Annotated in this window: 83 protein-coding genes and 1 tRNA gene (1 of these 84 running past the window's edge); 48 read left to right on the plus strand and 36 right to left on the minus strand. The window is 40.0% G+C overall.

Annotated features, from left to right (window positions below):
- Positions 1 to 983 carry the end of a GH36-type glycosyl hydrolase domain-containing protein gene (locus ACO1XM_RS17095; RefSeq protein ID WP_486231217.1) on the plus strand. 7,705 nt of this gene lie to the left of the window's left edge, so only the last 983 of its 8,688 coding nucleotides appear in the window; its start codon lies off the left edge, out of view; it ends in the stop codon at positions 981 to 983.
- Positions 984 to 1,182: 199 nt separating this feature from the next.
- Here the strand turns inward: ACO1XM_RS17095 and ACO1XM_RS17100 are convergent, their stop codons facing one another.
- Both ACO1XM_RS17100 and ACO1XM_RS17105 read right to left on the minus strand, forming a co-directional pair.
- Positions 1,183 to 2,748, minus strand: a complete 1,566-nt coding sequence (locus ACO1XM_RS17100; RefSeq protein WP_486231219.1) for a hypothetical protein — start codon at positions 2,746 to 2,748, stop codon at positions 1,183 to 1,185.
- Positions 2,749 to 2,776: 28 nt separating this feature from the next.
- Positions 2,777 to 2,935: a lmo0937 family membrane protein gene (locus ACO1XM_RS17105; RefSeq protein ID WP_486231221.1), complete on the minus strand. Its 159-nt coding sequence runs from the start codon at positions 2,933 to 2,935 to the stop codon at positions 2,777 to 2,779.
- Positions 2,936 to 3,292: 357 nt separating this feature from the next.
- Here ACO1XM_RS17105 and ACO1XM_RS17110 point away from each other — a divergent pair, with 357 nt between their 5' ends.
- Entirely contained in the window at positions 3,293 to 3,655 is a 363-nt protein-coding gene (locus ACO1XM_RS17110; RefSeq protein ID WP_486231223.1) for a response regulator transcription factor, read from the plus strand.
- 12 nt (positions 3,656 to 3,667) lie between these two features.
- On the plus strand, positions 3,668 to 5,062 hold the full coding sequence (locus tag ACO1XM_RS17115) for a sigma-54-dependent transcriptional regulator (RefSeq protein ID WP_486231225.1): 1,395 nt from the start codon (positions 3,668 to 3,670) through the stop codon (positions 5,060 to 5,062).
- Positions 5,063 to 5,084: 22 nt separating this feature from the next.
- Here ACO1XM_RS17115 and ACO1XM_RS17120 read toward each other — a convergent pair whose 3' ends face one another.
- Positions 5,085 to 5,717 (minus strand): porin family protein, encoded by a 633-nt coding sequence (locus ACO1XM_RS17120; RefSeq protein WP_486231227.1) that lies wholly within the window; start codon positions 5,715 to 5,717, stop codon positions 5,085 to 5,087.
- A gap of 211 nt (positions 5,718 to 5,928) precedes the next feature.
- On the opposite strand from ACO1XM_RS17120, the gene ACO1XM_RS17125 reads away from it, so the two are divergent.
- The 4 genes from ACO1XM_RS17125 to ACO1XM_RS17140 all read left to right on the plus strand — a co-directional run bounded on the left by ACO1XM_RS17125 (position 5,929) and on the right by ACO1XM_RS17140 (position 8,754).
- Positions 5,929 to 7,434, plus strand: a complete 1,506-nt coding sequence (locus tag ACO1XM_RS17125; RefSeq protein WP_486231229.1) for a PAS domain-containing sensor histidine kinase — start codon at positions 5,929 to 5,931, stop codon at positions 7,432 to 7,434.
- Between the two features lie 191 nt (positions 7,435 to 7,625).
- A complete protein-coding gene (locus ACO1XM_RS17130; RefSeq protein ID WP_486231231.1) occupies positions 7,626 to 7,886 on the plus strand; it encodes a YtxH domain-containing protein in 261 nt (86 codons plus the stop codon).
- A gap of 10 nt (positions 7,887 to 7,896) precedes the next feature.
- Positions 7,897 to 8,082, plus strand: coding sequence for a CsbD family protein (locus ACO1XM_RS17135; protein WP_486231233.1), 186 nt, complete (start codon positions 7,897 to 7,899; stop codon positions 8,080 to 8,082).
- 108 nt (positions 8,083 to 8,190) lie between these two features.
- A complete protein-coding gene (locus tag ACO1XM_RS17140; protein WP_486231235.1) occupies positions 8,191 to 8,754 on the plus strand; it encodes a YciE/YciF ferroxidase family protein in 564 nt (187 codons plus the stop codon).
- 118 nt (positions 8,755 to 8,872) lie between these two features.
- On the opposite strand, the gene ACO1XM_RS17145 is transcribed toward ACO1XM_RS17140, so the two are convergent.
- The gene (locus ACO1XM_RS17145) at positions 8,873 to 10,813 is read right to left on the minus strand and encodes a hypothetical protein (protein ID WP_486231237.1); all 1,941 of its coding nucleotides are present in this window, start codon (positions 10,811 to 10,813) and stop codon (positions 8,873 to 8,875) included.
- A 174-nt stretch (positions 10,814 to 10,987) separates the two neighbouring features.
- On the opposite strand from ACO1XM_RS17145, the gene ACO1XM_RS17150 reads away from it, so the two are divergent.
- The 11 genes from ACO1XM_RS17150 (at position 10,988) to ACO1XM_RS17200 (ending at position 22,005) form a co-directional block, all read left to right on the plus strand.
- On the plus strand, positions 10,988 to 11,752 hold the full coding sequence (locus ACO1XM_RS17150) for an MlaE family ABC transporter permease (RefSeq protein WP_486231239.1): 765 nt from the start codon (positions 10,988 to 10,990) through the stop codon (positions 11,750 to 11,752).
- Entirely contained in the window at positions 11,752 to 12,528 is a 777-nt protein-coding gene (locus ACO1XM_RS17155) for an ABC transporter ATP-binding protein (RefSeq protein ID WP_486231241.1), read from the plus strand. Before ACO1XM_RS17150 ends, ACO1XM_RS17155 begins: the two co-directional genes overlap by 1 nt.
- Positions 12,529 to 12,536: 8 nt before the next feature.
- A complete protein-coding gene (locus ACO1XM_RS17160) occupies positions 12,537 to 13,511 on the plus strand; it encodes an MlaD family protein (RefSeq protein WP_486231244.1) in 975 nt (324 codons plus the stop codon).
- Between the two features lie 19 nt (positions 13,512 to 13,530).
- On the plus strand, positions 13,531 to 14,022 hold the full coding sequence (locus tag ACO1XM_RS17165) for a helix-turn-helix domain-containing protein (protein WP_486231246.1): 492 nt from the start codon (positions 13,531 to 13,533) through the stop codon (positions 14,020 to 14,022).
- Between the two features lie 210 nt (positions 14,023 to 14,232).
- Entirely contained in the window at positions 14,233 to 14,970 is a 738-nt protein-coding gene (locus tag ACO1XM_RS17170; protein ID WP_486231248.1) for a hypothetical protein, read from the plus strand.
- A gap of 243 nt (positions 14,971 to 15,213) precedes the next feature.
- Positions 15,214 to 16,290 carry a DKNYY domain-containing protein gene (locus tag ACO1XM_RS17175; RefSeq protein ID WP_486231250.1) on the plus strand — a complete coding sequence of 359 codons (1,077 nt, stop codon included), beginning with the start codon at positions 15,214 to 15,216 and terminating at the stop codon, positions 16,288 to 16,290.
- 414 nt (positions 16,291 to 16,704) lie between these two features.
- A complete protein-coding gene (locus ACO1XM_RS17180; RefSeq protein ID WP_486231252.1) occupies positions 16,705 to 19,023 on the plus strand; it encodes a hypothetical protein in 2,319 nt (772 codons plus the stop codon).
- Positions 19,024 to 19,387: 364 nt separating this feature from the next.
- A complete protein-coding gene (locus ACO1XM_RS17185; RefSeq protein ID WP_486231254.1) occupies positions 19,388 to 20,719 on the plus strand; it encodes a tyrosine-type recombinase/integrase in 1,332 nt (443 codons plus the stop codon).
- A gap of 112 nt (positions 20,720 to 20,831) precedes the next feature.
- Entirely contained in the window at positions 20,832 to 21,380 is a 549-nt protein-coding gene (locus ACO1XM_RS17190) for a hypothetical protein (protein ID WP_486231256.1), read from the plus strand.
- A gap of 104 nt (positions 21,381 to 21,484) precedes the next feature.
- Entirely contained in the window at positions 21,485 to 21,754 is a 270-nt protein-coding gene (locus ACO1XM_RS17195; protein WP_486231258.1) for a helix-turn-helix domain-containing protein, read from the plus strand.
- 2 nt (positions 21,755 to 21,756) lie between these two features.
- A complete protein-coding gene (locus tag ACO1XM_RS17200) occupies positions 21,757 to 22,005 on the plus strand; it encodes a hypothetical protein (RefSeq protein WP_486231260.1) in 249 nt (82 codons plus the stop codon).
- Here ACO1XM_RS17200 and ACO1XM_RS17205 read toward each other — a convergent pair.
- Complete coding sequence (locus tag ACO1XM_RS17205) at positions 22,002 to 22,562, minus strand: hypothetical protein (RefSeq protein ID WP_486231262.1); 561 nt, start codon at positions 22,560 to 22,562, stop codon at positions 22,002 to 22,004. The two genes, ACO1XM_RS17200 and ACO1XM_RS17205, sit on opposite strands and share 4 nt — an antisense overlap.
- Before the next feature lie 67 nt (positions 22,563 to 22,629).
- Between ACO1XM_RS17205 and ACO1XM_RS17210 the strand changes: the two genes are divergently transcribed.
- From ACO1XM_RS17210 to ACO1XM_RS17230, 5 genes are all read left to right on the plus strand, one after another.
- Positions 22,630 to 23,250 (plus strand): hypothetical protein, encoded by a 621-nt coding sequence (locus tag ACO1XM_RS17210; RefSeq protein ID WP_486231264.1) that lies wholly within the window; start codon positions 22,630 to 22,632, stop codon positions 23,248 to 23,250.
- Positions 23,251 to 23,436: 186 nt separating this feature from the next.
- Positions 23,437 to 24,942: a type IV secretory system conjugative DNA transfer family protein gene (locus tag ACO1XM_RS17215; protein ID WP_486231266.1), complete on the plus strand. Its 1,506-nt coding sequence runs from the start codon at positions 23,437 to 23,439 to the stop codon at positions 24,940 to 24,942.
- 16 nt (positions 24,943 to 24,958) lie between these two features.
- Positions 24,959 to 25,735 carry a hypothetical protein gene (locus ACO1XM_RS17220; protein WP_486231268.1) on the plus strand — a complete coding sequence of 259 codons (777 nt, stop codon included), beginning with the start codon at positions 24,959 to 24,961 and terminating at the stop codon, positions 25,733 to 25,735.
- Positions 25,736 to 25,911: 176 nt separating this feature from the next.
- Positions 25,912 to 28,644 (plus strand): MobF family relaxase, encoded by a 2,733-nt coding sequence (mobF, locus tag ACO1XM_RS17225; RefSeq protein ID WP_486231270.1) that lies wholly within the window; start codon positions 25,912 to 25,914, stop codon positions 28,642 to 28,644.
- On the plus strand, positions 28,628 to 29,023 hold the full coding sequence (locus tag ACO1XM_RS17230) for a hypothetical protein (protein ID WP_486231272.1): 396 nt from the start codon (positions 28,628 to 28,630) through the stop codon (positions 29,021 to 29,023). The genes mobF and ACO1XM_RS17230 overlap by 17 nt, the downstream gene beginning before the upstream one ends.
- 25 nt (positions 29,024 to 29,048) lie before the next feature.
- Here the strand turns inward: ACO1XM_RS17230 and ACO1XM_RS17235 are convergent, their stop codons facing one another.
- The 4 genes from ACO1XM_RS17235 to ACO1XM_RS17250 all read right to left on the minus strand — a co-directional run bounded on the left by ACO1XM_RS17235 (position 29,049) and on the right by ACO1XM_RS17250 (position 32,202).
- Complete coding sequence (locus tag ACO1XM_RS17235) at positions 29,049 to 29,240, minus strand: hypothetical protein (RefSeq protein WP_486231274.1); 192 nt, start codon at positions 29,238 to 29,240, stop codon at positions 29,049 to 29,051.
- Positions 29,241 to 29,294: 54 nt separating this feature from the next.
- Entirely contained in the window at positions 29,295 to 30,659 is a 1,365-nt protein-coding gene (locus tag ACO1XM_RS17240; protein WP_486231276.1) for a hypothetical protein, read from the minus strand.
- Positions 30,660 to 30,802: 143 nt separating this feature from the next.
- Positions 30,803 to 31,747 carry a carboxypeptidase-like regulatory domain-containing protein gene (locus tag ACO1XM_RS17245; protein ID WP_486231278.1) on the minus strand — a complete coding sequence of 315 codons (945 nt, stop codon included), beginning with the start codon at positions 31,745 to 31,747 and terminating at the stop codon, positions 30,803 to 30,805.
- Positions 31,748 to 31,938: 191 nt separating this feature from the next.
- Positions 31,939 to 32,202 (minus strand): helix-turn-helix domain-containing protein, encoded by a 264-nt coding sequence (locus ACO1XM_RS17250; protein WP_486231280.1) that lies wholly within the window; start codon positions 32,200 to 32,202, stop codon positions 31,939 to 31,941.
- Between the two features lie 135 nt (positions 32,203 to 32,337).
- Here ACO1XM_RS17250 and ACO1XM_RS17255 point away from each other — a divergent pair, with 135 nt between their 5' ends.
- The 7 genes from ACO1XM_RS17255 (at position 32,338) to ACO1XM_RS17285 (ending at position 39,775) form a co-directional block, all read left to right on the plus strand.
- The gene (locus tag ACO1XM_RS17255; protein WP_486231282.1) at positions 32,338 to 32,979 is read left to right on the plus strand and encodes a hypothetical protein; all 642 of its coding nucleotides are present in this window, start codon (positions 32,338 to 32,340) and stop codon (positions 32,977 to 32,979) included.
- Positions 32,980 to 32,990: 11 nt separating this feature from the next.
- Positions 32,991 to 33,398 (plus strand): hypothetical protein, encoded by a 408-nt coding sequence (locus tag ACO1XM_RS17260; protein ID WP_486231284.1) that lies wholly within the window; start codon positions 32,991 to 32,993, stop codon positions 33,396 to 33,398.
- A gap of 8 nt (positions 33,399 to 33,406) precedes the next feature.
- On the plus strand, positions 33,407 to 34,183 hold the full coding sequence (locus tag ACO1XM_RS17265) for a hypothetical protein (protein ID WP_486231286.1): 777 nt from the start codon (positions 33,407 to 33,409) through the stop codon (positions 34,181 to 34,183).
- Positions 34,184 to 34,335: 152 nt separating this feature from the next.
- Positions 34,336 to 34,737: a hypothetical protein gene (locus tag ACO1XM_RS17270; RefSeq protein WP_486231288.1), complete on the plus strand. Its 402-nt coding sequence runs from the start codon at positions 34,336 to 34,338 to the stop codon at positions 34,735 to 34,737.
- Between the two features lie 10 nt (positions 34,738 to 34,747).
- Positions 34,748 to 35,284 (plus strand): Riean_0653 family protein, encoded by a 537-nt coding sequence (locus ACO1XM_RS17275; protein ID WP_486231290.1) that lies wholly within the window; start codon positions 34,748 to 34,750, stop codon positions 35,282 to 35,284.
- 14 nt (positions 35,285 to 35,298) lie between these two features.
- Positions 35,299 to 39,099: a DNRLRE domain-containing protein gene (locus ACO1XM_RS17280; RefSeq protein WP_486231292.1), complete on the plus strand. Its 3,801-nt coding sequence runs from the start codon at positions 35,299 to 35,301 to the stop codon at positions 39,097 to 39,099.
- Positions 39,100 to 39,220: 121 nt separating this feature from the next.
- Positions 39,221 to 39,775, plus strand: coding sequence for a Riean_0653 family protein (locus ACO1XM_RS17285; protein WP_486231294.1), 555 nt, complete (start codon positions 39,221 to 39,223; stop codon positions 39,773 to 39,775).
- Between the two features lie 90 nt (positions 39,776 to 39,865).
- Here the strand turns inward: ACO1XM_RS17285 and ACO1XM_RS17290 are convergent, their stop codons facing one another.
- The 3 genes from ACO1XM_RS17290 to ACO1XM_RS17300 form a co-directional block, all read right to left on the minus strand.
- Positions 39,866 to 40,336 carry a JAB domain-containing protein gene (locus ACO1XM_RS17290; RefSeq protein WP_486231296.1) on the minus strand — a complete coding sequence of 157 codons (471 nt, stop codon included), beginning with the start codon at positions 40,334 to 40,336 and terminating at the stop codon, positions 39,866 to 39,868.
- Positions 40,337 to 40,341: 5 nt separating this feature from the next.
- Entirely contained in the window at positions 40,342 to 41,253 is a 912-nt protein-coding gene (locus tag ACO1XM_RS17295) for a toprim domain-containing protein (protein WP_486231298.1), read from the minus strand.
- An 89-nt stretch (positions 41,254 to 41,342) separates the two neighbouring features.
- On the minus strand, positions 41,343 to 41,549 hold the full coding sequence (locus tag ACO1XM_RS17300) for a helix-turn-helix domain-containing protein (RefSeq protein ID WP_486231300.1): 207 nt from the start codon (positions 41,547 to 41,549) through the stop codon (positions 41,343 to 41,345).
- A 313-nt stretch (positions 41,550 to 41,862) separates the two neighbouring features.
- Between ACO1XM_RS17300 and ACO1XM_RS17305 the strand changes: the two genes are divergently transcribed.
- Positions 41,863 to 42,273, plus strand: a complete 411-nt coding sequence (locus ACO1XM_RS17305; protein ID WP_486231302.1) for a DoxX family protein — start codon at positions 41,863 to 41,865, stop codon at positions 42,271 to 42,273.
- An 11-nt stretch (positions 42,274 to 42,284) separates the two neighbouring features.
- Here ACO1XM_RS17305 and ACO1XM_RS17310 read toward each other — a convergent pair whose 3' ends face one another.
- The 3 genes from ACO1XM_RS17310 to ACO1XM_RS17320 form a co-directional block, all read right to left on the minus strand.
- Entirely contained in the window at positions 42,285 to 44,504 is a 2,220-nt protein-coding gene (locus ACO1XM_RS17310; protein WP_486231304.1) for a PAS domain S-box protein, read from the minus strand.
- 163 nt (positions 44,505 to 44,667) lie between these two features.
- On the minus strand, positions 44,668 to 45,033 hold the full coding sequence (locus ACO1XM_RS17315; protein ID WP_486231306.1) for a DUF2958 domain-containing protein: 366 nt from the start codon (positions 45,031 to 45,033) through the stop codon (positions 44,668 to 44,670).
- 177 nt (positions 45,034 to 45,210) lie between these two features.
- Positions 45,211 to 45,420: a hypothetical protein gene (locus ACO1XM_RS17320; RefSeq protein ID WP_486231308.1), complete on the minus strand. Its 210-nt coding sequence runs from the start codon at positions 45,418 to 45,420 to the stop codon at positions 45,211 to 45,213.
- A gap of 54 nt (positions 45,421 to 45,474) precedes the next feature.
- Here ACO1XM_RS17320 and ACO1XM_RS17325 point away from each other — a divergent pair, with 54 nt between their 5' ends.
- The 6 genes from ACO1XM_RS17325 (at position 45,475) to ACO1XM_RS17350 (ending at position 50,500) form a co-directional block, all read left to right on the plus strand.
- Positions 45,475 to 46,254 carry a type IV toxin-antitoxin system AbiEi family antitoxin gene (locus ACO1XM_RS17325; RefSeq protein WP_486231310.1) on the plus strand — a complete coding sequence of 260 codons (780 nt, stop codon included), beginning with the start codon at positions 45,475 to 45,477 and terminating at the stop codon, positions 46,252 to 46,254.
- The gene (locus ACO1XM_RS17330; protein ID WP_486231312.1) at positions 46,238 to 47,143 is read left to right on the plus strand and encodes a nucleotidyl transferase AbiEii/AbiGii toxin family protein; all 906 of its coding nucleotides are present in this window, start codon (positions 46,238 to 46,240) and stop codon (positions 47,141 to 47,143) included. The genes ACO1XM_RS17325 and ACO1XM_RS17330 overlap by 17 nt, the downstream gene beginning before the upstream one ends.
- A 244-nt stretch (positions 47,144 to 47,387) precedes the next feature.
- Entirely contained in the window at positions 47,388 to 47,591 is a 204-nt protein-coding gene (locus tag ACO1XM_RS17335) for a helix-turn-helix transcriptional regulator (RefSeq protein WP_486231314.1), read from the plus strand.
- A 398-nt stretch (positions 47,592 to 47,989) separates the two neighbouring features.
- Positions 47,990 to 49,186: a tyrosine-type recombinase/integrase gene (locus tag ACO1XM_RS17340; RefSeq protein WP_486231316.1), complete on the plus strand. Its 1,197-nt coding sequence runs from the start codon at positions 47,990 to 47,992 to the stop codon at positions 49,184 to 49,186.
- 369 nt (positions 49,187 to 49,555) lie between these two features.
- On the plus strand, positions 49,556 to 49,993 hold the full coding sequence (locus ACO1XM_RS17345; protein WP_486231318.1) for a hypothetical protein: 438 nt from the start codon (positions 49,556 to 49,558) through the stop codon (positions 49,991 to 49,993).
- A 6-nt stretch (positions 49,994 to 49,999) separates the two neighbouring features.
- A complete protein-coding gene (locus ACO1XM_RS17350) occupies positions 50,000 to 50,500 on the plus strand; it encodes a hypothetical protein (RefSeq protein ID WP_486231320.1) in 501 nt (166 codons plus the stop codon).
- Positions 50,501 to 50,535: 35 nt separating this feature from the next.
- Here ACO1XM_RS17350 and ACO1XM_RS17355 read toward each other — a convergent pair whose 3' ends face one another.
- From ACO1XM_RS17355 to ACO1XM_RS17370, 4 genes are all read right to left on the minus strand, one after another.
- The gene (locus ACO1XM_RS17355) at positions 50,536 to 52,035 is read right to left on the minus strand and encodes a T9SS type A sorting domain-containing protein (RefSeq protein WP_486231322.1); all 1,500 of its coding nucleotides are present in this window, start codon (positions 52,033 to 52,035) and stop codon (positions 50,536 to 50,538) included.
- Between the two features lie 85 nt (positions 52,036 to 52,120).
- Positions 52,121 to 53,119, minus strand: coding sequence for a helix-turn-helix domain-containing protein (locus tag ACO1XM_RS17360; RefSeq protein WP_486231324.1), 999 nt, complete (start codon positions 53,117 to 53,119; stop codon positions 52,121 to 52,123).
- A gap of 324 nt (positions 53,120 to 53,443) precedes the next feature.
- Positions 53,444 to 53,878, minus strand: a complete 435-nt coding sequence (locus tag ACO1XM_RS17365) for a hypothetical protein (RefSeq protein WP_486231326.1) — start codon at positions 53,876 to 53,878, stop codon at positions 53,444 to 53,446.
- On the minus strand, positions 53,829 to 55,316 hold the full coding sequence (locus ACO1XM_RS17370; RefSeq protein WP_486231327.1) for a hypothetical protein: 1,488 nt from the start codon (positions 55,314 to 55,316) through the stop codon (positions 53,829 to 53,831). Before ACO1XM_RS17370 ends, ACO1XM_RS17365 begins: the two co-directional genes overlap by 50 nt.
- A 696-nt stretch (positions 55,317 to 56,012) precedes the next feature.
- Here ACO1XM_RS17370 and ACO1XM_RS17375 point away from each other — a divergent pair.
- Both ACO1XM_RS17375 and ACO1XM_RS17380 read left to right on the plus strand, forming a co-directional pair.
- On the plus strand, positions 56,013 to 57,461 hold the full coding sequence (locus tag ACO1XM_RS17375) for a hypothetical protein (protein WP_486231329.1): 1,449 nt from the start codon (positions 56,013 to 56,015) through the stop codon (positions 57,459 to 57,461).
- On the plus strand, positions 57,458 to 58,315 hold the full coding sequence (locus ACO1XM_RS17380; protein WP_486231331.1) for a DNA adenine methylase: 858 nt from the start codon (positions 57,458 to 57,460) through the stop codon (positions 58,313 to 58,315). The genes ACO1XM_RS17375 and ACO1XM_RS17380 overlap by 4 nt, the downstream gene beginning before the upstream one ends.
- 291 nt (positions 58,316 to 58,606) lie before the next feature.
- Here ACO1XM_RS17380 and ACO1XM_RS17385 read toward each other — a convergent pair.
- The 3 genes from ACO1XM_RS17385 to ACO1XM_RS17395 form a co-directional block, all read right to left on the minus strand.
- Positions 58,607 to 58,679, minus strand: a tRNA-Thr gene (locus tag ACO1XM_RS17385).
- A gap of 50 nt (positions 58,680 to 58,729) precedes the next feature.
- On the minus strand, positions 58,730 to 60,559 hold the full coding sequence (locus ACO1XM_RS17390) for a DUF349 domain-containing protein (protein WP_486231333.1): 1,830 nt from the start codon (positions 60,557 to 60,559) through the stop codon (positions 58,730 to 58,732).
- 44 nt (positions 60,560 to 60,603) lie between these two features.
- The gene (locus ACO1XM_RS17395) at positions 60,604 to 61,182 is read right to left on the minus strand and encodes a YqgE/AlgH family protein (RefSeq protein ID WP_486231335.1); all 579 of its coding nucleotides are present in this window, start codon (positions 61,180 to 61,182) and stop codon (positions 60,604 to 60,606) included.
- Between the two features lie 149 nt (positions 61,183 to 61,331).
- Here ACO1XM_RS17395 and pdxH point away from each other — a divergent pair, with 149 nt between their 5' ends.
- Positions 61,332 to 61,973, plus strand: a complete 642-nt coding sequence (pdxH, locus tag ACO1XM_RS17400; RefSeq protein ID WP_486231337.1) for a pyridoxamine 5'-phosphate oxidase — start codon at positions 61,332 to 61,334, stop codon at positions 61,971 to 61,973.
- A 17-nt stretch (positions 61,974 to 61,990) separates the two neighbouring features.
- On the opposite strand, the gene ACO1XM_RS17405 is transcribed toward pdxH, so the two are convergent.
- A complete protein-coding gene (locus tag ACO1XM_RS17405; RefSeq protein WP_486231339.1) occupies positions 61,991 to 62,788 on the minus strand; it encodes an outer membrane beta-barrel protein in 798 nt (265 codons plus the stop codon).
- A 200-nt stretch (positions 62,789 to 62,988) separates the two neighbouring features.
- On the opposite strand from ACO1XM_RS17405, the gene ACO1XM_RS17410 reads away from it, so the two are divergent.
- The 3 genes from ACO1XM_RS17410 (at position 62,989) to ACO1XM_RS17420 (ending at position 71,903) form a co-directional block, all read left to right on the plus strand.
- Positions 62,989 to 64,308: a PorP/SprF family type IX secretion system membrane protein gene (locus tag ACO1XM_RS17410; protein WP_486231341.1), complete on the plus strand. Its 1,320-nt coding sequence runs from the start codon at positions 62,989 to 62,991 to the stop codon at positions 64,306 to 64,308.
- Between the two features lie 380 nt (positions 64,309 to 64,688).
- Positions 64,689 to 70,955: a T9SS type B sorting domain-containing protein gene (locus ACO1XM_RS17415; protein WP_486231343.1), complete on the plus strand. Its 6,267-nt coding sequence runs from the start codon at positions 64,689 to 64,691 to the stop codon at positions 70,953 to 70,955.
- 9 nt (positions 70,956 to 70,964) lie between these two features.
- Positions 70,965 to 71,903, plus strand: coding sequence for a PorP/SprF family type IX secretion system membrane protein (locus tag ACO1XM_RS17420; RefSeq protein ID WP_486231345.1), 939 nt, complete (start codon positions 70,965 to 70,967; stop codon positions 71,901 to 71,903).
- Here ACO1XM_RS17420 and ppk1 read toward each other — a convergent pair.
- Both ppk1 and gyrB read right to left on the minus strand, forming a co-directional pair.
- Entirely contained in the window at positions 71,900 to 74,026 is a 2,127-nt protein-coding gene (ppk1, locus tag ACO1XM_RS17425; protein ID WP_486231347.1) for a polyphosphate kinase 1, read from the minus strand. The two genes, ACO1XM_RS17420 and ppk1, sit on opposite strands and share 4 nt — an antisense overlap.
- Positions 74,027 to 74,066: 40 nt before the next feature.
- On the minus strand, positions 74,067 to 76,022 hold the full coding sequence (gyrB, locus tag ACO1XM_RS17430) for a DNA topoisomerase (ATP-hydrolyzing) subunit B (RefSeq protein ID WP_486231349.1): 1,956 nt from the start codon (positions 76,020 to 76,022) through the stop codon (positions 74,067 to 74,069).
- Positions 76,023 to 76,150: 128 nt separating this feature from the next.
- Between gyrB and ACO1XM_RS17435 the strand changes: the two genes are divergently transcribed.
- Positions 76,151 to 77,542 carry a leucine-rich repeat domain-containing protein gene (locus tag ACO1XM_RS17435; RefSeq protein WP_486231350.1) on the plus strand — a complete coding sequence of 464 codons (1,392 nt, stop codon included), beginning with the start codon at positions 76,151 to 76,153 and terminating at the stop codon, positions 77,540 to 77,542.
- A gap of 66 nt (positions 77,543 to 77,608) precedes the next feature.
- Complete coding sequence (locus tag ACO1XM_RS17440; RefSeq protein WP_486231352.1) at positions 77,609 to 78,088, plus strand: Cif family virulence factor; 480 nt, start codon at positions 77,609 to 77,611, stop codon at positions 78,086 to 78,088.
- A gap of 14 nt (positions 78,089 to 78,102) precedes the next feature.
- Here ACO1XM_RS17440 and ACO1XM_RS17445 read toward each other — a convergent pair whose 3' ends face one another.
- Positions 78,103 to 78,468 (minus strand): CoA-binding protein, encoded by a 366-nt coding sequence (locus tag ACO1XM_RS17445; protein WP_486231354.1) that lies wholly within the window; start codon positions 78,466 to 78,468, stop codon positions 78,103 to 78,105.
- 73 nt (positions 78,469 to 78,541) lie between these two features.
- Between ACO1XM_RS17445 and ACO1XM_RS17450 the strand changes: the two genes are divergently transcribed.
- Entirely contained in the window at positions 78,542 to 80,422 is a 1,881-nt protein-coding gene (locus ACO1XM_RS17450) for a M61 family metallopeptidase (protein WP_486231356.1), read from the plus strand.
- Between the two features lie 140 nt (positions 80,423 to 80,562).
- On the opposite strand, the gene ACO1XM_RS17455 is transcribed toward ACO1XM_RS17450, so the two are convergent.
- The 9 genes from ACO1XM_RS17455 to ACO1XM_RS17495 form a co-directional block, all read right to left on the minus strand.
- Positions 80,563 to 81,420, minus strand: a complete 858-nt coding sequence (locus ACO1XM_RS17455; RefSeq protein ID WP_486231358.1) for a hypothetical protein — start codon at positions 81,418 to 81,420, stop codon at positions 80,563 to 80,565.
- 1 nt (position 81,421) lies between these two features.
- Positions 81,422 to 81,811 carry an ExbD/TolR family protein gene (locus tag ACO1XM_RS17460; protein WP_486231360.1) on the minus strand — a complete coding sequence of 130 codons (390 nt, stop codon included), beginning with the start codon at positions 81,809 to 81,811 and terminating at the stop codon, positions 81,422 to 81,424.
- Positions 81,812 to 81,819: 8 nt separating this feature from the next.
- Positions 81,820 to 82,476, minus strand: a complete 657-nt coding sequence (locus ACO1XM_RS17465; RefSeq protein ID WP_127120468.1) for a MotA/TolQ/ExbB proton channel family protein — start codon at positions 82,474 to 82,476, stop codon at positions 81,820 to 81,822.
- 87 nt (positions 82,477 to 82,563) lie between these two features.
- The gene (locus ACO1XM_RS17470) at positions 82,564 to 83,325 is read right to left on the minus strand and encodes a hypothetical protein (RefSeq protein WP_486231363.1); all 762 of its coding nucleotides are present in this window, start codon (positions 83,323 to 83,325) and stop codon (positions 82,564 to 82,566) included.
- Between the two features lie 74 nt (positions 83,326 to 83,399).
- A complete protein-coding gene (locus ACO1XM_RS17475) occupies positions 83,400 to 85,049 on the minus strand; it encodes a hypothetical protein (RefSeq protein WP_486231365.1) in 1,650 nt (549 codons plus the stop codon).
- A gap of 12 nt (positions 85,050 to 85,061) precedes the next feature.
- Positions 85,062 to 88,091, minus strand: coding sequence for a tetratricopeptide repeat protein (locus ACO1XM_RS17480; RefSeq protein WP_486231367.1), 3,030 nt, complete (start codon positions 88,089 to 88,091; stop codon positions 85,062 to 85,064).
- 56 nt (positions 88,092 to 88,147) lie between these two features.
- Positions 88,148 to 89,170, minus strand: coding sequence for a DNA polymerase III subunit delta (holA, locus tag ACO1XM_RS17485; protein ID WP_486231369.1), 1,023 nt, complete (start codon positions 89,168 to 89,170; stop codon positions 88,148 to 88,150).
- On the minus strand, positions 89,170 to 89,730 hold the full coding sequence (locus tag ACO1XM_RS17490; protein ID WP_486231371.1) for a rhomboid family intramembrane serine protease: 561 nt from the start codon (positions 89,728 to 89,730) through the stop codon (positions 89,170 to 89,172). The genes holA and ACO1XM_RS17490 overlap by 1 nt, the downstream gene beginning before the upstream one ends.
- Before the next feature lie 3 nt (positions 89,731 to 89,733).
- Entirely contained in the window at positions 89,734 to 90,198 is a 465-nt protein-coding gene (locus ACO1XM_RS17495; protein ID WP_486231373.1) for a hypothetical protein, read from the minus strand.
- 99 nt (positions 90,199 to 90,297) lie between these two features.
- On the opposite strand from ACO1XM_RS17495, the gene ACO1XM_RS17500 reads away from it, so the two are divergent.
- Both ACO1XM_RS17500 and ACO1XM_RS17505 read left to right on the plus strand, forming a co-directional pair.
- Positions 90,298 to 91,659: a sigma-54-dependent transcriptional regulator gene (locus tag ACO1XM_RS17500; RefSeq protein ID WP_486231375.1), complete on the plus strand. Its 1,362-nt coding sequence runs from the start codon at positions 90,298 to 90,300 to the stop codon at positions 91,657 to 91,659.
- Between the two features lie 2 nt (positions 91,660 to 91,661).
- Positions 91,662 to 93,581 carry a PAS domain-containing hybrid sensor histidine kinase/response regulator gene (locus ACO1XM_RS17505; RefSeq protein WP_486231377.1) on the plus strand — a complete coding sequence of 640 codons (1,920 nt, stop codon included), beginning with the start codon at positions 91,662 to 91,664 and terminating at the stop codon, positions 93,579 to 93,581.
- Between the two features lie 9 nt (positions 93,582 to 93,590).
- On the opposite strand, the gene ACO1XM_RS17510 is transcribed toward ACO1XM_RS17505, so the two are convergent.
- Complete coding sequence (locus ACO1XM_RS17510) at positions 93,591 to 99,758, minus strand: PKD-like domain-containing protein (RefSeq protein ID WP_486231379.1); 6,168 nt, start codon at positions 99,756 to 99,758, stop codon at positions 93,591 to 93,593.
- Between the last annotated feature and the right edge of the window lie 24 nt (positions 99,759 to 99,782).

Below are 99,782 nucleotides of genomic sequence, written 5' to 3' on the forward strand. Positions count from 1 at the left end.
TAAAAGGCTCTGGTGATTGGAATGATGGTATGAACCGTGTAGGACTTGAAGGTAAAGGCGAAAGTGTGTGGTTAGGGTTTTTCCTGTATGATATACTCATTAGTTTTCAAACCATTGCCAATAATCATCAGGATACTCCTTTTGCGGAAGAATGTATTAAGCAAGCGTTAATACTAAAAGAAAATATCAATAAAAATGCGTGGGATGGCGATTGGTATTTGCGTGCCTATTTTGATGATGGCACTCCACTCGGTTCGAAAAATAATGAGGAATGTAAAATAGATGCCATCTCTCAAAGCTGGTCAGTGCTCTCTAATGTGGCGCCTACAGAAAGAGCAAAGACTGCGATGGAAGCCGTTAATCGGTATCTGGTTAAACGTGAGAATAAAATCATACAATTACTGGATCCACCCTTCGATAACTCCCCATTGGATCCCGGTTATATAAAAGGGTACGTACCTGGTGTAAGAGAGAATGGCGGGCAATATACGCATGCTGCCATCTGGACGGTTATGGCCTTTGCTAAAATGAAAGACAGAGAAAAAACAGAGGAACTTATTAATCTGATTAATCCCGTAAAGCATGGTGACACTGCTGGAGCAACCGTCATCTATAAAACAGAACCTTATGTAATGGCAGCTGATGTACATGGAGTGGCACCACACATTGGCAGAGGCGGGTGGACATGGTATACAGGTTCAGCCGGCTGGATGTATCAACTAATCATTGAAGCCTACCTGGGCATCAAGCGTGTTAACAATACACTAAGCATTAATCCTTGTATTCCCGCTGCCTGGGAATCATTCAAAATCAACTATCAATATGAAGAAACACATTACCGTATTCATGTGAAACAACAAGGTGAGGTAGAAAAAACAAGCATTAGCGTAGATGGTGTTTTACAACAAGAGGCTTATATAATGCTGCTGGATGATAAAGCGATACATGAAGTGGAAATTATATTGGGAACGTTAACTACTTAAAATGAAAGTAACTAAACACAACTTCTCAGAATTGAAATACCTTGTCAGCAGCTGCAACCTGTTTATTACCACAGGATATCGCTCATCAGGATGTGATAAGTTCTATAAACCTACAGCTAAACACATAAGCCATAAAATAGCCTTATTCTTGTACAGCGTAAGTTTTATAAATTGATCTATTGATCCAGCGCGTAGGCTGCTATCTGTTGGGTACATCTTTATTGCCACCACCACCAGAAAAACTGGAACGCATACCGTCTAGGATTGATAGTAGCCATAGATTAAATATATACCGCTTTCGATCCCGGTTGACATTGATGGTACCAATCCGACCAGAAAAATTTGCTTCGATATCTTTATTCTTTTGCACCAGCAAATAAATCAGTGCTGTCTTGATTTCATTGGTTGATGATTTATTTTTATCAAGGCTTGAAATTCTCAGTGTCTGATATGCCATATCGAGTGACCCCCTGGATCCAAAATCAGTGTAAGTAAAATTGAAATTCATCAAATTCAGATATCCGGACTTTAAAGTAATGTTTGCGGCATTCTGTAGTGCGTCATTTAAAACAGTCATATCCAAATCTTTAATAAAACCTTTAACATGGTATACCGGAGAACTATCCTGAGGGAATTGAAAGGTGGCTTCTATCTTACCTTTACCCATCAGCAAACCTGTCGCATGAAGTGTTGCATAATCAATGGCTTCTTTTTCTTGAATATTGTCCAGATTTAAAAGCAAACCACTAACATCGTTAAAAGTAATTACCGCTGGTGCAATGCCGCTTTCAGGAAAAGTTTCTGTTTTGATTTGTGATGCACCAAAAGCAATAGAATCGATTTTAACCTTCCAGGTTAATGCATTAAAATAATGCATTGGTAATGGTATGTAGGCGGTTTGCGAAAAGGGAACACGTTTGTCTTTAAAGGCAAACAAATCAAAGGATTCAATTTTAATTGATGAGGCTATCAATCGTTTTTCTAACAAATGTTCAAAATTCAAATTATGAACATCCACTTTGGGTATACTTAACGTAAGGCTGGCCACCTGCTTTCCTGCCTTCCAGGCAAAATCATATTTTCCGTGCTTGGGCAATAGCTGAATAGAATCAATGCTAAGTAAATGTAAGGTTGAATTAAGATATACCTCACGAACTTTCGTTTTATACAAATCGCCTTTGGGATTAAGCTCAATTGAATGTGCGGTGGCCATTACCTGGCCAAATGAATAGACTAGTTTTTGAACTGAGTCTCGTTCAACTTTAAGGTCCCCAATCTCTGCTTCCAAAAAACCGGATAGGAACTCCGTTGTGTCTTCCTTTATCGTTACTGAAATACTTTTAAGTGAAACCTCCCTGATGGTAAGACGCTTGATGGTGTTTTGGGAAGTGGAGTCTTTATTGAGATCTATATTCTTTAAAAACAAAATACTTGCACTATGTACTGCGAGATGATTAATAATTACCTCTTTATTAAAAACCAAAGGCAATAAATGAATACCTTCTAGTTTTAACAAATCAATATAAAGGGAATGTGCTGAATCTACTGTTGTTTGTCGGGAAGACCAGGCCAATGCAGTGATTTGAATACTCCTGGAAAACAAATTAACATGTAAAGAAGAGAATGATCCTTGCCGTTCCGTAATGGCAGCTTTCACTCTCTTCTCAATCCAATAGTTTGCAAGCAAGAGCATAACTAAAGTTGCTAAGAGCAGAAGAAAAACGATGGAAAAGCGTTTAAAGAGTTTACGGTAATTCAACATCATTTAACACCCTGTATAAAACAACTTTTTGTTAGAGATTAATTCTTCCGCCCCTGATGATTCTGAATAGTACTGCAATAATGGCAATTACTAACAGAACATGGATAATGGAACCGAGACTGTAGACATAAAAGCCCAAGAGCCATAAAATTACCAGTACTACAGCAACTAGATAAAGTAGATTACTCATATCGATATATATTTTTTTTGACAGCAAAGAAAAATTAATGCCAGAGTACACACTGCCTTTGGAAGCTAAAATCAATGTGATGAAGTCGATTACATTGTGAATTCCACACAATGTGGGTATAAAATTCTACACAATGTGGGATAATTCGAACAAATACCTCATAAATAGATGGCATGATTTTGCACTACTATCCTGAAAACGATGAAAGATTTTATATACACTCATTTTCATGATTTCTATTGCTTCTCTGTTATTAACCAGTATTGATCCTTTTATCGTTAACTTGTTGTTTCCCCGCATTTCGAACAAAAAACTGGAAGAGTTTAAAAATAGTCTTAGTAGACAAAACGTACTGAAATGCCCAAAATCCTTGTTATTGATGATGAAATAGATATTTGTCTGATGCTTACGCGTTATTTACGGAGTTTAAACTTCGCTACTGAATATGCCAATACCGTCCAGGAAGCCAGTCTTCAAATGACTAAGCATGTTTATGATCTGATGTTTATTGACCTAAACCTGCTTGAGGGCTCCGGCTACGACATTCTTAACCTGGTTAAAAAACAGCATTTAAGAACAAAAATAATTGTTATCAGTGCCCACGACAGTGAAGGTAATCGGGCGCTTGACAAGGGTGCTGATATGTTTATTGCCAAACCCTTTAGCACCAAAACTATTAATGAAGCACTTAAATCAATCAATATTAAACTAATACAATAATAATTCGCTCCTATGCCCAGCATTCTTGTAATTGATGATGATCGTGATATTTGCCTTATGCTTACTAAATTTCTGAGCAATAGAAATTACCTTGTTCATACCGCTTATACTGGCGCAGAAGGTTTACAACAACTGCGCGGAAATGAGTATGACCTGATTCTTTGTGATTATAAATTACCGGATGTTAATGGTGTGGAATTGTTACAACGCATAAAAATTCTTAACTCCACAGTGGCTATCATTATAATTACAGGTTATTCTGATGTAAAAACCGCTGTGGAGACTTTCCGGTATGGTGCGAATGATTATATAACGAAGCCACTCTATCCGGATGAGTTACTTGTAACCATTCATGAAACCATCGCTAAAAATAAGTCAAAACAATTTACCTATGTCGATAGCCCTTCCAATGGCGGAGTCAACAGAAAGGTTCGCATTCAAGATACATCTTCAACAGCCAATTTTATAGTCGGCATCAGTGATCAATCAAAAAAAATACAACAACACATTGAACTGGTAGCGCCCTCAGACATGTCTGTCATCATTAGTGGTGAGACCGGAACCGGCAAGGAGTTCGTTGCGCAGTCCATTCACAAATTCAGCAAACGTGCAGAAAAACCCTTTATGGCGATAGATTGTGGTGCGCTTCCTAAAGAATTGGCTGGTAGTGAATTGTTCGGTCATATGAAAGGATCATTTACAGGAGCCATTGCCGACAAGCAGGGTAGTTTTGAAATTGCAGATGGCGGAACTTTATTCCTGGACGAGATTGGAAATCTTTCGTATGAAAATCAAGTCAAGTTACTTCGTGTAATTCAGGAACGTAAAATAAAACGAATCGGTGCTACCAAAGACATTTCAATTGATGTGCGCATTATTGCAGCCACAAATGAGAACTTATCAGCAGTCGTAAAAGAAGGCAGGTTGCGTGAAGACTTATATCATCGTTTAAATGAATTTAAAATACAACTCACGCCTCTGCGCGATCGCAAAGACGACATCATATTTTTTGCCAAGTATTTCCTGGAGAAAGCCAACGCTTCACAGGAGAAAGATGTAAAAATACTGTCTGCTGATGTTCAGAAATATTTACGTAATTACTACTGGCATGGCAATTTAAGAGAGTTAAATAATGTAATCAGAAGAGCCGTACTACTTACGAAAGGCGATACCATTCAGGTGGAAAGTTTACCTGTTGAAATCACTGAAAAGAATCAGGAAAGCGCAGGTGAAGTCATTCATGAAAACGTTGGCCTTCTCAAGTCCATCGCATGGACAGCAGAACGGCAGGCAATATTAGATGTGTTAGAGAAAGTGAGCTATAACAAATCTAAGGCTGCCGAACTACTGAACATCGATAGGAAAACTTTATACAATAAGCTAAAGCTTTATAACATAACGCCTTAAAGGCGCAAGGTCATAAAACTTACTATCTGGCGCCAAAACTGAAAGCTGCAAATAACTGTGCACACGAATTTTTCGCATCACCCAAAAAAGCTCTTGAGTTTTGACTGTCAGCAATTTCTACCAAACCATAGTTGTAACGCATACCCATTTGCACTGCACCAATGTTAATGCCAACGCCTGCTGCTAATCCATAGTCGTAAGATTTAAGTTGGTCACGGTCAATCTGGTCAACACCATTAGAAACGTCTCCTTTGTAAGAGATATTAGCACCTAATAAATAGCTACCATATGCGCCTGCATGAAATTCTACATTTTCACCAACTTTAATTACAGCTAACACAGGTAAATCAATGTAACTTAAGTTATATTTAATCTCCTGATCGAAAACACCCGTATAGGTAGCCATCGATCCGCGCGTAGAAAAAAGCAACTCTGTTTGGAGTGCAAACAGGTCTGAAGAGATGACTTGTGCATAAACCCCAAAGTGTGCACCTATGCGTGCGTTTTCATCATTTACCTGATCTATGTAAAGATTGCTTACATTAAGACCTCCTTTAATACCTGCGCGTTTAGCTGATTGAGCATATGATTGATTAAAACTACAACTAACCAATACTGCAAGGCTTACTAACCAAGTGATTTTTTTACAACTCATATTTAAAAGAATTTTAGTTCAATTATTGCATTACCAATAGTGAGCCAACTACAATAACACCGATTAAAAGCCCAAGCAGGTGAATACGGAAAAATTAAGTTGAGCTAAATAGTAATCAAATACACACGTGTGGTGTTAACACCTCACATTCACTTTTTCATTGCGCACATTTTCTATTACTAGCGTTGAAGCTTATCTAAAATAAAAGGTTATGAATCCGAATTCGGGCACTCTGTTGAATAAAGAAAGAAGGACCTTACTAAATGAGGCTGAATCTGTAGCACACATGGGCAGCTGGAAATGGACAGCCGGCAATGATGAATTAATCTGGTCAGATGGTCTCCATAGTATTTTTAATAAAGGGGCGCAGGAAATAATATCATGGAATACGTTTTTAGAAAACGTAATTCCTGAAGATGTTCTGCTAATTGAAAACTGCCTGTTGCAGGTTAAAACAAATAGAAATGGCTCCACAGTAAATTATAGAATATTAAATGGTGATAAAATCCGCTACCTCACACTCACCATTAAACCTCACTCCTCTTCATTAGGCGATATATACGGATCTGTTGTAGATATTACGGAAAGAAAAGAAATAGAAATTAAGCTTGAAAAATTAAATGTGGAGCAATCTAAAATCATAGCAGAACTCGATGAAAAAGAAAAAAAATATCGCTCATTATTCGAACGCTCCATTGACCCTATTTTTCTTGCGACACAAAAATTAGATATTATAGACAGTAACCATTCCTTCAATGCACTCTTTGGTAATGAACCAGATAACACCGAAAGGCTTACTATTAAAAGTCTTTTTTCACGACCACAGGACTACAGGTATTTTCTGAACACCATAAAAACAAAAGGGCAGATCAGAGACTTTGAAGCCCTACTCTTGACAAAAAATGGAACAGCTAAAATTTGCATTATTAATTGTGTCTTTATTCCTGACCAGTCCAATGACTTTTGTTGCTATCAGGGAATAATCAAGGATCTGTCATTGCGTAAGCAAGCAGAATTAGATATGATTCTGGCAGAAAGACTTTCCTTAACTGGTAAGATTGTGCGAACTATAGCGCATGAAGTCCGAAATCCGCTCACTAACCTGAGCCTTGCTTTGGATCAGTTAAAAGGAGAATTTGCTCCGGAGAATGAGTCAGCCAAATTATACAGCACCATTATAGAACGAAATGCTAATAGAATTGAGCAGCTCGTGGGCGAAATGCTAAACTCTTCAAGACCTAAGCAACTCAACCTGAGGCTCACTGAGGTTAGTGAATTGATTAATGATACAGTAAAACAAGCCAATGACCGACTTCAGTTGAATGACATCTCAATAGAAGTAAGTTTTCAAAAGGATCTACCCAGAATACTGATCGATAAAGAAAAAATACAAATTGCCTTGCTTAACATTATCATTAACGCCATCGAAGCGACTGAAACCGGTAAAGGTAAAGTCATAATTGACGCTACCATAAGCGATCAGATTCTTACCGTATCAATTAGCGATAACGGAAAGGGAATATCTGATAACAATATCAATAAACTTTTTGACCCCTTTTTTACGGGTAAAAAAAAGGGTATGGGACTTGGCCTTACTTCCACCAAAAATATATTGAATAGTCATAGTGCCAGTATTGAGGTGACAAGCGTTGTTGGAAAAGGAACCACATTCTTTGTGCATTTTAAACTGGCAGAAACTTTCATCGCTCCACGCTAAGAAATCTGCTGTTCATGACTTCACGCCCCGGCAGGTGTTACATTTTATGCACAGATTAGAAGCTAATTCCACAACCGTATCCGCTCGGAATGTTGTAATAAAGCCCATAAAACGCCATTTCATTCTTGGTACACTTATCTCTTGTGTTGGTTTACTTCGCCCAAATGTGCGGACAACTAAAACACAATAATATGGATGCAAAAAATTTGATAGGAGGTTTATTGGCTGGTGCTGCCGTTGGTGTAGCCATTGGCATGTTGTTAGCCCCAGATAGCGGTGCCAATACCAGAAAGAAAATTGCAGATGGATCAAGAAAATTAAGCGATACGCTTAGAGATTCTGTTGACGGATCGCTTGATACACTGAAGGAAAAATTCAATTCCGGTTTGGATGAGGTTGTCAGAAAAGGAAAAGATAATCTTTACAATACAAACGAAAAAGTAAAAGCTTAAACCAGCAGACATGAGTAAACTACAGATAAAAGGAACCTGGCTGGAAATAAAAGGCAAGCTGAAACAAAAGTATGCCAAGCTTACTGATGATGACTTGACTTTTATGGAAGGAAAGGAAGAGGAGATGCTGGGCCGTTTACAGAAACGCCTGGGCAGAACAAAGGATCAGATTAGAAAAGAAATAGCAACACTTTAAAAACTAAAAGGGAGTTAATCCTGTTTAGCTCCCTTTACTTTTTCTGAAAGATTTATTCTAAAAACAATTACACAACAAACAACATTTCAGATAGACAATCGTTTTAAAATGGTTAAAGAACTTGTTCAGATCGCTCCGGAAAAATTTATTCATGAAAATAAAACGACTAAGGAAAGTCTTGAGTATTTATTCATTGACATGTTAAGAGATATTTACTGGACCGAGAGATACATTCTGCGCACAATGCCTGAAATAGCCAAATCAATTTACAACGAATTACTACTTGAGGCTGTTGAGCAACATATTGATGCCATCTATAAGCAAAACCACAGAATAGAGAAGTGTTTTGAGTTAAAGAAAATAAAGGCTTCTGGGAAAAAATCGCCAACCATTGAATATCTGATACAAGAATCAAAAGAAAATTGTGATGTATATGAATTTGGTCATACAAGAGATGCAGCACTCATAAGCAGCATTCAAAAAATAAGTCATTACGAAATTTCTGCTTATGGCACATTGAAAATAATTGCTACTGTATTAAATGACACCGAGTGTGCTGCTTTATTGCGCACATCAAAAGATGAGGAATTAAGAAATGATATTATACTGACTGATTTGGCTGAAAAAGTAAATCAGTTGGCAGCAAACATGGAAGAAGAGGAAGTTGATTAGGGGGAAGCTTCGTTTCTTTCTAAAAGGCCACAATTTGTGGCCTTTTTTTATGTCATAAATATAAAAGCCATAAAATTATATTGTTAAACACATGGCAATTGCCTTTGTTAAAATAAAATCAGTTAAATGCAGCTACTACTGGCTTGCCTGACAAGCTATTCCTGAATGTGTTTGTAATCGAAGCCGATAAACTAAATTCAAATAAGGCCGGAAAAGTACCCGTGCGCCCAAAATAAGAAAGCTCAAATGAGAAGGTAGGAAACACTAAATTCTCATTCAATGTGCGCATGCCCACACTGAAGGAAGTGAAATTCTGATCTTTCGAACTGATCATAGGAAAGTTGTTCAAAATTGACCAATCAAGTCGATGATATAAGGCAAACTGAAATCCATAAGCATACCAGGACATAAAGTAGACCGTTTCAAAACTGAGGTTTAAGCGTGCATTGCCTGTTGGGCGCAACCCATTGGAATCTCTCCACTTACCACTAATGCCTACACTTCTGTCCAGCACCCGGTTAAATCCCCTTACATAAGAGGCATTCACAAATTGCCTAATCTGAGTCTTTCGCAATTTTGTCAGATCACTAAAATATTGCATACTCACCGAAATAATACCATCCTCTACGGAACGATTAGCGAGATAGCTTGCACCCACTAAGCTTAAATTGATGTAGCCAAAGTCTGAAAAATAATTTCCGTAATTTGAGTTAACCTCCCAATACTGGCGATCTGTGTATGCACTCCACTCCCTCCCTGTTAAAAGCCCCAACGATCCCCCTGTAGGTACATCTTCTGTTCTGCCAAATCCTCTTATCCTCAACGTTTTCAAGTAATTTCTATTTACAAAAGTGACTGAACTAAGCAACAATGTGCGATTGCGAAAAAATGAATTAGAGTCTTGAAGTACTGTACCCATGGTTGGAAAATCATGTGGATTAATACGCATGGCCAGTATAATGTTTTTTCTCTTTTCAAACTCAAAACTCCTTCCCACCCATACATCGACTGCACGCTCAGTATAAGTCAGGCTAAGTGTATCGTAGTCTTCAAAATAAAAGTTTTCTCTGGTTTTATATAATTCTATACCACCGGCATACTTTACGTTAGATGCAAAAAAATCTCTGCCAATGGTAAGCCTTGCTCGCTCACGTAGGTAATTATTAGTGTACTGTAGTTCTCCCTGCAAAAAGCTGGCAAATAAATTAGGATCATACAATATCGTTTCAATTCCCCGGGCAGGGTCGCCATCCGACTTCCTGAAGTAAGAGAGTTTTAATTGCCTGGCATAACCCAACATATTCTTGTCATACACATCTGCACGATAATTAGAAACTGAAGACACTCGACCTGATACGCCCAGTGAATTAACATCCTGTGTAACAATCACCACATCTACCTCCTCCGGATTTTCCTTACTTGGTTTTAAATATATTCTGGCATCTTTTAAGGTGGGAAACTGTCGTAAAAGTCTTTCATTATCGGCCATTAGGTAAGGATCAACGAAGTCCCCTACTCGAAAAAGCAAATTATTTCTGATGATTCGTTTTCGTGTGTCTTTGTGTATACCGTTTACCAACCTGCCCAACCTTGTGGTGGCCTCTTGTAATGTATCAATTACCGAACCCTCTAATATGGGTACTGCATGAAAATTAAGTGTGGCAATACGGTAATTTTTATAAGGCATAAAAGGTGCCTCGGCTTTAACCAAAACGGTTGTAACCCTTACCTTTCTTTTCTTTTTACGAATCATTAAATCAAAAACACCATTAGAAACTTTACTCTTTACAGACCTTACTTCAAGAGAATCATAGAAGTCTGCAGACCTCCTGTATGGATCGGCCCTGATTTTAACCTGGTAGATCTCCACCTCAGTAAAAAAAATTAGTGTATCTTTTTTTGTTATAAAACTAGTGTCTCGCAAAACCACCTGACTACCGCGAAGTACCTTAACACGTGTTTTCAGCAATACCTGCCCTTCAAGACTAACTGTTACATTCAAAAAAAAGAATAGAAAAATAATGGACACACATGCCTTCATTGTGGCCAGTAAGGCCAAAGTCGTGCTACTTTTTAATATGGTAATCTTATATAGCAAACACATTCTCTTCTATAAGTGTGTATTTTTCTCTACAGTCATTCAGTGCTTTAACACACTTTAGCCCATAAGCTTAGGAAATTTTACAAAAATCAAAGCCATTTTCTGGCATCATTTGTATAAGACAAGCGGTGCATGGCGAAAACCGGTACAGCTAAGAAAATCCTGTTTACAACAACAGAGGTATTTGACTTTTGTAGAGAATTCTTTGCAAAAGCACTTACTCCCCCGTTTGAAGGCAAAGAAATAATAAAGCAATGTTTTCTTATCGGTAACAAATCTTTTTTACTCATCAGTTTTACTTCATTTCTGGCGGGTATTGTATTTACCAAACAATCACAACCCTCATTGGCATCCTTTGGTGCTGAGTCATGGCTCCCTTCGCTTGTTTCACAGGCGGTTGTCCGCTCACTCGGCCCCTTAATTACAGGATTGATCTGCGCTGGAAAATTCGGATCTAACATGGGGGCAGAGCTCGGCAGTATGCGGGTTACAGAGCAGATTGATGCCATGGAGGTTTCCGGAACACGTCCTTTTTCTTACTTAGTCGTGAGCAGGGTAATTGCTTCAACATTGATGCTGCCCTTATTGGTTGTCTACTCTGACGCAGTTGCATTAGTTGGTTCTTTCCTGATGGTAAACTCATTTAACGATACAGGTATACTCCTTTTTCTTAATGAAGTATCTGTGTCGATCACCTACCTGGATATTGGTTCTTCTCTGATCAAGTCTGCACTCTTTGGATTATCTATCGGGCTTATTGGATGCTTCGCAGGCTATCATTCTGAGAAAGGCACTACTGGTGTTGGCAAAGCAGCCAATACCGCAGTGGTTGTTTCCATGTTCTCCATCTTCATTATTGACATTATCATTCTTCAATTCTTAAACCTTATTCGTTAATGCTAAACCCAGAGGTTGATAATGACAAAGTACTATCCTCACATGCTAACAAAGTGATTGAGATCATTGATGTCTGTAAAAGTTTTGACCAACGTCAGATCCTGAGGAACATCAACCTTACTGTTTACGATAAAGAAAATCTGGTGGTGCTCGGGCGATCAGGCACAGGTAAATCTGTACTTATAAAGTGCATGATTGGATTACTCAAACCAGATAGCGGGAGCATCAACATATTGGGCTATAACTTAACAGAAATCAATAAACAACAATTGCATGAACTCCGCTTGCAGGTAGGTTTCTCCTTTCAGGGTAGTGCATTATACGACTCTATGTCTGTGAAAGAAAATCTTGAATTCCCCTTAAAAAGAAACCTTGCCATTTATGAGCGGCAAAAACTACAAGAACTTGTTATTGGCGCTTTACAGGATGTAGGACTTGAGCATACACTCAATCTATATCCGGCCGAACTATCGGGTGGTATGAAAAAAAGGATTGGTATCGCACGCACCTTAATTCTCAACCCAAAAATTATGTTGTATGATGAGCCAACCTCAGGATTAGATCCAATCACGTCTGGCGAGATCAACGAACTGATTCTTAAAGTAAGAGAAAAGTATAATACCACTTCTATCATTATCACCCACGACATTAGTTGCGCTCACCAGGTTGCTGACAAGGTAGTGGCATTGGTAAATGGAGAAAGTACTTTACAAGGGACATTTGACGAACTAAAAAAATCCGATAACCCGGAATTAAAACAATTTTTCAATTATTAAAAAAGAAGATGGAAAGTCAGGACATAAATCGTGGAATGAAAGTAGGTGCCTTTGTTATCGGAGGTATTATCATCTTCATGACAGCACTTATTTACATGGGCCGGGAAGGCAATATTTTTAACAAAACCTTTACCATTTCGGCCATTTTTAAAAACGTTGAGGGCTTAAAAGAAGGCGATAATGTATGGTTATCCGGGGTGAAAATTGGCACCGTGAAAAAAGTAGAGATCGTTGCCGATGGAAAAGTCATTGTCAGTCTTTCATTGAAGGACAAACAAAACGAGTTCATTAAAACAAATGCAACTGCTTATGTAGGCTCGGACGGTTTTGTTGGCAATAAGATAGTAGTGATCAGACCAGGTAATGAAAATGAAATTATTCAAGATATGGACACCATCAATGCGCTATCACCTACCGATACACAGGAGTTATTCAACATTGCTAAGGAAATTGGCACCAATACAAAATCAATCACTGACGATTTAAAGCTCATCAGTTTTAACATTAAAAGCGGAAAAGGCATATTAGGTGAATTAATGAATGAAGGCCCCATCAGCAAGGACCTACGTTTAAGTCTCGCCTCAATGAAAGAAGCCAGCAAAAATAGCAATGAGGCGACTGAGTCATTAAACAAAATACTAACAACAATTAATGCAGGAGATGGGGTAATTACGAAGCTTCTCAAAGATACAAGTTACGCAAGAATCCTGGATGAAACGGCTACAAACCTGGCCGTAGTTGGATTAAATGCAAATAAAGCCTCCAACGAATTACGGGAAACTGCAGAAAAATTGAACAGTGAAAAGAATGCATTAGCTGTTGTTTCTTCAGACACACTCTTTGCAGAACAGCTTAAGTCTGTAATGGAAAACACAAAAGATGCAACAGAAAAACTGGACATTAATATGAATGCCCTGCAACACAATTTTTTATTCAGGGGATATTTCAAAAAACAGGAGCGTTTAAAAAAGAAACAAAAATAGTCACAGACTATATAACATCATGAAAACAATTCAACCAACTACCTATTCGACAGCAGACAGTGAAACCAATGTCTTATTGTATGATTCAATAAGGAATAACCGTACTGCCGATTTGTCAATCCCACAAACAAATCACTCATTTTTAGTGAACAGCAACCCCATCGTTGATTCAATCTGCTCGAAACTTCTTCAGTTGATCTATGACGATTCCTTAACTAAAACATGCTATTCAAAAATACTAAGCAGAAGTCTCAGCTATCATTACACCTATCTATCAAACCTGTTTACTAGCATAAAAGGTACTACCATTCAGCAGTTTATCATATATCATAAAATTGAAAGAGTTAAAAAACTATTGATACATCCGCAAAGCAGTCTTACAGAAATTGCTTATATCCTGAACTACAGTAGTGTAGCGCATCTGTCGAATCAATTTAAAAAAGTTACCGGCCTCTCCCCTTCACAATACAAGGTAGCACGGTTAACAATAGTAGAAGATAATACAAAGTAGTAAGGCATGTGATTATTGCCAGCGATATGTAAAGTGTGTAACACATTATAACGAAGACTGTTCCATATTTGTATAGAAGATTCCCCTATCACAAAGTAAGTGGCCTCTGTAAAAAGAAGCAAACATACTTTTTGTCATAAAAGCTGAATCGCTCAATATTCTTGATCACTATAGACTTTCGGACAACCTAAACCTTAACAACTGAATATCATGAAACAAATAATTTTAGCAAGTGCCCTTGCAATTGCGTTCTTGAGTTGCGACAATAAAAAAATTGAAGCATTACAAAGTGACCTTGACTCAGTAAATCTTGCTTTAAGTGTAAGCAAAGAACTGGAAGTAGGCATGAATGATGTCGGTGCGCTCATTGACTCCATCGATGTTAGCCGAGACATGCTGAGGGTTAAGATGATTGAAGGCAGCTCTTATGCTGACCACATTAGTCGCCTGAAGGAAATTAATGCATACGTTAAGCGTACGGAAGCCAAGCTGGATGAACTTGAGAAAACAGCCAAAAACTCATCAAAATCTTCAGCATCAGCCATCAGAAGATTAAAGGCAGACTTAAAGAAAACCTCCGATGAACTGGTGGATGTACAATTACAACTGGCGAACGTACGGGATGAAAATCTTAAACTTTGGGTAAAAGTAAATCAGAAAGATTCACTTCTGTCTATTAAAGATCAAATCATCAAATTAAGAGAAGGTGATGTTGCTTCATTAGAAAGACTGGTAAATGATACCGATGCAAAAAACAAAGTGGTTGTAGCAGACTTATACTATGCCCAGGCAGAAGCACTGGAAAAAGCAGCAGACAGAACCCAATTTGCGCCACGCAAAAAGAAAGAAGCCAGAAGAGAAGCACTTGAGCTTTATCGTCTGTCCCTTTCACTGGGTAAAATGGAAGCACAATCTAAAATAGATGCGCTTGAAAAGGAATTATCTTAATTGATCCGGTTGATTCGTTTAAGATGATAAGGGGAGGCTACGAAAGTGCCTCCTTTTTTCATGTATGTTAAACGGTATCTCCAATCATTTCGAAATATGCTGTCCTTACTTATTACTCACCTTTTAATCATGTTTCCCTTGTTGTCTTCGTTAAAATCGATTAGGGAAAGATTTCTTCAAAAAAATACCATCCATAGTGTTCCGTAAAATTTTAGCGCATAACTTAGATGAAATTTTTTCTACGTGAAAGTTGCTATCATTGTTTTAGGCGCAGGTTTACTACTGGCCGTTGTTTTAATCACCCGCTTATTCTACCGCTTGGGCAAGCCGGTAAATCCAACAATTTCCGATTCCTATTACTACCATAACTGGAAACAGAAAATTATCTACTCCCCTATGGGTAATTGGTTTGAACTGGGTTATAGTGAAATGGAAGCAGACCCTGCCACTTTTACTGTACTCTACAGAGATTTTGGTAAAGATAAGCAGTCAGTTTTCTGGAAAGGTCAGAAACAATTCGTAGATCTTGAAAGCTTTAGCATTGATGAACATGGAATTCCTAAGGACAGGAATCACGTTTACTACTACCGTAACTATGAGCGCGAACTGAGTATCATTGAAGGTGCAGATCCAAAAACTTATCAGCCTTATACAGTAGAAAAAGAAACGCATGGCCAGCGATGGGCTAAAGATGCTCACGCTGTTTTTTTATATGGCAAAAAAGTAGACGCTGATGGAAAAACCTTTATGCGTATTAACCAAACCCTGGCCATGGATGCCTCTTATCTCTATGCCATTGTGGATGATTATATGGCAAGCACAGGCACTGCAGAAGACAATACCAAAGTGCTCAGAAAAAAAGAAAGACCCACAGGTAATGCAGAAGTCATTAACGAGTACTACGCACGAATAGATAATGCCATTATACATTCCAGTTGGAAAAATGATTTCTCTGTGATCGACTTTAAGAAGATTGATACGATAAATCTCATTAATGAAAGAAATATTACTGTCAACAATTCATTGATCAGTGATGGCAAACAAATACCTGAAATTGATGTTGCCAGCCTTGTTATTATCGATCGTGACTTTTTAAAGGATAAAAACGGAGTATACTACGACACGCAGAAAATTAGTGACGCTGACCCGGCTACTTTTATTACCATCAGCGAATTCTATTCGAAAGATAAGCTACATGTGTTTTATAAAACACAGTTACTCCCCAATGCCAACCCAGCCACTTTTACTATTAACTATGCCACAGACATAGGTTCAGATGGTAATCTTTCCTTTAAAGAGGGTGTTCTAGTAAAAAATTAGAATCTATCGGGAGCTTTAATAAGCTAAGGGATAACATTTAAAATTTATAAAAGTACGTCCACTATTGAATATGCTTATTTAATCAAAGTTGCCGAATAACCCAAAGTGTCTTGCAGTAAGGTAGTTGTTATTGCTACTAATTTCTTTAGTATATCCTCTAGCAACTTCCTTATATTCTAAAAAGTCCTAATCAGGATTTATTGTGTCTATTGTAGACTCTTTGTATACCTGTTAATCGCCAAAGTGCCAGCACCAGATTATAATCAGACACTGTTGAAGTCGTAAATTTCGATTTCATTTATCCATATGAGGCTTTATCTACCTGCTTCGATTCTATTCATATTATTATCTCTGCAATCGTCATCCAATCTGCTAAAAGCTCAGAACATCCAATGGGGCGCTCGCAGTAAAACCATGGACAGGGCAGCGTTCTTTGCCACAGATTCAGTAAATGTTTTCAATAATATCTACAATGCGCGACAATTTCTATATGACAGCCTTGTTAGAATTGCAGCGGAAAGTGAAAGTCAATTTTATGAACGGGTATATACATATGATTTTCAACCTGTGAGCAAAGTGCGACAACTTATTATCTCTTTTCAGGATGCCGGCCGATATATCTATTATATAAAAACTTTTGACAGTGAAGGGAATGAGCATGTTGTCTATGAATATGGTGCCCGTGGTCATTGTGCCGATTCATACGACTGGTTAATTATTACGGTACCTCCTATTGCATATACTGTTACATCTATAGAAGTTGGCACCTTTCAGAAAATTAAAACTCTTGACAAACTAGGCGTGTCTCAGCAAGAGAATGTCAATGGAGTGGTTTCGCAACTTATTCGAACCGGGATGGCTGAAAGCCATTGTATGATCACATCCTTTATGGCGGACAAAGAACGACTACCTGCTAGCGCTATCAACTCAGATAAAAGTGAAGTTAAACCCATCATTTCCGCAGATGGCAACCACTTGTATTTTCATAGGCAAAAATTCAAGGAAAATATTGGAGGCACGAAAGATGATCAGGATATCTATGTAGCAACATACATAGCTAACCAATGGGGTAATGCTGTCAACCTTGGACCACCCATCAATAACATCTCATCCAATGGTATTGCCAGTGTGATTCCCGGTGAAAATGGTGCTTATCTCATTAACGAATACAAAAACAACAAGATCGATGGGCAAGGGGTTTCTTTTAGCAGAAAGGAACTGAAGGGATGGAGTACACCTGAAAAGGTAGTGATCAATGATTTTTATAATAACAGTCCATACTTCGACTTTTGTATTTCAGTTTCAATGGGCGAAATGATACTGGCCGTAGACAGAAAAGATGGTTGGGGAGACCAGGACTTATACGTGAGCCGATATAACGATGAAAGCAACACTTGGTCTACACCAGAAAACTTAGGTGAGATGGTAAATACACCGCTGGCGGAAGCATCGCCCTACCTTGCCGCTGATGGTAAAACACTTTATTTTGCCAGCGAAGGTCATTTGGGTTATGGTGGCTTTGATCTCTTCATAACCAAAAGACTGGACAATACATGGACTCGATGGAGTCAACCAGAAAACCTAGGACCAATCATTAATTCGGACGAACACGATTTATATTATTCTGTCAGCGCCTTGGCCGATTACGCTTATTTCTCATCAGGCACAGAGAACAATCGCGACATTTACCGGATTCCACTGCCCAAAGTTTATAAACCCGCGCCTGTCACCATTATTCAAGGCCATACCACCACATCAGACACAGCCTTCATCAGTGCAACCGTAAGAGTACTGAATAAAAAAGGCACTTTGTTAACTTCAGCTAAATCATCAGAACTGAACGGATTTTACAGAGCCATTATACCAGTAGACTCCAGTTGTATAATTCAGCTTATTAAACAAGGACAACTACTGCAAAGCGATACCTTGTTCATTGCCGGATTCAGCGGAAAAAAAATGATGATAAAAGATTTTATAATTCATAAAAATACTTTGCAAGAAATATCCGGCAATCATGCTGAAGAACTGAGTGATCCGATCTTGGCAGCAACTCCTTCAACAGAATTTGCAAAAGTTATTAATGGAAAGGCTATAGACGGAGCAACGCTCCGACCGGTAGGAACTAGATTACTTTACTACAGTGCAGGCGCTGTCAGTAACAGAGCCCTATCAAATCCACAAACAGGTTATTACCAAGTGGTTTTGACTGGCAACTTACCTGACAGTATTAAAACATTTTCTACTGCTATTGGAACCATATCAAGATTGCCTTCTGATTCATCATTTGATAATCACCTATTAATTCGTTTTCCGCAAGGAAAGTCCGATACAGTTCGACTAGGCACACGAGTTTATACTGGCATGCCAGACATAGACATCAAAAGGATCAATCAATCATTCTCTAAGCGAAAAACCATTAAGAAGCATTATTATCGGATGTTAAAGACTAAGGCATTGCATCCTGAGATAATAAACGATCTTAGCCATGCAGCGGAAATAATGAAAAAAAATATGAATGGGAAACTCACTATTCTTATTTCTTGCGAATCGGATTACAAAAAAGCTAATGAGTATAGAAATGTTGCAGCTAGTTTAGTTCAGAAGACCATACATGAATTGAATTTATCTGAGGCTAGTATAGATATTGTTCAGGTAACGCCATTTATTGATTTAATAGATATTAAAAATCGAAACAACACGGGTATTTGGCTGCAGATTTCAGAAGGACGCTGAACTGTAAAATCAAAATAACATTCGAAATTTTAGTTTGTTCTGTATTTCAGAACCGAAAAAATAATTAGCACCAAGGCGGAATAAAATACTGAACTGAAATACTAAAGCGGCAAACCTTCTAATTAATATGGCTGTAAAATAAAAAGCCAGTTACACAAAAGTGTAACTGGCTGATTTTGAAGAGCCCCCTGCCGGAATCGAACCAGCGACCTACTGATTACAAGTCAGTCCCATATGGATTCATCTGAATTTATATGGTATAAAATATGCTTTTTTGACGATTTTTAGCTATTTTAGATTCACATTAAAACGGTTCAAATCAAAAAAAGCACGCTGAAAGCACGCTGCAAAACCTCTAAGACGAATGGCTTCAATTAAAATCACACTCGACAAAAGGGAATCAAATAAAACCAATGATGGGAAATACGCCTTAGTCCTCCAATTGGGGCATCAAAGAAAAACACGTTACATACCTTTTGATATCCATCTAAAAGAAGATCAATACGATCACATCACAGGCAAGATAACAGGCATTCTTAATTCAGTAAGACAAACCAAACGTACCCAAAAACTACTAGGTGAAGTCGATCTGTGGGTTGATGAGAATACCGAAATGATCAAGCTATGGCCAATCGAAAAGCTAAAGCTTGAGATTGAACGCCAATTCTTCAATAAACAGTCTGCCCTATCCATGCTCGGTTTTGGTGGCCGCTACCTTCACCGTCTTGCAACTGAAGGTCGGTACTCAACGGCAAGCTCTTATGAAGATGCCTTAAAAGCATTTATCAAGTATCGCATGAGGCTGGCTGGCAAGCCTGATGATGAAACAATCAAAACACTATATGACAGAAAGGACAATCAGGGCATAGGCTTCGAGATTCTGCCGGAATACAAAAAATATGACATGGCCATAAAGGCAATCGATGCGGAGTTTATGAAGGACTTCAAAGCCTATATGACCAGGCGATACAAGTCCCGTAATACTGTTGGCATATACCTCCGAAGCCTGAACGCCATATTGAATGATGCGGGGCAATCCTTCCCTGAATTGAAAGATCATACACCCTTGGCTGGGGTTAAAAAGGCAAGCTATGAGAACGCACCTAACCCCTTAACACCTGATGAGATCAATCTCATTCGTAAACTTGACCTAGAGCCGGATAGTCCTGACTTCCATGCCCGTAATTTCTTCCTTTTCATGTTCAATAATATGGGAATGAACTTTTACGATATGGCACTTATCAAGGTCATGCAGTTTGACGGTGAACGAATAAAGTACTTCAGGAAGAAAACCATGTATGAGGGTGACTTCTTCTCAATCAAGCAAAGTTCGGAATCACTTGCTATTATTAACACCTACAATAAAGACAAAAAGAAACCAGAAGATTACCTCTTCCCTATTCTACCAATAGACACACCACCCCACAGGATGCACCGCGTTAAGAATGACAAGATAAAATGGTTCAATAAGCGCATGAACCTTATCGCTCAGCAAACTGGTATAGCCAAAACCATTACGTCATATTCAGCGAGAGACACCTGGACAAATATCGGTTTGGATATGGGCATAGATATTCGACAAATCTCTTCTGCCTTGGGGCATTCAAGTGTAAGTGTTACTGATAAGCATTACGGTAAGGTGATAATTGAGAAGTTGCTTGATGAGGTAAATAGTAAGGTTATTTCAAGCAAATAACCATAAAAGTGTAGAAGTGAAACCCGCTAATTATTTTTAGAAATCCATTTATGGTCTTTATATTTACTACTGCATAACTCAATGTGTCAGCACAGCTAAAAACCATAATTTCATGAAAACCAACCTTATCACACTACTCCTTTTAGTCATCTGTATTACAACACAAGCTCAAAATGATCCTATTCCTGAGCCTGAATATGCTGGAAACATCGTACTTGTGGATGGAACAAAAACCAAACCTTTAGAAAAACAAAAAGTGTCGCTTAAAGCCAAAGCAGGTGCTTCAATGTATGTTGTTGGCGTTGGAAAAGTGAAAGCTTCAAATATTGTGACTGGTGCTCGATCACCCATTCGGACGCAACAACGTGATAGTCTTACTTTCATTGTAAGAGTTCAAGATAACAGTACTGACCCTTTCAATCTGATCAATATATTTCAGCTTAATTCGAATACCAACAAGAATCAAAGATCAATTGAAGTTGCATCTGCCGGAACATTTTCAGGCTCATCTTCCAACGATATAGATTTAATTCCTTTTGTTGCTAAAAAATATGGTGAAAAATCTTATATTCTTACAATCCAAAGGATTCTTATCCCAGGCGAATATGCTATCACTGTCGAAGGAAGTCGTGACGTATTTAATTTATTTGGTGTTGAATAAATAAATGAAGATTACTTGGTGGCGGCAAGGCATGAAAATGCTTTATGTAGATTAATTAGCTGGGGAAGTTAGCTCTATAGTGCCGCCACCTTTTTTGAATAACTATGCAAGTCATTTGCCTTGAAGAAGATGCGTTTTATGCACTGGTCGAACAAGTTGTTACACGACTAAAAGATAAAAACGGGAATAGCTTTGACAAGTGGGTTTCGGATGAAGAAGCTATGCGCTTACTGAACATAAAGTCTAAAACGACAATGCAGAAATTACGTGACGAAGGAAAGATCAGGTTCACGCAACCCCAGAAGAAAATTATTCTCTACGATCGTGAATCTATCAATCTCTATCTCGAACAAAATGCACGCGAAACCTATTAGCTATGGAAGAAACAACTACACCTTCCCCCGATTACGTTATGGGATTTAATGAGGGTTATGTATTGACCAAAGATTCCCGTGACCTTGCTGAAAAGCTTGCCTCAGCAAAAGGTGACGGTGAACGGCTTCAAGGGTTTCGGGATGGACACAAGGAGTTTATCCTAGAGCGTATCCGCGAACAACGGGAACGAGCTTTTACAAAGCCCTCACCAGACAAAACGAAAGACAAGGATTACGATAGAGACCGCTAATCTCTGTTAAGCTCATGGTCTTTACCCTTGTCCGGCTTATTCTTATCCGACTTTCCTCTTTCTGGTTCGTCTTTATTTGTTTCACGGTCAATCCCCTTTCCTACCCTGCTAGACCAAAGCGAGTCTATTATACTTTTTGAAACTGTTCCTCTTTCAATATCTTGCTTTGACTGTGAGAATTCACTTTTCAGTTTCTCCCCTTTTGAATGATTTTCCTTTTCAAGACGTTTATTTGCAACAAATTCCTTTGTACCTCCAACAATCTTTTGAACCGAAACCTCGTTCAATTCAGGATGATTTTTCTTTAAATCAGTTTCATAGTCCTTTTCAATTTTTTCTTTCATATCTAACAGAATGCCCCGCTGTCTCGCCTGTGTCCCCAAGCCTCTTGAAGTTGGGGAGCCTCCAGGGACAAGCCTTGGTGCAGGGCGATCCTCTGGTATCTCTTTGAGTATATCTTCTATGTCATTTAACTTTTGATAAGTCTGCTCCGCCATTTGATAGGCTTTAGGATTCCGTTCAAAAAAGTCTTTTAATTCGTTATTGTCCTTCTCCATTAATTATTGACAATTTAGTTTTACATGCTAGAATACATAATCACTAAATAAAGTCTGAGAGGGTTTCATGTCCATCACAATGCCACAAAATGAAGCCTTCAGCATTCGCGATAACCTCTATGCTCGGACTGAACCTCTTGACCCACAAACAGACGCGACCTCAAAATCCTATTTGCCGGAATATGAGCCTCGCGCAATGTATGTTATTTTCAAACGTCTTGGCTTTACCCCACTAGAAGATATTGCCAAAAAACATGAATTCTTCATACGCTGGATACTATGTCGGTATAACCAAGGTCATTTTCAATCATTGGGCGCTTTTTATGCTGAACTCGATACGCATATAAAACACATTCGCAATGCCAGCGTGAAGGATGTTTCGTCCTCAATTTCTGAAACCATTACTTGGTCTAGCATTGACCGTTATCAAAATGAAAATATAGAATTCGCAGAAATCGCGCGAGAAAAGATAAAATTCCTCTTGGGTTCTCTACCTGAATTAGAATTCATACTAAATCCCGAATTGGACTTACGAAAATTTTTGGCTCAAAGCGAACCTGAGTTCAGATCGCATATCACGGGTGTGGATTATTATATAGCCACAATTATCAAGTATCGCGAGACAAAATCTAAATTTGGCGAACAGGTCGCTAATGATTCACCTCCGCTTGGTCTGTTCGTTATCTAAACAAGATTGAGTATTTCTACTCAATCTCATACTTAAAATTGGGTATTCCATTCTCTATGAATTGCTTTTGAAAACAGTAGAATCCTATCACTTGCCTTTTGATAACATAAAATTAATATGCTCGCTTGTGAAACTCAGTGAAGAATTTATTTTCTTCAACCTAGATAGGCTTCAAACTAAATGCGTATGCAAGGATTCGATCTCGATACGATCCTTATTAACCTCAATGGTAAAACCACAACAGAAAGTTGGACTATCCGTCATGCAGTGGAGGGTGTTCAAATATTCGGTGGCATAGGATCAGGTAAAACATCAGGCTCAGGCCGCCTTCTTGCCCTTAAGTATTTAAAAGCTGGCTTTGGCGGTCTTGTCCTCACCGCAAAGCCAGATGAAAAACAACTCTGGGAAGAATACTGTAAACTGAGCGGACGGCTTAACGACCTTGTTATAATAGAGCCAGGTGGACAAAACACATTCAACTTTCTTGAGTATGAATCAAAGAGTTCCACTGGCGGCATGAACCTCACGGGCAATATTGTTCACGTCTTAAAAACTGTTCTCAAAGCAAGCGAAGAAAAAGAGGGCGGCAAAAAAGACGATATGTTTTGGGAAAATGCTATGGACTTGCTAATGTATAACATTGTTGAGCTGTGTAAGCTTGCCTATGGTCATGCCAGTATTCGCGACCTGCATGATATTTCACAAACAATCCCACAATCAGAAGAAGAATATTCTTCACCAAAAAATAAGACGAAGCCATTCCAAGTTGCTATTGATAAAGCAAACGCGCTTGTTAGTCAAAAGATACGTGAATGGGAATATAGCTTTGATGCAAAAGAGTTAAGTGAGATGGAACGCAATGGAACATCCTCAGCGCGTGCGAAAGAAGACATTCCGGAACTCATGGCTTTAAGCTCAGTTGAAAGTTTTTTTCATGGTTACTATATACCCTTAAGTGAAAAAACACGTTCCATCATCGACTTTTCTTTTATCGGCTTTTTGTCACGCTTCATGCGAGAGCCGATCTATTCACTGTTCTGTAATAAAGTATCCACGGTAACACCGGATGATAGTCTCAAAGGCAAAATTATACTTCTGTCGGTGCCTGTGAAGTTGTTTGGGAAAATGGGACGGGATGCCCAAATCATGTTCAAGTATATCTGGCAAAGGGCAATGGAAAGGCGCGATCAATCTTCTGGAAACAGGCCTGTCTTTCTTTGGGCGGATGAATCACAAAACTTTCTGCATGAACATGATGCAGACTATCAAGCAACGGCAAGGAGCAGTCGGATTTGTACTGTCTATATCTCGCAAAACCTTCCAAACTATTTTGCTCACATGGGCGGTGACCATTCCGAACATAAGGTCAAAAGTTTTCTTGGTACACTCAACACAAAAATCTTTCATGCGAATGCGGATATCGAAACCAATAACTACGCCTCTGATCTTATAGGTAAACAATATGTTGAGAAACTAAGTGAAGGTGCAAACCTTGGTATGGGTGGTATATCCAAATCAACAAATCTATCTATTGAGCTTGAACAGGTGGTGCGCCCTGAGCAGATACTAAGGCTTAAAACAGGCGGTACAGGCAACGGCTTTGAGGTTGAGGCTTACATGCATCGTCCAGGTGATCCGTTCCCGAATGGAAAAAATCATGTGCGAATGAAATTCTCCCAAAACAATACATAACAAAACCCCTATCTCTATGAAAAAAAATCTCTACTACCGCACCATGTATAAACGGTCAAATGTCTTCAAATCATTCTCCGTTAATGTCTTCCAATTCATTGCCTCATACCCTCGTCTATTGCTTGAGGTCTTTATCAGACGCAATCTTGGGGAGCGTTATTTTACATTCTCCGGCTCAATCGTGATGGCGTTTATTTTAGCCGTTCTTCCATTGTTCTTAACTGGTGTTATCGGACTATTTGGTCGGACACGTTCGTTTGAGTTCACGTCCTTTATCACGAGTAATTTAACATGGTATGCTTTTCTTGCGGCCTTTGTCTTCTTTGCATTTAAGAGACGTGAAGAGATTAAACACAATCCATCCGTTTTTGATTTTGGTCGATTCAGCCTCTCATCAGGTGAACATCATCCTCTTTTTTATCAGATCAAACGTGGTGGTATTCCCCCCAATCCACGCACTGTTGAGACGCTTTTAGAGCCACTCTTCTTTTTTATAATCGGCCTTGTGCTGGTTCTCTTTGGACAGCTCGTTGGATGGCTTATTGTTGTATGCAGCATCCTCTATGGACTGAGTTATCGCGGAGCTTACAAGCTCGGTGACGATTTTGTTATGGATAAAATTGACGAACAAATCGCCAATGAAGAAACGTATAATTCGTTCGTTGCAGACCAGGAACCAAGTTTAACACGTGGCATGCGCTTCTATGGAAGGCGCCCTGCTGACCCTGAAAAAAGACGTCAAGTGGCGGATAGTTTTATCGAAGAAGACGAGGATACTTTTGTTGCCTCCTAAACCTAAGAGCAGTGCTTAGGGGAGATGTCTGATGGGTTTTCTTTAACGAAAAAGCAGTGCTTAGGTATGACCAAAAGCAGTGCTTAGGGTAAGCGTTTTATCCCACATACATACTTTCTAATGCATGCGTTTTTTGACCCGCAGTTTTGTGATTCTGACCTATAACCCCATGCGCCATGATCCGCATGATACAAAGCACATCCGCAGGCCATGCCAAGGCCTACTTTAACGATGCGCTCCTGAAATCGGACTATTACCTGAATGATCAGGAACTGCCCGGTCGGTTTCAGGGGCGCGTTGCTGCGCGTCTGGGGTTAACACCTGAAGCGGACAAAGAAACCTTCTATGACTTGTGTGAAAATATTAACCCTTTAACGAACGAACCTCTTACACCGCGCACGATTGATCAAAGACGCGTAGGTTATGATATTAATTTTCACTGCCCCAAATCTGTTTCTGTTTTGCATGCCTTGTCCAAAGACGACCATATCCTGAGTGCGTTTCAAATGGCAGTGAATGAAACAATGCACGACATTGAACGCGATAGCAAAACACGCATTCGCAAAGGTGGGCAAATGGCCGACCGCGAAACGGGCGAACTGGTGTGGGCAGAGTTCGTGCATCAAACCGCACGTCCTGTTGATGCGGCAGTTCCTGACCCACATCTTCACGCGCATTGTTTTGTGTTCAATGCGACATGGGATAAAGAGGAACAACAATTCAAGGCAGGGCAGTTTGGTGATATCAAACGCGACATGCCGTATTACGAAGCACGGTTTCACAAACGTCTTGCGGATCGTTTGGTAGACCTTGGCTATCAGGTACGCAAGACCGATAAGTTTTTTGAAGTAGAAGGTGTGCCGCAAAGCGTGATCGATATGTTCTCCAAGCGCACCGATGAAATCGGTCGCGTGGCAAAAGAGAAAGGGATTACCGATGCCAAAGAACTTGATGCACTTGGGGCGCGAACACGCTCGAAGAAGATTAAGGGCTTCACCATGTCGGAATTGAAAGACCACTGGAAAGACCAGATCAAACAAGCGGGTCTCAATAGCCCCGATCATGTAGTCCGGTTTAACAAAGAGCGTGAACCGGATTCGTTAACACCGGAGCAATGTGTTAATCATGCACTCGACCATCGGTTTGAGCGTACCTCCGTCATGCAGAATAGACGTATCCTGGAGACAGGCTATCGCTACGCCCTAGGTTCGCCTGTAGCCCTTGACGACATCACCAAGGCCTTCGAGGCCGACCAACGGCTAATCCATATACAGGAGGGCTCCAGAACCGTTTCTACGACCCGTGCAGTGCTGGCAGAAGAAAAGCGCATGGTTGACCTAGCCAACCAAGGCAAGGGCAAGCTACGGCCTTTGTATCTCAAAGAACCCCCTATTGGTCTAAAGGGGGAGCAGTTTGAGGCGGTGCGTCATGTCCTTATGACCCCTAACCGTGTGTCGATCATCCGAGGTCGTGCGGGAACTGGCAAGACCACGTTAATGAAAGAGGCCGTGTCACTTATGGAAAAAGTTAACAAGCGCGTCATGCTTGTCGCCCCAACCTCCCAGGCTTCACGTGGTGTGTTACGCGAAGAAGGGTTTAAGAATGCAACCACCGTTGCACATCTCTTGCAAGACAAGGAACTTCAAAACAATCTCAAGGATCAAGTCCTCTGGGTTGATGAAGCTGGCTTGCTTGGCACAAAAGACATGACCTCCCTGCTCGACCTTGCAACTCAAAAAAATGCCCGTCTGATTTTAAGCGGTGACACGCGTCAACACGCAAGTGTCATTCGCGGTGATGCGTTGCGCATACTCAACACTGTGGCCGGCATTAAGTCGGCTGAAGTGAGCCGTATCTATCGGCAAAAAAATGTCGAGTATCGTGAAGCGGTGCAAGCCCTGTCCGATGGCAAGATCAAACAGGCCTTTGAAAAACTCGAAGCGATCAATGCAATCAAGACAATCGATCCACTAAAACCGAATGATACATTGGTGGAGGATTATTTTGATACAATCAAGAAAGGCAAGTCTGCACTGATTATATCGCCCACGCATAAACAAGGTGATGCGGTGACGGATGCTATCCGCACCAAGCTCCGCGCTGAAAAAATGATCGGCAAGAAAGAAGTGTCATTGCCGCGCTATGTTAATCTGAACATGACAGAAGCGGAGAAAGAAGACCCGCGCAATTACAAACAAGGTCATATTCTTTACATGACGCAAAACATGAAAGGTATTAAGCGCGGCACGGCCTGGGCGGTGAAGGAAATAAAAGGACACTATCTGGAAATACTGAATGACCAAGCTGAAATATCATCCCTATCTATCAACGATCACAAGAATTTTGAAGTCTATCAGAAATCCACAATCAATCTATCAAAGGGAGATAAAATTCGCATAACGAGAAACGGTTTTGATACAAACGAAAGACGGTTGAACAACGGGCAAATCGTGGATGTGCTATCCGTCACCAAAAAAGGAAATATAAAAGTCCGAAACCAGATTAGTAAAATTGATTACATCCTCCCACCTGATTACGGGCATATCGCGCATGCGCATTGTATCACGTCCCATGCTTCCCAGGGCAAAACAGTAGATGAGGTTTTTATTTCGCAACCATCCGGCACGTTTCCCGCAACTGATCTGAAACAATTCTATGTCTCTGTCTCGCGCGGTCGTGACAAAGCCCATATTTACACGGACGACAAACAAGCCTTGATGGAATACGCAAGCGACATTGGCGACCGACAATCGGCCATTGAACTAACTACCAGAAAAGACCTTACCCGTGATATTGCTGAACGTCTCAGCCGCGAAGCAATGGAACGTAACTCCCTTACTACACCGAAACAAAAATCAATCGAAACGTTTCAAACTGTAAAGAGAGATACCTATGAGCCAGAAATATAAAGATAAGTATGATGAGTTGCGTGAGAAAAACTTTTCAAACACGAATACCAAAACGTCCGAATTGAGCCCTCTTAAGCATACTTATTACGATACGCCCGGGAACATTCGCTATATAACCTTCACTTGGCCAGACGGTACCAGTCAATCATTGAATTATTCTTATCTAGTTTCGTTAGAGTTTAACTTAGATGGAGATCGCAACACTATCCTACTCAAATTCACATCTCATACGATTACTTTGAGAGGATATAAGCTAAAGGAGCTTTTTTATAAAATAGAGAAACAGTTTGCTTCGGAAATAATAATACAAGATGATCGATACATGCTATGCGAAGAAAACGAACCTGTAGTAACCGAGCTTGAGTGTAATGAAAACTAAGTTTACAAAATCCTATAAAAGAGGTTTAGATTTTTGGAGTTCCATGATTTGAGGTGCCCCCTGTAAAAGACCACCCTCCGTTTTCTTTGACCACGACAGTCCCGTTCTGGATATTCTCTCGAAGTGCTTTCATCTTTTTCTTAAAAACTCTTGCCTTATGTTCAGCATACTTATCAGCGTCAAGAATGTCGTCTTTTGATAAAACGTTTGTGTCCATGGTAAATTCCTCCTGCCAAAATTATTAATACTTTAAATAATAAATAACGAAATGTCAATTTTTTTGTTTGGCATCATCTAACAAAAGATGCAAATATCTTTCCATAAAAGGGGCAAAAAGTGTCGAAATAGGCCCTATAAGCGAAAAATAAGCACTGTAATACTTTTCATATTGCCCAAGCAGGTAGGTTTCCGAGCAGTCGACATTAAGCGTACCCGTAAAAGAAAGCTTTCTTTCACTCTTTAATGAGTCTAAGGGAACCCCGCTTGCGGGTATTCTTATTGAAAAAAAACTCTTGATCGATTGTCCTTGACCTTTGAAAAAAGTGAGTGCTTCTTCCCGCTGTTTTTTATCAAAATCTGAAAAGTATTCATCGATGTTTAAAACGTTATTCATTACATACTCCTTTTTTTCTGGATGAGTTGCCGCTGTACATGCTCCTGGTATAACTCGATGACCACTATCAGGATCTGGTATAGCAAGGTTTACCGATTTTACTTTACGCCCATCTTTTTTCAAATTTTTGATATCGATTATATTATCCTCAGTTAACCTATGATCTTCTACCTTTAAATTAGGTACCCCATGGAGAACTCCTTGTATGAACTTCAATTCAGTTTTCTTATAGTGAATCCAACTATCAGTATCGGCTTTTATCTTAGCTATTAGGACTTCAAACTTTGAATCGTTAGGAACGTAAATCATAAGGTTTGCACCATAAATTCCAGAATTGCTTCTAGCAAAAGCAGCTGTAATGTTTGCAACGTGTCCTAAAACTATTCTGAAAGCCCGATTATAATTATCAATCAAATGCCCCTCTTTTTCAGAAACATAGTACAACCATTGAAACCAATCGTAAATATTGTCATAGTTTAGGTAATATTCAGGAAACACTTCTGGATTGGGGGCGCCTGCTATCGCGCTACGAATCTCATCTAACCTTTCCCTATTTTGAGCGCTATTATTTTGATTAGTCTTTGCCTCTATGGTTACAAAAACCACGTAGTCAATTAGCCATACAAGTAAGAAAAACCAGTATAGACTAACCCAAAAGTCAAATTTGTATTTTGTAGGATCAAAATCACTATTGATCTCTAGTAAAAAGCCTAAATACAGAAATCCGTTTTTACTATTTTCAACTATCGTTGGATTAAAAAATAACAAAATGACAGTTGCTACCCCAGTATATGTAGACGCAAACAGCTTCCATGCTGGTGTATATTTTGAGAGAAAACTATTTAGCGGCTTAGTTATTTTTTGGAGACTATCCAAGAATAACAAATATAAGATGATAAAAGAAGCAAAAACAAAAATTATATGGGTAGCTCGAATTCTCGTAGATGGGAATGAGATCAAAAGAGTAAAGTATATAGAAGCAATAGAAAGAAAAATAATAAGAGTAATACGCTTGTTGCTCATATTGAAATTAGATTATCTGGGGTGAGTGACCGAATTTTGCAATTACAGTTCTCTTTGTAGGCTCTAATCATTTAGTCCTTATAAGATTATTCATAGCAAAGCTTCATCCTTTATACTTGTTTAAAATTATCCTTAAAGATTTTTCAATTTTTTATTACAATCCCGGCACCTATTACTGGCTTTACATCTTTTGTAATAGTCTGAGTAACAAGAAGCCCTAAGTTACCGCCAAGGGGTACTATAACTGACCATTCAAAGCTATTTAAATAGCTAATCTTCTTTTTAAATATATCATTATACCTCTCACTACTAAATCGAAATTGATTTAAAGAAAATCCAAAATGCATTCGGCCTCCATTATCAAATCTAACTGCCTCAAGCTCAGAACCTATTGAAAACACCCCTTGGCTTAAACTTAAATTCTTATTCTCGTCATCTTCGTTTTTTGTAAACACGTTTATTTTGTAAGAAATACCTGCCCATGCACGCCAAGTAACCTCAGGTCTATCTATAAACGTAAATAATGGCTCTAAACCTGCCGACAACCCTTGCGCTGATTGTGCTACTGATCTAATATTTTCTCGAAGTTTTGTTGTGTCAAGTCCACTTGTGAACTTAGTTATATTTCCTACAATATTTAAGGAAAAGAGTGCGCTGAATTTTTTTCCATTCAATTTTACAACTCCTGCGCCAACAACATTATCAATATCTGAACCATCAAGATTATAAAAAAGGGTGGCCCCCAGCCATTCTGATGATGACGCAAACCCAGCAATTGTAACTTCTTCCAGGTTGGATGTTTCAGTTAGAGTTATTGAGTAGTCGTCCTTGCCTTCAGCAATCTGAATCTCTGCGGAAGAATAACCAACAAAGCTGATAACGAGTATATCATTTTTCTCAGCCTCAATACTAAATCTGCCATTAATGTCCGCAACAGTTCCAATAGTTTTTCCTTTGATTGTAATACTTGCAGGTACTGGGTTCTTATCTTGATCAATCACAACACCGCGAATTAATCTCTGCGAATAAAGTGTGGTGAAGGAAAATAGAAATAAAATTATTAGGGCATTTTTTAAACTTGAAGTCATACTTATAGGGTTTAGTTATATCCTTTTTCTATAAGATTGGGCTTTACCTATCCGCCTCGAACAACAATAAAGCCCAACCTCGCTTAGCTTTTAGCTGGCGTTAGGATGGGCTACATAAACGAAAATAATGATTTTATTGAAAAGGCAAGTAATGCCAATGTTATTTTTTCAGTGATACCTATTTTGAGGTATTACTTTTTGCTACTTGGCTTCTTTTCTTTTAGCAGATCAGCGAAAAACTCTTCAACGGTCAGTTTATGGATTGCGAGTATCTTCACTAGGCTCTTAAGGGTAACGTTGGTCTTCCCTTTTTCAATACGCCAATACTGCACTCTTGGCAATTCGTTGTCATAGGCAAAAGTCTCATGACTTGTATAACCTTGCTTTTTTCGCAAATCTTCAAGCTTTTTACCCACTTTTTCAAGCAGAATAGACAGTATTTCTTCTTCTTTCACAGAAGCCAAGTTGGGTATCCTTTTACCTAAATGTTACTTCTTAAATGAGTACATCATATAAGATAATTTTTTTTTATATTTGTATTCCCTGGCGCTCGTAGGGTTCTAAACTATTTACAACTCAAACTTTTAAACATGTCAGTATTACAAAACTCCCACTTCTTCGCGTGGTCGCGCTTGAATAATGGCCGTCTTTGGGTCATGGCCTCGACCCTCCTATTTTCAATTTTTATTGCATCATGTTCCGGCTCTGGTAATGGTGGCCTTGGAAAATCAGAGGTTGATCTTTCGACTGCACAAAGCACTTTGGAATCAATGTTTCGCGCTTTTCAGGCAAATGATACGGCAACCTTCATGAGCATGGTGGCAACGCCTGATGATTTTCGATCTCATTACGAGGCTGAAAATGCTTTGAAACCGGATGACAAAACAACCCCAGAAGAATTGGAAAAAGACGTTCACAGCGCAATTGAATACCTAGACCGTTCCCGTATTCAAAAGCGCTTGGTCAATGCCTACAACAAGGGTTTGGCTGACGGTATAGCCGACTGGAAAGAAGTCACCTTTAGCAGAGCCTCAGGGGACTATGTTGACGAATTGAATCAAAGCAGCAATCGTATTTTCTTTACCTACAAAGAGAATACTGGGGCACTTAAAATTGGCCACTTAATTAAGGCTAAGCGGGGCTGGGTCTTAGGCAGTGCACGATTTGGCTTTTCGGGTGGAGCTACACCCGAATACGACAAAATGATTCCGTCATCAATGTTTATTCGCTAACCCTCCCCTATATGAATTCTAAAATTACTTTTCTGCTTTTAATCATGTGCTTTGGTGTGATCTTTTCCTGTGAAGAAGAAGAAACAGGTTGTGAAAATCTTGGGGGCGTAATCCCAAATCATTATTACACTTTCTGGATTCGTGAAACCTCAGGCTGCACTTCCGTTATCACGGTTGATATCTATGACGAGAATGGCAATAAACGCGATCAATCAGCAAGTAACAAGGTGATACGCACCTTCTTTGAACCAAATGATTGTGAAGGTGGTGATCAAAGCTATGCTAAGTATGGTCTGGCCATTGGCAGGACATTTCGTTACGAGGCTTATTGCAATAGTGCCTCCGGTGCAAAAACTTGGGAAGGAACATTCAAAGTTCCATGTGAGGCCAATGGCTGTACTCTATTCGAAATCAAATAAAGGTATTTATGCAAGTAAACAATCTGAGAACATGTGGTCAATACTTAACCATTATACTCATTACTTTTATCTCTCTTTTGTCATGTGACAATTTAGAAGATCCGACACCAACAAAACAGCTTGAAGGACCTGCCCTTGAGTTCATTACCGCAAAAGAAGGACTTATAGCCTTACCTGGTCTTATGGAGCGTAATCAAAACTCCTATGCGAAACTGACAACTGGTTTCATTATTGATTTTCGTAATCAACTGGACAAGCTTTATCTAGCTGAAAGATTTCTTCCTGAAGAAGCCATATACTCCAATAAGCCTCTTAATGATGCCTTAGAACCTGTGGATGTTTTTATTTGGAAAGAGGGTGTAACCGAATATGCACTTCAGTTTCAGGATTTAGGCAATAACTATATCTTTGAGATATTTACGAGAGACAGGCGGGTTTCTAATTCTGAATATATTAGGATAGCACGAAGTGAAGAAAAAGCAGATAAGACCGCTATCACAATCACGTTTTATGATCAATATTTTCAGGACGATATTGTTGCTGAATTCAAGTGGGTCAATCTATCACTAACGGCTCTTCTCGAAACACCTCTTGATGATAGTGGCTTTCCAATGGTCGAATTAAAATTGAATTACAATGCTCAAGACCGAACTGGGGATTTAGAAGTTTTCAATTTAAGTGAATGGTATACAGTTTATAAGTCTGGATGGTTTGAGGGTGGAGATGGATTTGGTAGTATCTACGATAATCAAGGAGATCTTTTGGACATTGGTGTCTGGTTTTAATTCATCACGATATGAGCCGGGGAAAAAGGCCACTGCATTTGTATAGCAGTGGCCTTGGCTTTTTTGAATTAAAGGATTATATAAAATTAACATTACTTTTATTTGATCAATAAAATCATTTATTATCTTGTACTCAATAAATAACTGATTCCATGAAATTACTCGTTGTAGTAACATTTTTTGCAATAATCTCCTCCAACGCCTACTCTCAAATTGTTGATTCATTGCAAACGACAATGTCATATCAGCACAAAACTAATACCCTACTCGATCGATTAGTCCGCGAACTTGATCTATCTGACAAACAATCAAAATCCATCAAACCTATACTTGAGTTACGTTTTCAGGCACTTTCAAATAAGTCTATCAATCGAGTTAGTCAAATAGAGAGTGAAAACGCTAAAACATATGCAAAACTTGAAAAAGCTTTAACTAAAGAACAAATGGAAAAATTGCATAAACTAAGAGAAGAAAGAAAAATTCTCAAAGCCAAATTTTATCAGGATAACCCCACAATTAAACCAAGCGATGAAGATTTAGAGTTAGACTTTTGATTAATATTCAATGAAATCTATATCCTATATCATAATTCTTTTTTCTGCTTTTCTAGTTAGTAGCTGTAAAAATGATCCAGAACTTCCGGCTATAACCATGGAAGGCAAAAATACTTTTGGATGCAAGGTCAACGGTAGCGTTTTCTTACCTTTTGGCTCCATAACAAGTGGAGGATCTCTTACCAGTAGCATTATCTATGAAAATGATACAGCAACACTTAAAATATTTACATTTAATGTTAGAACTGGCCAAGGGATAAATATTGAATTATTTGATACTACAGAAATAAAAGAGAATACGGACTACTTATTGCAAAACGATAAATTCTGGATTGAATATAACCAGAGATCAGACCTTGGTAATTTTTGTAGATACGATAATATTTCAAGTGGCTTCTTAAGAATAATAAAGTTTGATAAATCAAAAGGCATACTCGCTGGAACCTTTCAATTCACCTCAGAATCAGATCAAACAAACTGCTCAGACATAAAAAATTTAACCGAAGGGAGATTTGATCTTAATATAGAGATATACAATAAAAACTAAACATACCTAAGTTTATGAAAGCTCGTTGTCTACTGCTCTTTTTGAGCATTTATGGCTTTTTTCTTGAAGCTAATTCTCAACAAATTACAATAACAGCTGGCTCACAATGGACTGATGCTTTAGTCAGAAAAAGCAATCTATCCTCAGAGTCAACTTTTGCGAATACAAATTATAATAGCTGGCAAAGAGTTGGAGCAACTGTCTGGACTCATTCAGGGCAACCCATTTACTATAGAAATTTCTTAAAATTTGATCTAAGCGCAATTCCAGTAAACTCAACTATACAAAGTGCAGTTTTATATTTATACTCTGACCCAGCTTACTCCACAGGAGAGCTTGGGAATCAATCCCTCTCGGGTTCAAATTCTTTGTTCCTTCAGAAAGTTACACAAACTTGGAATCCAACAACAATAACATGGAACACTCAGCCAGCAACGACCACCACCGGTCGGCTATGGATTCCTCAATCAACAAGTTCGAATGAGAATATTACAGTAAATATTTCTGCTTTTGTCCAAGAATGGGTGAATAGTCCATCTACGAATAATGGTTTCATGATGATATTGGAGAATGAGAATTTCTATAGAAGTAGGAATTATGCAAGCAGCAATCATCCAACCGCCTCAATAAGGCCAAAATTGGTAATCAATTACACAGATCCAGATCCCGTGAAGCAAAGGTCAGATCATGTATTTGGATTACTTAGTCAAACAGAAATCAGCTCAGGAGTATTAACTGACTATGGATTAGATCTTGCTGATCACGCAAAATTTAATGGAACACTCTCCAACGATAATAAATTGGATTTACTTACATGGAGATCATTATATGCCTCGATATTAAGCTCAGTAACAAATCCGTCTTCCAATCTAATTCATTTAAAAACAATAAACGAAAGGTTGAATAACCTTAGGGCAACATATAGTGAAACAAATCCAACTATAGATCTGCCAACCTTTTTCTCTGCCTACCAAGCACTAAGGGATGATGCAATAAGTCAAAATCTTCTGTCGGTAAGCAATGATCGTCTCATTGACGTGCCAGGGCGCAGCCAATCTCCCTACGCCACTAATTATACTTTTGCTTCTTCTCCGGCTATCGGTTTTGATGTGGATGGCCAAGTAAGGTTTGCATTTCGTTCAGATCTCTTTGTCAATAATTCGAATAAATCTTTTAGTAATTTCCAAGTAGACTTTGACAACGGTGCTGGTTATCAATTAATGTCATTAAACACTGAAAAACTTATAAATTATTCGTCTTCGGGGCAAAAGACACTAAAATTCAGAATACAATTTACTGACGGATCTGTTTATTATAGTCATGCAACTTTTGATATCCTCAATATAATCTCTACCTCTGGACGATATACTGGTGTAAGTGCTCAGGACTATATTTTCCCTCGGGATTCTGATCCTAATTGTCCAGAATTATTTCCTGATCCTGAAATGTGGCAAGGAAGTTTTTATGGTGCTACTGTAACTGTAGAGTATGGTGATCTTGGTTCCAGACCAGATCCAAATTGCAATCTACAGTTGATTAGACCGTTGATTGTATTGGAAGGCTATGACGCACATAAGTTTAGAAGCTTTGACATTCCAGACAATGACTTTGAATCTTTTATCACATTGGGTGCATTCAATCAAATTAATGATGATCTTGATGATGCCGGATACGACTTGGTTTTTGTCAACTGGCGAGAGGGAACTGGTGATATTATAAGAAATGCCTATCTGGTCGAGAATATTATTCGTTGGGTTAACGCTCACAAAATCAATAACCCTGTAACAGGTTTAAGAGAGGGTAATGTTATATTGGGACAAAGCATGGGAGGACTTGTTGGTCGCTATGCAATTTGTGACATGGAAAAGAGATGGCTTTCCAATCCTACAACTAACCCTTTTCACGAGGTAAGACTTTTAGTCACTCAAGACTCACCTCACCGGGGCGCAAACGTACCATTGGGTTTTCAAGCATTAGTGAACGAGCTTGCACCTTATAAGTTGACTAAATTAGGTTTAGCCTCATACGGAGTAGTTGGAGGAATTGTAGGTTCGACTTTAGAAATGCGCGATATCGTGCCTGCTTTGGATGAGGCTGATAAACTTTTAGACGAGCCAGCTTCTCGACAAATGCTGCTTATTCAAGATGGAAGAGCAAACACATTCTTGGATGGGGCATATCGTTCGATGGTGACTTTCAATAGTGGTTACACCCCCACATTTCAAATGCGAGCTGTTTCTAACGGATCTGAATGCGGCTTACCTCAAAATTTATTACAACCGGGAGGAGAGCTTTTCTATGGAAATGCCAATTTCTATGCAAACAGATTTTTATTTTCAGTTGGCACGTTAATTACTGGTGGAATAGCTTCAAAACTAAATGCAGGAGCTGGAGCTTTTGTTACTGCTGCGCTTGGCGCATTGATTCCCATAACTGGTAAAAAATGGAAAACTTCTATGAGGGTGCTTGCTGCACCTTCGTCTGGAACAAACCAGGCCTTTAGAGGTACAATAGCAGTCGAAAAAAGAGTTTTGTTTTTAATCCCCATCAACGTTACACTCTTTGATAAAACAAGAAACTCAATTAATGGCTCATTACCATGGGATTCATCTCCAGGTGGATACTATAATATTAGTGATTTCCAGGCGGCTATTCCAAATAACCCGAATATAAACGCCTTCCCCATTTTAGAGGCTAATTTAACAATCCGAATAGGTTCACTTTTTACTTTTGTTCCAACAGTAAGTGCGCTTGATGTGGCTACAACTCCTATAACATTGGCAGCCTTACAGAGTCCTTACACAAATGGTAATAATCCTACTCATCAATCAAGATTTGCTAATTTTGTTTCTCAAGAATTTCTACCAGGAGGAGATAGAATAGGCTCCTTAAATAACACAAGTCATATCAGCTTTACAGCCAGAACAGGTAATTGGGTTTTTCAACAAATACAAAATCCCACTAATCAAGCAGCTGGTTGCTCCTATCTGTGTGGAAATTTATCGATTGCTGGATCAAGCTCTATTTGCAATACTGGTAATACTACATATTCAATAACAGGGCTTAATTCGCCAAACACCACTATAACATGGAGTAGTTCAAATACAAGTCTCCTAACGATTAACCCGACCACAGGAGTAGCATCTGTTGTTGGGGGTGCCTCGAATGCGTCGGTCACGGTTAGAGCTGTTGTTAATGGAGCCTGTGGTCCATCAGGAATAATTTCTAAAGAAGTGGCCATAGGAGGTCCACAAATTATCGGTAACATTTCAGGAAATGACATCCTGTATCCTGGAATACAAGGTTACTACTATATAGATCAACCAATTGGTGCAACCTCAACTGATTGGATTATTCCACAAGGATGCTGGAACAATACATTTTATTGTTGGGAATCACTTAATGAGACTAGTATTTCCTTGGTAGTGACAGCCGGAGCGCCTGGAGTTTATGTTATAGAATATAGAGCTTCTAATTCCTGTGGATTTAGCTCAAGGTTTATAAATGTAACCGTATTGGATAATGAATGCCCTATGATGCTTCAAGCTTCACCTAATCCATCTTCTGAAGAAATTAGTCTTGATGTTGTTCCAATTGTTCCTTGCATAGACCCTGCTTCAACACAATCAACTTCTAAGGCGAATACTGATATTAGTACCCTGACAATAATTTCTATAGATGGAGAAAAAGAACTTGAAGAAACGTTTACAGGTTTAAGTACTAAACTTAAAAATCATAAACTAAAAAAGGGAGTTCATATTGTAAGCATAAATAATAGAAACAAAGTTTATCAGACTAGGATTATCATTGAATAATTAGTTAGTCCTAATTCATGCTTAGCTCAAAAAGGCCACTGTATCCGTATAACAGTGGCCTTGGCTTTTTATCTTTAAACAGTTCGAAAAAGTATATTTGTAATATCCTTAAATGATCCGAATGCGGGCTCTCGGCTATACTAAAGCAATCTCCTTTTCCTTACACTTCGTTGTCTGTATTTGTAGCATTTCATGCAAATCTGATCCGGAACTTCCTCCCATAACAATGGAGGGAAAAAATACTTTTGGATGTAAAGTCAACGGCAGCGTTTTCTTACCCTTTGGCTCAATAACAAGTGGCGGATCCCTTACCAGCAGCATCATGTATGAAAATGATACGGCAACCCTTCAAATATTTACGGTTAATGTGAGGACTAGTCAAAGAATAAAGATCGAGTTATTTGATATCACTGAAATCAAGGAGAATACGGATTATCTTTTACAAGACGATAAATTCTGGATTGAGTATAATCAGGGATCAGACCTTAGCAATCTTTGCATTTATGATAATATATCAAGTGGTTTCTTACGAATAATAAAGTTTGATAAAACAAAAAGTATACTCGCTGGCACTTTCGAATTTACAGCCGAATCTGATCAAGAAAGGTGCAAGGAAGTCAAGTTAGTAACAGAGGGAAGATTTGACTTAATCGTTGAGCAATACAAGAAAAATTGATTGATTTTATGCACACTATTCTGAGCATGAGATAAATTTATTAGCCGGGGAAAAAGGCCACTGCATTTGTATAGCAGTGGCCTTGGCTTTTTAACTGGGCATCATGCCTTCATCAGCAAATGAGTAATAGCTTTCTGAGGTCATGATAACATGATCCACGACCCCAATATCAAGATACTTCCCTCCTTGCATCATTTTGCGTGTCAAGTCAATGTCTGCTTGACTTGGCATTAACGCCCCCGATGGATGATTGTGTGCCAATATAAGACTTGTTGCACGTGCCTTAAGGGCAATTGCGAACATGATCTTAGGATCAGCAACACAACCCGTCACACCACCCGTTCCAATATCGGCAATGCCTATACAGGAATTGCGTCTATCGAGTAGCACGATTTTGAACTGCTCCAGCAAGTCGATCTTGTTCCAATCCCATGCCTGTTTCAGGATGGCATAGCATTCCCGTGATGTAGTCACGCGAAGTCTATCGGCTGCTTTGACTTTGCTGCGATAGATTAGATCAACCTCTGCTATGTTAAATAGCTGTTCAATGCTCTGCTCCATGTAGGTTACTCCAAGCGCGGCTTGAGGTTGTGAACGTGCCAGTCATTCACATCCTTAAAGCCCTTGTAGGTGTCGTTCATAGGGCGATGGACAAGACCTGGCTCATTGGCAACAAAAGCCTCAATGTTCGCCTTTGCCTTCTCCCCTGCTGCATCATTATCCATCCATGTCCACAAGTTTGCGTAGCCAAACCTGTGAATATAAGCCGAAGCCTGACCCAGACAGGAAAGCGAGTTGAGAACAATGGCATCATGATCAAGCTTGCCGTCTGGCAACTCGGTCACAACTGACAGGAAATCCATGAAGCCCTCGAATATGTGAATCCCTTCTTGGTTGGGAGCACGTCCACGGACAACGCTGATAGCCTTTTTACCCGCGCACCCCTTGAAGAAGTTATTGCGAAGCTCGTAGCCATTCTCTTCGTTCAATAAGCCAAGGGCAAAGAAAGTATTTCCTGTTTCTTTGTTCTTCACACGCACCTGTTGCAGATAGTGTTTGGCAACATCCACCCGTATGCCACGGCTTTCGAGATATTTCTCTAAGGCCGGATGCTCGATTTCTTTCTTGCTCAGAAACTTGAGCTTCGGTTCATGTTGCACATCATCGTGTGTTTCTACCGGAACAATGCGTGGAATGTCCCCGCTTAGATTTCCGATCCAGCGTAAAGCATCGGAGACCGTGAAAGACTCCCCTTGTCTTTCCAGATAAGTAGTTGCAAAACGGATAATATCTCCGCCTATGCCTTCCCCGAAATCATACCAGATATTCTTGGCATGCGTGACCTTAAAGCTTGCTGTTGTCTCATCACGCAAGGGTGACAGATACCAGGATTCTGTATCTGTTTTGCGTTTTTGCTTAACTCCAAGCTTGTTTAGAATTTCAGTTAATGGTACGGTCTTAGCCTGTTCAATGTTCATTGAAAGCTCCTGTTCGCGCAGATTTTTAATGGATGGTTGGATTGGTAATTCGAGAGGGGAAAGTTCTTGAACAACTTTCTCCTCTTTTTTTAGGGACGTATTTTGATCTCTAAAAACTCATCGAGGTGATGACGCGCGTAACGCACGGCACGGCCTACTTTGATGGGCTTGAGATCGTAACGCTTTGTACAATCCCATACGGCCAACGTCCCAGGCGATACCCTGAGATAGGCTGCTGCTTCTCTACGGTCGAGTAATTCCGGCCGTTCCTTTTTGACGTTCATGTAACACTCCATGTTGTGATGAATGATATGCCCTGAGAAAAACCATGTTGGTCATTTCTCATAAACATGGGGTGTGTTGATACGGGCATGGGCAATAAAGTGTCAACCAAAATGAAATTTTGTTAATGTCAAAGAATGCGATGGCATGCAATGTCATTACAATTGTATGTGTCTCCGTATCCGGTTATGTCCGCAATACATACAATGGGATTCACCTTGGTAAGAATTCATTATCCGAATCACTTCCGGCACACTTATTTCACTTTGCCATGAATGAAGAATTGAGGGGTTTAGCCTACATTTGGGATAGAAAATAAAGACTATTATGATCAAATTATTTCTTCGACTTGCATTAGCATTGAGTTTTCTATCAGCCGTAGCTGATCGTTTTGGCTGGTGGGGAGCAAAATATTCTGTGTGGGGAAATTGGGCAAATTTTATTGATTACACGAAGTTTATCAATCCGTGGTTTCCGGATTCGTTCATTCCTGCTATAGGGGGTTTTGCAACGCTTGCTGAAATCGTTCTTGCGCTCTGCCTATTGTTTGGATTTAAGACGGAATTTGTAGCCAAACTAAGTGGTATACTTTTACTCAGCTTCGCTTTTGCCATGTCACTTACGGTTGGCATCAAATCAGCTTTTGATTATTCAGTCTTCACTGCTGCCGCAGCTTCCTTTGCATTATCTCTACTCAAAGAGAAATACTTAGAAATTGATCAGCTTCTCAAACGCTAACATGATATAAATTAGACCTGTTTTTTAATAGCCACAGTAAAGACTGCTCCTTTGCCAATACCCTCACTCTCTGCATTGACATACCCGTTATGATTCTGAATTATCTTGCGAACAAGGTATAATCCTAATCCAGTAGACCGTTCATTATTTGTTCCTAATCTGCTTTCTTGAGTGAAACGGTCGAAAAGTCGTTCTGCCTTCCCAGGCTCAAATCCAATACCTTCATCCTTAATAGCAATTTTAATGTGTGTTGGATCGTCCCAAATTACAATCCGTATGGTATTGCCAACTGGCGTGAACTTTATAGCATTCGATAAAAGATTATGTATAGCTTGATAGAATAATGTTGGGTGCGCGAATACGTGCATTTCTTCCGCAAGACTGATGATTAGATTCAGTTTCTTTTCACTCACCTCTTTGGATAAATTCTTTGAACAGGTTTCAATAAGCTGGTTTAAGGGTATTAATTCAAACAACTCTTTCTGGGTACTGAGTTGATCTGTCTTTAACATAGCCAGAATACTTTCAAATAAACTAAGCTGCTTGGTTGTGATCTCATCCATTTTTGATAGGCAATACTTGACCGTCTCTGAATCATCTAAGGATAGTGAGATAAGTTCCACCATACCTTTAATTTGATTAACGGGAGACCTCAGATCGTGTGAAAACATGCCAATTAAGTCATTCTTATCTGAAAGAAGTGCTGACAGTTGAGCGGATATTTTTTCTGACTCTTCTTTGGCTTCAATTATTTTATTCTCAAATATTTTACGCTGTGTAATATCACGTGCCGAAGTTTGAACGGCTATTACAGCTCCATGCTCATCCGTAATTGGCTTCGTATAAGCTTCAACCCAGATATAGGATTGATCTTTCTTTCTCATACGAAATTGAGTGTTGAGCACAACCTCACCACTTAAAGCCTTATCCCGTGATTGAGAAACTAAAAGCTCAAAATCGTCTGGATGAATTAAATCAAATCCTGATAGACCCAATAGCTCGCTTGGTTCGTAACCCAACAAACTTTTTACTGATGGTGAAACGAATGTATATGTACCATCGGGTTTATGTAATGCAATAAAATCTTGTGAGTTTTCTGACACAAGTCGATAACGTTCTTCACTTTTTCGTAGGATATCCTCTATTCGTTTTCGATCTGTAATGTCCCTGTTTGCTGTCTGTAGCGCAATGATCTTACCGTTGTCATCAACAACAGGTATTGAATACGCCTCAATCCAGATATAACTTCCATCTTTCTTTCTTAGCCTAAACTCAGGGTTCAGTACTTTTTCGCCATTTAGTAATCTACGAAGGGGTTCATCTACCAATTGAAAGCGATCATCAGGATGAACATAACCCATACCAAACGTTCCAACTAACTCATGAGGCTCATAGCCTAATATCTCCTTTGATGAATCAGAAACAAACGTATAATTGCCTTCCATATCGAACACCGCTATGAGATCATGAGAATTTTCGATAAGCGTTCGGTATTTTTTCTCGCTTAATTCAAATTGTGTTTGCAGTACACTTATTTGCTCCAAGTTTGTTCTGATTTCTTCTTCTGAGGCAACTAAATCTGCATTAGCTTCTGACAGTGCTTTATTATATTCAATCATCTTGTTTATCGATGGCAGAAAAATGAAAATGAATGCCAAGACAACGATGAGAATCGTTACCCCCGACAAAACCCATTCAACTCTTTTTATGTAAGCAAGTTTTGTCTCCGCTTCATTCTGGTATGTTTTAACTGTCTTCTCCATTAATAATAAAAAAGGCACGTCATTATCTACAACAATTTTAACGGCATCATCTGCTACTTTTTGAATTGGATTATCGATAAGTGTTTGACAGGCCAAAGCCATGCGTTTTAAGTTTGGTGTGTTCATTTCTAGCAAGCTGGCAATTGCTTCACTCCGTATATTATTCTCATTCTCTTGTATCAGCTTTTTATGTGTTGATATCCATATTTCTAATGTCCTTGAGAGGGTATCCAGCCTTGCGGGGTTAGCGGTTCCGGTTTCGTTAATATCGTAATGGATGTATAGCGTAAGTTTGGCTATCCTTTGAGACAGCATGCGTTGGCGTCCTGCCAAATTGATCAGATTTGCATCAGAATTTTGTTTTTCAAGATCGTAATGGATAATCAATTGACTGACTAATATCATGATGATAATCAGGCCAAGAAAAACAGCATATCTCCATTTTAGATTTTGAATATTTTTGGTCATTTCTATTGATAAAGGCAGGTCCTGGTTCGTGTTAAAACACTTTAATTTAAGCAAATAGGCACTTTATTTAATAGAATTCCCCAAGAATTATATTATCCGTAAGGCAATCCAAACGAAAACCGACAAAAAAGCCCCGCACAATTGGCGGGGCTTTTTCGTAAGATCAATCTGGAGTCAGACACTGATTTAGTATCGCGCTATCTTCTGTAATCGCACTTTCTCTTCGTGCGGCTTTGGCATAGACGCTGATCGGATGTTTTGCTTTGAACTGCAAATCACGTTCAACGCGAAACAGGTTGCGAACGCGAATGCTGTTGAGTTCATCGAGATCAACATAACCAAGTTCGGGAAATCCCACGCCTAGATCGCATAGACCAAAAGCAATTGTTGGTTCTTGTGGATTGAGTTCCGTCAATAACCACGTGCAAGCCGTGCCTGGCAAGAATAGTTTTATAACAGGTATGTGATCCTTGCCAAAGTTTTCAGGCTTTCCGTTTTCCAACATTTGTTGCCGTTGTTCAGAGGTCATTAAAATCATGTCACGTCCTTTCTGTTTGTAATGGTGACAGTGATCGCAAACCTGTTAGATAAGCGAATGCACCACCAAGAATTTTGTTCTTAGCGGGGAATTGCATGGCAAGGCGAAAATTGTTGATTGGTTAAGTGAGCGTAACAGGTAATAACACTGGCTAAACCATTTCATCACTCAGAAACTGAACGTGTTGATATGACCCGCAACGGCCAGGGATTGAAGTGGAAAGCCCGAAGCGCGTTGGCATTGTGCGTTGGCCGGACTTGGAACGTAAAGCCCGGCCCGCAAGGGGACGCCACTGGCTTTTGAGTACTTACCCCCTGATGCTGGCCATTTTCGGTTTATATTTATCTGTAAAATGGTACTAATAGTACCTAAAATCATAAAAATATAAACTAATTTATTGACTTGGTTTATATTAATAGCTATATTGGTACTATGAGTACTGAAAAACATACAAAAATAAACCAACTTCTACAGTTGCAGCCGATAGGTGTCGTGCTTCTGTCTTCATGGCTGGAGAAGCGCGGCTATAATCTTGATCTTCAGAAACGCTATAAACGAAGCAACTGGCTTAAATCAATCGGCACTGGAGCGATGATACGCAACGGTGATAATGTTGGCTACGAAGGTGCGCTTTACGCCCTACAGCAACAACAAGGACTCTCGATCCATTTGGGTGGGAGATCTGCCCTTTCTGCATTTGGCAAAGCCCACTATTTAGAATTGGCGCAGAAACGTGTTGTATTATTCGGTCAGCCAAAAGAAGTCTTGCCAACATGGTTTCGCAAGAAAGATTGGGGTGTAAAGATAGACTATCATCAATCTTCATTCTTGCCACAGGATTTGGGAATAACCGAGACAACACTCAAGAATCTTTCAGTCAAACTATCTTCTCCAGCACGTGCACTGATGGAGTGTTTATATCTCACACCCACACATCAAGACTTACTTGAATGTTGTGAGCTTATGGAAGGGATGAATAATCTGCGCCCCGTATTGGTGCAAGAACTGCTTGAACAATGCAAATCCGTTAAAGTAAAGCGTCTTTTCTTGTATTTGGCAGATAAATATAAACATGAATGGCTGATGCATCTTAATCTTAAGACTGTTGATTTAGGTAGTGGAAAGCGTAGTCTGGTCAAAGACGGGGTCTATATACCAAAATACCAAATAACCGTACCCGAAAAAGTGGCCGCGCATGGAAGAGTTGTATAAAAAACAAGTGGCACTCCTTCTGGATGTCTTGCCAGAAGTTGCAAAAGAACCCTGTTTTGCTTTGCATGGCGGAACGGCTATCAATTTGTTCGTGCGTGACATGCCACGTCTGTCGGTGGATATTGATCTCACTTATCTGCCCATTGAAGACAGACAAACATCTCTTGCTGGTATAGCAAAAGCACTGCAAAGCATCAAAAAAAGAGTCGAAACAATCGTTTTGCAAGTACAAGTTGAACACAAAGAAGATTTAGCCAAACTAATCATTAGAACAAAAGAGGCCGCAATCAAAATTGAAGTCAATCTTGTAGGGCGCGGAACATTAGATGCCCCACAGAAAATGGCCTTGTGTTCAAAAGCGCAGAAAGAGTTTGATGTGTTTTGCTCAATTCCTGTTGTACCACTAGGTCAGCTTTATGGCGGTAAAATTTGCGCTGCTTTGGATCGTCAACACCCGAGAGATTTATTCGATGTCAAATATCTTTTAGAAAATGAAGGCTTCTCAGATGAGGTTAGACGAGGATTTCTACTTTGTCTTTTAGGTAGTGATCGCCCAATAAACGAAGTCATCACGCCAATTTTTCAAGATCAACGCCTTGCAATGCGCAATCATTTCGATGGGATGAGTTTTGAACCTTTTAGTTACGAAGATTACGAGGGAACACGCCTCAATCTTGTTAAAACAATTCATGCAGCACTCACGCCTGATGATAAAAAATTCTTGCTGAGCTTCAAAAATGTAACTCCTGATTGGAGTATCTATGATTTTGAACCTTTTCCAGCGGTGCAATGGAAACTGCAAAATCTTCGGAAACTAAAAGAAAGCAATCCTGATAAACACCTTGAGCAATACAAAGCTTTGGAAGAAAAGCTGACAGGGAAATTTTAAAGACTAAAAACATAATCGAAAGCACACGAGACTAAGCCTTAAATGCGCTTATTGACCCGCAACGGCCAGGGATTGAAGTGGAAAGCCCGAAGCGCGTTGGCATTGTGCGTTGGCCGGACTTGGAACGGAAAGCCCGGCCCGCAGGGGGACGCAAAAGAACTTTAACGAATGAAGTATTTTCCCCGAATCAGTTTTACTTGTGCGATTAAAGCCATCCCAAACCAACACTGTTGAAGGTGATCAAATGGAAACTGAAACACAACTTGGCTATATGCGTCTTCCTGAAATTTTAAGTTTATTTCCTGTTGGTAAATCAACATGGTGGGAAGGCGTTCGTATTCAAAAATACCCACGACCTATAAAGCTGGGAGCTCGCATTACTGCCTGGCGCAAAAGTGATATCTTAAAACTTTTGGAAAACCCAGAAAACAGTTATTTCCCAGACTAAAATCTTAAAATGGCTCGACTCAAAACCGAGCCATTTTTTTGTAGACAACAAGCGCGTGATTTGATAGTATCGATATTAGGATGATAGCCAGTTAAAGTAACGACATCCGAATTGTCTAAGGACACCGTTGGGGGCACGCTAAAAAATTGAATGAACAAAATTATTTCTCCTCAAAATTTTGTTTGATAATTCAGCATACTGCCCGAGGAGCCATTCACGTTTCCAACGACATTTCGGTTAATCCTGGTAAAGTCGGAAAAACTTCACCATTTCAGTTGCTTAATCTGGTATATCACTCCACCGTCAGTTGACGTAATCCAAGCCTAGCCTTTCCATTTTGGGGGCACGATTGGGGGCACCGCCTCCGATGTCCTCAGAGTTGATTTAACTATTTGGGAGTGAATGATAAAATGGCACTTACAGCGATTGAAATCAAAAATCTAAAGCCAAAATCAAAGCCTTACAAAATCAGTGACAGCGATGGCCTCTATCTGGAAGTAAAGCCTTCCGGAAAGAAATACTGGCGACTGAAATATCGCATTCACGGAAAGGAAAATCGTATTTCTCTTGGCGCGTTTCCGGACGTGTCAATTCTTCAAGCACGTGAAGCGTCTATCAAAGAAAAGAAAGCGATCATGGATGGCATTGATCCTGCTCTTCAGCGCAAGCGTGATAAGATTAATGCTCTCCATCAGGCAAAAAACGACTTTGAGTCCGTTGCTCGTGAGTGGCATCAGATTAATTATCCACGTTGGAAAAAACGGCATGCCGATGAAATTCTCCGCAGAATGGAAGCAAACCTGTTCCCGCTTATTGGGCGTATCCCTGTTGCTGAACTTACTGCACCAGAGGTATTACACTGCTTACGAAAGCTTGAGGAACGCAAAGCCTATGAGATGGCTAAGCGGTGTCAGCAACTCTGTGATCAGGTCATGCGCTTTTCCGTGCAAACTGGGCGTGTCACTCAAAACTTTGTTCCTAATTTAAGAGGGGCTTTAATCTCAAGACCCTCTACCCCTTTCGCATGCATTGAACCGGATGAAATTCCGGAGTTCCTTTCCGCATTAGAAAAAAATAAAACTGAGATGTTTGAACAAACCACGCTAGCGATAAAAATGCTTTTGTTAACGTTCGTTCGCACTAATGAATTGATTAAAGCAAACTGGAAAGAGTTTGATCTTGAAAAAAAACAATGGGTAGTACCTATGGAACGCATGAAGATGAAGAAAGAACATATTGTTCCGTTATCGGAACAAGTGATCATGATTCTATCAAAACTCAAAGCTTTGAACCCTAAAAATGAACTTGTTTTTCCAAGTATATCTAAGCCTAGAAAATCAATGAGCAATAATACCATCTTAAAGGCATTAGACCGTCTTGGTTATAAGGGAAAAATGACCGGACATGGATTCCGCGCATTGGCAATGACTACATTAAAGGAAAAACTTAATTACTCGCATGAAGTAATTGATCGTCAACTTGCTCACGTTCCTAAAAGCAGTGTGGATCGGGCATATGATCGTTCAAAGTTTATCGCAGAGCGAAAAAAGATGATGCAGGATTGGGCAAATTATATTGATAAGCAAAATAATTGAGTGATTAAGAACATAGCTTTGAATTATACAAGAGGCGGAATTGTCTCTGCCTCTTTCTTTTCAAAGATAACAACTTATCGGATTACTTATAGTCTTAATGAAAATATCAATTCACTCAGATAACTTTTTTAACGCAAGTCAACTTCTAATCAGCTTCATCATTTGCTAAGCATCTATGCATACAGCACCTGGTCGTTAAAATACAAAAGCATACATTTTTAAATCAAAGTCATACAAACCAAAACCTAAATTCATTCCTTAAATAAAGGGGGTGAATATGATAGGAAGTTAAATAACAACTTCACGAAAGGATCATCAAGGATAATGCCTTTCTCTTGTAAACAATAAGAAACCTTAAATAACTTTAATATGAGAAAAACGCTTATAGCATTTAGCTTGATTGTTGCGATAATCGGACAAACGTCTTGTACGGATGACAAGGGTCAAGAAATTAAATTTGAAAATCTCAAATTAATTGAGACCAAGACAGAACTGCAAGTTTCGTATTACACAACGGACGGAGATCTAATTCCTGCCTCAACTCCGTTAGCCCCCAATACTGAGTATGAACTAGAAATAAAAAGTGATGTTCCTGCGAGTTTTAAGTTCAGAAAAACCGATGGATTCATTTTAGTGGACGAATACTCAAACCTCTCAGATTTAAGCGAGAAAACAAGATTAAGAATCAAAACTACTGATGAACCTAATATTGATCCCTTCTTCAGTGTCTTTGTTGTTCTCAAGAGTGAAAAGGGCGAGTATGTTAAAGAACGAGCACAACTATTTTTAAAGTCGTCACTAAACTAAATATTTATGTACAAACTAAAATATGCCTTTGCAGTCATTGCCATTTTAGCAATGACATTAGCCGCCACCGTTTCAAATGGTCAATGCACGTGTGATCAGACGAGGCTTAAAAACATCATGGATAACGCGACCATTACTTTACTCAATACAAATGGTACTGTTGCTACATCACTCAGTCCAGGAACTACCTATTATGTACGTGTTACTTCCACAGCATTTTCATGTTTAACCTCGGGAAGTGGCTGCGCAAGTATTGCTGCTCCAGTGACATTTGTCCTAAAAATTGCAGATGGCGCTGTAAATGTTTTTGGCAACCCTATACCTCCACAAGTAGGACAAGATGTTGGACCTCCTAACTATTCAGGCTCTATAACTATTCAAACGCTAACAGGTGATGACTTCTCTGATCAAATATTTATTAGAGTTGGAACTCAATGTTTCCCAAGTTCAACCTGTGGTCTTTTAACTTCAAATTCATTGGCGGATAAATCAATTATCAAGCCTTAATAATATTAAGCCAGTTTGAAAAAGTTCAGACTGGCTTAAATTTTTACAATTTTCTTGACGAACTTCTCATTCGAAGTTTTAAAAACAAGAAAATAAACACCATTAGAAATCAAACTCAAATCAATGTTATAGAAGGTTTCAGTTAACGGCTTCTCTAGCATAGCTTGGCCTATTGAATTAAATATTTGTACTTCAATAGAGTTGCCACAATCACCAGTAAAATCAATATTCAAAATATTAGAAACTGGGTTGGGATAAACAAGAATATTGCTCTCGTCACAACTAGTATTCTCATCATCATTATTTATAGGCTGTAGACCATTAAAGTAGTGGGGCATTAAATTTGGGAAAGACCACCCATTCGGTGAAGTAAAAGACGCATTAAAATCCCTTCCTTTGGGGTTACACAAAAGACCAGGCCTATTAGGCTGATCTACAAAATAAATCTTAAGCTTCTCTTCGCTTCTACCCTGTTCGTTGCTTGTATAGGGAATTATTGCTTTCATATAAAGTCTGCCATCTGGGGCCAATTGTAACACACCAAAGCTAACAGTGTCCTTTTGATTTGAAATCAAATCAGGAAAAGGGTCATGTAAAGCATATATATCCGTTCTGGAAGATTTTATAGTCTCAATGTCATCTATAGTTAAATCAAATTGGCAAAATCTGTCAGTTCGGTTAATGAGCTGGTCTGAAAAAGTGAAATATAGTTTTGTATTGTCAGGTGAAAATGAAACACCATAGAGACCAGCGTAAAGCCCTAATTCTCTACGATTGTAAATTATACCTGTTTCCGAATCAAAGTCGTAAAGCTCCAATGGGTTTCTTTCGAAGCCGTCACTCGAAACCGCACATGCTAGCATTTTACCATTTGGAGAGGCTTGAAGCCATCCCTTTGATTTAAATTGATCATAAGGTATACCAAAAGAAAAAAACTGTGGTGAACCAATTCCATTTAAATTGATCTCATATACCACAAAACGATCGCTGTCCCCTTCATGCGTAACTAACCAATAATCTCTTTCATTGGCGTGGGGTATAGCAATCAACTTATCTGATGAATTCTGCGTAAGGCTTATATTCTTTGCGCTCGTAACTGCACCTAGACCGTTTGCCAGTGTTAAATCAACAACTGAATAATACAATCCAGCCCTTCCTCCGAGATAAGGGTCATGGATAGACTTTGTGGTAAAAATGTAATAGCGATTTATTGAACCAGGCATAGGAACAATAAGGGCGGCCTGATCAGTATTCACACCACCGTTAAGTTCAGTGCCATTTTGCATAACAGTTAACGCATTATTCCATATGGTTCGCCCATTGGTAAAGAATAAAAGTCTTCCAGTAGACGGATCACACATAGTCGCAGTTGCACCGCCTTGGTTGATATTAACAGTAGAATTGAAGGAACGAAACCGCGAGTCACCAAAATCAATCCCTAGGTTTTGATCAAATAACCAAACATTACCTTCCTTCTGGCAAAAACTTTTTGTACTAAAAAATAAGAATACAATTACTAAATATCTCCCACCCATATTCAAGCAATCTGCCAATTAAACAACGCAACCACTCAAGTGTTTATTACACGGTTCAGCCTTAAAATCTTACTGTTTCCTATACCTAAAAGTCATTTAACGAAGAAGTCTTGTCTGATTTCAAAAGTACTTTTGGTGGATAGCCGAAATACTTTTTAAACGCATTGGATAAATTTTGTTGACTACCGTAGCCCGTAAGCTTCGAGACTTCCTTCACAGATTTTTTATCATGTTTCAATAAATTATAAGCCAGTTGCATCCTTTCCTTAAAGATCACCTCGCTTAAGTCCATTCCATAAAGCGATTTATAGCCCTTGGATAATATATTTCTTTTAATACCGAAATTTGCGGCTGCTTGATCAAGAGAAATATGTTGGCTCAGATTCTTTGTCAGAAATAAATAGGACTTATTGATCGCCAAAATTTCCTGATCCGTTAACTGAATTGACTCCCTTGAAACTTGACCACTAAGGCGCTCAATGCTCAACCTAATCAAGTCAAGGATTTTAGCATGTACATATAGCTTAGTTAAATATCCTTCTGACAGGGTTGAAATAAAATTTTCAACAATGCCTATCATTTCTCCAGAAGCATAACTTGGTCGGCTATTCAACAAGAGTGGGGTCTTAAATTCAGAACTCTGAAATAATTCAACAACTAAACTTGGGTTATCAATTATTTGCCACAGGTAATCTTTATTGATGTCTACTCCAAATTGTGTATATTTTCCTGTGCTAAATTTATAGGACACGTCAATTGATGGTAAATAGACAAGACTAAACTGTTTTTGGAACATAGTATATTCACCCAGCCCGCCTACCCTGCTTTTGAGATCATTCAAAATAGAAAATGATATTCCTAAAAAAGACGTTCCCGGAAGTCGTAAGGATAGTTCTGACTCCTTGTGTATCTCGAATTCACTCTTCCAAATACTAAAGTTATCTTCTTTTATTTCTGTATGATAAAATTCTCCGATTGAAGATGATGCAGCCAAAGTAACTATATCGCTACCAGCATAGGCATTAATCTTTGTTGCCTTTTGAGAGTATGTTACTCTTTCATCTCCATTTACAGTAACCACCATTCCACTATGACACATAACTAATCAATAACTGAAAATCATGAAAAATAGCTGCAATACTATTTCATACCTAAACTACACTCAGGTAAAAGAATAAAAAGCACTTACTACCTTAACGAGTGTGTGACATAAAACACATATTGCACTTTCCGATTAAAGACAACTGCATCGAGTGAGTTAAAAATAAAAAGTTGTAAGGTCACGGACAATACCTGAAAATTAAGGTATAATTGCTTTGTGCATTTTCTTATTTGGTTGAATTAAGTTAAAAAATAAAAGCAGGGGCATCGTCCCCTGCTTATACTTTCTAATTTAAATTAAAACAGTTTACTCTATTGTAAATTTGAACTCACAGTAATTCGTGCCAATTTTTCTAGTTGAATAATTAGTAATGAGTAATGGATTATCATTTGAATTATCCAGTTGCTTAAAAGATGTAATTACTCCGTTGCTATACTCAATTGATAATGAATCGGATTCAATAACAGGTCTGAATGTTTCACAAGCAACGTTTTCTGAACCTTCTGAGTTAACATTGATCAGAAATTCCTCGTTTGAAGCGATTTCGATTTCTTCAACGAGAGACATGGTTGTACCCTGTTCAGCATTGTATCTTCTAATCACAATATCGAAAGCAGAATTATTTATGTAATAAAAATCTGCCTCTACCTTAAAGTCTTTATCTGAGCAGCTCGCTCCATACAGCGATAAGCTACCAAGAATCAAAAAGAGCTTGAAGATTTCCTTCGGTTGGGTTTTCATATGTATCTCTTAATTTAGTTCTCCAATCATTCCAATTACTCGTACCTGGCAAAACATCTTCTACCTGTCTCAATGTATACCCTTGCACTTGATCTGTGCCCGCTAGTCCATCAAGAAGATCCCGAACAACACCTGTCAAGTCTCCAAAATACTGAGGTTCATAATTATTATAACGAAGTCTTGTTATCTCACGCTGGACACCTCGTGCCCAACTTTCCTTAACTTTGCCTTCTGTATCGTTCCAATTGTTTCTTCTAAGCTCCCAATGAGAAGCGTGTGCAATTTCATGTATAGTGGTTGAGTATATTTCATCTACCGTTCTGTTGTTGCTGTAAATTCTTAACCTCGGTAGAATACCAGCGAAACGACAATCTTTGCAGTGTGTTCCGTTAACATCCTCAACTTGGTCATATACTGAGACTTTCATCTTTGATCTCCAAAAACTATTCCTTGGGGGTGACTTAAGATTAAATCTAGCACCGTAATAATAGTCATTTAAAGCTGCATGCACTATTGCATAGAGCCGTGACATACCTCCGTTAATTGTAAGGTTCCATGAGCCTTCGATTTTCGGTCCATTAAAAATTGCCTGACCAAAAGTTCCACTTCGAATGTCCCAGTCATCCCTTTCCCACTTTATACTATAGTTCGCTGGTCTTCTAAAAGTTCCGTTGCAACTAAAGTTACCATTAATATCTGTAAAACCCGTATGAGTTGTGAACCATCTTCTTGCATTAACTTTGGCACCCACAACAGGAACGTTCCTATTCAATCGATCATCAAACATTTGAATTCGTCCAGACGGCCTCCAGCTACTCATTGTTCGTGCGATCGATGTTATCTTTTCGCTTCCATTTCCTGTCAAAATAAGAGCTTCCTCTTCTAGTGCTTCAATGGTTGGCCTGTAAATTTCTTTAATAACTCCATTTTCAAGGATATCATAATCATCTTCGGGTAAATACAACTCGTCAAGAACTTCATATCGGATATTGGTAGGTAGTGGTTGTCCAACTTCAATAGCTGCATACTGCCAAGTAGGACTAGATGCAGGAATTGTTGGATCATGATAAAAATCTCCCTCAACTAGAATTTCGTAATCCAAAGGATACTGATAAAGCTCGCCTAAATTGTTATCAAGTAAATTATCATACTGATCATAATCCGAAGGTAAAAACCTAATGTATAAAGTTGTGGTGCGAATATTAAGATCTACCAATTCCCTGTTTCCGGCATCAGTACCTTTCTCTGTACGGATATTTTTCAAAGCCTCTCTCATAACTGATGGCTTATAGGGATTTTTCAACTTTTTACCGAGTACTACAATTTTACCAGGTATTTCATCCGTTGAATAATGGGTGGCTTCATCTTCCTGAAAGCAAGCAGACATAAGTAGGATGAATAATGATGCAAAAATTTTTGCATAGAGATTCTTTGGCATAAGTTTGAGGGTTTTGTGAAAATTTGCTGCAACCAACGAGGCTGCTTGTACTAAAGATCACTAACAAAACTTCTAGTCCAAAATTTTGTGTGTTAAATTTCCATTAAGTCGGTCAATACCGAAATTAGAATTTGTAATGACAAGCAAATACAGATGTGAGTATACCTTAAATTTAAGGTATACTCTTCAAAGCTAACCATCATATTTTTACAATTTGACTGACATTGATAATCTCTATGACTTCTTCTGGATCCATCATATCCAATGATTTACCCGACAATCTTTCGATCTAGTGGGATTGATTTATTGTCTTTTTTATTTTAGCCTTGAATTCTATGGGATCGCTCATTTTTAAATTCATTTCAGTTGGGGATAACACTCATTTTTTACTCCATACCACCATGCGGTTTTTCCAAGTGGTACGATCTCTAATAGCTCTTGGAATCGAAGAAAGTCTTATTTTGGAATCATGTTTCGCATCCTTTAAAACTAAAGTTATAATACATAAAAAATACTCAGCCGATAAATGATAGCTAATTAAATTTGAGTAATACAGAACCAATTAATTGATGGATTTAGAGATACTGATAAAAATTTTGCAATTAACCAAAGCTGTCTTATATTAGCATTGAGCCCAACTAGGAGAAATGGTACTACCTTTTCTTTGGTTGGACTTTTTATTTAAATCGAAATCTGATGGCTTCTAATGAATGGCTAACCAAGCAACTTTCAGTTGCATCATTACACCTTGATGAAAAAAACCCTCGTCTTGGTAGAGAGACAACAGCTAGAGCTCCCAGAGAGCTGATTCAATATTTATTTGACCATGACAAGGCTCTCGAAGTTGCAGCAAGCATTGCTGAAAGAGGTTTTTTTCCAAACGAACCACTTTTGGCAATTTATGAGAACAATAAGTATATTATTGTCGAGGGAAATAGAAGACTTGCAGCTTTAAAAGCTTTACGAGAACCAGGATTACTAAATTCTAATTTCCAAGCTAAAATAGAAAGGCTAGTAAGAAAAATGGTTGATATCAAGTCTATTTCCAAAGTGCCCGTAACGATAGCCCCTAGCCGAAGAGCGACAGATAAACAGCTAGCAGGTCGTCACATAGGATCTCCCGTTCTTGCTTGGGAAGCCGAAAACAGAGCAAGCTTTATATTAGAAAAGTTATCCGAAGGTTATGAAAATTCTGAATTAAGTTCTGAATTAGGATTCTCCATGGCTGATATTCAAAGTGCAAGACAAACAAGAGCGATTGCCGATATGGCTCGATCGCTAGTTTTACCTGAGGAAGTAAAGGCTAAATTAGATAATCCAAGAGCCGGTATTTTTACAACAATTGAAAGAGTCTTCAATTCGACTGTAGGAAGAAAATACCTTATGATAGAGCCCGATCCTGAGCATGGAATTAGAGGCACTACTACAAAACCAGAATTTGTAAAAGGTTATACAAAGCTTGTAAGCGACCTTGCTCTGAATAAACAATCTTCACGCTCCTTAAATAAAAAAGAAGATATTGAGAACTATTTTAAATCATGGAAGCAAGAAGAAAGACCACAGTCAAAGCAAGGCAATTTTGTTCCTTCGGACATCATCGAAGGAAAATCAGTAGCATCTAAACAATTCACTTCAAGTCAACCCACGAAACCAAAAAAAGCTAAGCAGGAAAGTTTAACCGTTTTACCAAAAGACCTCAAAGTACGGTTTGGTAATGATCGACTAATGGATATTCGACAAGAACTCACTAAACTAAAGCGAGAAGATTTTCCAAATGCTGGTGCAGTTTTATTACGTGTGTTCTTTGAGCTTACGGTAATTGATTATCTGCAACGATCAGGAGGATATGACCAATTAATCCAAAAGCTAAAAAGTAAGGGTATTCCAATTCCTCACGGTGTCCCGACAATGAAAATGATTGTCCCCGAGGTAATAGCATTAGCCAAGAAATCTTTCTCACAAACCGAGGCCAATAAAGTTGAAAAAGCTTTAAGGTACGATCAAGCTGCTCCCTTTACGATTTCAGATTTACACGGGTTCGTTCATACAACAGATATACCAAGTCAAAGGGATATTCAACAATTTTGGCTTAGATTAGAGCCCATTTTTAGACTAATGCTGGAAAACGACATTCCAAATCAATGATATCTCCAAGTCCGCTACGTTACCCAGGGGGTAAATCGTCAATGACCAATTTATTAAGCCAAATTCGTGAATTAAATCATGTAGGCAATCTCCCATTAGCAGAGCCATTCGCTGGAGGTGCTGGAGCCTCCTTAAAATTGCTCTACCTAGAAGATACACCTGAGATCTACATTAACGATAAAGATAATGCCATATATAACTTTTGGTGGAGCCTAATTCATGAGAATGAAGAATTCTTAAGGCGTATCTCTAATAAACGAGTTAGTATGGCCGAGTACTTGCGACAAAAAGAGCTCTATAAGAATTCAAGTATTACTTCAAAACTAGATCATGGCTTTGCCACTTTTTTTCTTAATAGATGTAATCGCTCTGGGATCATATTAAATGGCGGGCCAATTGGTGGACCAAAACAAATAGGTGAATGGAAGTTGAATGCTCGATTTAATAAGGAGGAACTAAAACAACGATGCTTGAAAATACATGAATATTCCGATCGTATTCGTTTATCCAACACTGATGGTATCGATTTTATTAAACTAAATAAACAGAACTCTCCGTTTTTCTTTATAGATCCGCCATATTACAATAAAGGGCCACTTTTGTATCTAAACTTACTGGACAAAAACTATCATGAAAATTTATCTCACACGCTCAAAGAAATTATTAACCTACCATGGGTTTTAACTTATGATGATTGCCCTGAGATTAGAAAACTGTACAAAGGATGGACAAAGATTAAACCTTTTACTTTACGATATTCTGCTGCCAATAGAAGAAAGGGGAAAGAGATAATGATTACACCGAAATGGATGCATCTTCCTAAAAATCAAAAATCAGAGGCAATTGATTGGTAGACTTTTTCTCGGTCTCATTTTAATGCAGGAGTTGCAATAAAAACATAACACTAATCTAATATTTTACTATCGGCACAACTATTTTTGACACCATAACCGAAGAAAAGCGCTCTAGCTAATTACAAGTAATCAATCTTAGAATTCATTATCCTAAATTCTATAACTCTATAACACCCTCATAAGCGTGAGACTATTCATTTAAAATAAATTTAGAGATTTAAAAAGTACGCTGAAAGCACGCTGAAAATAAAAAAGCCAGTTACACTTTCGTATAACTGGCTGATTTTGAAGAGCCCCCTGCCGGAATCGAACCAGCGACCTACTGATTACAAGTCAGTTGCTCTACCAGCTGAGCTAAGGAGGCGAAAACGGAGTGCAAAAATAGATACAGATTTCTAATTTGCAAACCTTATTCTACATTGAGCGAATTAATTTTAATTGTTTTTTCAGCTCCGAAAGCTCCTCCTCTGCCGATTTAATCTTCTGATTCACCTCATCACGCAGACTATCAGCATTTTTAGAGCGTGCAAAGAACTCCAGGTTGTTTTTCCACAAGGCGATGTCGTTCTCTACTTTTCCAATCTTCTTGCGAATATTCTGCTCTTTTTGCTGTAATTTCTTATCCGCAAAAGGATCATTCTTTAATTCGCTCAACTGGGTCTTCAACGAAAGCTGTGCTTTTTCAACATCACTAAGCCCTGGAATGGCCGCCACAAACTTCTCCACTGCCTCACCATGGCGATCGCGTATGGTATTCATTGCATTGCGTGGCACAAAACCTGCTGCAGCAAATTTAGTCTGTAAGTCTTCCAGCAGGGCCTGTGTAGCTGTGCCGTTAGCGGCAGCCTCCTCTAAAGCCTGACAAATGGCTTCTTTTTGCTTCAGGTTATCGGTCTGTTCAGTATCTGCTTTTTGCTGCTGGCCTCTTTTCTGCTCGAAGAAGAAGTCACAGGCTTCTTTAAACTCTTTAAAAATTTTCTCTCTTACTTTTTCTGGTACAGGCCCAACATCCTTCCAACGTTGCTGCAGATTCTTCAACTCGTTAGCCGCCTTATCCCAGTCACTGCTCTCCTTTAACTGAATTGCTTTGGCTAAAAGTTCCTGTTTAGTCTTAAGGTTGGCATCGCGCTCCTCATCCAGCTTCTTGAAGAAAGTATTTTTGGCATGGAAGAATGACTTGAAAGCATTCCAGAATTTCTTGTTTACATCCTTGGCTTTCGCACGTGGTATACCACCAATTAGTTCCCAGTTTTTCTGAAGGGCAAGTATTTCCTGCGTCTTTTGATTCCACTCTTTTATGCGGTCTGTCTTAAACGAAGCAAATAGTTGAACTTCCTCGGCAATCTTCAATTTCTTCTCAAGGTTTACATGCAATTCCGCCTGCAGGTGTTTTACAAACTCATCACGCTTCGCATAAATGGCGTCTGATGCAACCTTAAAGCGTTGCCAAACAGCTTCCTTCTCTTCTTTAGGTACAGGACCAATGTGCTTAAACTCGTGATGAAGTTCATTCAACTCCTTAATGGCGTCACGAAGCGAATCATTGTTAAGCAGTTTTTCTGCTTTAACAATGAGTTCATTCTTCAACTCAAGGTTTTTCTTCCTGTCAAGTTCCTTTAATTCAAAATAAATGCTTTGGTTATCATAAAAACGGTCTACCAGTGCATGGTAATTTGCCCACAGTGTTTTTGCCGGGCCCGGTGCCACCTGACCAATGGATTTCCATTGCTTTTGAAGTTCCTGAAAAGTGTCATATTGATTGGATGCTCCGGCACCGTCAAGCAACTCACGCATTTTTTCAAGAAGATCTTCTTTTTTACGAAGGTTCTCATTGCGTTGTTCTTCCTGTTGACGCATGAATTGATGCTTTTTATCACGAATCAATCGTGCATTGGCATCAAATGCCATATCGAACTCGTCTCCACGGTATTCAAAATCATCTGCCAGTCCGCCTTCAGCCAAAAAGCGTTTTTTAGCTTCGGCCTTTTCTTTTTCAGCTATTTCATCATACAAAGGTTTTATTTCGCGCAGGGTAATCTCTGCTTTAACAGCATTATTCTCCTTCGCTAATTCTTTGCTTAGTTCGGCCAGTTGTTTTTTTGAAAAAGTTGAATAATCAACCTTATGCTCTTCTTCCAAGGCATGCAGTGTCTCATCTTTTTCCTCTAAATCAGCCTCGCTGTGCAAAACACCGGTCACTTTTTCAAGTTCCGATGTACCGTTTTCATTCTCGTTCAATTCCATTGTATGTTAAAAAGCGTGTAAAAATATAAAAAATGGCTCTCGGATCAATTTAAATTAGGATCAATCGGATAATTGGAATACATGGAGAAACGTCCTCCCATATTACTCAATGCCTGTTTCCACATCTGATCAGGTGTTATGTCAAAAAGTAACTCGCTGCTAATGTACTCACAAACTATCCAGCTATCCTCCTTTAGCTCTTCTTCTAACTGTCCGGCCCCCCAACCACTATAACCCAGAAAAAAACGCACATCAGTTTCTTGAATGGTACCAAGATCCAGGCCATTTTGCAGTGCTTCAAAATCGCCTCCCCAAAAAATTGAGTCAGCAATAGGTATAGCTTCGGGCAAATGGGCCACACGGTGCAGGTAATGTATGGTATCCTGCTGCACTGGCCCCCCAATAAATGCCTCCGTATCAACTGCGAGATCACCCAGCACATCGTTTATTTTAACTATAGATTGTTTGTTCAATACAAAGCCAAAAGATCCATCCTGATTATGTTCACATAATAAAACAACAGTCCGTTCAAAGTTAGGGTCGTTCAAAAAAGGCTCCGAAATGAGCAGTCTTCCCTTTTCAGGTTTAAGCTGGTTGCGGTACTTGAAAAAATCGAAATCCATCAGTTTCTGCAAATTATAAAATTGTTATTAGGCGTGACAGCAAATAAAGGACGAACCTGCAAAAATGCTGTATTATCCCACCAATTGTGGGATAAATTAAATGAATTAAGCCTTAATTTCGCCCTTGAAAGCTAATAAGGCTTAATACAATGAACGAACTTCATGCCCTAAGAACAGAGTACGCAAAAGCCAGCTTGGATATTGCCTCTGTCAGTACTGATCCATTACAACAATTTGAAAAATGGCTGACTGAAGCAATTAATGCTGGTGTAAAGGAGGCTAATGCCATGTGTCTGGCTACGGTCGGCACCGATGGCAGGCCCTCACAACGCATTGTGTTACTCAAGGGGGTTGAAGAGCAGAAGTTTTTGTTTTACACCAATTATCAAAGTAAAAAAGGTGTGCAATTAACGGCTAACCCTGTCTGCGCGCTCACCTTTTTTTGGCCTGATTTAGAAAGACAAATCAGGATTGAAGGTATAGTTGAACGGGTTACAGAGCAGAAGTCTACAGCGTACTTTCAAAGCAGGCCACGGGGCTCACAATTAGGCGCCTGGGTTTCACCGCAGAGTGCAGCTATTAAAGACCGAAAATTATTAGAGGAGCGTTTAGCGGAAATGGAGACGAAGTTCACCGGGCTGGACAAATTACCTAAACCTCAACAGTGGGGTGGATATGCTGTAGAACCATTCTTATTTGAATTCTGGCAAGGTAGACCAAGCCGTTTGCATGACAGAATAGAGTATGTAAAGGCCGATAGCGCTTGGAAGATTAACAGACTTGCACCGTAACTACAAGGTGTTGAGGTCTATAATTTCTTTTTATTAATGGTACTCTTACCTTTTTTACGCTGGTCGGTTTTTAAATCGATCATATAGGCAAGAGAAAGACGAATACCGCTGTTGCGGGAAGCCAGCACATCAGCATAATCTGTAGCAGCCGGAAAAATACCATTGCTATTGCCCAAAAAACTGTGACCACGTTCATAACGCAGCATAATATTAACTTCATTAAAACCCAAGGGCTGAAGTACAATGCCTGCAACCAGGTTAATTCCTATCTGAATCCTGTTGGGTTCAGCGATATTCATTTCATTATCAGTTACATCTTCAAAAGGTTTTCTAAACACCACTTTATATGAAATACTGGACACACCACCTTCAACAATATCTGTTGAAGCAATGGTACCTTTTCCGCCAAGCCAGTAGCTAACATTGGGGCCACCACCTATGTAATATTTGAAGCCCTTATTACCTTTCAGACTACCCTTAAACTGAGCTGTGTAAAGAATAGGCAAATCAATATGACTATAGATAACTTTATTCTTCAATTTACTATCAATATCACTTTCTATCACTTTTCCTTTCTTAGAATAAAGTAAAGAAGTGGTCAAATAAAATCTTTTATATGCCCTTAATGAAACACTCACGCCAGCATGGTAACGCACAACGGGGCCGGTATTGAAATCGGTCCTTAAGTCTTTATCGTTAAATTCAGTCCACGAAATCTGCGGTCCGGCCACCGGCCCTATGAGTACCTGGCCATGGGTGCTTAGGCTGAGTACTGTTACCAATACAATTGTGGAAGTAAAGACTGCAGTTTTCAAGGCTCTATTTTACTTTAATTTTTTGAAAGGTATAAAGGTAGTTACAATTCAGCTTCTAAATCATCCGAAAAACGATTAACTTCGTGCTTTTACGATAATTACTGCATTATTGCAGATCAATTTTTTTAACTCACACCTTATCTGTTGATAGGGCATTTTTTGTAGTGACTCCCCAAGTCACGGATATTTAAGATTGTTTAATGAAACTTGTTAACATTATTACGAGTTGTTTACTCTTGAGTATTGTCTCTTCATCTTGGGGGCAGAACTACCCTATTTATAATGCGGTATACGCAAATCCATTTTTGTATAACCCTGCTACGGCTGCGAATGAAGAAACCCGACTTTTTATCCATCACCGGCAGCAATGGCTTGGGGTAGAGGGAGCTCCGGTAATTTCTGCTTTTTCAATCAACTCACTTATCGAAAATAAACGATACGGCTTGGGTGTTAAAGTTAGTTCATTTGAAAGAGGCTTGCTCTCATCAAGTGATGTTTCATTCGCCTATGCCTATGGCATACCCTTAAACAAAACGAGTCAGTTTTACTTCGGTATGTCAGCAGGTGCTATTACCAACACCCTGGACATAAGTAAAGCCGCAGATCCTAACGATCCTGCTCTTGCCAATTATCAGGATAACAACTTACAAGCCTCCGCTAGTGTTGGAATGCTTTATAAAAGTAACAGTGGCCTTAGTTTTGGTTTGGCACTACCCCAACTTTTCTCACCTGCTTTTCTTGATCCGAGTTTCTCTGTTATAACACCCAAACCTTTCGATCATGCCATTGCCTCGTTGGGCTATCGCAAAAAACTGGAAGGAAAACTGGCAACCAAAAAAGTTAGAGGATATAAGACAACCGTGAAAGGAAAAGAAATGTATGCCCCACTAGAGTTTTACCTACTCTATCGCTATGCAGCCTATCAGGAGAGTCAGTTTGAAGTGGCTACTAAACTTAACCTGACACAAAACTTCTGGTTGGGTGCCAGCTATCGGCAAAGTTATGGCTTAACTGGCAGTGCAGGATTTCAAATTAAAAAACTCTCTCTGGGTTATTTCTATGAGCTTGGCTCACAACCCGAGGCCGGATTTTCTCAAGGTTCGCATGAAGTGTTTGCCAGTCTTCGTTTGGGGGACATCAAGAAGTTTAAACGCCCCGCTCCGGTGTTACGCTCAACCCTGGTAACTACGAAAACAACTCAACACCATGCCCGCTTCCAACATCAGGCTGATGACCCTGAAAAAATGCTGAATGCCGAAACCTCTGAAAGTAAAAAAGTTTATTATGTAGTAGTAAGGTCCTTTGCAGAATTCCCTGCTGCTGATATCTACAAAAATAAACTCATTGGAGAAAAGTATAATGCAGAGATTTACTATTATCCTAAAGACAAAAAATACCACGTTTACATTTACAATTCCGTTAAATCTTCAGAGGCATATGATGAGGTAAGGAATCTTAAAAACTTTACAAAAATTAAGGATGCCAGGGTATTGGTGGTCGAAACAGAAATCAAGAAATAACTGGTACTCTACGCTGGAGAATAGTGATCTTAATTTAGGCGACACAGCCGGAAGTTGTGCAACACAATGCAAATAATGTGCAACAACTATGCAACTAAATACCAGATGTTTGTATGGCCTTCAGTTCCAGATCCCATTACTAAACTTTTGAATCAATACCTTACTTCTGCTTGCCAAATAACTGCTTGTAAACCGACAGCGCTGTGAACAATTATTAACCAGACTTAAGGTTAAAAGGTACATTCTTTCGTTATTTTTGGCGACTCAAAGTCTGTTTATGCAAACTAGCGCTAAAACCTACAATGTGTGGTTACCCTTGTATTATCATGCACTATAAAGCCTTGTTAGTACAGATATTTGATTACTAAATTTTTAAACCTATGAAACGTATTGTTTTCCTGTTTGCCCTTCTGCTAAGTTCAGTGGCAACAAGCCTTTATGCTCAGGAAATTTGCAATAATGGTATTGATGACGATAATAACGGCTTCATCGACTGTTTTGATAACCAGTGTGCCAGCAATACCGCTTGTGATGGCTCCTACATTGGTAATGATGCCCTATGCGAAGCCAAGCCTTCGCAGTTCCCTGCCTTTCAAATGACGCTGGACTGGGCATCACCCAATCGCGTAACCAATCACCTTAACCGTATGTCTATTGGTGACTTGGATAGAGACGGGATACCGGAGGTAGTGGTAACAAATATTGAAAACGATAATGGAAGCAGGGGTGCCTATATTCTCCGAGGAAATAATGGACAGATTAAGCACTCGAATAAAAGCCTGCCTTTTAGGGTAGAAAGAGAGGTCGCCATTGCCAATCTTGATAACGATAATTGTGCGGAGATTTTTTTGGTCGGACGCGAAGGAAATGACGATGATTGGTATTTGCATGCTTACAATTGCGATTTGTCAACGCGAATATGGAAATCAGCCAAACTAAGTGGAGACCCTGGTCTTTTTGGCTTAGCTGATTTTAATGGCGATGGTCAGGTTGAGCTTTACTTCAGAGATATTATTCTTAATGCCCATACCGGAGTTCAGATTGCTAACTCACCAGTTAGTTTCACAGGCGCCACCGGAAGTCCCGTAGCGGTCAATATTGTGGGTGATGATAATTTAGAATTGGTTTTAGGGCTGACAATATTCACCGTGAACATTGGTGCAGGAACCATCACAGAGCATTCTAAAAGAAATGAATACTTCCGTAGAAATTTAGATGGTACTCATACTAGTGTTGCCGATTTTAACCTTGATGGTAATTTGGACATTCTTGCGAGCGGTTCCAATGGAAGTGCAGACCAAAACACCACTATTTTCTTTTGGGATGTTGCCAACAATACCTTAAAGACCTATACTGATCCGGATCCAGATTTTGAAAATAATGTTCTCATTAAAGATTGTAGCAATAATGGTGCAGGATCTACGGGAACATATTACAAAAATGGCTGGCACAGAGGTACCGGTCGTATTAACATTGCTGATGCTGACGGTGACGGGCAACTTAACGCAGCTTATGTATCAGGGAAATACCTTTACGCATTAGATGAGAACCTGGACTTACTGTGGAGAAAAACTGTTTCAGAAGAAACATCGGGTTATACCGGTTGTTCTATGTTTGATTTTAATGGCGATGGAAAAACTGAGATTATTTACCGCGATGAAGGTAGTTTGTACATTATTAATGGTACCGATGGTACTACCTATACATCGCAGCCATGCGTTTCACGAACAGCACGCGACTACCCAATTGTTGCAGATATTGATGCCGATGGACAATCCGAATTATGTGTTACGTGTGGGTTCAATGATCAACTATCCTTGGATAATTTTTGTGATCTCGACTACTCTGAGAATTCCCATGTACGCGTTTTCAAAACGGCTCTTGAGCCTTGGGTACCTGCCCGTAGGGTCTGGAATCAGAATGCATACTTTAATGTAAACGTTAATGATGATTTAACTATACCACGCAGACAACAGAGTACACAGACTATATTTTCACTTACTGGTTGTGATCCTGCTAATCCACGCCCTACAAGGCCACTCAATACTTTCCTGAATCAATCTCCTTTCCTTAATTCCCTAGGGTGTCCTAAGTACGCCTCGCCTGATTTGAGTTATGTAGACAATTCATTAGTAGTTAATGCCCCAACCTGTCCTCAAACTAACTTTACGGTATCGTTTAGTATTGAAAACCTGGGAGATGTACCCGTAAACGGAAATGTACCTGTTACTTTTTATAAAGGTGATCCATTGCAACCTGGCGCGATACGCTTAAATACGATCATTGCTAACCTAGGCAGTTTGATGCCCGGCAATCAATTCGCAGTCAACAATGCAACGGTAACCGGTGATGGCTCTGCCTTTACCTTATTCATTGCAATTAACGACAGTGGAAATTCAGTACCCTCCCCCATCACATTCCCCAATACTTCTATTTTAGAATGTGATTATGACAACATCGTTTCTGCAGAGGTGGATCCGCTGCCTGCCATCATCAGCGCAGCACTGGTGCAAAACAATATTAAATGCGTAGGCAGTACATCCCCTGATAATGGTTCCGTGCGTGCCTTTATTCCGGTAGGTGCCACAGAGAATACAACTGATTACAACTTCTTCTGGAGTAATGGTGCAAGCGCTACTGCTCCTCCGGCTTTTACCGGCCCTATTTACTCTGGCCTGGATAATGGAACTTTCTCCGTATTCGCTGTTCATAAAACAGCAAACTGTTCATCTGATACTGCCAGCGTAAATGTTATTCGCATAGACAGGTCTATTCCAATTACTATCCAATTAAATAATGCCTACACAAATTGTGTTGTGCCTAATGGCGCACTAGAAGCTGGGGTTACCGGAGAGCCAATTGCTAATTTCAACTTCGAATGGTTTATTGGCAATGACCCTTCTATAGCAGCTAATAAGATTGGTGTAAATGAGGAAGTTACAGGATTGATGCCTGGCATTTACACCGTTCGTGTTACAGATAAGAACTCAGGTTGTCAGGCCGTAGAATCTCTTACGGTGCCTGATCAGACTGTTGTACCTGTACCAACGGTTAATAAACAAGACATCACCTGCGCTGCAACAAACTCAGGTGTTGTATCTGCAACAGTGGCCGGAGTAACCACAGGTTTTACTTTTAAATGGTTTAACGGTTCTAATGTAAAACCTGCTGCTGACTTCACTGGCAGTAATTATATAAATCGCCCTGCAGGAAATTATACGCTGGTGGTCACCAACAATGTGAGTCAATGTAGTTCAGCACCTGTTACTGTAAACATTGTTCAAACAACTGCACCAACGGTGAGTGTCACCAAAATTTCCGATCAGACCTCGTGCGATGAAAACCAACCGATCGGTGCAGCATCTGCCAATGTGGGTGGTGTAACTGCTGGCTTTAATTTTGAATGGTTTATAGGCCAGAACACTTCGGCAGGAAATCTTATTGCCAGTACCCCATCCATTGCTAATCTTGCGGCTGGCGTTTACACCGTTAAAGCTACCAATGCAGCTTCAGGTTGTTTCGACACAGAAGAAGTAACCATTAACACGAATATTGTAATACCAACGCTCCTACTTGCTGGTGTTGGCGACCTTACCAGTTGTACCTCCCCTAATGGTACTATTACAGTTGGTGTTACATTGGATACCCCTGCTGATTATAATTTTGCATGGTACATAGGAACAGCCATTGATGGTACACCTGATTTTCCTACTACTACCAACACCTTATCCGGAATTCCAATTGGTACTTATACTGTTCAGGCTACACACAAAACGAAGTTCTGTAGTACTGCCCCTATTTCGGCAGACATTGCCGACAATACGCCAACCATTGATATTCAGCAAAGATCTTCCGTGCAACAGTTGCCAACAGACTGTAATGCCAGCAATGGTATTTTAGGTGTTGAAATAAGTGCTGCCGGAAATACCGGAGGTTTCAGGGTAGAGTGGTTCAAAAACGCAAGTACTGTAGCCTTCTTTACCGAAAATACATCTCAGTTTTCTACGGCAGCCAACTTACAAAGCGCTAATTATAGAGTTAGAGCCACCAATTTGGATAATGGCTGTTTTGCTGAAGAAGTATTTGCCTTGCCTTTTGCAGATGCCCACATTTTAACTTTGGTTACAGTTAACGATGTAACTACATGTGCCCCTGCCAATGATGGTAGCTTAATTGTTAACCTACTTCCAACACCCGCAGTTGTACCCGGGCCTCCTCCTGTCAGCTTTAATGTAAACGACTATGTAATCAATATTTATAGTGGATTGGATGACACCGGCACACTTTTACAACAAGTGACTGGTGCTTCCGGTAGCTTAAATGGCGATGGCTCAGCAAACTATACCTTTAGCAATCTTACACCGGGCAATTATACCCTAGTAGCAATTGAAAATAATGCACTCCTGAGTGGCTGTAAATCCGTACCGGTGGTTACAGAAATCGAGCCGCTGGATACCAGACCCGTAATTACTGCTCCTGCCATCACCCCTAACACAAATTGTATTGGCGTTATACAACCTAATGGTCAGCTTGAAGCGATTGCTGATGGCGCTAATCCTGCACTGTATAATTTCTCCTGGTTTGATGGTACTTCGATCACTTCACCAGCAGTAGCTACAACCGGTGGTATTAACAATAATATTGCGCTTAACCTTGATGGAGGCCAGTATACTGTACAGGTGACGAACATTAGCACGCAGTGTCAGTCTGTGGCAACATTTACACTGATCAACAATCCTCCCATTGTTTCACTGAGCGATGCTGATCTAACCATTGATGCTTTAACGAGATGTGATGTTACAAACGCAGGTGCTCAGGTAAACCAGGTGAGAGAAAATGGCACTGCAGTACCGCTTACCAATTACGCTATTGAGTGGTTCAATCAATCCATGAACTCTATTGCCACAGGCAATGCCATTACCAATCAAACAGCTGGAACCTATTTTGTAACCATTAGTAATACTGTCAATAATTGTTCTAATAATTTATTTGAAGTTGTATTAGAAGACCAGACTATTGATGCTGTTTCAGTAAGCTTAACTGACTTTACTGCTCCTACCCGCTGCTTACAACCAGCCAACGATCTTGGTGAGCTGATAACGGTGGCTGGAGGTAATAGCACAACTGGTTACACAATTACCTGGCACGATGGCAATAGCATTGCCAATACCGTTGTTGGTAATAGTGGAACGCTCTCTGGTATTGTGATTCCTGCTGGACAAACAAGTACAGAAAGAACAATTCGTGTATTGAATAATGATAACCAATGTTCAGTAGTAGAAACTTATTTGCTACCGCTGGAGGTTGCTCCGCTAGGCTTGAATGCTTCCGCTGCTTCACCGATGACAAGTTGTGTTACCAATAATGGATCTGTGTTTGCTACTGTTACTACACCAGGAAGTGACAATTACACTTACAACTGGTCAATCGGTAACAACGTAAATGCAACACCAGATTTTACTGGTAAGCAAGTAAATAACCTTGCCATTGGCACCTATACTGTAGAGGCCATCGACAATGCCGATGCTTTCTGCGTGGTTGGTCCTATTACAGTAACCATTGAAGACGGAAGACAAAATCCGATCATTGCAGCAGTTCAGGCTGCCCCGTTAACTGTTTGCGACCTCACCAAAGCAGATGGGGTTGCCAGTGTTACTACAGGCGGAAACCTGGCTGAGTATACTTTTGACTGGTACATTGGAAATACCGTAAGTGGCACTCCATTCTATTCAGGTATTCAGGTAGGTGGCTTAGAAGCGATCACCTATACTGTAGAGGCAACACATGTTGTAACCGGCTGTCGTGGTAATGCCAGCGTTACGATTGGCCAAAACATTTTAACCATTGCTGCACCCACTGTAACCGTTCTCAGCAACGTTACACAGTGCGATATTACAGCCACACTACCAACACCTGTCAGCAACGGTGCATTGGCAGCGGCTGTGAACGGCAATACACATGAATATATTTTCGATTGGTCTGATGGTAATACCATTAGCACACCAGCAGATTTTACGGGTGAGATTTATGCAGGTTTATCACGCGGTCAGTACGCAGTCATTGCAACCAGCAGAATTACAGGCTGTGTATCGCCTCCTGCTATCGGTGAAATTATTGAGGACTTAGACTTACCGGATTTTGATTTCAGCGTTATCAATTCAACATGCGATCAGGACAATGGTTTCATCGCCTTCAACATGACAAATGACCTGAGTGTATCCACAGTGGAGTGGTTTCAAGGGGGAACTTTATTAAGCACTGAGCCTGTGCTAATGAATGTCCCTGAGGGAATTTATACCTTGCGTGTTCGCTCTTCACTGGGTTGCCCTAATGAAAAAGAGGTTATGGTAGGTACAGAAATCAGACCTTTCAATGGTGTATCCAGAAACGGAGATGGTAGAAATGACCTCTTTGCCATTGCTTGTATAGAAAGCTTCCCGACTAACCTTGTGAAGATCTTTAACAGAGCCGGTACACTCGTATACGAAGCCCCTGGTTATGATAACATTGATGTATACTTTGATGGAAGATCAAATAAGGGAATAAGCCCTATGGGTAATAATTTGCCTGATGGTACTTATTTTTATGTTATCGATAAGGGTGATGGCTCAAAACCAATTGCCGGTTATCTGGAAATCGTTAACTAAGTTTGCGACATGTTAAAAGGACTTAAGTACTCTTTTATAGGTATACTGCTGAGCATAGCAACATATGCTCAGCAGTATCCAGTTTTTACCCAATATTACTTCAATGAACTGGTGATTAATCCGGCCTATGCGGGTAACCATGTGCAGTTCAGTGCCAGTACCAGCTATAGAAACCAGTGGGTTAATTTTCCAGGTGCACCTAAAACAGTATCGTTCAGTGGTCACTCATCCTTCTGGCGTGGGCGAATAGGCGTTGGGTTGCTTGTTAACCATGATGAAATTGGCAGTTACAAGAATGACAATGTGTACCTGATGTACTCCTACAACATCCGCTTTCCCAAATCTACTTTTGCCATGGGCTTGCAAACAGGCTTTAATATGCTGGGCGCAGATTTTAGTCAGCTCGATTTACAAAATCCTGATGACGCCTCTTTCAATGCCTTTTTGCGTGAGGTGAAGCCGAACTTTGGTGCAGGAGTTTATTACAACAGAAAAAATTTCTTTGTTGGGCTGAGTGTTCCTTTCATTCTTAATAATTCAGTAGCCACTACGTTTGAGGGTTTATTGAATGAAATCAAGGAAAGGCGCTACTACTTTTTGCGAAGTGGTGCCATCTTTCCATTGGGTGGACGTAAGAATGTAAAAATCAATCCTTCCATCCTACTCAGAACCCAGGAAGGCATGGCAGTCAGCTTGGATATTAACAATGCCTTTATCTTCTATGATGTATTAAGTACAGGTGTTTCCTTAAGAAGTGGCGACTCCATCATCACCTTTATCGATTTAAAGCTGAGTGAGAAGTTTCACTTTGCTTACTCATACGACTGGACACAATCTGATTTATCGATCTTCTCGAATGGTACGCACGAATTCATGCTCAACTACAGAGCCCGGATTAATGTAGTTCACAAAGATTTACAGTGTCCAAAGTTTTACGATTATCGTTAGAAGAGCTTAGCACTCATGACAATCTCACGGGTTACGTGGAAGAATTCTCTGTGTATATTAAAGGGAGGTTCGTTCTTCAGTTCTTTAACGGCATAGGTACCGTCCTCTTTCATTACATAAGAATTAACATTATCGCGAAGGTTGTAGGCCAGATTATTCATGGCCTGCTTGCGCAAAAATTCATCGTCTAATAAGAAAAGAGACTCAATGCGCCTGTCAAAGCTGCGCACCATCGCATCCGCACTGCCGATGTATACTTTAGGATTACCCTCGTTGTGGAAGTAGTAAATTCTGGAGTGCTCCAGGTACTCACCCACAATAGAAATTACCTCAATATTCTCACTTAAACCTTTTCTGCACGGACGTAAACAGCACATACCCCTCACAATCAACTTAATGGGTACGCCAGCCTGAGAGGCTGCATAAAGTTCGTCAATCAGTTCTTTATCCTGTAAAGAGTTAAATTTAATAACTATACCCGCCTTCAAACCGTTTTTGGCATTCTCTGCCTCTTTGCGCACCAGATTACACAACTGAATGCGCATGTCACGCGGGGAAGTAATCAAATTACGATAGGCAGAAGGTTGTGAGTGACCAGTGATTACATTAAAAAATTCCGATACATCATTGGCATATACTTCCTTAGTAGTCAGCAATCCCACATCTGCGTATAACCGTGACGTTGTTTCGTTATAATTGCCTGATGAAAGATGAACATAACGATAAACCTTGTCATCTTCATCTTTACGCACAATCAGCATCAGCTTGGTGTGTGTTTTCAGGCTGTTAACTCCGTAAATAACAAAACACCCAGCTTTTTGCAAACGTTGCGCCTCGCGCAAATTATTCTCTTCATCAAACCTGGCCTTTACTTCAAACAACACCGAAACGTGCTTGCCATTTTCTGCTGCCCTTAAAAGTGCATTGGTAATACGCGACTCTTTAGCCACACGGTAAATCGTTATCTTAATGGAGAGTGTGTGCGGATCATCCGCTGCCTTCTCAATCAATTCAATCACCGGATCCATAGAATTGTAAGGATGGTGTAAAAGAATATCTCGTTCTTTTAATACATCAAACAATTCGGCTGTGCCCTGTTCTGGAAAATTGAGTGGCTTAATCGGAGCCGGAATTTGAAATCTTTTACCCTTAAACTCCTTATGCCCGATAATCTGCATGAGGCCGGAAAAATCAATTAAACTCTCAGATGGGGTCTGCGAAATATTATAGTCATCAATATCCCATTGAATTTTTAACAGGCGCAGCATCCAGGGATCCGGGTTCTCCTGAATTTCCATGCGTACTACCCTACCCGTTCTGCGTTGACGCAACTTAGTTCTTAATTCGTCCAGAAAATTAGATTCGATTTCATCGGTTTCATCTAAAGTAAAATCTCCATTTCTATTGATACGAAACAGGTTTATACTTTGGATTTCAATATTTCTGAAAAGGTGATGAACATTGTAACGTATAATTTCTTCGACAGGCACAAACTGAATACCACGCTCGGTTGTGATTTCATAAAAGCGTGGCAAGTTGTTGGGTACTTGTATAAAGGAAATTCTTAAAGGGTTCTGAATTTCTGTTGGTGCTTTGGTTACCACCCCGAACAACAAGCGGTTGTTCATCAGTACTGGAAAGGTGTGGTAATTATCGAAAACCATTGGTGTAAGCATTGGAAAAATGATACTACGGAAGTAATCATCAACCTGCTTGGCATTTTCTATAGAAAGATTTTTGTAGGTACAAATACTAAATCCGCTTTTCTCAAAAAGTGGCTTTAGTTTTTTTACAAAATAATCACTCTGCTCTTTTGTATAGCGCTGTACCTCTGTAAGCAAATACTTTCGGTATGGCTCTTCTCTTAAGCCACTGTAATCGACACGCTCTTTACCAAAGTCAATATAGTTGTACAAGCTGCCCAGGCGGATGGTACAGAACTCATCCAGATTAGAAGCTGTAATCGACAAAAATTTCAATCGGTCGAAAATACTTCTATCAATATGCTTGGCCTGATCGAGCACACGGTAATTAAACTGCAACCAACTAAGGTCGCGGCTTATATAATTACTCTGCTCAATTTGCTGAGTGAGTTTATCATGTTGTGCCCAAAATTCGCTCATACGCCTTGATGGTTAAAGCCTGCAGATTTTCTTGTAGCCATTAAATATCTATGCGAGCGTATTTGGCGTTCTTCTCAATAAAATCCCTGCGTGGTGCTACTTCATCACCCATCAGCATAGAAAATAAGTGATCTGCTTCCGCAGCTGATTCAATACTTACTTGCTTCAAGGTTCTTCTGGCCGGGTCCATCGTAGTTGACCATAACTGTTCCGGGTTCATTTCACCCAAACCTTTATAGCGCTGAATGTTTACAGAGTCTTCTTTTCCACCAGCTAATTCCAGAATGTGCGCAGCACGTTCTTCTTCTGTCCAGCAGTAGCGTTCCTCTCTTCCTTTCTTTATTAAATACAAAGGTGGTTGTGCGATGTAAACGTAACCACTCTCGATTAAATCGCGCATATAACGGAAGAAGAAGGTCAATATCAAAGTACGGATGTGGCTACCATCCACATCGGCATCGGTCATGATTACAATTTTATGGTAACGCAACTTGACCATGTTTAATGCTTTGTCATCATCAGCCGTTCCAAAGCTTACGCCAAGCGCAGTAATCATGTTCTTGATTTCTTCGTTGTCGTAAATTCTATGCTCTTGCGCTTTTTCTACGTTAAGAATTTTACCTCTTAAAGGCAAAATAGCCTGGAAGTTACGGTCGCGACCCTGTTTGGCAGAACCACCCGCAGAGTCACCCTCCACCAGGTACAATTCGCAAACGCTGGGATCTGAATCGGAACAGTCGGCCAGCTTACCCGGCAAACCTGTACCAGACAATACGTTTTTACGCTGCACCATCTCGCGTGCTTTACGGGCAGCATGGCGTGCCTGCGCTGCCAAAATCACTTTGCTTACAATAAGCTTAGCTTCTTTAGGATGCTCTTCCAAATAGGTATTGAGCACCTCACCTACAGCCTGATCCACCGCGCCCATGGCATCAGAGTTACCCAGCTTGGTTTTGGTTTGGCCTTCAAATTGCGGTTCAGCTACTTTAACAGAAATTACCGCAGTTAAACCTTCGCGAAAGTCATCGCCTGTAATATCAATTTTAACCTTTTCTAACAACCCTGACTTATCTGCATAGGCTTTTAAAGTGCGTGTTAATGCCCTTCGGAAACCAGCCACGTGCGTACCACCTTCATGTGTGTTGATGTTGTTAACATAAGACACAAGATTTTCACTAAAGGACGTGTTGTAGTTGAGCGCGACCTGAATAGGAATTTCACTCTTGTTATTCTCAATGTAAATCGGCTCAGGAATAAGTTTTTCTCTTGTTGAGTCTATGTACTCAACAAACTCGCGCAACCCGCCTACTGACAAGAAATGGTTAGTTTTAGCTACACCATTCTCATCTTTATCACGCAAATCCGTAAGGTGAATGCTAATGCCTGGATTTAAGAATGACAACTCACGCAAACGCGTGGCTACCGTTTCATAATTGTACTCAGTCAATAAGAAGATTGACTTATCTGGCAGGAAATGCACAGTTGTACCGGTTCTGTCTGTTTCACCAATAACCCTTACCGGGTATTTGGGTCCACCGCGATGGTATTCCTGTTCAAATATTTTACCCTCCCGATACACGGTTACATGCAACATATCAGAAAGTGCATTCACGCAGGAAACCCCTACGCCATGCAAACCACCCGAAACTTTGTACGTGTCTTTATCGAACTTACCACCGGCATGCAATACAGTAAGAACAACCTCAAGTGCAGAGCGCTTCTCCTTCTCGTGCATATCTGTAGGGATACCCCTACCGTTGTCTTCAACTGTTATTGAATTATCTTCATTAATAGTTACTCGGATGGTATCGCAATGTCCCGCCAGGGCCTCATCAATCGAGTTATCTACAACCTCCCATATCAAATGGTGGAGTCCTTTTATACCAACATCGCCTATGTACATGGCAGGGCGCTTGCGTACCGCCTCTAAGCCCTCTAAAACCTGAATATTGTTTGCTGAATAATTGCTGGATTTCTTATCCTTTTCTTCGCTCATGGTAGATGTCTAAACCTTCAAAATTAAGGTATTTACACTGCATTTTATGCAAGAATAAAGACTAAAAAATGGCCATTTTCAGCATATTTTAAATTTTTTGAATATCTTCACCTAAACTTTTAGTTGATATGAAGATATTAGGCACTGCGCTATTATTCGCATTGACTTTCTCAATGCTGAACGCCCAGAAAATGGTACCCGTTTTTGCTACCAAGACAGACTCGGCTAACTATTACCTGGTTCAGGAAAAAATGATGAGTGTCCGGAAAAATCCAAGCGGAAAAACCACTGCAGAAGAAGTCGAACGAATGGATAGTCTGGCAAAAGTATTTCGCAATGCCTATGAAAAAATAATAGCTTATCGGTACATCTACGAAATGAGTAAGGGCTTTACTTCTTATCAGGAGGTAAATGCCAGCAATGCTTCAAAAGTCACTAGGCTTTCGCTGCACGACTACTCAGCAAAGAGGTTTCCGAAAAATCTTGCTGATTGCAGAAATATAGAAGAGTTGGAATTGGTGAACACTAAAATTAAAAGACTGCCGGCCTATCTGAAGAAATTCCCCAAACTGAAAGAGGTAAATGTACTTAACAACGATCCTGCTAAAGGCCGATTAGTTTTGGCCAAAAATAATACGGTAAAAGAGCTTAACATTCGCACCGACAATGAAAGTACTTTACCAAATAACTATAAAGCCTTTAAGAATCTGGAAATACTTGACCTCTCAAAATGCCAGTTGACAACCATGCCCGTTCTCGCTAAAAACACAAAGCTGAAAAAACTGGTGTTGATTGAAAATAACCTAAGACTTGGTGATGCAACACTCGCTTTGCCTACCCAATTAGAAGAACTAAACCTCCAGAAAAATAAAATCACTGCCTTACCACAAAATATCGGTGACCTTACTTCACTCAAAAAATTACTTTGCAACTACAACGAAATTGAGGCACTCCCCTCCTCCATCGGAAAACTACAACAGCTGGAACAACTTACACTTTACCAAAATAAGATTACAGCACTGCCCTACGAATTTTATGAATTAAAAAATCTGAACGTGGTCGATTTGTATTACAACAAAATCAATAGACTTGATGAGAAACTTGGCAACTTAACTAAGCTGGAAGTGCTTTATTTATCATTCAATGAGCTTAGCACTTTACCTGAAAGTGTTGGTAATCTTACTTTACTCAGAGAACTCTACTTGCATCATAATAAACTAAGCTATCTGCCAAGTAATGTGCAAGCGTTAAGTAATTTGAGCGTACTCAGATTAAATGATAATTCCTTTGTTGAATTTCCAACAACAATATTAAGCCTGCATAAGCTTGAAAACCTGGATTTGTCAAAAAATCAATTAAGAGCACTACCTGAAAAATTAGGTACTTTCGAAAATTTACAACTGCTATCTATCGGACAAAATCCCTGGGAAAACACAGAAGCCATTGAAAATTTGAGCAATTCATTGAAAAATAAAGGTGTAACTGTACATACTGCCCTTAAAGATGCCACAGTAAATTAAAGTGTAAAGTACATCCGAAGGTGAGAATTTTTCGTTAACTTCATAACAACACTAAAATTCGAAGTTATGAAAGCAGTTCTCACCTTCGTTGTTTTAAGTTTGGCTATACAAGTTGCATCCGCACAAAAGAAAAAGCCAAGTACGCCCCCAAATGATGTTGAGGCTATAAAAGCCGTCATCGTGAAGGAAACTAAATCCTTTTTTGAAACTGATAAAGATGGTTGGAAAGCTTGTTGGCTTCAAGTACCACATGCCTACTGGAGTTTTGCCGATAGCGCTGATGTAAATTATTACGAAGGCTGGCAAAATATTGAAAAAGGCTTTAATGATTATTTCAAGATGTCGAAACCGGCCCCTGTACAAATACAAAACCAATGGGATCATATTAAGGTATACGGTAATGCTGCCTTTGTACACTTCCGCCAAAAAATTCATGGCGATGGTATTGAGCGTGATGAGCAGTCAGAGATTAGAATTCTGGAGAAAGACGGAGAGGGAAACTGGAAAATTGTACATGTCGGAGTTATCCGCAAACCAAGCTCGTAGGCACAGCTGCTAAACTAATACTGGTTGCTTCGCAACATCACCAGAGTACACGCTTGCAAAGTTTCAATGCCTTGTTCGTTTGCTTTAAGTTCAAATTCACGGTTCTCAGTGCCCGGGTTAAAAATAATCCGTTTAGGTTTTAGCCCAATCAAATAATCATACCACTCTGGCTGATGATCCGGCCCGATATATAATGTAATGGTATCTATTCCCTTTATATCAGGTTTTTGTTTAATGTCCACAATTTCATAGCCGAGTATCTCCCCCCTTTTTATACCCACAGGAACAATTTCGTGGTCATAGTCGTTAAGCATTTCAGCTGCCAAATAAGCGTATCTACCCTTATTAGTGGTAGCGCCAACAATCATTGTCTTCTTCATCCGTAATTATACTAACTGAATTTGCGACTTAACAGTTCAGTTTGTTCTTTTACTAAAATATAAAAAAATAACCATGCGTTTTCTAGTCATTTTATTGTGCTTACCTACCCTGGTTTGGGGGCAGTCTAAAAATAGTTATAACTACACAGTTGATCTTACCAAAGTTGAAGATGATAAGGTGTATGTTGAATTAACCCCACCTGTGATCAAGGAATCAGAAATCACTTTCTACTTTCCTAAAATGATCCCTGGTACTTATGCCATTGAAGATTATGGCCGCTTTGTATCGAAACTGGAAGTCGTTGATAAAAAGGGAAAGAAGCTCAGCGTGAATAAGCTGGATGATAACTCGTGGAGAATTAAAGACGCCAACAAGGCTGCAAAAATCAGCTATTGGATTGAGGACACCTTTGACACCAAGCTGAAAGGACCTGATGTATTCTGGCCTGCTGGTACTAACATTGAAGAGGGTAAAAACTTTTTGATTAACAGCAGTGGTTTCTTTGGTTACTTTGATGGATACAAAGATCAAGGTTTTACCCTTAACGTGATTCGTGCGGAAAATTTCTACGGATCAACAGGACTCATCGCATCAAAAACAGGCGAACCTTTAACGAAAGTTTCTAAAGAAGAAAAGGAAAGCAGTGCCGCTAAGCGTGTTGATGTTTTCCAAACAGAAAACTATGATCGTCTGGTGGACTCTCCTATTATGTATAGCGAACCAGACACGGCTATCATTTATGTTGGCAATACAGAAGTTTTGATTGGCTCTTATTCTCCTAATAAAAAAATTACGGCCAAGGAAATTGCCGCTAATGTGCGAGAAGTACTGATGGCACAAAAAGAATACCTGGGTGGTACACTCCCAGTAGATAAATATGCTTTTGTATTTTACTTTACAGACAGACCTGTTACTTCTTACGGTGCCTTAGAGCATTCCTACTCTTCCATTTATTATATGCCCGAAGCAACCATAGGTCAAATGCAACAACAGCTTCGCGATTTTGCAGCGCACGAATTTTTCCACATCGTTACCCCACTTACCATCCACTCCGAAGAAATTGGCAGTTTCGGTTTTAACAATCCTAAAATGTCGCGTCACCTATGGTTGTACGAAGGTTTGACTGAATACTTTGCGGGCAATGTTCAGGTTAAGTATAACTTGATTTCTCCTGAAGAATACCTGCAAATTTTGCAAGAGAAAATGTTTACTGCCGAAGGTTTTAAAGACAACCTTCCTTTTACAGAATTAAGCTTAGGGGCACTTGATAAGTATGCTGATCAATATTACAATGTATACCAAAAAGGCACTCTTATTTCACTATGTCTGGATATACAATTACGCAAGTTGTCTGGTGGTAAGTATGGCATGCAAAATCTGGTGGCAGAGTTAGGCAAGAAATATGGAGTTAATAAGTCTTTTAAGGACGAAGAACTTTTTGCGGAGATCACTAAAATGACTTATCCGGAAATTGGAGCCTTTTTGAATACATATGTAGCCGGAACTGAATCCCTACCCCTAAAAGAAATGTTTGATCTGGTGGGAGTTGAATATGAAAGAGAGAAAGTAAGTGCTGAGTACACTTTAGGGTTGGAGCAGGCTGCCGTCACCATCAGTCAGTATGAGGGTAAACCCAAGTTGGCTATCGGCAATGAAGACGCTGTTAACGGACAAGGTAAAGCACTGGGTTTTAAAAATGGTGACATCATTCTTAAAATTAATGGTGAAACAGTACCAGACCTTGGACCTGAAGTAGGCGCTTTTATTCAGGCACAACAGCAAAAATTAGGAGAAGGAAAAACCATTAGCTATACCGTTGTACGCAAGAACGAGATCGTAGAATTGTCTTCACCTTGCATATTGGCAGAACGCATGCGTAAGCATCTTTTACGTTTTATAGAATCGCCAAGCAACGATCAATTGGTACTTAGAAAAGCCTGGTTACAGCCCTGATCGGTAATCAAGTATTAGTAAGCAACATTAAAAAAACCTGTGTTTGATTCGAAGCTTCAAATCAAACACAGGTTTCTTTCTAACAGATATTTGTGAAAATTATTCTCTACGCCAGAGTCGGCTTAGTTTTTCTTTAGAACTTATTTTGATCGAATCACAAAAGTAATCCTGCCTGTTGATTCTGTGGGAACGTTAGAACCTGTTTTAGAGAAAGTCAGTTTTTCAATTTCGGCTCTACAAATTCTGGCTGCCTCAGGCCCCACAGCATTCTCTATTATATCTATCTTAGTTATTTCACCGTCTTCATTCACCTTAATCTGAAAAACGATTTTACCGCCTAGGGCATTATCCGGTATAGCCGGTTTAGGTACTGCATCCCATTTCCAGCCTGCTAAATCCAAACTTGAACCACCATCGCCTCCACCCTGTTTTCCATACAAGGCATTAGCGTCTATAGAACCTTTAGGGTCACCTTTATCTCCAGTTTTTCCTGCATCATCACCCTGACTTACGGGTTTGCCAGACTTATCCGTAGCAGCGGTAGCATCTTCTTTAGGTTTGTAGGTAGCCTTAGGTTCTTCTTTTGGCTTTTCTTCGGTCTTAACTGGCTCTGTTTTCTTTTCTTCCTTCTTAACTTCTTTTACTACCTCTTTGGGCGTCTCCTTCGTTTCTTTAACAGTTACTGGGCTCTCCACTTTGCTCAGGACTTCAGCAGGGCTGGGTACAGTTTCAGCAGGTGTTTCATTTTGTTCAGGTGTTGGTGCAGCGGCCTCTTCCTGGCTTTCAGTTTCTTGCGAGCCTACCGGCTCCTCAGGCTGAATGTCACCACCACCCTGGGTATCCATACCAAAGTTTAGTTCAATGCCATACTCTGGTAAAGGTGGATTGGGTGCCCTCCAGGCTGCTACAAACAATAATAAAAGCAATACCAGTCCATTAATTAAAACGGTCGTAACGGCTGCAATTCTTTTGTTTTTCTTTTCTTCCTGCGAAACCATATTATTTCGGTTTAGTAGCTACTACAACTTTTGCTTCCAGCGATGTGGCAATACCTGCTACATATACACCATGTTCCCACGGCACCTCTTTGTCAATGTGCAATACCACTGAGCCATTGGCTCCACCCAACTGACTTTTCAGCTCTCCTTCTAACATGGCCTTGGAGATTTTCTTCTCATTAACGAAGTACTCCAGGTCTTTGGTAACTGTAACAGAAACCTTTTGCACTTCGATGGTACTGGCTGCGCTGCTGGGTAAATTTACTGGTAAGCCCGATGGTGTAACAAACGAAGAGGTAAGCATAAAAAAGACCAATAACAGAAATATCAGATCTGTCATGGAGGCCATATTAAAGCTTGCGTCAACCTTATTCTTTGAGCCTAAATTCATTTTCTGTTTTATCTTGGTTCTTGTAAAAGATCTATAAAATCAATGGATGTATACTCCATTTTGTGAATAACCTTAGCTACACGCGTAACCAGGTAGTTGTAGGCCAGGTAGGCCATGATACCCACAATGAGTCCTCCAACGGTAGTAATCATGGCTTCGTAAATACCATTTGATAACAGTTTAGGGCTTACAGAACCTTCCTCCTGGGAGATAGAAATAAAAGCCTGCACCATACCAATTACCGTTCCAAGGAAGCCAATCATGGGCGCTGCACCGGAAATAGTGGCCAGTGTAGAGAGATTTTTCTCCAGCTTGAAAATTTCAAGTTTACCCACGTTTTCAATGGAAGCCTCGATGTTCTTAAGCGGGCTGCCAATACGCGATACCCCCTTCTCAATCATACGGGCCACCGGAGTTCCGCTTTGGGCACACAGTAATTTTGCACCCTGAATATCATTTCTTTGAACCAGTTCTTTAACGCGATTCATAAAAGGCTCAGGGTCCATGTTAGCCTTATTAATGGTTAGCAGCCGTTCGATAAATAAATAGATGGCTGCTATCCACATCAATGCCAGCGGTAACATTACCCACCCTCCTTTTAAGGCCAGATCTAATACCGAAATAGATTCTGAGGCCGCAACCTCTGTAGTGATTTGTGCTATCATGCTATCGTTCAAAAAATTGAGTTAGTATAAATAAAAAGGCAATCCAACAATTAAACGCTGGATTGCCTTTTCAGGATTACAACGTTTTTAATATTTTATTACCCAAAGGCCTTCTCCATACTGACCTTTTAAGCCATCAGCAATACTTTGCGCATTGGCGTATGTATCGCCTTCCGCAATAGTAAGACGCGAAAACTTTACTTTTCCATAAGGAGGAATGATTTTGCAGTTAACACCACTCGCACTCAGCTTCTTAGCGTAGTCCATCACCAGATCACCATCAATTGAGCTGGATATTACTACATAATAACGTTTAGTACGCTCAGTTAGTGTTTCAATACTTCCTTCTTTTGGTGTGGCATTGGCATCTGCCTCTGCCTGCGCTCTTCTTCGCTCTTCCTCTAATCTTTGTTGCTCTGCAAGACGCTCTTGCTCTTTAGCCTCTGCATCTTTGCGTTTTTGTTCTAACAGTGCCTTTTCTTCTGCCTGCTGTTGTGGTTTATAGACGGCAAAGTACCAGGTGGCACTCAATGCCAATAAAACAACAACAATAATACCAGCAATCTTGGGTATCATCGATCCTTCATCTTTAGGTGGTGTATAAGTATAAGTTGACTCATAACTGCTATGAGTGGTTCTTCCTGAATCACTGCCTTGACTACTTGAGCTGTAATGTTCTGTTTGTGTTCGAACAGGTTCAACTTCAGGTGTGGAAGCTTCTTGATTAACAGACGTTTCCTCTGTTCGATCAATCGGTGTATAGTCTATGTCAGGCAAACCAAAGTTGTCATCGGATGAACCCGTAACTTCTGTTGGTTTTTCTTCGGTAGTTTTCTTTCTACGTGCCATGCGTTGGTTTTTTACAATTCCTTAACATACAAAAATAAAGGAATTTATAAGAATTCATACGCATCATGCAAAAATCAGAAGCTCCAGCTGAAACCAGCCCTTACCTGTGCCCCTCTAACGGGGTAGTTCAGGTAGAGATTATAATCGCTTGAAAGCAGGTTGGCACCTTGAATAAAAAGGAGTAATTTATCTGATGCAAAATACTCTGCACGAAGCGAAAGGTCAATGGCCGGATCGAGCGTTACGGCTTTTGCTTCAGTAAAATCATAGGCTTTCATACCACCCAACAATGTAAGGCCTCCTGATAATTTCAACTTCTGAAAGAAATTATAGCTGCTTTGCAATGTAACTTTATAGGTTGGCCTGTGCCAGGCAGCGGCTAAAGTATCGGTTACGTAATTAAACCAATCGGCACGCAAAGAAATCACAGAGCGACTGGAGACAGCGTGATCTATAATACCATAAAAATTAATACGCTCCGTAGCCCTATCATCATAACTCAGCGAAAACTTAGCCTGATCTGTAGGATCATTGGTGTAGAAATAGAGATTATGCAAGGAAGCTATGGAAGCACCAGCTTCTGCTTTGAAATTCTTTGCGAGGGCGGCTTCTAACGCGGCCTCCAAAACAAAGGCTTCGTTCGTATGCTGTATTAACACATTGGGTGCGAGCCAGGGATTTTCGGTACTCAGGGTGTGTAATGAAACCGAACGCATTTGGCCTGACAATGATGCTTTGGCGAGTACACCTTTAGTCAGTTCATATCGGGCATGTGCTTTCGGATAAAAATGAAAATCTTTATCCAAGGTATCATTTTCATAAGCAATACCGAAACCAACGTCAATCATTAACCTGTCTATGGGATTAATGGTGTATAACATTTCTGCCTGAAATAAACTGCGAGGCTTTGCTTCTACCAATGCGTCCTGTCTGCTGATTAACTGGTAACTGGCATTTGTAATTATCTTTCTAGTTGGTTGAAGCGAGTAGGCAGATGAAAAAGCAAGATTGACATCTGATTCGCGTGCCTCATAGGCATCTTGTATATAGCCAAAGCCACCTTTTAAATCATATACAAACTTGCTCTTCGATCCATTAGCTATGGTTGCGCCCAGTGAAAAACGATCGAAATGCTGGCGTATATCATCTGATTCAATTTCTACTGGGGGATCTTGCGGATAGCCGTAGAAATGCCAGAATGATCTATTGAAAGAAAGATACGCGTCTGTCTTAAATGTATTGCCAAAGGAGGCTCCAAATAGCGAAAAGCCATAGACACCATTGCCTGAGTTTCTGTCATCGACAGGTCCCTTAGCCCATACATCTACCAAAGCACTTGCGCCCACCAATTGTTTGGCATTGCGTGGCGATGTATAGTAAGCTTCCAGGTACGGTGAGGCGAAATTTCCATAGCCAGCACTGAAGTAGCCTCGTTTCGCCTCTGGTTCACTCTCTTTTTTCAGTTTGAGTGGTTTTACAACAAGGTTTGCAAGGGGCAACTGAACGTCCAGCGGTCTAAAGCTATAGGTGATGGGTGGTGAAATCGGCTCTGATGCATGCGGTGCTATTTTGGAAAATTTGCGTTCAGCCTCCGGCAAAGCAATTTTTCTTTCTTTAACAATTTCTATCTCTACGTTCTCCAGCTCTCCTGTTGTTTGGGCAATTGCCTGAAAGCTGAAACCCAGGAACACACTTACAACTATATTAATGAAGATAATTTTCATGTTGCTCATTTCTTAATTGTCAGTTTTAACACTGTCTTGCACCACTTTAGCAGCTTCCTGCTTTTCAATTTCTTTAAGCTTATTGGCTGCTTCCATTTTAATAGTCTCAATAGGAAAATTATCTACCAGTGATTGCAAGGTTGCTTTAGCCTGAAAAAGATCTTCTTTAGCCAGAAAGTTATCGGCCAGTAATAAAAATGATTTACCTACCCATGCATCATAGGCGGCAAAATCATTGTTCAGGCTCATTAGTGTTTCAATACTCTGTTTATAATCTTTGCGTAAAAAGAAGATTGTGCCCAGTAAGTACTTGGCCTCAGCACCATATTCATCTCTTGCTGCATTCAGCGTATTTAGGAATTCATCTTCGGCAGCGTCATAATCGCCTTTTGCCATAGCTGATTTACCGAGATAGAGTGAAGCCTTATTTTCTGCACCCGCATTTATGGCAGCACGCTCTATAATTTGCCTCGCATAATAATCGGAGGAATCGTACTGACCTAATAAATAAAAAGATTCCATGATGCCAGAAAGTGCAGAATAGAGATCTTTTTTATTTACAGCAAAGCGCTCGAAATAATGATAGTGAGGTACTGCTTCTTCGTACTTTGCCAGTTTAAATGAAACATCTGCCAGTCTTGCAGCCACCCTGGCTGCGAATTGAAAAGTGGTATACTGTTTTAGTTCTGTATAAACCGGATAGGCTTTATCCCACTCGCGAAGGCGGTAGTGAGATTCAGCCACATAGTAATTCGCTTCTGTCTTCAATACACTTTGCGTGTAGGTACTATTAAAGCCCTGTAAAGCAACAATGGCTTTTGCATATTGCTCATTAAAATATAATTTCTTAGCCGTTTCAAACTCCAGTTTCTCCAAGCCTTTGCTATCAGGGCTTGCCTTTTTAACAGCAGCAAGGTATTGATCAAATTCTGCCGAACGACCCGTTAAATCAAGTGCCTCCTGCAAGGGTAATAAAACCTCTTGCGCCATGGCATGTGTTGGATATAAACTGATTAGTTTTGAATAATCATCAACTGTATTGTTATAATTCTTCAAATTGAAGTAAGAGGCTGCTCTGCGTGCATAAGCATAAGGGACATAGGCAGAGGTGGGTTCCGCTTTAATCAGCTGAGACAAGGCTTCAATTGCTTTTTGATAGGCACCTTGTTCAATATCAAATTGTGCTTTTTGATAAAGCGCCTCTGCCAGATATGATGATGTCGGATAATTGGTGATTAATAAATTAAACTGATTGCCCGATGCTTCATAGTTGCGTTGCATACCATAAATAAGCCCTGCCTGTAAATAGGCGTAGTCCATATCATTACCTTTTGCTTCTTTATATCGGTTGTAAAAAGATAGGGCTTCTTCAAAACTTCTGGCTATAAAATGACAATCAGCCAACCTTAACAAACCATCGGCATGGTTGGGAGTTTGCTTATTCGACTTGTTAATAAATTCTCTGAAGCTGTTTAAGGCTCTGGCGTGTTCCTTTTGATTGTATTGGACATACCCTAATCCGTAATAAGCTTGCTGCAACAGAATTAAATCCCCTGCTCCGTTTTTTATACTTTGCTGATAGAAGGGTTCAGCTTCTGCATACTTCTTCTGGATAGAGAGTGCTTCACCATTCCAAAATGCAGCTCTTTGCACATATTTCTCATCACGCGGATAGGACAACGATTTAGTAAAATGGTTGATCGCCTCATTGTACTCATTTTTATTAAAATACTCTGAGCCTTTTAGAAAGGTTGCCTTCTGGTAAGCTTGCTCTATTGCCGGACTTTTACGTGGTAAGCCCTGTATATATTCGATTGCTTTATTGTAATTATTACCATTAACATAAGCTTGTGCTAGCAACTCTTTAGTTTCGTTCTCAAAGTCTCCTTGTGGAAAGGCTTTCAGATAATATTCAAATTCAAAAATGGCTTTGTCAGCTTGTTCCTGATCATACAGCACTTTCGCAAAATTAAACTGTGCCTGTTCTGCCAATGTTTTGTCGGTAGCTTTTCTGGCACGATCAAAAGCATTAATGGCGTAGGCCTTCTCGCCAGTTTTAAGGTAAACGATACCCAATTGATAAGAAGCTGCAAATGAAATTTGCTCTGTAGTATTCGCGGCCAGTTCTAAAAGACGCACCGCTTCTTTTTGATTACCCGCCTTGTCATTGCAGATACCGGCACGATACCAGATAGCAGGATCTCCAAGACTCTTATCTGTAAGTGATTGATTGTATTGATCCGCTGCTTTCAAGTACTCGCCTTTGGCATAATACGACTCTGCCACAAGCAAACGAAGCTCTCTCAGGTTTTTGATTGACTCATTCTCTCCAAGTTTTTCGGCATAACTCAATAATTCATCGTACTGCCCCAGTCTATAATAGACGCTGGCTATCAGGTAGGGAACTATCGTTTTATAGGCATCATTTGTTTCTGCTTTCTTTAAATCGATAAGTGCTGCATCATATTTTTCTTCAGAAAAAGCAATAAAGCCCGCATAATAATTGGCGGCTGCTGTGTAGGCGTGCTCACTGAATTTTACCTGATTAAAATAGAGCTGTGCATCTGTAAGCTTGCGTTCACTAAAGTAGCTGTAGCCATACTGAAACTTACCCTGCATCTGCTGCTCGGCCGGAAGTTTAACAAAATCAACTTCAGAAAAATAACTGATGGCTTTGCTGTATTTCTGCGCCTGATAGAAATACTGAGCTAATTGAAGTTTTGCCGGATTTGCACGGGGGTGTGTTTTGTAAGTATCGATAAAGGCTAAGGTCACGGCCTCTGCATCTTTATTGCCCAAGGTTAAAGCTGCACTGGCCTCACCATAAGCAGCCTCACCCCGTCTTGAATCAAGAGGTCCCGCGCTTTTTAAAAAATTCTGGTAAGCAATCCGGGCAGCGCCATAATTGCCTTGTTCCATCAATTCGTTGGCTTTAACAAACAAATGGTCCGCATTACTTTCTGAATACGCACTTTGTGCTACTGCATCATTCAGTACTGTAAGACTAAGGATAAGGAGCCCTAAGGCAAAAAATAGTTTCATGCTGAAATATTGTTTGAGTCTGTATTGCATGCGCTGCTTGTTCTTACCTGACATCTTTAACTCAATAGTTTATACACTAATTCGCGTAATATCTGACCTTCGTCTGCCGAACCTGAATCTACCCCTTTCAACTTCAGATCAGCTTCCTTTAAAAACGAAATATTCTGCATTATCTTATCCTGAGGGAAAATTCTCAAAGCCTGACTGTAGTCACGTGCTGCATAAGGGCTTATCTTCAACACACTTACCAGGCCCTTATCGCTTTTATCGCCAGCCTGTGAAGCTGCCAGGAGTTTACTAAAGAAGGAGAATAAAAAGGCTACAATGGGTATCACAGGGTTCTTCTTCGTGTTTTTCTCAAAGTAGTTAACGATGCGATTGGCTTGAAGGGTATTCCGACTAACCACCGCCCGCTGCAATTCAAAGATATTATACTCTTTGCTGATGCCAACCTGCATCATTACGTGCTCGGCTGTTATACCACCGGCAGGTATGCCACCGATAATTAACTTATCAAACTCATTGGCCAGGCGATTTAGGTCATTGCCAATGTATTCGCAGAAAACCTGAACAGCCCTGTCATCAATGGTCACGCCTTGTTGCGCAGCATAGGCACTTACAAACTCAGGAAGCTGGTTGTCATACAGCTTTTTGGTGGTGACAGCCAAGGCGAGCTTTTCTATATTCTTGCCCAGTTCCTTGCGTTTATCAAGGGCTTTATTCTTATGGGCAAAAACCAATACCGTGCTGGGCACTACATTCTGCAAATAGTTGAGCAGGAGTTTGCCGCCTGTTTCGTTGTTAATGTCCTGAATATCCTGTGCTTCCTTTACGATTACCACTTGCCTTTCGGCCATCATCGGAAACCTGCGGGCATGGGTAAGAATGGTTGCCATGTTTACATCTTTGCCATAGACTACCACCTGATTAAAACCCTTTTCAGCTTCAGCGAGTACGTTTTTCTCGATATAGTCAGAAATCAGATCAATAAAATAGCTCTCCTCTCCTTGCAAGAAATAAACAGGAGCATACTTTTTTGCTTTTAAGTCACTTAGTATTTTCGATACTTGAGCATCCATTATCCAACACGTCTTTTATTGCGAAAATCAATTGCTGTATACAATCCCACCAATGCGCCTGCAAAGTGCGCTTCCCAGGAGATGTTCGGATCTGTGGGCAAAATGCCATAAAATACGCCTCCATACATGAGCACAGTAATGATTGATATCAGCAATGACATAAAGTCTCTTCTAAAAATGCCAAAGAAAATCAAAAAAAAGGCAAGACCATACACTATGCCGCTTGCCCCGATATGATTTGCCGGTCTGGCAAATAACCACACGCAAAGATTTGTCCAAAAATATGAACGCAAAAAAACAGTTTGGCCGATACGCCCATAAAAGTAGAAAAGCATCGTGCCCAGAAACAAGAGTGGAAAGGTGTTGGAGAGCAGGTGAAAGAAGTTGCCATGCAACATAGGGGCAAAAAGAATTCCTGATAAACCACCCACAGTTCTCGGAATGATACCTAAAAGCGTAAGATTGAGCTGATACAGGGCATTCAGCATAAAGACCAGCCACATAACAAAGACTAAACGCAGGGGAATGGCAGCACTACCCAATAACGTATTTTGCGCCATGAATTAACTAACCTTGGGGTTTTGAATCATCTTCAACTGTATATACTTGGCCTCTTCGGCATCAATTGCCTTCAAACCCAGCAGTCCACCGGACGAAGATGCAATGCCCTCGGCAATATCTTTCAGGGCAGCATAATACTCAATAGCAAAATTTGAAGGTAATCTGGTCCACAGACGGTTAAGTTCGCTTAGCTCTGACACAATCAGCGGATTGCGTTGAGTCGATTCATAAGGGTAGCTTTGAATCAATATCTTCAACTTATCTTCAAAATCCTGCGATAGTTCTTTAAAAAAGGCACTTAGCACACCTGCCTTCTTGTGTTTCTTTTCGGCAATGCTAATGGCACCTTTGATTTCCTTCTTATCAATGTTACCATCTGCCCCGGCTATTAGTATACAAACCAGAAAAGGCGCCTTCAGTACCAGTTCGGTCTCCGTATCGTTCAGTTTGTCAAAGTCTCGTATCATACCAATCAGCTGTTTAAAGTTGTAGAATAAAAGACTCTTTTTAAACTTTTAACTGTAAAAAAAACTGATTTACTTGAAGGAGTAAATAAACGAGCGCTGATGTACGAAAAAGACCCCGTTAAAATCTTTGTAGTAGAAGATGATCCGGCTTACAGTAAATTCCTGAAATATGTGCTTGGTCTCAATCCAGACTTTGATGTTGAGTACTTTACCTCTGGAAAAGAATGCATCCAAAACCTGCATAAGAACCCCACCATCATTACGCTGGACTATTCCTTACCGGATATGCCGGGTGAAAAAGTACTTCAGGAGATACTCCAGGTAATTCCAGAAGCTCAGGTAATCATTGTATCGGCACAGGAAAAAATCAGTACTGCCGTAGATCTGATGAAAGCCGGGGCGTACTATTACATACCAAAAGATACTGACGCAAAAGACAGACTTTTATATACCATTAAGAACGCCCGCGAGAAAGTATCACAACTCAAGGAGATTGTCCATTTAAGAAAAGAGATCTCCGAAAAGTACGATTTTGAGAAGAGCATTATTGGTAGCAGTACCTCCATCAAGAAAATCTTTGATATGATGGAGAAAGCCGTGAAGACTAACATCTCTATCTCAATTACTGGTGAAACTGGAACAGGTAAAGAACTGATTGCTAAAGCAATACACTATAGCAGCAAACGTAAAAGTAAAGCCTTTGTAGCTGTTAATATTGCTGCAATACCCAGAGACCTTATTGAAAGCGAACTCTTTGGCCATGAGAAAGGCGCCTTTACCGGTGCTATTACCAGGCGTATTGGTAAGTTTGAAGAAGCTGATGGAGGAACCATTTTTCTGGATGAAATCGGTGAAATGGACCCTAACCTACAAGCCAAACTACTGAGGGTGTTGCAGGAAAGAGAGGTTGTTAGAATTGGTGGTAATCAGGTGGTAAAGCTGGATGTTCGCATCATTGCTGCTACCCACAGAGATTTATCGTTGGAAGTGAAGGAGAATAGATTCAGAGAAGATTTATACTATCGTCTGCTAGGCCTCCCTATTCATCTTCCGCCACTTCGCGAGCGAGGTAATGATGTGATTATTATTGCCAAGCATTTTCTGGATCAGTTCTCGAAAGAGAATCAGCTGCCTAAGTTTAAGATAACACAGGAGGCACAAGAAAAATTACTGCAATACCATTTTCCAGGTAATGTTCGTGAATTGAAGTCGGTTATCGAGCTTGCCGCAGTAATGGCTGAAGGTCAGGAGGTTCGCCCTCAAGACATAACCTTTACTAGCAGCAAAGGTATTGACTCACTTCTTAATCAGGAGATGAAAATGGAGGAGTACATGTACAGAATCATACGCCATTACCTGAATAGGTATGACAATGATGTACTGGAGGTAGCCAGAAGACTTGACATTGGCAAGTCTTCTATCTACCGCTACCTCAAAGACATGGAGGCAGCTGGCATCTAAGCATGAAGAACTTAGAGCAATACGTTCGCAAGGGCAGCTTCTACAAAAGTGTAGTAGACGATGGTTCTGATATCATTTTTATTGTAGACTTTGAAGGGATAATACTCTACCACAATAATGCTGTAAGAAAAACCCTGGGTTACAGGGCTAACAGTCTGGTGGGTAAACACTTTTTTGATTTTGTGCTACCCGAAAGTCAGGATGAATTTCTAAAAAGCTTTAAACAGATCCAACGCAAAGCCTATTCGCAAAAAATAGAATTTCAGTTTTTATGTAAAGATCGTAGTTACCGCTTTCTTGAGTTTAATGCCATTAACCTGAAAAATCAGGAAAACCTGAATGGGCTTATTCTCGACTGTCGGGATATTACTCAAAGAAAAGAAGATGCCGCAGAACTGATACGCTTACAAAAAGCGAAAGAACAATTTCTGGCCAATATTAGTCATGAGATCCGAACTCCTATTAATGGCATTGCTGGCCTGGCAAACCTGCTCCACCAAAACCTGCAGTCAGAAGACCTGAGTGCCTATTTAAATGCCATACAACACTCTGCTGAAAACCTGAAAGTTATCATCAATGATATTCTCGATTTATCAGCCATAGAATCAGGAAAGTTGAAACTCGAAAAAATTGGTTTTAACCTACACGACCTTTTACCTCCCCTTATCAATACATTTTCTTATCAGGCTAAAGAGAAGAAAATTGTACTTAATTATGACATCGATCCTAAGCTCAATACTATACTTTTAGGCGATCCTGTTCGTCTTAATCAGATACTGATCAATCTGATTGGCAATGCTGTAAAGTTTACCAACAATGGAACCATTACGGTAAGATGCACAGCAGATCTTATGCAACGCAATGTCTGCTGGGTAAGATTAGAAGTGATTGATACCGGTGTAGGGATTGCACAGGAAAAACTCAATACTATTTTCGAAAGCTTTAGTCAGGCAGATGCCAGTGTTACCAGACGATATGGTGGAACGGGTTTGGGATTAACCATTGTACGCCAACTTGTTGAATTACAAAATGGCAAAATCACAGTAGAAAGCACAGAACACAAAGGCTCAACTTTCAGGGTGATAATGCCCTATGCCGTTGGAAAGGCCAGTAACCTTAAGCAGGCCAGCAGTGAAACCATAACCAGTGAGCAACACCCTGGAAAGAGTATGCGGGTACTCTTGGTTGAGGACAACGATATCAACCGACTGTATGCCAAGAGTATTTTAAAAAACTGGCAAAGCGAAACAGAGACAGCTGAAAATGGATTAGTCGCCATTGAAAAACTTAAGAGTGGTTGGTTTGATGTAGTACTGATGGATGTACAGATGCCGGTTATGGATGGGTATGAAACCACCAAGGCTATCCGGCAAATGCCTGCTCCCAAAAGTAAGGTACCCATTATCGCCCTGACCGCCAACGCAACCAAAAGTGATGCCGATAAATGTCTGGCGGCCGGGATGGACGATTTTTTACCCAAACCTTTTACACCCGATGATCTTTACAGGAAGCTCTTCATTGAATTGAAAATTATTCCAAACAAAGAAGCATATCAGAAAGAAAGTAAAGACAAGAACCAGGGCTTTATCTATTACGATTTAAACTACCTGCGAGGTGTTTCGGGCAACAACCCCGAGTTTATGCGCGATATGATTGAGACCTTTATCAGCTCCATCCCTCCTATTCTTGATGATATGGCAGCCAATGCCATGATTGAGCATTGGGAAAAAGTGGGCAACCTGGCACATCAAATCAAGCCTTCTTTTATTTTAATGGGTGCTGGTATCCTGAAAGAACAGGTAATCGATATTGAAAAGCGCGCCAAGACCAAAACCAATACCGGCACATTAAAAAAGGCCATCGACCAATTCAGGGAAAAATGCCTGAGCGCAGTCGACAGCCTCTCGAACGAACTTATCTGATCACTTAACTTATTGTCTGTTCACGATCACCAGTTTCTTATAGTGTAGGGGTTCACCTTTTGTACCAAACACCATAAAGTAAACACCATCGGCCAATTGTTCTGTGACGATCTCTTTTGGAGCAAAGAATTCTCTCTCCAGCATTCCATTCATTACCTGAACACCCTGTTGGTTAATAATCTTCCACTCATATTGTTGAGACAAGATACCTTCCGCATACAAATTAACTTTATTGGATGCCGGGTTAGGGTACATTTGGATTTCTTCCAGTTCAGTCTTGACAAAGTCTTCTTCCAAACCTACAGGCAACAACGGTACTTTAGGCTTAGCCACCTTTTGTATTACCGTCTGATAGATTTCTCTTGTATTTCTGTTCTGAACAAAGGCTACAACCCAGAGGCTATCCGTTTCTTGGAATTGTGTGCGTAAATCCACAGTGCCTTCTCGCACCGTAGGACTAGCACCAAGTCCTCCCCAAACCCATGGCTGATTGATGGTGATGCCGCCACTACCGGATAACATCTGACGGACAACATTTTTAAACATTACATTTTCAACCGGGCTTTCCTGCGCTCTTACACCAGACTCGTATAATACTACAAAGACGTTTACGGCTTCATTAAAATTAACTGATACAGAGTCTATGTATGTAAGACTGGTTTTAAATTCAATTTTATCCTGATCGTTATTGTTATTATCTAATTCTAGTTTCAGATCAAACTTCGGTGCTAATAACGCTTCTCTGTTAATTACCTGCGTATTGATCCTTGAGAATAGACCATTAAAATTAGTATTGTACGGATTGAAATCACCAACACTATAATTACCCAATGCACCATTCATGATTGTAAATGGAGGTGTCTCAACACCATAGAAGAAACTACGTACTGAAGGGTCTGCAGGATTATTCAAACTAAATTCATCACTTGCATTCGGATTAGCTATGTGATATTGAAGCTTCAGGAAGTTAGACTGGCCATTTCTTCCAATTGTGTCCAATGCATAAGCAGCATCAATTTCGTTATTGAAATTGACGAGCGTGGTCGTGTTATTGGTAAAATGTTCCAACAATACAAGTTTCTGCTTATCACCAATATAAATGTTATCAAATGCAAAGCCGTTATTCTCACGATCAGAAGGGTTATTGCTTCCAAAGGCAATGCGGAACACCACCTTATCTCTTTGCGTTGCTGGTATTTCATCCAGACTGTAGCGGGCATTTTGCCAACCACCAGAAGTGCCACTCCATCCGAACCGGCTGAAAGTCTGACCGCCAGGATTTCCTGTAATGGTTGAACTCTTATACCAGTTAACGCCATTACCGTCATCATTACCTAAAACAATCCAGGTAACGCCTTCATCTATTGAGTATTGAAGCACGGCACCATCAAGTTGCTCATTGGTATCTATCCAGAAGTCGAGAGAAATCATTGGCTTGGTAAGACCACTCAGATTTAAACAAGGACCAATAACCACTGAGTTATCGATATTCTGATATTCGCGCATATACCATGCGTTGTTTATTGCATTATCAATCGTTTCACCATCAGGCACACCAAAATTCCAACTGGTTAGTGTTACATTTTCTAATGTGCTGTTAGTAGGGAACCAGGTTCCTTGACCGCTTCGGAAATCTTCACGATATCCTGTACTTGCCAATTGTTGTGCATCACCCGATGTCAGGATAAATGCATTTTTTGTCAACGAAGCAGAGCAGCCTTCCTCTGTTTTCACAGTAAGGGTTATGTTATAAGCCTGTGCGGGTCCTGCAGGGAACATGTGATGAGGATTCCACGGTGTATTGACATTTACTGTATCGCCCAATGTAAGCGGTTCTTTATTCAGTATTGTCATATCACCAAAATCCCAATTAACAGCCAGGGCTTTACTGATACCTGTTTCTGAGTTATTGGTGAACTCAGTAACATCACCACTACATACCTTAGACCAGTTAAAGTCAACCAAAGGTGGTTGACCAACCTGAACTGCTATTGTCGTATCAGAGAAGCACTGTTGGTTCGTTCTTACCCTAAGAGATATATTATAGAATCTTGATTGGTTAAAGCTATACACTGGATTTTCGGCAACGCTTGTGTTACCATTATCATCAAAATTCCAATTGTACTCAACTATTGCAGCACCTGTTTGGTTGTTAATTATATCAGACGCTCTTCCTACAAACTGAACATCATCACTAATACAACCATCTATTGATGCCAGAAGGTCTGCATTATTATTAATATCACCACCTGCAACCAATCCTCTTATCCTCGCTTGTGGTGCTGAATAAACATAGACCTCTCTGGTTATTGAGTTTGTTGCATTAAATTCATTGGTGTAGGTATAGGTAATAAAGTACGAACCACCCGCCAGTCCATTTGTTCTCAGGAAATAACGCAACCCCACTTGTGAAATAATCCCTGCTGTAGTTGAAGAGAAGAATGCATTGACAGGCGCTACCGGTGGTGTGTTCACCAACGGATCCCCTATAAGTTCGATATCACCAGTTTCTGCACAAATGGTTACCAGGTTTTGATTTACCTCTACTGCTCCCTTATTGTCTTCGAATCGGAAGGCAACTGTTGTAATCGGGTTAACAATAGTATTTCTGGAGAAAATGCTGGTACATGAAGTTACAGGATTAATGTAGGTGTAAGTAATCTTATTGATACTTCCAACATCAGCGAACTCTGGTGAGAAGATAGTTGTACCCGCAGTAATACCGGGTCCGGTAAACACACCACCACTTGGGTTTGGTAATAATGTTACTGGTGGTTGATTTTCCGCATATACAGCATCAAGGCCGAAGAATATAATTTCCGTTGTATCATTTACTATTACCGTCACTTCATCGAATACAGAAGTACATGGTCCACCCCCATCGGGGTCATCCGTTGTTAATCTGAATGTAAGCACCTGACTAAGCCCATTAAACTCCGTGTTGCTTAATGAATAGGCTGTTGATTCTGCTGAAGCATTCGCAAATGTACCTGATCCACCCGTCCAGTTAATTACAGATGTTGCGCCCGACTTAGTACCATTTAACACCAACGGCTCATCTTCGCAGACCTCAAAATCCGGACCGGCTGTAATTCTTGCTGCCTGATTAATGGTAACCACTACATCATCAGTTGCTACCAAACAAGGTCCTGAACCATCAGGGTCATTGGTTGTAATTCTAAACTGAAGCGCTGTTGATACATCACTTAATGCAGGTATATAGGTAGCCGATACCGTGTTCAGCGTAATACTGCTTACCGTTAACGTTCCATCTCCATCAAGCACCGACCATGAACCACCCGTAGCACTTCCGCTTAATGTACTTGATAATACAAAATCAGTAGGTTCACACAATGTATAATCGAGTGGTGCCGTAACACGGGCTTGTCTGTTTACTGCAATCACCAGCTGATCAGTTACAATTGGACAAGGTCCCGCTCCATCAGGATCATTTGACGTCAATAACAATGTTACACTATTGCCAATATCAGCAGGAGCAACTGTATAGATGTCATTTAAACCGCTACCCGTAACCGAACCAAAACCCTGCCCACCGACCACAGACCATGTGCCAACGGTAGCGCTACCAGCAAGAGAGCCAGTGATGGCTATATCTGATGGTTCGCAAACTGCAAAGTCAAGGCCTGCATTTACAATAGCTTTAGGATTCACTGTTGCGGTATAAACAGCTGAAGGACCGAAGCAACCATTCGCAGCAGGTGTGATTGTATAGGAAACCACCCCGCCAACATTATCTGTTATTAATGTCTGATTGATAGATGAGCCATCTCCATTGGATTGTCCTGAAATTACACCTGTATTAGACGTTGTCCAGGCATAGGTTGTGCCAGGAATATTCTGTGGCGCAGCACTAAGGTTAAACAAAGCGACTGATTCGCTGCAGATAATCACATTTGAGGTTGTAACAGATGGCAGTGGCTTAACCGTGACTACATAATCACGTGAAGTTCCAGCACAACCATTTACTATCGGTGTAAGTGTATACGTTACTATTCCATTTACATTACTAATATTAAGTGGAGTATTTGTTATCGCACCCGATCCGGAAGATGAAACAGTAGCTCCATTAATTTCACTTGTAAAGACCGCTGTCCAGTTTATTGTAGACGCAGGATCTGTTGTTGCTGTAAAGTTTAACGATTCACCACTACAAATCTCTCTCGTTAAAAGTGTTGAAGCCGTGGTAATGACAGGCCGAGGTTTTACTATTACACTAACGTTCTGACTAGCGCTCGGTAAGCAAGTTCCAACCAAAGCTTCAAATGTATAGTTTACTGTTGCAGAACTATTTGTGGTATTTATCAGCAAATCCTCAACAACTTGTGCGTTTTCAAAAATAGCACCTGCCACCAGTGTTCCGCTTGCTGTACCATAGTTCACTGATATTAAACGAATTCTTGCTCCTGACACAGGTGTTGTTAAGGCAATATTTGTTTTCTCATTTGAGCATATCGATAAACTATTATTAACTAAACTAAATGCAGGTCTTGGTAACACGCGAACAGTTACAATTTGTGTCTGAGGACTAATCGGACAAATTGGTGTTGTTAATGGCGTAGTCACATTGAATGTGTAAACCACATTAATCGGAGCATTCGTATTATTAGTCAGTGTTTCCGCTAACACATTTGTATTTGTAAATGTAGTCGTCCCTGCCACCACCGTGCCGCCAGTCACTGCGCCATAATTAACACTTACAACATTTATACGATGCCCTGTAGTCGGACTGGTAAATGCTAGATTAGTTGCAGTTCCACTACATATCTCCGCTGTAGAATTCACAACATTAAAGGTGGGACTAGGATTGACAGTAACTGTAATATTAATTGGTGTTCCTATACAACCATTCGCACTCGGTGTAATGGTGTAAACAACATTACCTGAATTTATTCCATCAGCCGATGTCAATAATTGACTAATCACATTGCCTGATCCTGCATTGGCACCACTTACATTTGTGCTTACCTGAGTCCATGAATAGGATGTTCCTGCTACACTGTTTGGATTGGATATGGCGATGCCAGTTGTAGAACCACTGCAAATGCTAACTCCACTGGCTGATGCTGTAGGTATTGGGTTAACATTAACGGTTACTGTACGGGATGCACTATAGCATCCGTTTGCCACAGCGCGAACTGTATACACAACTACACCTGATGTATTAGCTGTTGGTGACAGGGATAGCGCTGTATTAATTGCTCCCGCAGCTACCGGAACCGCCTGATCTGCCGCACCAGTCACATTTGTTGATGCCACTGTCCATACATATTGAGTGCCTGTAACGGTATTCGGATTACTCAATGCGATAGCAGGCGTTTCACCATTACAAATAGTGAGGGTTGTATTATTCACTGCCAGCGTTGGGTTTGGATTTACGGTTATTGTTGCTATGATTGTTAATCCGTCACAACCATTTGCACGAGGGGTAATTGTATAGGTAGCTGTGCCTGAGGTATTGCCCGTAGTGCTACTCAATACCTGGTTAATTGCATTGCCACTACCCGCACTTGCTCCTGTTATATTACTTGTTGCCACTGTCCAGCTGTAAGTTGTGCCCGCAACTGCGTTAGGATTTGTTAACGCTATGCTTGTTGTCTCTCCACTGCAAATTGTTTGAGTAGCTGGAGTTGCCAATGCTGTTGGTATCGGATTAACTGTTACCACAACTACTAAAGGATTTCCTTGACAAGTATTAGCTATTGGTGTAATGGTATACGTTGCTGTACCCGGAATTGAACTTGTCGTACTTAAAGTTTGTGCTATCGGCCCCGCTGAAGATGTTAGTTGGTTACTTCCACCGCTCACACCACTTTCTACTACTGTCCAAGTATATTGTGTGCCCAGCACACCATTAGGATTTGATAATACAATATTCGTTGTACTTCCACTGCAGATTACTGCGCTGTTGGCACTAACATTCGGAATAGGGTTCACTGTCACCACTACATCCTGTGTCGCTCCTGTGCAGCCATTGTAAATCGGGGTGATCGTGATCGTTGCCGTCTGTACACTGCTGCCATTATTCACGGCCGTGAAAGAGGCGATGTTGCCAACGCCACTGCCCGCAAGGCCTATGCTTGTATTACTGTTGATCCAGCTGTAGCTCGTAGCAGTACCACTGAAAGTGATCGCAGTTACCGCTGCCCCTGCACACACAGTCTCATCTGATGGATTGTTAAC

Source organism: Chryseotalea sp. (assembly GCF_057350905.1).

Excerpts from the sequence above, each read along its gene's own strand:
- mobF (WP_486231270.1), top strand. The coding sequence starts at position 25,912 with ATGATCCGCATGATACAAAGCACATCCGCAGGCCATGCCAAGGCCTAC.
- ACO1XM_RS17245 (WP_486231278.1), bottom strand. The coding sequence starts at position 31,747 with ATGACTTCAAGTTTAAAAAATGCCCTAATAATTTTATTTCTATTTTCC.
- ACO1XM_RS17470 (WP_486231363.1), bottom strand. The coding sequence starts at position 83,325 with ATGGCACGTAGAAAGAAAACTACCGAAGAAAAACCAACAGAAGTTACG.
- ACO1XM_RS17130 (WP_486231231.1), top strand. The coding sequence starts at position 7,626 with ATGGATGCAAAAAATTTGATAGGAGGTTTATTGGCTGGTGCTGCCGTT.
- ACO1XM_RS17455 (WP_486231358.1), bottom strand. The coding sequence starts at position 81,420 with ATGGTTTCGCAGGAAGAAAAGAAAAACAAAAGAATTGCAGCCGTTACG.
- ACO1XM_RS17420 (WP_486231345.1), top strand. The coding sequence starts at position 70,965 with ATGTTAAAAGGACTTAAGTACTCTTTTATAGGTATACTGCTGAGCATA.
- ACO1XM_RS17440 (WP_486231352.1), top strand. The coding sequence starts at position 77,609 with ATGAAAGCAGTTCTCACCTTCGTTGTTTTAAGTTTGGCTATACAAGTT.
- ACO1XM_RS17375 (WP_486231329.1), top strand. The coding sequence starts at position 56,013 with ATGGCTTCTAATGAATGGCTAACCAAGCAACTTTCAGTTGCATCATTA.
- ACO1XM_RS17475 (WP_486231365.1), bottom strand. The coding sequence starts at position 85,049 with ATGAAAATTATCTTCATTAATATAGTTGTAAGTGTGTTCCTGGGTTTC.
- ACO1XM_RS17335 (WP_486231314.1), top strand. The coding sequence starts at position 47,388 with ATGGAAACTGAAACACAACTTGGCTATATGCGTCTTCCTGAAATTTTA.
- ACO1XM_RS17265 (WP_486231286.1), top strand. The coding sequence starts at position 33,407 with ATGCAAGTAAACAATCTGAGAACATGTGGTCAATACTTAACCATTATA.
- ACO1XM_RS17410 (WP_486231341.1), top strand. The coding sequence starts at position 62,989 with ATGAAACTTGTTAACATTATTACGAGTTGTTTACTCTTGAGTATTGTC.
- ACO1XM_RS17180 (WP_486231252.1), top strand. The coding sequence starts at position 16,705 with ATGGACAGGGCAGCGTTCTTTGCCACAGATTCAGTAAATGTTTTCAAT.
- ACO1XM_RS17450 (WP_486231356.1), top strand. The coding sequence starts at position 78,542 with ATGCGTTTTCTAGTCATTTTATTGTGCTTACCTACCCTGGTTTGGGGG.
- ACO1XM_RS17255 (WP_486231282.1), top strand. The coding sequence starts at position 32,338 with ATGTCAGTATTACAAAACTCCCACTTCTTCGCGTGGTCGCGCTTGAAT.
- ACO1XM_RS17110 (WP_486231223.1), top strand. The coding sequence starts at position 3,293 with ATGCCCAAAATCCTTGTTATTGATGATGAAATAGATATTTGTCTGATG.
- ACO1XM_RS17165 (WP_486231246.1), top strand. The coding sequence starts at position 13,531 with ATGAAAACAATTCAACCAACTACCTATTCGACAGCAGACAGTGAAACC.
- ACO1XM_RS17275 (WP_486231290.1), top strand. The coding sequence starts at position 34,748 with ATGAAATCTATATCCTATATCATAATTCTTTTTTCTGCTTTTCTAGTT.
- ACO1XM_RS17235 (WP_486231274.1), bottom strand. The coding sequence starts at position 29,240 with ATGGACACAAACGTTTTATCAAAAGACGACATTCTTGACGCTGATAAG.
- ACO1XM_RS17300 (WP_486231300.1), bottom strand. The coding sequence starts at position 41,549 with ATGGAGTGTTACATGAACGTCAAAAAGGAACGGCCGGAATTACTCGAC.
- ACO1XM_RS17305 (WP_486231302.1), top strand. The coding sequence starts at position 41,863 with ATGATCAAATTATTTCTTCGACTTGCATTAGCATTGAGTTTTCTATCA.
- ACO1XM_RS17500 (WP_486231375.1), top strand. The coding sequence starts at position 90,298 with ATGTACGAAAAAGACCCCGTTAAAATCTTTGTAGTAGAAGATGATCCG.
- ACO1XM_RS17320 (WP_486231308.1), bottom strand. The coding sequence starts at position 45,420 with ATGATTTTAGGTACTATTAGTACCATTTTACAGATAAATATAAACCGA.
- ACO1XM_RS17205 (WP_486231262.1), bottom strand. The coding sequence starts at position 22,562 with ATGGAGAAGGACAATAACGAATTAAAAGACTTTTTTGAACGGAATCCT.
- ACO1XM_RS17190 (WP_486231256.1), top strand. The coding sequence starts at position 20,832 with ATGAAAACCAACCTTATCACACTACTCCTTTTAGTCATCTGTATTACA.
- ACO1XM_RS17240 (WP_486231276.1), bottom strand. The coding sequence starts at position 30,659 with ATGAGCAACAAGCGTATTACTCTTATTATTTTTCTTTCTATTGCTTCT.
- ACO1XM_RS17135 (WP_486231233.1), top strand. The coding sequence starts at position 7,897 with ATGAGTAAACTACAGATAAAAGGAACCTGGCTGGAAATAAAAGGCAAG.
- ACO1XM_RS17330 (WP_486231312.1), top strand. The coding sequence starts at position 46,238 with ATGGAAGAGTTGTATAAAAAACAAGTGGCACTCCTTCTGGATGTCTTG.
- ACO1XM_RS17120 (WP_486231227.1), bottom strand. The coding sequence starts at position 5,717 with ATGAGTTGTAAAAAAATCACTTGGTTAGTAAGCCTTGCAGTATTGGTT.
- ACO1XM_RS17325 (WP_486231310.1), top strand. The coding sequence starts at position 45,475 with ATGAGTACTGAAAAACATACAAAAATAAACCAACTTCTACAGTTGCAG.
- ACO1XM_RS17445 (WP_486231354.1), bottom strand. The coding sequence starts at position 78,468 with ATGAAGAAGACAATGATTGTTGGCGCTACCACTAATAAGGGTAGATAC.
- holA (WP_486231369.1), bottom strand. The coding sequence starts at position 89,170 with ATGGATGCTCAAGTATCGAAAATACTAAGTGACTTAAAAGCAAAAAAG.
- ACO1XM_RS17195 (WP_486231258.1), top strand. The coding sequence starts at position 21,485 with ATGCAAGTCATTTGCCTTGAAGAAGATGCGTTTTATGCACTGGTCGAA.
- ACO1XM_RS17155 (WP_486231241.1), top strand. The coding sequence starts at position 11,752 with ATGCTAAACCCAGAGGTTGATAATGACAAAGTACTATCCTCACATGCT.
- ACO1XM_RS17140 (WP_486231235.1), top strand. The coding sequence starts at position 8,191 with ATGGTTAAAGAACTTGTTCAGATCGCTCCGGAAAAATTTATTCATGAA.
- ACO1XM_RS17220 (WP_486231268.1), top strand. The coding sequence starts at position 24,959 with ATGAAAAAAAATCTCTACTACCGCACCATGTATAAACGGTCAAATGTC.
- ACO1XM_RS17390 (WP_486231333.1), bottom strand. The coding sequence starts at position 60,559 with ATGGAATTGAACGAGAATGAAAACGGTACATCGGAACTTGAAAAAGTG.
- ACO1XM_RS17360 (WP_486231324.1), bottom strand. The coding sequence starts at position 53,119 with ATGGTGGTTACTGTAAATGGAGATGAAAGAGTAACATACTCTCAAAAG.
- ACO1XM_RS17105 (WP_486231221.1), bottom strand. The coding sequence starts at position 2,935 with ATGAGTAATCTACTTTATCTAGTTGCTGTAGTACTGGTAATTTTATGG.
- ACO1XM_RS17355 (WP_486231322.1), bottom strand. The coding sequence starts at position 52,035 with ATGGGTGGGAGATATTTAGTAATTGTATTCTTATTTTTTAGTACAAAA.
- ACO1XM_RS17435 (WP_486231350.1), top strand. The coding sequence starts at position 76,151 with ATGAAGATATTAGGCACTGCGCTATTATTCGCATTGACTTTCTCAATG.
- ACO1XM_RS17370 (WP_486231327.1), bottom strand. The coding sequence starts at position 55,316 with ATGCCAAAGAATCTCTATGCAAAAATTTTTGCATCATTATTCATCCTA.
- ACO1XM_RS17495 (WP_486231373.1), bottom strand. The coding sequence starts at position 90,198 with ATGATACGAGACTTTGACAAACTGAACGATACGGAGACCGAACTGGTA.
- ACO1XM_RS17505 (WP_486231377.1), top strand. The coding sequence starts at position 91,662 with ATGAAGAACTTAGAGCAATACGTTCGCAAGGGCAGCTTCTACAAAAGT.
- ACO1XM_RS17365 (WP_486231326.1), bottom strand. The coding sequence starts at position 53,878 with ATGAAAACCCAACCGAAGGAAATCTTCAAGCTCTTTTTGATTCTTGGT.
- ACO1XM_RS17150 (WP_486231239.1), top strand. The coding sequence starts at position 10,988 with ATGGCGAAAACCGGTACAGCTAAGAAAATCCTGTTTACAACAACAGAG.
- ACO1XM_RS17290 (WP_486231296.1), bottom strand. The coding sequence starts at position 40,336 with ATGGAGCAGAGCATTGAACAGCTATTTAACATAGCAGAGGTTGATCTA.
- gyrB (WP_486231349.1), bottom strand. The coding sequence starts at position 76,022 with ATGAGCGAAGAAAAGGATAAGAAATCCAGCAATTATTCAGCAAACAAT.
- ACO1XM_RS17310 (WP_486231304.1), bottom strand. The coding sequence starts at position 44,504 with ATGACCAAAAATATTCAAAATCTAAAATGGAGATATGCTGTTTTTCTT.
- ACO1XM_RS17170 (WP_486231248.1), top strand. The coding sequence starts at position 14,233 with ATGAAACAAATAATTTTAGCAAGTGCCCTTGCAATTGCGTTCTTGAGT.
- ACO1XM_RS17285 (WP_486231294.1), top strand. The coding sequence starts at position 39,221 with ATGCGGGCTCTCGGCTATACTAAAGCAATCTCCTTTTCCTTACACTTC.
- ACO1XM_RS17380 (WP_486231331.1), top strand. The coding sequence starts at position 57,458 with ATGATATCTCCAAGTCCGCTACGTTACCCAGGGGGTAAATCGTCAATG.
- ACO1XM_RS17200 (WP_486231260.1), top strand. The coding sequence starts at position 21,757 with ATGGAAGAAACAACTACACCTTCCCCCGATTACGTTATGGGATTTAAT.
- ACO1XM_RS17415 (WP_486231343.1), top strand. The coding sequence starts at position 64,689 with ATGAAACGTATTGTTTTCCTGTTTGCCCTTCTGCTAAGTTCAGTGGCA.
- ACO1XM_RS17480 (WP_486231367.1), bottom strand. The coding sequence starts at position 88,091 with ATGAAACTATTTTTTGCCTTAGGGCTCCTTATCCTTAGTCTTACAGTA.
- ACO1XM_RS17260 (WP_486231284.1), top strand. The coding sequence starts at position 32,991 with ATGAATTCTAAAATTACTTTTCTGCTTTTAATCATGTGCTTTGGTGTG.
- pdxH (WP_486231337.1), top strand. The coding sequence starts at position 61,332 with ATGAACGAACTTCATGCCCTAAGAACAGAGTACGCAAAAGCCAGCTTG.
- ACO1XM_RS17345 (WP_486231318.1), top strand. The coding sequence starts at position 49,556 with ATGAGAAAAACGCTTATAGCATTTAGCTTGATTGTTGCGATAATCGGA.
- ACO1XM_RS17125 (WP_486231229.1), top strand. The coding sequence starts at position 5,929 with ATGAATCCGAATTCGGGCACTCTGTTGAATAAAGAAAGAAGGACCTTA.
- ACO1XM_RS17395 (WP_486231335.1), bottom strand. The coding sequence starts at position 61,182 with ATGGATTTCGATTTTTTCAAGTACCGCAACCAGCTTAAACCTGAAAAG.
- ACO1XM_RS17115 (WP_486231225.1), top strand. The coding sequence starts at position 3,668 with ATGCCCAGCATTCTTGTAATTGATGATGATCGTGATATTTGCCTTATG.
- ACO1XM_RS17160 (WP_486231244.1), top strand. The coding sequence starts at position 12,537 with ATGGAAAGTCAGGACATAAATCGTGGAATGAAAGTAGGTGCCTTTGTT.
- ACO1XM_RS17100 (WP_486231219.1), bottom strand. The coding sequence starts at position 2,748 with ATGATGTTGAATTACCGTAAACTCTTTAAACGCTTTTCCATCGTTTTT.
- ACO1XM_RS17210 (WP_486231264.1), top strand. The coding sequence starts at position 22,630 with ATGTCCATCACAATGCCACAAAATGAAGCCTTCAGCATTCGCGATAAC.
- ACO1XM_RS17230 (WP_486231272.1), top strand. The coding sequence starts at position 28,628 with ATGAGCCAGAAATATAAAGATAAGTATGATGAGTTGCGTGAGAAAAAC.
- ACO1XM_RS17185 (WP_486231254.1), top strand. The coding sequence starts at position 19,388 with ATGGCTTCAATTAAAATCACACTCGACAAAAGGGAATCAAATAAAACC.
- ACO1XM_RS17350 (WP_486231320.1), top strand. The coding sequence starts at position 50,000 with ATGTACAAACTAAAATATGCCTTTGCAGTCATTGCCATTTTAGCAATG.
- ACO1XM_RS17270 (WP_486231288.1), top strand. The coding sequence starts at position 34,336 with ATGAAATTACTCGTTGTAGTAACATTTTTTGCAATAATCTCCTCCAAC.
- ACO1XM_RS17490 (WP_486231371.1), bottom strand. The coding sequence starts at position 89,730 with ATGGCGCAAAATACGTTATTGGGTAGTGCTGCCATTCCCCTGCGTTTA.
- ACO1XM_RS17295 (WP_486231298.1), bottom strand. The coding sequence starts at position 41,253 with ATGAACATTGAACAGGCTAAGACCGTACCATTAACTGAAATTCTAAAC.
- ACO1XM_RS17215 (WP_486231266.1), top strand. The coding sequence starts at position 23,437 with ATGCAAGGATTCGATCTCGATACGATCCTTATTAACCTCAATGGTAAA.
- ACO1XM_RS17315 (WP_486231306.1), bottom strand. The coding sequence starts at position 45,033 with ATGACCTCTGAACAACGGCAACAAATGTTGGAAAACGGAAAGCCTGAA.
- ACO1XM_RS17460 (WP_486231360.1), bottom strand. The coding sequence starts at position 81,811 with ATGAATTTAGGCTCAAAGAATAAGGTTGACGCAAGCTTTAATATGGCC.
- ACO1XM_RS17280 (WP_486231292.1), top strand. The coding sequence starts at position 35,299 with ATGAAAGCTCGTTGTCTACTGCTCTTTTTGAGCATTTATGGCTTTTTT.
- ACO1XM_RS17465 (WP_127120468.1), bottom strand. The coding sequence starts at position 82,476 with ATGATAGCACAAATCACTACAGAGGTTGCGGCCTCAGAATCTATTTCG.
- ppk1 (WP_486231347.1), bottom strand. The coding sequence starts at position 74,026 with ATGAGCGAATTTTGGGCACAACATGATAAACTCACTCAGCAAATTGAG.